Raw genomic sequence first — 102,622 nt, forward strand, 5'->3', positions numbered from 1 at the left:
CACCTTATTGGGCCTGATGTCCGGGGCTACGGTCTACCTTGCCGATGGAATATTCGTAGGCCATGGAGTCGGCAGTGATGCCCTTGCTGCGGTCAACATTGCTTCGCCGCTTTTTCTTATTTCTACCGGATTGGCGTTAATGTTCGGCAGTGGTGTTTCGATAGTCGTAGCCATTCATTTGTCACGCGGCAACTATAAGGCAGCCAATATCAATGTAACACAGGCCATAGCCATTTCCATCATGTTAATGCTGCTTGTTTCCGTCCTTGTTATTCTTTTTCCTGGTACAATCGCTTCCTGGTTCGGCAGTTCGCAAAAGCTGATGCCCACTGTGGTTGAGTATTTAGTTTATGTAACTCCCTCCTTTTTAGGAAGTATGATACTCGTGGTGGGAATGTTCATCATACGACTTGACGGCTCACCTAATTTTGCAATGGCATCAAACATCATTGCATCTATTCTTAATATTATTCTCATCTACATTTTTGTTTTTCCGTTGAACATGGGGCTTAAGGGAGCTGCCATAGCAACCTCGATCGCACAGTGGTTAGGTGCAGTTATGGTCATAATCTACATGATATGGTTTTCTAAGACACTGCATCTATATAAACTGAAATTTTCAAAAAAAGCATATCGACTTACAATCAGAAATACGGGCTATGTTGTAAAGCTGGGCGGGTCTGCCTTTATTGGTGAAACAGCAATGGCGTGTACGATGATTATAGGGAATACTTTATTTATGAAGCATCTGCAGGAAGATGGCGTTGCGGCGTTCAGTGTGGCATGCTATATAATGCCTGTTGTTTTTATGTTTGGCAATGCTGTCGCCCAGTCTGCATTGCCCATAATCAGTTACAACTATGGACTTGGAAATGAGTCCAGGATCAGGTACACGTTTCACATATCGTTAAAAATTGCCGTGATATTCGGTCTTGTTGTTACTTTGGCAGGCATCTTCGCTAAACACCAGGTTGTAGCTATTTTTATCAAAAATGGTGAAAATGCCCATAATTTAGCTGCAAATGGATTTATATATTATTCGCTTGGTTTCATTTTTCTTTTGGTGAATTTGGTGCTCATTGGATATTTTCAGAGTCTGGAACGCTTCAAGCCTGCAACGGTATTTATGTTTTTGCGAAGCTATATTTTTGTAATACCCTCTTTCCTGGTTCTACCAATATTTTTTGGTACTGACGGTCTGTGGCTTGCAGTTCCAGCCTCGGAGTTTCTGACATTCACCATAATCATGTTTTGTATGTCAGTTCAGAAAAAAGAGAAAGCTGTCTCATTTAGTAAGTAGTTTATCATTTTGAAAAGCGGAATTTTTGCTGGTAGTAGAAAATATAGCTATGTGACAAAAGTCACTTTGTTGATGGAATGAAAGTGTTTGCTTTGTGAGATTAAAATTCTAAAATGGAAATTCTAGCTTACACGGCGTCAGTTTTTATTGGTATTTCACTTGGTTTGATCGGAGGGGGAGGCTCTATTTTAACAGTCCCCGTTCTTGTGTATATGTTTGGGGTCTCACCACTTTTGTCGACCTCTTATTCCTTGTTTATTGTCGGTTCGACAAGCCTGATAGGCGCGTTTAACAGTTATAAAAAAGGTACAGTCAGTGTACATACAGCACTTCTGTTTGGAGCTTCTTCCATAATGACCGTGTTTGTGACAAGGAAATTTCTGATCCCGCTGATTCCGAAGCAGCTTTTTAAAATAGGGGATTTCCAGGTGACCGAATCGATCCTGACAATGATCTTGTTTGCAATATTGATGATAGCAGCTTCTTTTGGGATGATGATCGATGATACTCAGAAACCACAGGAGGTTGGGAGCGGGAATAATTATGTCAAACTTTTTGTCTTTGGTATCGGTATCGGCCTGACTACGGGCCTGTTGGGAGCTGGGGGTGGTTTTTTATTGATCCCTACGCTTGTTTTACTTTTGAGAATGCCCATGAAAAAGGCTGTCGGTACCTCACTTCTCATCATCGCATTAAACTCTTTGATTGGCTTTGCGGGGGATATCGGGCATTTTGAAATTGACTGGAGGTTCCTTCTGAAAATCACAGGTATTGCCATCGCCGGCGTCGTATTTGGCGGGATGATCGGTAGACATGTTAACTCAGATCAGCTTAAAAAGGGATTTGGCTGGTTCATCCTTGTGATGGGCATTTACATCATTATCCATGAATTCTTAACGCAATAATCCGCAATTGAATGAGAAAAATAAAGGATATCATTTTTGTCAGCGTTCAGATCGGTTTATCGGGCCTATATGCTTTTGTACCGAATTTAATAAGCTTTTCGGCGCACAGGATAATCGAAGTTGCAGGAGCAATACTGGCGTTGGCAGGGCTGCTGGTGATATTGGCAGCGGTGTATCAGCTCAGAAGGAGCCTAACCCCTTTTCCATCACCTGTAAAAAACGGAGAACTTATTACATCTGGACTGTACAGATACATACGTCACCCGATTTATTCAGGTATCATTTTGGCTGCGGTAGGGTATGGTTTGCACGCAGGAGATGCATTTAAGCTCATGATCAGCCTTGCACTTTGGATACTCTTTTATTTCAAATCCAGATACGAAGAGGAAATGCTGTTGGCTTTTTATGACCACTATAAACAATACAGGAGCCGTACTTACCGGTTTTTCCCATTTCTATAAAAATTAATGATAATATGTTAGAATTCATAAGACAACCCTGGCCGTGGTACATCTCGGGCTTTGCCATCAGTCTGATCATGGTCATGCTTTTATATTTTGGAAAATCGTTTGGATTTTCTTCTAATCTCAGAACCATCTGTTCAATTTCGGGGGCGGGTAGCAGAGTTAAATTTTTTGATTTTGACTGGCATAAAGAGATTTGGAACCTGTTGTTTTTAGTCGGATCAATCATCGGTGGATACATTGTTTCACAGTGGCTAAGCAGTCCAGATCCAATTCAATTGTCGGCTTCGACAATAAACGATTTGAAAGGCTTGGGTATTCATTTTGATGGAGGCCTTAATCCGTCCCAACTTTTTGGCAAAGATTTCGCCACATCACCAAAGGGGTTTTTAGTGCTTTTGACCGGAGGAGCACTCGTAGGCTTTGGCTCACGGTATGCGGGTGGCTGCACGTCCGGACATGCCATCAGCGGGCTTTCCAATTTACAGATACCTTCCTTCATTGCGGTGACAGGCTTTTTCATAGGAGGTCTTGCGATGACCTATCTTTTCTTTCCATTAATTTTCTAAGACAATGAAAGGTTTAAAATTTATTTTGACTGGTATTCTTTTCGGTGTGGTCATGGCCAAATCAGAGGCTGTTTCCTGGTATCGGATCCAGGAAATGTTCAGGTTCCAGTCCTTTCAAATGTATGGGATCATTGGAACAGCTGTCGTACTGGGAACCATTTTTGTATTTCTGATCAAAAAATTCAAAATCAACGATTTCAGCGGAGAACCGATTGAATTTAAGGATAAGGATAAAAACTGGCCACGTTACCTGCTTGACGGGTCAATATTCGGTTTGGGCTGGGCCCTGACAGGCGCATGTCCGGGTCCTATGTTTGTCAATTTGGGCTACGGCTATTGGCCGATGCTTATCGTTATTTTAGGAGCTCTTGGCGGAACTTACTTATACGGGATTGTCAGGACATGGCTTCCGCATTAATGTGCAATTAAGCCTTGTAGAGATTAGATGTCACATCAGTCGGATAAAGTCAGTCACTAAATGATATCGCTGACTGGATTTTCCCAGTGCTGATTGAGGTCTCCTATTTCACCCAATTAATTTCTATTGGGAACAACAGTTGTGTTCCAAGGCTGTATCGTAATAAAATTTTAAAGCAATAGTTTAATTTAAGAAAGGGAGTTTATGAAGATCCAACAGTTTGAAGATAAATTTCTGGCGCATTACAGTTATGCCATTCTGAGTGAGTGTGAATCAAAAGTGGTATTGATAGATCCGGCGCGTAATCCGGAGCCGTATTACAGTTTCGCAAAAGAGCATCATGCTGAGATTATAGCCGTAATAGAAACCCATTCACATGCCGATTTTGTCAGCAGCCATCTGGAAATTGCCAAATCGACGGGTGCTGCCATTTATGCCAGCAAAAAAACAGAGGCTACATATAAACTTACATCCTTTGATGATGGAGATGTATTAACCTTTGGTAAGATCATTTTAAAGGCCATCAATACACCCGGCCATTCGGATGATAGCATATCGGTTCTTTTAGAACATAACGGTGCGTCAAAATATTTGTTTAGTGGTGATACCCTTTTCATTGGGGATTGTGGTCGTCCGGATTTGAGGGAGGCTGATGGAAACATTGAAGTGCAGAGAGAAAAGCTGGCAGCCAAAATGTACCATTCACTACGGGATAAATTAATGCAATTACCTGATGAAGTGGTACTGTATCCGGCCCATGGTGCAGGCACTTTGTGCGGAAAGGCGCTGAGCGACGCGGCAAGCAGTACCATGGGGGAACAGAAGGCAGAAAACTGGTCACTCCAGCCTATGAGCGAAGAGGTGTTTGTAAAAGAACTGACATCTGATCAACCCTTTATCCCGGCCTATTTCCCCTACGATGTTGAACTAAACAAAAAAGGAGCATCGGCATTTGGAGAAAGTACAGACAAGGTGAAAATATCTGTATCGCCTGAACAAAGTAAAACCAGTCCATTGGATCCCGATATATGGATTGTTGACAGCCGTAGTCAGGAGGATTTTAAAAAGGGTCATCTTGCCAATTCCATCAATATAATGGATGGAACCAAGTTTGAGACCTGGCTGGGAAGCATGATAGATCCGTCAAAAGAGTTTTATCTTGCAGCTCACGACACTGAAACCCTGAAAAGACTAATAGGACGGGCTGCCTCCATAGGATACGAAACCAGGATCCGAGAGGCTTTTTTGTTAAGAGACGGTCAGCAGATTATGCAACCATTAGATCTTGAAGACTTTGAAGCGCATCGGGATCAATACACAATCGTTGATGTACGGAACGTGTCGGAAGTATCGGCGAATAAAATTTTCCATACGAGTATTGCAATCCCGTTGGCAGAGTTGAAAAGCAGAATCGGGGAAATTCCTCTTGACAAGCCAATTGCTGTACACTGTGCGGGAGGCTACCGAAGCGCCATTGGTAGTTCGCTACTTGCCGTGCTTGTGGTAGGGAGCACACCAGTTTTTGATATCGGCGATCATATCAAAAAATTTGATCAACATCAGGCAGTCCATTAAGACATTTATGAATCAGGAATCAAAACCAAATCATAGACAAAATGCCGGAGATCATCTGGCTAATGAAAGGACATTTCTTGCATGGATCCGTACAAGCATCGGTATTATGGGCTTTGGATTTGTTGTCGTGAAGTTTTCACTTTTCACCAGAGAGATTTCCGCCGTTCTGGCAAAAAGGCCCCAGATTGAGCCTACAAGCTATTCGCCAGTCATTGGCGTTTTGCTCGTTGCTGTGGGAGCTTTGGTAACTTTGTTTTCCTATGTCAGATATTCGAATACAAAAAAGCAGTTGGAGGGGGAGCATTATTACCATTCATCTATTTTAATTCAAACGGTCACATGCGTCATTTTTATAGCCAGTATACTTTTAATTGTTTACCTGGTGAAAACGACGTGACAGGTCTGAGAAAACAAAAGGGGACGTAAGGAGGAGCGGAGTGGTAAAATTAAAATCAGAAATGAGATGAATATTGTGAAGAAGAAATGGTTTTCAATATCAAATATAACTACGGGGGTGATGGTGGTGTTTTTAGCTGCTATGATTTTAAACCCTGAGGTGAAGGCGTGGACCATCCAGACGCTGATGAAAGTGGGACTGTTCCAGCCCAAAATAGGCAAACAGCCCGATGACGTCTCAACAGACCCATTGCCAAATGCTTTATTCCGTGATGGTGACGGTAAAACGATTGACCTGGCATCACTGAAAGGAAAAGTTATATTTATCAATTTTTGGGCAACCTGGTGCCCACCATGTATAGCAGAAATGCCCTCGATTGATGCGTTGTATCGTAAGTTCAAGGATAACGATAATGTCGTTTTTTTAATGGTTGATGTCGACGACAATTACGAGAAGTCGGCCAGCTTTATGAAAAAGCACCATTACGCTTTGGAAGTGATGAGCCCCGCCAATGAAATACCAACCGTTTTTATGCAGGGGGCTATCCCTACCACAGTGATCCTCAGTAAGGAAGGCAAGATGGTTTACCGGCAGGAAGGAGCAGCAGATTATAATAGTCCGGAGCTGGTGGATATGATCAGTAAACTTAGCCGTTGAGACGAGGTTTGTGACTGGCAGAAATATGTTACTGTAAGATTTCTCTCAAATTGCATTCTCTTTGACAGTCCGTAAGAATATTATAATGCAGGTCATCCATAATTTTGCTCAATTTGTAGTTCTGATCTTTTTAAATCCAAAATCTCGAAATTGCCTTCGACCAATGGATAGTGAAGAGGCCCGTGCCCCGAGACTAATTTAAATGTAAAATGGATCCACTTGAGCTCTATTCAATAAAAGATATTTTAAAAAAGACGAACGGGAGTACTTGGGAGAAATCTCCACTCGTACTTGATGTGGTAACCGGCTCTGATAATCTGTTGAGTAATGCTTTCAGAATAAATTTCTCCGGTATAAGTATCGTATTGTCTGGTTCAGTGACATTTTCAGTCAACTTAAAAACATACTCAGCCACAACAGGGTACGTATTGTCTTGTACGAAAGGGAATATATACAGTTTCAAAGACACGAGTCCTGACCTTAGAGTGAAAATTATTCTTTTCGACGAATCATTTGTTAGTGAGATAAACGAATATTCCAGGTCTGTTATCAAGGTCCCGTTTCTACACATCAGCTATTATCCGATTGTGAAGCTGGCTACCAGAGAGCTTGATCGGATATTGACGATAATAGACTTAATAGAAAATAGTTTTTTGAATGATCAGAGAAAAAACTGGCCTGCGATTAAAAATCTTCTCCTGGCCGTACTTTACGATATCAGTGAAATTTACAAAGATGAAAAACATCAGTATTCTTTATACAAAGACAGTAAGTCGCTGGATTTAGTAAATAAGTATTTAGAACTTGTAAGTGAGCAATATCTGACTGAGAGAAATATATCGACCTACGCAGAAAGGCTTTCAATATCATCGAAGCATTTGAGTGAAACAGTTAAAAAAATTACCGGCAGGCCTGCCTATTCATGGATCGAACAGATGATTCTGCAAGAGGCGCAGGTACTCTTAAAACAATCATCCCTCACAGTATCAGAGATAGGACACCGGCTTGATTTTTTCGATCGATCCGCATTTGGGAAATTTTTTCGCAAGAAAATGGGTGTTACACCTGCTCAATATCGTGATAATCCGTAAATAATACCGCACTTACGTATTTATGCTCTTTTTTATAGAGTCGCCTGGCGATTCTTTTGTTGTGAAAATATTTTCAGAAATTCCTCACAACCAAAAAGATGGCAATTTTAAAACCCAAAAAACATGGTGTTCACATCGATATGACTGCCATGTCGGATGTCAACCTGCTTATCCTGACATTTTTTATAATGACGGCAACCTTTAAAACGGTTGATCCAGGAAAAGTGCAAACTCCAACATCGATTTCTGAGACGAAAGTACCTGAAGAAGATTTAATGGTTATAAGTCTCAATAAGGATGGTCATGTATTCTTCGGAATTGATGACAAAAGAAAACGAATCGCCTTACTAGATATCGTTACACAGGCCAAAGGGATTCATTTTACAGAAAAAGAGAAAATTGCATTTTCGCAGATGGAAAATTTTGGCATGCCGATCAGCCAGTTAAAGCCTTTTCTTGCGCTGAGTCAGGAGAGTCGTGCTTCTGTTAGCCAATCCGGGATTCCGTTAGATTCAACAGGCGCTGATCCAAAAAATGAACTGAAAGACTGGATTTATAATGCAAGAAAAGCCAACAACGGGCTAAGAATTTCAGTGAGAGGAGACAACGATGCGGATTTTCCAAGCTTTAAAAATGTTCTAGCAACCTTACAAGCGCAGAATATAAATAAGTTCAGCTTGATCACCGATCCTGAGAGTGCACCTGCTGGCTGGAAAGCCGATTAAACACTACTAATATGTCAGATAAAATTCGTTTTTGGATCATTGTGGGATTTACTTTAACCCGCAGCTTCCTGTTGATGTTTATGATCGCGCTTTCTACCAATGTTTTCGCGCCGGTTATGGCGTCGGCATTGCTTGGACTAAATACGGGCCTTAGAAAAGATGTTAAGGCTTGGGTGTTAGTCCTCATGCAGGCATGCATGATTGTAGTATTTTATTTTATTTTTTGGTTTCAGAATCCAAAGAATAGCCTCATTCAATTTACTGCAATAGCTAACTCTGCCCTAGCAACTATCATTGGAGGACTATGTCCGTTGTTTTTCAATTGGTTAAAATCAAAATACTTTTCACGCAACGTATCATCCTAATTGATATAGAAGGCCGCTTAATATTAAGTTGTGTATGGAAGAATAACCAAAGAGTAAATTTTTCTAAAAACCGTCAAACCAAATTTTCCAGTCCGAATTGAGCGAGCTGATCTACAATCGGCAAAGTCTTCAAACCTAATTCTGTAAGTCGGTATTCCACTTTGGGTGGTATTTCGTGATAGGCTTTTTTACTCACCAATTTATTCTCAACAAGCATGTTTAACTCTTGAATGAGCATTTTTTCACTAATTCCCGTTACTGCTCTTTTCAGTTCTCCATATCGGACAGTATTTTCATTGATTTGAAAAAGTATCATCAACGTCCATTTACCACTTAACAGAGACAATGAGGCTCTTACAGGGCACCTTTCATCGCAGGCTGGATTTATTTTTAAGTTTTTCTCCATTGATATTCAATAATTATAACCTTTTGGTAAGTACTATACTAATAGGTAAGTACTTGTGCAAAGGTAAGTGATGCTATACTTTTGCACAAGTAATTACTTAAAATAGATATCATGACACAAGCACAAACTAACAAGCAAATAGCCATCACAGCCTATCAAAGAATTTTTGGTGATTTAGATGTAACTGGTGTAGATGAACTGATGAGTAAGGATTTTATACAACACAATCCAACTCTTCCTGATGGTCCTGATGGAGTAAAAGCGGTTGTCCAAATGCTTGCCTCACAAGGTGTGCCGAAACAAAAAGTAGTATTTAAACACGTTGTTGCAGAAGATGATATAGTTTTTCTTCATTCTCGTACCGAAATGGCTGGAAAGGAATGGAGGTTTATTGATATTTATCGAATAGAGAATGGAAAATTAGCCGAACACTGGGATGCTATGATGGAGATGCCTGATGCTCCTGCAAATCACAACCCAATGTTCTAAATACAATCGTATCCGCAAAGTAACTTTTTAACTACAAAACGGAAATGAAAATTCGTCAGATACGAAACGCCACAATTATAGTAGAATTTGCTGGAAAGAAAATTCTGGTTGACCCGATGCTTTCCGGTAGAGGCGTGCTACCGGCATTTATTCCATCAAAAACGTGGAGTTTTAAACGAAATCCTCTGCACGATTTACCCATCTCAAAAGCTGAGATTATCAAAGATGTTGACTTTGTTTTTTTGAGTCACCTGCATCCTGATCATTGGGATAAAGAAGCTGCAAACACCTTGCCCAAGGGAATTAAAATCTTCGTTCAGGATTATCCAGATCAGTTAAAAATTGAAGAAATGGGTTTTACCAATGTAGAAATTCTTACTGAAAACTCCGTTTTTGGCGAAATAAAACTCACCAGAACCAAGGCGCAGCATGGCAGGGGTTATATGCTGCGGTTGGCAGGTTTGGTCTGTGGATTGGTATTGAAACATTCGACAGAAAAAACCTTGTATATAGCTGCCGATACGGTTTGGTTCGAAGGGGTAAGGGAAGCCCTTAACCAGCATAAACCAGAAGTGGTGGTTCTCAATGGTGGAGATAATCAATTTGTATTTGGCGGTCAGGTAGTTATGAACAAAAAGGATATTTACGAGGTCCATAAAGCAACTCCTTCGGCAACAATCATAGTAAGCCACATGGAAGGCGTAAATCACAATACGCTTACCAGAAAAGATTTGAAAGAATTTCTCAGTGAAAAAGGATTAACAGACAAGGTGAATGTTCCTGAGGATGGGCAATCATACATTTTTTAAAATTAGGTCTATAAAAATCAAATAAATGAAAATTTTAGTATTCGGAGCCACAGGCTCTCAACAGTTTAATGTAATAGGTGAAGCTAAGAGAAAAGGTGCAGAAGTAATTGCTGCTACCAGCTCTGAAAAGAGTTTTGAAAGATTAGCGCAGGCAGGAGCAACCCCGGTATTGGCAAATTTGAATGACAAAGATAAAATGCTGGAAATCACCGAAGGCATTGATGCAATTGCTTTTATGATTCCGGTATCCTTACCCAATCCTTTTGACGGATTTGAATTTTCGAAAAATGTCATTGATGCTGCCAAAGCAAATGGAGTAAAAAAGATTGTGTGGAATACAAGCGGCTGGATTGAGTCACAAAAAATTGGTTCTCCTGTGGATGACGTAAGATTAGACGTTCAGGATTATTTGAAAAATAGCGGATTGGATTATGTAATCATCGAGCCAACCATCTACATGGAAAATATGATGGGAGCATTTTGTGCACCTTTCATTAAGAATGACAGAAAATTGGCTTATCCTACACCAGAGGCAATGCCAATCGGATGGATTGCTTCCAGAGATGTTAGTGCCTTTGTTGTAGAAGCTATTTACAACGCGGAACTAAAAGCAAATTCTTTCAAAATCAGTGGTTTGGATAATTTGAAAGGTAGTGATTTAGCATCAGAGTTTTCCAAAGGTATAGGAGAGGAAATTGTCTATTATCCGCAGAAGCCGAAGGAATTTGGTGATATATTAAAGCCATTTGTGGGAGAGGCAGGAGCGTCAAGCGTTGCGGCCTACTATGAAAGTCTTCAGAACGCAACTGAATATCCTTCAAAATACAACCCGGATATGAATGAAATCTTGGAAAAACTTCCTGTAAAAATGACTTCGCTAGCGGAATGGGCAAAAGACAACAAAGGTTATTTTATTAAATAATTAACTTCACTAGATATGGAAGCGAAAGAAATTGTAGCATCATACTTTGACGCCTTGGCTAAGGGTGAATTAGAAAAAGCACTTTCATCATTTACGCCGGAAACAAAATGGTGCCAACCGGGAGACAATAAGTTTGCCGGATTGAAGAACAATCTCAATGAAATTATCCAGATGTTTCAAGGTATAATGACCCATACATCCGGAAATATGCAGGTAAGACCTAACGGGACAATGTTGGAGAGTGGGAATCTGGTAGCCGTTCCGGTTTGGTTTACCGCAACAACGGGAACTAAAAGTATGGATCTTGGGGGGCTGGACCTGTTTGAAGTAAAAGCGGGAAAGATTATTCAGGTTTGGACATTTTCCGATGACCAGTCGGTGGATGATGAATTTTTTGGAAAGTAATATCCCAAAATATTTAACGAGGACGGTTGGCGTTTAAGCTACACCGTCCTCGTTTCTTTTTGTAAGACCAATACGTGGAACCACTTTAATCTCATTAATTTCAGCAGACTTTCGCTGTGGATGAGATCAGGGAATAACAATCTCTAACTTTTGATGCAGTTTTTACCATTCTTATTTACGCAAAAGAATAATGAATACCTCTGCTTTGGATCTGGGGGGAATACTATTATAACATTCCTCCATGGTTTTAATGTTAAAATATGGCTCAAAAATTGGCTTGTATATGTCTGGTGAACCACCAAATGGTGGCAAAGGCTGGTTGAATTGTTTGTTAAATAATACACCAATTATTTTACCGTCTGGATTGAGTATAGAAGCCATTTTTTTCGTGTATTCATTTCGTCTGCTTGGCGGAATGGCGCAAAAAAATGTTTGTTCGATGATCAAATCATAATTTCCTTCATGATCAAAAAAGTCTTCACATAAAATTTTTACCTGAGGCTTGTCGGAAAACTTTTCTCTCAATGTTTCAACGGCTTTTGGTGCAATATCTATTAATGTGATATTGGTAAAACCGGTTGCGACTAAAAATTCGGCTTCATGAGCATTTCCACAACCTGGAATAAGAATGGCCTTACTTTTATCCGCGTACTGGGTCATGTATTGGGTAATGGCAGGTGAAGCCTGCCCGATGTCCCAACCCGTTTCGTTTTTTTGCCACAGTTCGTTCCAAAAGTTCTTTCCAATAGAATCTCCAGAACCATAATCGCTATTATTATTCATTTAGCAAATTTTTTGATAGTCATCAATTTCGTCATTGGGTTTGAGAAATACCGCCATTCACCGGTTCATGCCATATCCCTTGTGCTTGGCAAATGCAAATATCTTTTCTGCTACCCAAAAAAAGCTAGTCGTTACTACTTTGATGTTTAAAATATATATATCGGAGAAGTTGACCACCTGATTATCTGGTGGCCGAAAGCAGAAAATTTTGGATAGTCATTTGCATACCGTCAATATGAGACACAAAATTACAACCAAAGTTCCCAGATGAAAACTTTGGTTGCAAGCCAATCAACATACCTGAATCATTATCTGCTTTTGATATCGCGTGTTAATCAAATTAACCCCAAAATGCATCTTCAGCAGCTTGGTCTTCTGAAAATAGCCAGACCTGAACAATTTTTTCATCCACAACTTCAAACAGATCTACACCATTCATATCCACAGTTTTTTCTCCAATTTTACCGCTAAAATGTACCGGAAAGGAAACGAGATTGCCATTAGACATCAAAGCACCTGTCGGAATTATAACCAGTGAACCTTGTGTTACGCCCATCATATCGCCAAGCATTTTGCCAATGGCATCAAGGCCTGATTTTGTTCCTGCAAATTGATGGCTTCCTGGTTGATGCCATTTTGCATCAGGGCTGAAATGTGAAAATGCCGTAGGAATATCTCCTTGTGAAAGGGCTAATGAATAAGCCTCTACTACTTCAATTGCTGTCATTTTGATTGCTTTTAAATTGGTTGTATTTTCTTGAATTTCAAATCGATTCGTTTTTAGTTCAGGATAATTGCTTTGCCTGCTATCGCCGTGATAGATTTTACTTCCTGTTGATTTTCAATTAATTACTTCTTTAAAAATAACAGTAAACTTGTCTTTGTACAAGTACCTTCGTGGTGGTAAGGTACTTACCTGATGGTTAGAATAACTGACTATCAATGTTTAATTTTTTAAATCTTTTGCAGTCAAACAAAAACTGGCTTGTTAGGAAGTTGCTACTATTAGGGTTTAGGAAAGACCGTTATCAGTTGTATTTCAAATTAAAAGGACAGGTTTGATTGAACTTCCATTTTCACAGTCCTTGATCGCCTTGTTAATATCCGCAAGATTATATTTGGTGATAAGTTTGTCGAATGGGAACTCACCATGGAGATACATATTGACTAATTGTGGTAAGAACTCTGAGGGAATGCTGTCTCCTCCCACAATTTCTTTAAGTATCAAGCCCCTTGACACAAATGAATTCATATCTATTTCAAGAGGTTCTGTTGATACACCGAGTAAACCCATTTCAGCCAACGGTTTCAGTGAAGACAATAAGCTGTTAATGATATCACTTCTTCCAGTAATGTCCAGACCGAAGTCAAATCCTTGCGGTTGTATGTTTTTTAGTTCTTCCGAAACATTTTGCTCCCAACTATCAATTGTATGAGTGGCTCCGAGTTCCATTGCAAAGTTCAGCCTTTCTGAATCTGCATCAACGACAGCGATCGTGCCTGCCGAGCATGCCACTGCTGCCAACACTGCCGATAGTCCTGTAACGTCTGCTCCCGAGATGACTATGGATTTTCCCCGACTAACCTTCAGAGAATTGATGACAGCCCCTGCACCATTCTGAACCTCGAAGCCCAACGGTCCCAAAATTTCCAGAGGTGCATCGTTTGGGACCTTGATCGTATTGTTTTGATGCGCTATCACATGGGTAGCTAATAAAGATGGAGAATAACCGTCCTGATGGAATTTCTTACCAGTTGTAAGATCAGCATGATTGTGTGTACCATGATGACGACTGTCTGAGAAGTTCAACTGTTCACGAACCTTGCAATAGGCAGGATGCCCTTGTGTACACCTTTCGCATTTACCACAGGATCCGAATGTGAGTACAACGTGGTCTCCTTGTTGCAGGTGCTTTACATTGTTGCCTACCTTTTCCACGATACCTCCTCCCTCGTGTGTCCATAAAATAGAGAAATCCGGATTGTGTATCTGCTGATCCACCATAGCCATTTCTTTGCTACAGATGCCTGCCGCAACTATTTTGATCAATACCTCGTCGGCGAGCAGATCACTCATTTTGGTCTTCTCAAACTCAAATTTTTCTCCCTTAATCTTTATAACGCCTGCTATGGTTTCCATCTTATTTGCTTTAAGATCAATGTTGTACATTCTGAATTCTCTTTCCGATATACTTTCCCCTTTTGTCACACCCTGGTGTGATTGGGATAATATTAATTAGGCTGTTTATTGAATTGGTAGGACTACTCGCATGGTGGGACGGTACCCGACAACACGATTGATTGCGGCAGTCTCAAAAAAAGTTTTAATCTCAAAAAAAGTCCCGCCTTTGGTGAAATAGGTCAACCCCACACCGTATCCGACAACACGTTCCCTGGTGTTTGCAATACCCATCTGGTTTTGGTAATAGCGGCTGTCGCCATCGAAGCTGTCCTGGTTTAGTTGGTTTAAAAGGTAGCCTGCCGCCAAAACTCTGAGATTTGGTTTGACAGCCAAATCAATAGTGTAGTTTCCATTGTAATACGCCCCCGCCTTCTGTTTTTGTCCCTGTATACGTGTATTATAATTGAATTGGTTTCTTGCACTGACACTCACTTTTTTGCTCAACATTAATGTAAAAGCATGATAGGCCCCAATCCCGTAGGCATGGGCCGACGGATTTATGTTGTAACGCATATCGTATGATCCTAGAGGGAGATTAAAACTCAATTCAGCCCGATGCGAGAATGGTCTGTTAAATAATTTCCTATCAGACCATTGAATTGCAGTCCCTTGAACGATGTCTCCTAAAACTCCGGGATTCACCGACGGAGCCGGTCCGGATTCGTTGGCGGCTGTAATCTGCACGATCGGAATTAAAACAGTAAATGCTAAATTCCCGCCTAAAAACTTCGCAGGCGTCAGATATATAAACTGGTTCATCTGCAACAGCGAATTAATTTTCAAACCTGTTGAAACGGACTGCCCTTTATCTCCAACAACTTTTCGGGTTTGAAAAACCTGGGCATATCCCTGATAGACGAATCCCGGCTTTCCGACCATGCCATCAAAGCTGTTGACTAATCCCAGATTTGTGGCAGGTAATACTGGATCCTGGGCTACCGATCCGGCGCATGACACAAGCACGAATATTATTGAAAGGCAAAATTGTCTTTTACAGCTATTAGTAGCTGGCGACGAAAAGGATTTACGCCGGCATTTGCGATATCGTAAGAAGAATTGGGAATAAAAACTTACGTATAAATTTTGAGGAATGAGTGTCATAATGGTTGCACCATAATTTGAGTATGTTAATAATTTTGTTGCCCACTTATAAATTTTGCCTTTTAGCAAAGTGTATCAAGTGTGGCTTTCTGCTGTCACAACGTCAAGATCTGAGTGATCTTTCGGTTTTGATGATGGGATGATCATCTTATTGTTGCTGTAACTTCTTAATCCTGGATTCAACTTTACTTACAGTTTTTGGATACCACTTGCCCTCTCTTGGAGTTGGTATTTCTAAGTCGGTTAACCGATCGGCAATTGCTTGTAATGTTGTATTCCCTTCGCGTCTGATTCTCTTTATTACAGGGGCTAGTTCAAGGGCAAACTTGTCGGCGGCAATAGTAGCCGTTGGCAATTTTGTACGGACAGATACTTTAAGATATTCCTGATATCTGGCACCGGGACTATAAGACGACATTAAAGATTCAGCCGTGCGTCGACCCTCTGTATACATCTCGGACAAGGCATTAAACAATACTCCATGACCACATTGGTCTGGATGAAATTTTTGATTGATGTCAATTTTAGATATGGTGTTCAATTCATTGACTACCATTTGCCGGCAATCGCCAGACGCTAATTTTCTTAATACGTTTTCAAACAGATTCCTTAGTTTTTTATTCATCTTTAAATAAATTATGTACCTGGACAGCCACAAGGCCATATTTCAAATTATCCTCTGAGTTAACAGAATCGATAGTAACCTTTAACCTCATGGGCTCAATGACTACTATCGAAATCTGCGATCCATGGCAAAAATCTATGATCTCTTATTTGCCAGTGAGTTGATCCAGGCAGCAATTTTTAATGCATCTTTTTCCGGTACGTTTTTCATAGGAAACATAGGCGGATATCCTGGCCAGTTAGATGGCTTGGGCTTGTAGATCAGCTCGACAATTTGAGCGTTTGTATATTTCTTTTTTGCTACATCTACATAAGCTGGCCCAACAACTCTGGCATCAGCCTTATGACACGCCAGGCAAGCATATTGCTGAAGGAGCTTGGATATATCTTCGGGGATTTTGATCTGTTTTTGTTGGGCTAAGACCTGCTCTGCCGTAAATGAAAGAAAGATCACGATTAAATTGACTATTATTTTCGTTCTCATAATATTGTAGGATTAAGATTGTTTTGTTCACAGATGCGGTTTGCTACTCGTCTAAGAGTACCTCCATATCCTTTATCAGCTTGGCAGTGCTCTCCTTTGACGTGCCGTCGTAAATACCCCGTACGTATTTGTTTTTATCAACCAATACGAAGGATCCACTGTGTATTAATCCACCGGGTTCGTTTGGTGCCTCCATAGCACTAACGAAGTAATGCTTTTGGCAGATTTCGTAGATATCCTCGCGCTTACCAGTTACAAATTGCCACATATCTCCTGTTAGCTCCATATCACTGGCATACTTACTGAGTACCGCTGGCGTGTCATGATCAGGGTCTATAGTATGGGAGAGGATACCAACAGCGTCATTGTCTTTGAAGCGTTCAAAAACAGTCAACATATTCGACTTCATAATCGGGCAAATTGTCGGACATGTAGTAAAAAAGAAGTCTGCAACATAGATTTTTCCTTCCATTTCTGCTTCTGTAAATTTTTTGCCTAAGTGGTTTACAAAAGAGTATTGAGGAATTTTGGGATACTTTAGTACTTCGGTTTCAATACCTTCTACCATCTCTAAAACAGCATCGGGTTCACCCAGGAACGGCAATTTTTCTCGTTTGCATCCAAGAGCTGCAATGACCAGAACACACAAGATTATTGATCTCATTTGTTTACGTTTTTAAGAGTTTCTTTTGATGATGAAATTGCATTCAATGTCTGATCTTTTACATTTTCCATCCTGGACCTTTGGTCAGCTATGTATGCATCCTGCTGACCTGCATCAAGGCTTTTAAGGGTGTCTGATTTATATTGATGCATCCAGTCCATCATAGATTTATCTGCCACCTTCAACTGATCGATCACATCCAACACATTTTGTTTTTGCATTTTTAGATCTGCTGTGGGATTTACCTTGTACAGACTGTCCAGGTCGTTGACAAGATTTTCAAGGAGCTTCCTGGATGTCATAATTTCTCCCATTTTTGGCATGATGGCGTCATGAAGATCCATGAGCTCTTTGGTTTTTGGGTTTTCAGACTTTGAATGTTTGTCTGAATCATGGCCCTCACTGGAGGTTTGTTTATCGTTATTGCACGCTGTGACAGCAAGTGCTGCAAAAATTAGGATTGCTAGTTTTTTCATGAAAATTGATTTTAAATAATTTTGAGTAGCATTAGTACAATTGAGGCAATAACCAGGCAATGAATGCCGGTCAATGCCATAATAAATAAAGATTTACCCGCGCTACTAACTGGGATAGTGACACCAGTACCGCTTAGGAGGCTTTCGATTTCATCCTGACGCAATAATCTGTTCATTGTTCAAAATTTGGTGGTAAAAAGTGCTTTTGATCTGATATAAAAGTGTGATCGGTCAGCGTATGCAGGAATGCAATAATTTGTTTTTGTTCCTGAGCTGACAGCTTAAAACCATTTCGCGGTAGCAGGGGATCAAGAGTAACAGAACCTTTTATTCCCGACGAATAATGTTCGACCACTTCCTCCAGTGTAGAGAAGCGGGCATTGTGCATATATGGTGAAGTCAGTGCCACATTTCTCAGAGACGGTGTTTTGAACTTTCCCAGATCATTTATGTCATAAGTGATTCTGAACCGTCCCATGTAAATACCTTCATGACCGGCGTCTGAAAAATCTGTATCAAGACCATTGTTATGGAAGTCGAAGTCGGTAAACAGTTCACCTACATGACATCCCTGACATTTTTGCTTCACAAGTACCTGGCCCTTGATCTCTTCCATTGTTAATGAGGCCCCTTTCGTTTTCAATCGATAACGATCATATTTTGAATTTGCTGAAACCAAAGACCGTTGGAATTGCGCTAATGCCTTGGCTACATTTTGGATGTTTACAGGCTGATTAAAAGCTTCCTGAAAACCAGAAACATACCTTGCAACCGAATTGAGTTCAATGATGAGCTGATCTAAGTCTTGTGCCATTTCATCATGCGCAGTTAACGGCGCAAACACCTGAGACTCCAGGTTGGTAGCACCTCCGTCCCAAAAAAGGCCTTTGTTTGCCCATGCCAGATTGAACAGAGCAGGTGAATGCCGAAGTAATGGAGTCGCTGAAACGCCTGCGCTACCAAATTGAAGGCCATCACTAAAAGCAAGTTTGGGATCGTGGCAACTAGCGCATGATATTTTGTTATTGGCCGAGAGTTTGTTATCATAAAACAGCATCCTTCCCAATTCAATACCTTCCCGGCTTGACGGATTACCGGTATCGAAAATAGGCTGTGGGAAGTGTTCGGGAATCAAAAATCCATAGGATTTGGGATTAATTCCGTTTTTGTCACAAGCAGTGATAGTCACTGCTATCACAAAGCTTACTGATCCTATGATATGCATTTACTACTTAGTTTCAGATCCAAATACGATTGCTTTTGTCGCCTGGTTATTTGCTACGGATGTCATTAAAGGAGCCGTCATGGCATTTATCAATGGGGTCTTGATCAAGTCGATACCATCAAACACTTTGGCAACATCTACATTTAAGACAATACCTTTGGAAGCAGTTGAATTGATTGGAGCTGGAAAGTCAACAGTCCTGGTCTGGTAGTTGGCATTCAATCCTGTTTCAACCTTGAAGTCTTTCGTTTCTGCGCCTTGCTTTACAGAACCGGCAATCGAGCTGAAGATGTAGCTGGAGTGCCACATCCAAACAATACTGCTCATGCCATTGGCGATTGTAAGCTCACCTGCCCGAAGACTCAAATTGTCGTTGAACTTCGAGTCTACTCCAATTGAAAATTTAACTGACTTGTACTTGCCGGCTGGAACATTTTTTAAAGTTATTGTTTCGCGTTTGTTGGCCGGGTAAGTCATCTTATCTTTAATAGTGCCTGAAAGATTCAGGTCATCTACCTCCTCCATTAGAAAATAGGAATCGGGAACAATATATTCCGTACCCTGCACAGTGATCAGAACCAGGTTGCTGACCCAATATCGTAACTTATTAAAATTCAGCGTCTGACTTCCTATGTTGAAGTCTTGGTTCAAAGCGAAATCCTTATTTCCAATCCTTGCATCAAAAGTGATGACCAGCTCGCCGGACGTGGTCGGCATTACACCGGGTGGATTTTTCGCCTCCGAGTAGGAAGGACAAAGTGCTGAGATTAACGCGAGAATGAATATGCGTATCATATTTATGAGTTTATCTTGATATTTATAAAGAGAATTAAACAGGGTTGCATAGAACACTGACAGCCTCAATATGCCCATTTAGTCTTATGACCGTTTTAAATTAAATACCGGAAATTTCAACTACTCAAATCATCAGTGGGAAGTGACCTGGTATCAATCATTGCAAAAAGGATACAGCAGGATTACCTCCCGCCGTTTCAGATAGTGGCTCTGATAATCACTTGCGAACTGTGAAAGATTGGTGAGTTGTAAATCGACTGAATATTTTGTGAGCCCCAAAACATTTAAGATGGTTTGGGATTTCTGGCTACTGGGTTATCAGTATACGAAGGTGCTGCTACTGCGGCGGGCGCAGGATCCCAGTGGCTGGTGTAGAGTAGTCGGAAATGCGGAAAAAGAAGCGCAGAGATTTTAAATCAGGAATTGGTTTTTCGTCAAAAATAAAAGCGGATACAGTTTCAAAGAATAGTTGTAAAAACGGCATATTTTCGACGCGCTCCGTTGTTTCATTATCTTTTTTATACTGCTGTTCTTTGAGCTTTTTTGGAATGTAGCACTTTCCATAGCACATAGCTATGGGCTTTTGGCGGTTCTCACAAAGTTCTCTGGCAATGTAGCTTTTGTTTATATGGTAATAGGCGACCGTTCCCCACGGACTTAGCGTGGGTAGCATTACAGCTAAAAGCAATATGTATGCTATAACAGACCTCATTTACAGATGTAACAAACTATTTAAAATTAAAAACATGGATGCGTGATTACTCCTTCAAAGCAATCAAATAGGGTAGTTATCTAAAGGGAATTGCCGATCCCGGGATCGGATAGTTTTGTATCTTTAATAAACTGATCATCGGAAAGCGTTTTCAGGAATGCAATAAGATCCGCTTTGTCGGATTGGCTCAAAGCAATCCCTGTATTCCCGTTGGCTTGTATTAACACAGGATCCAGCGTTTTAAGTTTTTGAACGCTTTCTGTGTAATGGTCCAGGACCTCCTCCAAGGAATGATACCTGCCGTCGTGCATGTAGGGTGCAGTAAGCCCCACATTGCGAAGGCTTGGCACCTTGAATTTATGCTCGTCGGCGGGGTTTGCCGTAATTCCTGCACGTCCCCGATCGTTATTTCTCATGGGCAAAAGACCATTGTTACGGAAACTGTTGTCGGTGAATAGAACCCCCTGGTGACATGAGCTGCAGTTTTTTTCAAATAACAGCAGGCCTTTTTTCTCCTGAGTACTGAGCGCATTTGTTTCACCAGAATGATAGAGGTCGTATTTGGAATTAGCAGACACCATAGTCATCATGAACTGCGACAATGCCTTCATCATCCTTTCTGAATTAATCTCATCAGTTCCGAATGCGTCTTTAAACATTTTAGGATAATCCACCGGAATCTTTGAATTTGGATTCGGAGTTTTTCTCAACTTAGCAAGCACGTTAAAAGCTTTTTCATCCATTTCGACCGGGTTTTCAATGGGATTGAAAGGCACCAGATCCAGGTCATGTACACCTCCGTCCCAAAAGAAAGAATTACTCCATGCTATGTTCTGAATAGCGGGGGAGTTACGGACTCCCAAACGATCGTCTACACCGTGGCTCAACTCATGACCGTGGTGGGTAAAAGCGGCCGCCTGTTGATGACATGTACCGCAACCAACCAGATTGGTCCTCGAAAGTATCCCGTCATAAAAAAGAAATCTGCCAAGTAGCACACCTTCCTGAGTCAGGGGATTTCTGGACAGATCGTAAACAGGCTCAGGGAAACCTTTTGGTTTAGTCCATTCCAGAAGTTTTGGCCCTTTCTTGTTTGGAATAGGCTCGTTCTTATCCCCGGCACTACAACAAAATAGCGAAAGCACTAGTAAAAAAATAGCTCTGTACATGTTCTTAAGCTTTTAGTGAATATGACCTAATGTGAACATATTGACATAATTATCTGCGACTTGCTGTGATTTGGCAGGTTGTCCAGCCATAATGCTATTATAGTCCGCTATGCTAACATTTGTCCCAGGGCCGTCAAAAACTTTCAGAACATCGACTAATAAGTGAACCTCGGGACCACTGGTGGTTGTCACACTTGCTTTCACGGAGCCAAAAGCTACTTTTACCACCCTGGTGTTGTTGACTGTCCTCTGGTTATATCCTCCAAAGAGACCAATGTGATAATAAAATTTACCATTGACAGGGTTACCCTTGGAAGAACTACCTTCCAGTTTGGTAAAAATATAGCCCGAATTCCAAGCCCAGTACATTCCGTCATCCATCATTGATCCTGACGGGTCAAGCACGCCGAATCGTTTTTCGATAGGGGCGGTATTACGGGCACTGTCAACACCAACCATAAATTCAGCTGCAACATAATCTCCAAGCGGAACATTATTAAGTGTTATGTGCTGCGAGGCTTTGGTATCTTCTTTGATTAAAAAATAACTTGAATCTTGCGGTACGATGTATACACTACCATCTGCTTTCTTGAATTTTACGTTAGAAATGAAGTAGTTGAATTTAGTTATTACAAAATCTTCATTCGATGCATTTTTATAAGTGACACTGTTTAGAACAAGGTTTCTGTTACCTACAACATTGTCGAATTCGATCCGGATCTTTCCACCGGTCGCAACGAAGGTTTCCGCACTTGAACTGGCGGCACCGGAGGAGTACGAGAATAGGGTAACAGCGCAGACAGTAAATGCCAGCACCAAGTATTGATGGATACTTTTCATGCAGAAAATTATGTCTCGGCAAGTTGCTGCCGAGAAACTGAATAGTTTAGTAAGCTTTTAAGAAAAAAGGGATTTTGGGAAAAAGCTATGCGAGGGGCGGGCGGAAAATACTTCCGATTAACAGGCGACTTTTGAATAAAGATTGATAGCAATAATTGACCGTATTAACGGAAGGAAACGGAGTAAGCAGATTAGAGTCGAACAAATAACTGTTACTGGAACTCATCACCTGGTAAATCAGACTAGCTATATAATCATGCTCAGCCTGACGTTCTTGTTGTTCACTGGCTTCGGCAAGTTTTTTAGCCAGGTAACATTTTCCATTGCATTTCAACTTTGGTTTGTCCCGGTTAACACAAAGTGATTTGGCTATATATTCCTTTCTAACTTCATAGTCCAGGCATACAAGAGGGATCACCCATGCTTTTACAAGCATCAGTATTAACAGGCCATAGCCGATCCATTGTTTTTTTGAACTTATCAATTTGAAGCAGTCTGAATAGAATATTGAAAATTTCAGAAGTATCAGGCAAAGATAGGTACTGACCTTTGAAAGTAAATGTCCAGTAGAAAATTTAGATAAACTAAAATTTCGAATGTAAGATCTTTGAGAGGACATTTCATAAAGTTAGAAACTAAGTGCTGTACCCAGGCGTTGTTGGTACCGAAGTGATGATGAAATACACGCCAGGATTGAACATGTGTAAACATTAGTAAGTATGGAGCCGGTCTCTTTGCTCATTGATAATATTCCAAGATTTACAACTCACAACTTTACCTTTAAATAACTTCAAAGTATTTATGAAAATTCTTGCACGACCTGTCTCTGTTGGCTTAGCCTATGTCGCATTTCTCTTTCTTGGTCTTCTCCCAGGAGTCTCAAAGGCGCAAAAGCAGCTGAGCATTGATGAATTTGAGAGCAAGCTGTCTGAGTATCCCAACGCCCAATTGCTTGATGTACGCACTGCCGCGGAATATCAGGACGGTCACCTTAAAAATTCAAAAAACATGGATGTAAAATCAGCTGGTTTCAAGGAAAGCATAGATGACTTAGATAAAAGTAAGCCGGTTTTTGTCTATTGTTTGTCAGGAGGTCGTAGCTCATCTGCTGCGAAGCAACTGTCAGAAAATGGTTTTAGTCAGGTTTATGATTTGAAGGGTGGTTATTTGAAGTGGTCTACGTCCGGAAAAACGGTGGATGGTGTTCAACATACAGCTGCGAAAGGGATGTCAAAGGCGGACTTTACTAAATTAACGTCATCTTCACGGATTGTTCTTATAGATTTTTATGCAAAATGGTGTGGGCCTTGTATTAAAATGCTACCTACGGTAAGTAAATTGAAATCTGAATATCGGGGGCGTGCTACTATTGAAACCGTCAACTATGATCCAAATAAAACGCTAGCCAAGGAATTGGGAATCGATGAGATACCTGCGTTTCTTCTATACAAAGATGCTAAGCTTGTTACCCGCAAGAATGGGATGATGGAAGAAGCAGATTTTCGTCAGCTAATAGAGAGCGTGTTCTAGAAACTAACATAAAACGCTTTGCATTTTCCCTTAGTTAAGTGAACGATATATACAGTCGCAATCACTCCTGGACAGCAGATAGTTTTAAGCTATGCTGATGATGACTGAGAAATTCTGAAATGGTTTCATTTGTTAGCGTCTTGAAAAAACGCATAAGATGATTTGGCTCGGAAAAGCCAAATTCGTATGCAATTTCGCTTGTTGTTTGGTTCGAATAAATCAGCTGAGTTTGGATTTCAGAAATAAGACGGCGTTTGATTAACTCTGTGGCAGTAACATTAAATTGCGATTTTACAGCCTTATTGAGAGTGATTCTGCTTATACCCAGAAGCTCGGTGTAGTCATTGATTCGTTGTTTTGTTCGAATATTGGTTTCCAGTAATCTTTTGAACTGGTAAGCGTAGTTATTGCCAACATTGTCCAGCGACAAGTTATTCTGACTGGAATACTGCCGATTAAGAGTTTGTAGCAGGTAATACAGCTGAGAACGAATGATATGGGCACTATCAGGTCTGACAGTGAGCAGCTCCGATTTTATTTCAGTGAGTATGCTACATGATTTTGACATCTCCATACTCGTAACATCCATCCGCAATGGATGCTGCAATTCATAAAAGTACAGCAGACGATATGTAAAAAGTTTGTCTGCAAAAAACTCGTTGAGAAAGTCCTCTTGAAAAATCAACGACGTGAAATCCAGCAGATCCTTATTCATTTTCCACTGTCTGTTCTGGAATGCGGAAATGAAAATAATTGCATTGTCACCCACATTAATTTCGTGGTGATTTAGTATCAGTGTACCTTCTGCCTTTTTAAAGAAAAGGATTTCAAAATAGTCTGTGTTGTAGACATCCGTATTGAGGTAAGAATCACTGACCTGATCTCCTGATAAGACATTCAATAGAAAATCAACCCCACATTCAGTTTTGTTAAATTGAATCGTCTTCATAAATGCAGTTTACTGATTACGGTCAAATTTATGACAATATATTAAGACATAAAGCCCCACTTCTGAAAGAAAAGGATTTCTGGCTGCGCCATTTGAGTGGTGGGGAATTTAGGTTGGGCTTATCAAAATGGTAGTAACAACATAGGTATTGATAGCTATCAGTTATCCCGCCACTACGACCTTTGCATTCAGATAACCACTCCAGCATTATTAGGGGAAATGGTATGATAACATGTAAAAACAAATAAAACAATATGAAAAAAGTACTTTTAGCAATCGCTTTGCTTGTATCATCAGGCTCACTATTTGCCCAGACCAAAAGCGCTTCTGAGCCTAATATTCAGCTGATTAGAAACGCAACGTTAGTGATTGAGTATGCTGGTAAGAAAATTCTGATTGATCCAATGTTATCTGCCAAAGGTGCATTCCAATCTTTCGCCGGAATACAGAAAAATCCGACAGTCGATTTGAAAATGCCAGTAAGTGAAGTCATTGGTGGAGTTGATCTGGTAATGGTGACACACTCTCATGTTGATCATTTTGATTCTACTGCTAGTAATGCGCTCGATAAATCTGTGCACCTTATTAATCAGCCTTCTGATAAGGATTTTTTCAATAAGGAAGGTTTTACAAAAGCCGCTGTTTTAGACAAAGAGATGGTATGGAATGGTATAAGCATTCATAGAGTTGATGGGGAGCACGGTAGTGGTAAAGTACTTGAGATGATGGGCAAAACCTCCGGATTTGTATTAATGGCTAAAAACCAGCCAACAATTTACATCGTTGGCGATGCCATCTGGACAGAAAATATCAACAAGAATATCAAGAGATTTAAGCCTGATTACATTGTTGTAAATTCTGGTGGAGCGTTTATTCCAGGTTTTGAAAGCACCCCAATACTTATGGATGATGAAGCCACAATGCAATTGGTAGGTCAAAGTGGCAAGGCCAAAGTAATTGCTGTACATATGAATGCTTTGGACCACTGCCGCACTACAAGGGCTAAGTTGAGTCAAAAAGCAGCAGAACTAAATATCGGGAAGGAAAAACTCCTTATTCCACAGGACGGAGATGTAATAAAGCTTTCCATTTGATTGCTAGGCAAATTCAATCGAATCCAACACAAATTCAGGAAGTGAAGAATAGCGTTCCCGTCTGTATTTTCAGGCGGGAATTTTTTGACTGTTCCTTACTTTTGTTTAATAAAAATTGTTCTCAATCACAGATGTATAGCTATCGGAAAAAGGACTTTGGTGTGACTCCATCCATATTGCGAGAATACATTTGTCACTGTCATTTAAATCCTATTCCGCAAGAACGTACTTAAAGTTGTTCAACATTCGTTTTAAAACCACTCTTAGAGTATATTTGCTTTTTCTAAAATTTAATTGCTTTGCTTCTTAACTTCGACATCACACGTCTGACAAAACAGCAAATCCTAATGGCTCGCAAATGGGCGCTTGTGGCTATTGTTGCGATTGTGTGTGTGCAAAGTTTTTTGGGGTACATCGTTTACTATTCTCTGGATGCTCCGTCCAACTTCCAAAAGGAGTACACACAAACTGGCGAAAAGCTGGAAACGATTCATAATAAAACCAAAGAGGGCCTTCTTTCTTTGCTCGACTACGGACAAAAACCCACTCAGAAAAAACAAACAGCACCTACTCAACTGGCTGTGAGTTTCAACCTTTTTATCCACAACGGGCAGGTCAGCCTGCCTGTCAGCACTGTAACGGAATTAAGAACCAATAATTCCTATCATTACACTGCCAACTACGCGCAAGCGCACTTTGAGATAATTCCGCATCCCCCGCAGTTTAGTTAATCTTTGATCATTTTACCGGATTTCAAAAATCTGGATTGTATTACTACGTCCTGTCACATTCAGATTTGATTGTGGAGGGTTTGGTATATCATTGATTTTCATTGTATTAATCAAATTACTCAAAAATGGATTTTCCCATATTTCACCTGGATTTTATGGGCGACAGGCTGCTTATTGCCATCATCGCCGTAATCCACGTCATGATAAACCATGGGCTCGCAGTAGGATTTATTCCGCTGGTAACCTGGCTCGAATACAAAGGATTTAAAAAAGCGGAAGACGCACAGATCACAGGACCTGATTGGGACAAATTAGCTTACCGCTTAATGACGGTAGCCTTCATTATCACCACCACGGTTGGTGCGATGACGGGCGTGGGTATCTGGCTGGCCGCTTCGCTTGTCAACCCGGCCTCAATCGGTTCACTCATACGGGTTTTTTACGGCGCATGGTTCACAGAATGGATTGTCTTTGTTACAGAAGTCATCCTTATCCTGATCTATTATCTTTCCTGGAAAAAGTCGCTGAAAAGTGTTGAGGCGAAATCCAGGCACATCATGTTTGGTACCTTTTTGAGCATTGCTTCCTGGATTACCATGAGCATTATTGTCTCCATCCTCGGGTTTATGATGGATACAGGCAGCTGGGTTGAAAACAAAACTTTTATTTCGGGCTTTTCGAATCCGATCTATTTGCCCCAGCTTGCTTTCCGTACACCAATGGCTGCGCTGATGGCCGGAACAATTGCACTTTTTCTGACGGTGCTTTTTACAAAAAGGGATACATCCATCCGTATTCTTGCCACACAGGCGATTGGTAAATGGATCATTGTCGCTTCTATATTCTCGGCGCTTGGTGCTTACTGGTACTATAGCCGGATTCCGCACCTGATGATCGGAAACATACAGATCGCTGTGGGGACCATGGATTTTCAAAGCTGGTATAACTTACTGGTCTGGTTTATTTTTGGAGCAATATCTGTTTCTATGCTCATAGCGCTGGTTACGATACTGAAACCGAAGCTAAAAATTCCAAAGCTCGTCTACATCATTCCGGTCATTGCTGTACTTGGTTTTGCAGGTATCTTCGAAAGAATCAGAGAATTCATTCGTAAGCCTTATGTGATCGGAAATTATATGTATTCCAATACGCTCAGGGTAGAGGATTACCCTCTTTTTAAACGTGACGGATTGTTGACATATGCGACTTACTCTCCTGTTAAAGAAGTTACAGAAGATAACAAGTTGATTGCCGGAGAACAGATTTTTCTGATAGCTTGTAGCCGTTGTCATACTACCAATGGCATCAACTCGCTGATTGACAAGTTTGAGCAGATGTACAGTTTTAAAAATCACGAACCGCTCAATGGCGCTTCGATGAAAGCCTATATTTCCAACATCCAGAATGCGCGTTATTTTATGCCGCCTTTTCCGGGTAACGATAAGGAATTAGACGCACTTGTGGCTTACATCCAGGAAATTCAAAAGACACAGACACCAGAGGCTAACCTTATTCCGGAAACTGAGATGAGCCACGATTCAATCGCAAAATAAACTTTAACGGATTTTCACAAATGACTTTATACAATATTCTGCTTGCGGCTCAGGTACCTGTTCCGCGCGATTTGCCGTTGCCACTTCCGTTACCACATGGCGTTCTTGTTGTCCTGCTGGTCTTGTCTTTTCTTGCGCACATCCTTTTTATTAATCTGATGGTCGGAGGGAGTATTCTCACGCTTTGGAGTGAGATAAAAGGACTGAAAGATAAAGATTACGATGTTTTCTCTCAGGAATTGGCCAGTACCATCACTGTCAATAAAAGTATGGCCGTTGTGCTTGGTGTTGCTCCGTTATTGTCTATCAACACGCTTTACACCGTTTATTTTTATTCGGCCAATGCGCTGACAGGGCTTTTCTGGATTGCCATTATTCCGCTGACAACGATCGCTTTTCTCCTTACCTATGCGCATAAGTACTCCTGGAATATTCTTTCCAGTAATAAAGCGCTACATATTTCGATGATGGCGATTTCGGTGGCGATATTTCTTTTTATTCCTTTCATTTTTCTGACCAACATCAATTTAATGTTGTTCCCTGAAAAATGGAATACGATAGAAGGTTTTCTGGATGCATTGCTTTTGCCGAACGTATTTCCAAGGTATCTGCATTTTATTTTTGCATCGCTGGCCATTACCGGGCTGTTTGTCTTCTGGTATTTTGGAAGAAAGAAGTATGAGTTCGAGCAGCACTTTACTACCCTTACTCGCTATGAGATCAGAAAAAAAGCATATTCTCTGACACTTATGGCGTCTGTCGTCCAGTTTCTGATCGGGCCTGTGGTACTGCTAACGCTACCCACCAAAGGAATGAGCTGGCAAATGGTGCTTACAATTTTGATCGGAGCTGCGTTTTCAATTCCTGCGTTGTACTGGATATGGAAAGGGGTGACAGGTCCTGCCGAAAATATTGCGACAAACTTCAAAAAGGTTGCTTCTGTGCTGACAATCACTGTGATATGTATGGGTTCAGGCCGGCATCTATACCGTGCGACAGCCCTGGCTCCCCATCAGAAACTGGTTGCCGAGGCTACGAAAGTTTATCAGGCAGAAGTGAAAAAGGCAACCGCCGAAGCCAATTTACCCGGTAATAAAAAGGCCGTTTCTGACGATGCCGGTCAAACTATTTTTGAAACAAAATGCTCAGCATGCCATGCAATGGATATGAAAGTTGTTGGCCCGCCGGTGACAGAAATGGTCGAAATTTATAAAGGGAATCAGGTGGCCTTGCAGGATTGGATTCGGGCACCGGGAAAAAAGCGGGCTGACGCGCCTCAAATGCCCGCGCTGGGCTTGTCTGAACAGGAGCTCAAAGAGGTTTCCGAGTACATTCTAAAACAAGGCAAATGATGTTAAACTATGCCGGGCAGTTTCTGTCCGGCTTTTACAGGTACATAACTATGTTCGTATTAATAATTTCCGTCGCTTGCGTTGCGATCTTCTTGTTGATTATCGCAACAACAGTTCGCATAAGTCTTGAACTTGTTAAAATTCGTAGAAAGGGTTTGTCGCTGGGACGATATTTGAAACCTGAAGGATCAATAGAGCAAGGTAATCAGGTCAGTTATGAAAAATAGTCAGATTGTCAAAAAGAATAAGACTGACAGGAACAGTAGAAATAAAGTTGTCCGCGCAGTCGCAGTGATTATTTTATTGCTGTTACTCTTTGTTTCGATGCTGCTGGGGCTGCTTTGAGTTTAAGAAAAGTTTTGGATTTATAACAAAATGAATTTTAGCAATATGGAAATAATTAAACAGCCATGGCTGCACAAGATGCAGCGAAAATGGGGCTTGGAAACAACCCGGGAGGTTCTTTTAACCCTTGCCGTTTTTACACTCTCAGGCTCTACGGTCGTCTGGCTTAGGAAGGGATTGTTTAAACTTTTAGAATACGACGTAACAACACCATTTTGGCTGAAAGCGGTAGTCTATATACTGTTTATCTTCCCGACCTATCATACTTTGCTGCTTTGCTACGGTTTTCTTTTGGGGCAATTCTCATTCTTTTGGCAAAAGGAGAAAAAAATGATTCGCTGGTTGGTTCTGAAAATTTATTCTGAAAAGTGACTTTATTCTTTCGGCTTTGGGTGAAATGAAATTGCCCAAAGCTTTTTGGTTACTTCACTAATCGCGAAGCGACCTCATAGTATTATGATTTTGATTAAAAATGGTAAAGTGTTTTAAGGAGTCATGTCTTACTTTTGCACGATAAATAAAATCGCACATCTGTTGAGAAATACAAAAAGGTGGATATCACTTGGCTTGCTAAGCCTCATGCTCATTAAAGTGTGTGTGATACCTCTTTTGTATCTGGACTTCGAGATCCGCCGGGATTATATCATTGCCAATCTTTGCGAAAACCGAAACAAACCTCAGCTAAAATGTAACGGAAAATGTTACCTGGCCAAAAGGCTGGCTGAGGTAGAAAAGCAGCAACAAAAGCAAGCAGAACAAGATTACGTTTCAAAGCTGTTGTTCCAACCTATGGATTTGAAAACGTTTGAGATCGAATTTCAAATGCTCCGTTTTCTTAAAGCTAATCTGATCACTTATCAGTATTCACCGGACTTACACCCATCATCTCTGCCATCCGGTGTTTTTCATCCTCCGTCACTGATCTGATTTCAGGTTGGGGGGCTTTCATCATGTTTTTTACACTAAAATTTTAAATTGGTAGCACATTAGCAAATGTGCCAGACTGATTGTTGTGATTAATCTATTGGAAATTCCCGGACGGATTTTTGAATGCATGAAGGTGGACAATCGCGTCATCTTCGTGATTATTCTAATAGTATAATCATTTCAAGTCTGGTGCAGATTCTTTTTCCTTTTTAGATTGTTTTAGATCTCTTGCGAATCAGTGAGAGGTGCTTCCCGTTTTTGCTTTCTTTTCATTTTACGATGGGCAAATCGTTTGTACGGACGGCTGTTCCTATGCTTTCAGTTGTAATTTACCATGCCAGATACCTGTGGTTCGGAAATGCAGCACCAAACCTTTCTGTCCGGCTTGAATGCTAACGTCGGTATAGTCGGAAGTGCAATTATTTGTGGTAGATTTTCAAACGCATTTTGTGGCTATCACAGCGCAGGGGATGATAACCTGTAAAGGTCTTATTGTAGCCCTAAGTAATATCCAAGCTCGTTTTTGACAGACCCATAACCGGAATGTCGCCGATAAACCAGAGCACTATCTGCTCTTCGGGGTGGTAAGTAATAACCATCCTAATTCAAAAAAACTCTAAATTTATTTAACGTGAATTTGACCAGACAATTCAATTTTATCAGCACTTATGTCTTTGGGATACTGATGATGATTGCGGCAATAGGCTGCGCATCCCAAGGTAAAAAGTCTGCAACTACCGGCATTACTACGACCAGTATAGTTCCCAAGAGAATAGAGGTTCTTTTTTTAGGTGACAATGGGCATCATCAGCCTTCCAGGCGAGTGTCGCAAATTATGGCTGTGTTAGGAGAAAAGGGAATTAATTTTACCTACACAGATGACTTACTGGATCTGAATAAGGCTAATTTGTCAAAGTATGATGCGCTCATGCTATACGCAAATTGGGATACGATCTCTCCTGGCCAATCTAAGGCACTTTTGGACTTTGTTGCTTCCGGGAAAGGTTTTTTACCCATTCATTGTGCAAGCTACTGCTTTCGGAATAATCCTGAGATTGTCAAACTTATTGGTGGTCAGTTTTGGCGTCACACTTTTGACACTATTCAGCCGGTATGGACCAAGCCAGATCATCCAGCGATTGCGGGTGTGGAGCCATTTAAGACAATGGATGAAACATATCTTCATGAAAAACTCCAACCCGACAATGTTATTCTGACTCAGCGGCTGATCCAGCAAGATCAGGCAAAGGATCGTCCCGGCCAGACCAAGGAGCCTTACACTTGGATAAGAAATCACGGCCGGGGGAGGGTTTTTTACACAGCGTATGGTCACGATGAGAGAACTTGGGCAAATCCGGGTTTCCAAAAAATGCTGGAGAAAGCCATTATTTGGTCTGTAAGCGATAACGCAAGATCGGCGCACACAGCATTAGACGCTAAAAAGTTTGAGTATCGTGAAGCGCAATTACCAAATTATGAACAACGTCCAGGTCCGCAGCTACAGCAAATGCCTGTGTCTGTGGAAGAATCTGTCAAGCACATTCAGGTGCCGGCAGGTTTTGATTTTTCAGTTTTTGCCCACGAACCTGATGTTATGCATCCAATTGATATGGCTTGGGATGAGAAGGGCAGGATGTATGTAATGATCACCAAGGATTATCCCAACGAGAGGAAGCAAGAGGGTGGCTCGGACTATATACTGGTTTGTGAGGATACCAACGGTGATGGTAAGGCCGACAAGTTTAGTCGGTTTGCCGAGGGATTAAGTATTCCCACGGGTATGGCATTTGCCAACGGTGGTCTGATTGTCGCGCAGGCGCCTCATATGTTGTTTTTAAAGGATACAGACGGAGATGGTAAATGTGATGAGAAGAAAATTCTTTTTACAGGTTTTGGCACTTTCGATACGCATGCCGGACCTTCTAGTCTACACTATGGTTTTGACAACTGGATTTATGGTTCTGTAGGTTATTCCGGATTCACAGGGCTAGTGGGAAAAGATTCATTGAATTTTGCCCAGGCTTTCTTTCGTTTCAAATCAGACGGTTCTGAGATGGAAATGCTCACTAAAACTTCAAATAATACCTGGGGTTTAGGTTTCAACGAGGCAGGAGATTTATTCGGCTCCACGGCCAACAACGCGCATGGGTGGTACATGGCCATACCTGCTCGTTACTATGGCGAAAAAGCCACTGATAATGGAAGCCGTAGTACAGACACCCACAAGGATTTTCAGCCCATAACCACAAAGGTTCGCCAGGTTGATGCATTTGGTGGATTCACATCGGCGGCGGGATTTGAGTTCTACACGGCCAAAGCGTACCCTAAAAATTACTGGAACCGTATTGCTTTTGTAAGTGAGCCAACCGGGCACTTGGTTCATCAGAACATAATGGAAAAGAGTGGGTCAGATTTTGAAGATAAACTCGGGTTTAATCTTTTAGCTGGCGCTGACGAGTGGGTTGCTCCTGTTGCAAATCACGTCGGACCTGACGGAGCTGTCTGGATTGCGGATTGGTATAGCTACATCATCCAGCATAATCCAACTCCTAAGGGTTTTAAAAATGGCAGCGGAAATGCTTATGAATCTGATCTTCGTGATTTTACGCATGGACGTATTTACCGGGTAGGCTGGAAGAACGCTCCTGCCTACAAACCGATTTCACTTGATAAGAACAAGCCGAATGAACTGATAAAGACCCTGAAGAATACAAATATGCTTTGGAGACAACACGCCCAGCGAATTTTGGTTGAACGAGGCAATTTAGATGTTGTGCCCGAGCTGTATGCTTTATTAAAAGATCAGTCCGTTGACGAAGTTGGATTGAATGTGGGGGCTATTCATGCTTTATGGACACTGCAGGGGCTTGGTGCAATAAAGGACAATAATGCTGAATTACTTCTGGCTTTAAAACATCCAAGCGGGGCAGTTCGTAAGAATGCGATTCAGGTTCTACCGAAAACGCCGACTACATTCAGTGCCATATTGGATGCGCATCTTTTATATGACAAAGACAAGCTCGTTGTACTTCATGCTCTTCTTGCACTCAGTGAAACGCCACTCTCACCCACTATGGAAACTGCGTTTTTTAAATTACTGGATGAGTCTAAGGATGCTGATGATCGTTGGTTACCAGATGCGTTTGCCATTGTGCTGAACGCCAACGAAGGGGAATTGCGAAAAAAATATCTGACCAGACGAATTTCCCCGGCTTCAAATAGAAAAAAGAACACTGTCGATAACATCCAGAACTTGGACCAGCCAACCACAGGTAATGCATCCATCACTGCTCAGGGGAAAATAGATCTGGCCATTACCGGGATAACGGTTGAGCCTGCAACCCCCTCAGTTCGGGAATACGCTCGTCTGGTAATCGAGGTCACAAACAAAGGTAGTGTGGCGTTAGAAAAAGAGATAATCCCACAACTGAAAGTTTCTATCACAGGTGTAGGATTGGAACTGAATTACCATAGTCTCCAGTTGAACAACGGTATCGCTCCGGCGCAGACTGTGAAGGTTACCTCCGGGAATAATGGTCCCTGGAGCAGCCCACTTGGTTTTGTAGCCGAGCGAGCCGGGAAGGTTACTATTTCCGCAGTAATTGATCCGGATAACGAGATACCTGAGCAGGATGAATTACAAAATAACCGAAGCTCAAAAACAATAGAAGTCATACGTCCCCAAAATATGGGTGACTTTGCAATCGAGCGTTCCATGCAAAGTCTTGCTGGTTATGCCTCTGCTAATGATCTGGTCGATCTGCTTAGACTTACCCAAGAACTGGAAGATCAGGCCGGAAACGCTATCGTTAAAGGTGTGCTAAATGGCTGGAATACGCGCAGAAAAGATGTTCTCTCGGAGGGAAATAAGCAATTTCTCGTTGAAATGAGAAAGCGCATACCTGGAAATATGACACAAAAAATGGACGGCTTTGTCAGATCTGTTGGAATAAAGTAATGTTTGTCAGCATTTTCAGAATAGCCTCAACAGGTTAAATGTCGAAAATCTTTTTTCAGTAATATAAAGAAGTAGTCGAACCTGTTTGTTTTTTGAAAGCATTGGACGAGCCACCTTCTACATTTAAATCCAAAGGTGCAGGCTCACACTTTCTGAACCTGTGTTGTTCAGTGCTTTCATATCAATTTCATTTTTTACAATTTTTCTATTTTCCTAAAACAATGAAGTCTATCATTTTATTGGTCGTTGCTGCTTCTACCGGATTGGCAGCGTTGCAGTCTGGAGACAATGATGAATTAGCCAAAAGTATCAGCCGGGGGAGAGCTCTTTACCAAACGAATTGTATAAGCTGCCATATGCCCGAAGGCGAAGGCATGGAGGCGGTTTACCCACCTTTGGCAGGCTCGGATTTCGTGCAGGAGGATAGCACCGACAAGGTTATCAGAGTGGTAAAGTTTGGTGTGCAGGGTGAAATAGTGGTTAACGGACAAGTTTATAACGGCATGATGCCTGAGCTTGGCTTAGATAGTGTTCAAGTTGCGGATGTGATCAATTTCATAAAGAACTCTTGGGGAAATGAATCCGAAATCAAGTACACTACACCAGCTATGGTAGTCAAAGTAACCAAATAGACATTGATCAGATTATGAGTGTAGAACGGTTAAAGCACATAATCTAAGTACGTCACAGAAGTTGCTGACTGAGTGGAGGAGATTAACAAGCCATCTCGATACAAAACTGATAGCTATCGGGACGGCTAGTTAAATTATTTTTTTGAATTGATTATGAAGTTGGAGACGTCCCTGATTGGCATTACGGCAGGTGAAAAAACTAGCATGAGGAAGTACTTCATGTTTCATTAAAAAATTGATTAGACAACAAATAGAATGAGAAAATATATCATGGCAAGTGCATTATCACTTTTAAGTTTTTGGGTTTGTGCACAAGATTTTAAATTTGACAATGTTCGGTATCAGACAATCTCTTGGACGGATTTCTTTAAGAGGCTTGAAAGTAATCCAAAACTTGTCTACTATGACATTAGGAGTCAGGGGGAAAGAAGTGATTCTTCGCGATCTCTGTCATTTAATCAGGGCAAAATAAAGGGGGCAATGGAGACTGATTTTTCTGATTTTAAAAAGTTTTATCCTGAATATCTAAAACATAAAAATGACACTATTTACCTTTATTGTAGTCACAGCAGAAGGTCCAGATTGCTCGCCAAACAACTTGCCGACAGTTCTTTTGCCAACGTGGTTAACATCAACGGTGGCTTATCCTATTTTAATACACTTTCAAAAAATAGGATGCCTTATAAGAATAAATATTACACCAGTAGATTAAAGTACAAGTTAGTTGCACCACCGGAATTTATAGAAGCATTCAATAGCAAAACATATCAAATAGTTGATGTCAGACCAGATAGTTTGTATTTCGGAACATCGGGTGATGAATGGCAAAACTCATTTGGAAGTATTGAGAATGTCCTGCACCTACCATATGACAAAATAAAAGGTAATTTAAAATTACTGGACAAAAGAAAACCCATTTTACTATTCGACAACGAAGGCAAAACAAGTCCTATCGCTGCAAACTATTTAGCTGAAGCCGGATATGAAACAAACGTACTGCTTTTCGGGCTTAGCAATTTGGTGGCCAGTACTACAAGCGAGGAAAGGAAATTTTTGGAAACAAAATATCCAATGATTTTGCCTGACGAACTACTGGATCTTTCAGAACAGAATAATATCGTTATCATAGATAGTAGGACCGAGTCAGAGTATACTGGCACGGACAAAACTGGTTGGAAAAATATTGGAAGCATAAAGAACGCGGTCAATATTCCGTTGGCTGCTGTGAGTGAGCAAGAAATGACCAAGTATTCCGGTAAAACCATTGTTATCTATGATATGGCAATGCAGGAAGGGCTATTTAAGTTTGCCCAACGCTTGAAGGGATATGGTATAAATAATTTTTACTTACTTACAGGCGGTGTAAGTCAACTGAGATCGGAATTTTACAATATGCATAAGACGGAATTCAAGAGATTGCTTGTCGAATGACTGACAGCATAACGTGTGCTTTTCTGGTTGGGCAGTTGAATTTGGGGGGTGAAATTGTTAAAAAGCGTGGGAGTATATTATTCCCACGCTTTAAGTATTACCCCAAGTTTACTTATAATCAGGATCTTTATCCTGAAATCTTCGATAGTCGTTGCGGCTTTGCCGAAATGACATAATTTATTTTTTTGCTGACAATGAATTGATCCATTTTGCAATTTTCAGCGCATCATCTTTTGGCACATGTTTCATGGGTGCCATAGGAGGGTAGCCGGGCCAGTTGGCAGGCTTGGGCTCATAAATGAGCTCAACAATCTTTTCATTACTGTATTTTCTTTTTGCTACCTCTGTATATGCCGGGCCAATTATCTTGGCATCGGCCTTATGGCACGCTAAACATGCATATTTGGTAAGCATTTTTTCGACATCCTCGGGGATTTTCGCCGCCGTTTTGGTTTGGGCGTTGGCTGATAGCGAAAGCAACAGCATGCCTGCAAATGTGATTAGGAAACTTTTCACTGAAAATAAGTTATAGTTCAATTGTTATAAAATGTCACCTGATAAGTAATTTATTTCCCTGGCGACAATCGGGATTGCTTTGTTTTAGAGCTGAGACTGCACAGATTATTCTATTCCTCTAAAAGGGTTTGAATGTCCTTGATGAGCTCCTTGGTGCTGGCCTGGGAGGTCCCGTCATACATGCCTCTGACGTGTTTATCTTTATCGACAAGTACAAATGAGCCACTGTGAATATACCCCCCCGGTTCATCGGGATCTGTTGACGCACTGACCATATAATGTTTTTGTCCGATGTCAAAGATTTTTTCGCGATCGCCGGTAACAAACGTCCACATGTTGCCACTTAACCCCAAATCATCGGAATACTGCTTTAACACTTGTGGCGTATCATGTTCCGGATCAATGGTATGAGAGAGGATCCCCACGCGCTGATCATCCTTGAACTGCTCATAGACCAGCAACATATTCTTTTTCATTACCGGGCAAATCGTTGGACATGTGGTAAAAAAGAAATCTGCGATATAGATTTTGTCTTTATAATCAGATTGAGTGACAACCTTGCCATTTTGGTTCAGAAAAGAAAAATCAGGGATAACAGGGTAGATGATCTGCTCTACAGTTTTTCCATCCACGAGCTTGTTAATTGTCTCTGATTCTCCCAGGATAGGCAGCTTTTTATTTTGGCATCCGAAAGCCAGAATAAGGAAAAGGCTAGCGATGGATATATGGGAGTGTTTCATATTTTTTTTGAAGGCGTTGAGGATGACTGATACTCATCTAATAGTTTTTCGATGTCCTTTATCAGTTCCTTGGTACTTAAAACGGAGGTAGCATCATACATCCCACGGATGTGTTTCTCTTTATCAATGAGTAGAAAAGAGCATATATGCACTGGCTCACTAGCGTCATTGCCCATGTCGTCATGACCAACCACGTAATATTTTTTGCCGATTTCTCTAATCTTCTGACTTTCTCCGGTTACAAAATACCAGAAGTTACCAGTTACACCCAGGCTTTTAGCATGCCTTTTTAAAACGATAGGTGTATCGTTTTCAGGATCCACGCTGTGAGAGATAATCCGGATGTTTTGATGACTTTTGAAGCGGTCATAAACCTTCAGCATATTTTTGTGGATCTGATTACCAATAGCCGGCCCGTTTGCCAAAAAGAAATTGGCAACATAGATTTTTCCATCAAAATGGCGTTGTGTAATCAGCTCATTATCCTGGCTTTTGAAGGTAAAATCTGGAATCACGGGATAAATCAACTGTTTTACTTGTTTGCCCTTGACAGCCATAGTTACCAATGAAGGCTCGCCCAGGATCGGAAGCTTCTTGTGATCGCATCCAGCAAGCAGCCAAGTAATCAGCAGGCAGTAACATGCGTGTTTAGCCAAGTTTTTCATGGATTTACAAATTGCCTGGCTTCGGAAATACTTTCACTCATTAGCTTTCCAACCTTTTCGATTTGTTGTCTTTGGTCCCGGATGTAGGCAGTTTTGCTTTCATCATCCAATTTTCCAAGTGTATCGGCTTTATAATGGTGCATCCAGTCCATCATCGCTTTGTCAGCTTTATCCAGTTTAGACAACAGGGAGTCTGCCTGAATTTTCTTGGGCTTTATCCCGTTATCCGATGTTTTGGCAAGAAGGCTGTCTAACGTTTTGACATGGCTCCTGATTTTACTTTTTAGCGACATTGCGACGTCCATTTGCAGCATGATACTGTCGTGGATGGACATAAGCTCTCTTGCTGCCGGATCGATGGCGCTCATGTGAGCATGTTCCGATGCGGCATGATCCATGCTATCTTCTTGATGCTTCGCCGAATCCTGTTTGCTGCTACATGCGTTGAGCACGCCAATCATAAATAGTATTAAAATATTCTTCTTCATCGTAAAAAATTTAATGTGTTTTAATAAAAAGATCGCAAACAATAATGATCAACACCAAGTGCATTACCAACAGGGACTTTCCGTTAAGGACATAGTTTGTCGGTAATGGTAAACTGACCCCTGTCTGGTCGAGCAAACAAAGCAGTTCAGGTTTTGTCAAAATCCTCTTCTTGTCTTGATTGGCTTTGTTCATGGTTTTTGATGATTGACATTATTTATAAAGTCGATGTCAGTGAGGGTATGCAGAAAAGCGCTGATCTGTTTTTTTTGCTGATCTGTCAGTTTCAATCCTCCCGGTGGTAAATGTGGATCAAGTGTGGCGGATTCTTTAACGCCTTCACTGTAATGTGTTAAGACATCTTCAATACTATTGAACCTGCCATCATGCATGTAAGGAGCTGTTAAAGCTACATTCCTTAATGATGGCGTCTTAAACTTTCCTACATCGGCCAAATCATAACTAATCCGGTACCTGCCCATGTAAAGCCCCTCATGCTCCGCATTTGAAAAGTCTGAATCGATACCGTTGTTATGGTAACCCTGATCAGTGAAAAGCTCACCTGCGTGGCAACTCTGGCATTTTTGCCTAACAAGGGCCATGCCTGCCAATTCATCTGTGGTGAGCGAACCACCGGGGCTATTCAAACGATAGCGATCATATTTAGAGCTGGCCGACACCAATGAGCGCTGAAATTGGGCAAGTGCTTTTGCTACATTCTGTGAGCTTACAGGCTCAGAAAAAGTGTTTTGAAAGCGCAAAACATAATCAGCTTCGGCATTGAGCTCATCGATGAGTTCATACAAGTTTTGCGCCATTTCATCATGCGCAGTCAGAGGGCCGAATACCTGGGATTCCAGATTGGTTGACCCGCCATCCCAAAACAAACCGTTGTTTGCCCAAGCCAGGTTAAAGAGTGCAGGCGAGTGGCGGTGCAAGGCAGTGCCGGAAACACCTGCTTCGCTGAACTGCACACCATCGGTAAAAGCCAGTTTCGGATCGTGGCAGCTTGCGCAAGAAACTTTATTATTGGCTGAAAGTCTCATATCGTAAAATAGCTTCCTGCCCAATTCGATACCCTGCCAACTCATAGCATTGTGGGTATCGAATACGGGTTGCGGAAAGTGCTTGGGAACCTGGAACGTGTAAGTTTCAGGTTCCGGCTCTATTTCATTCTTGCTACATGAGGTAAGCCACAACGCAGCTGCCAGAAATGCTATTTGTTTCATGGATGTCATCCGTTACTTCGCCTCAGATCCAAAGATTATCGCTTTCGTTGCATAATTGGTGGAAACGGTTGACATCAATGGAGCTGTCATGGCGTTAATGGCAGGGTTTGTCATTACATCGATACCGTCAAAAATCTTGGTAACATCCAGGTTTAAGACCACACCTTTAGATGTTGAAGAATTAATCGGCGCTGGCAGGTCTATGCTTACTGTTTTGTAATTGGTGTTCAAGCCGGTTTCGGTAGTGAAGGCTTTGGATGTTGAGCCATTCTTAACGGTTCCGCCCACAGAAGTGAACAGATAGCTTGAGTGCCACATCCAAGATAAGTTGCTCATTCCGTTTGCAATCGTGAGCTCACCAGCTTTAAGGCTCAGGTTGTCATTGTATTTGGAGTCCACACCGATTGAGAACTTGATGGTTTTGTACTCTCCGGCCGGGACATTTTTCAAGGAGATTGTTTCCCGCTTGTTGGCCGGATAAGTCAACTTGCTGCTGATTGTGTTCGAAAGATCCAGATCGCCCACCTCTTCCATCAGATAATAGGAATCGGGTACCTTATATTCTGTCCCTTTTGTGTCAACAAGGATCATGTTACTCACCCAGTAACGAAGTTTCTTAAAATTCAGCGTCTGGGTTCCCATAACGAAGTCCTTGTCAAGCGCAAAATCCTCACTTCCAACCCGAGCGTCAAGAGTAATAGCCATATCGCCAGAGGTTGCCGGTGTTACGATTTGCGTGTCGTCATCATTTGAGCATGATGAAAAAAGGGCTGCTGCTAGTGCGAAAATGAAAATACGGTTCATAATTTTTTTAATTATTGTGTTAACTAGATTATTTAATTTTTGAATTACAGTATTTAAGGCTGCTCTAAATAGAGCAAAGCTTTAAGATTAATTTACTGTGGTACCACAAAGTGCTTATGGGATCTGTATATCGAGACCTCATTGCAACTGTTTTAGGCAAAGTCAATATTGTACCCATAAGTCCACACGTATGTAAGTCACGTCGTAATGGATGACTGGATTTATCAGGAATAAAATTGGAAAGTTAGCTAGCTTGTTTACGTACCATTTTGATATGCAATGGCTTAAGCTACTGGAAAGATCAGACTAATTGAGGCGGTCGAAGAATCCCGTTGCAGGGAGAATTATAAACAGAAAGAAGGAAAAAAAAGGATAACGGTTCAGCAATAACAGGTTGCTCGTTATCAAAGACAAATGCAATTGTAGATAGGTAAAACAGTTGAGCTACCGGCATGTTTTCTACACGCTGGGTAGTCTCCTTGTCCTTTTTGGCCTCCTGCTTTTTCAGTATTTTTGCTAAGTAACACTTTCCGTTACATTTTAACTCAGGGCGGCTTCTGTTTTCGCAAAGTGTCTTTGCTATATATGCTCTGTTAACATTAAAATAAGCAATTGTTCCCCACGGACTGAGCGTGGGTAGCATCACGGCGAAAAGCAGCAAGTATGCTATAAAAGAACGCATTGATTATTTAATGATTAAGTTTTTGGTTAAAACAAAAAGCCAAGTTGAACAAGCACTCTTTCTTTGGTTACTACGTGTCCGGATGAGCTTTTTTGAGCAATCGGCTTCTGGGCATTTACACCCAGTGTCCATCGGTTTGAGAAAAAGGTAAGACCGGCAGCACCGTTCAGGAGTTTGCCACCTGTTTCTTCCAGGAGCTTACCATCTTTTCTACCGTGCTCCGCATTTTCGGCATATAAGCCAAGGCTTGGCGTAATTGAAACTTTGCCCACTGTGAATGAGCGGTAAAGGTCAACGGTTCCATATAGCTGGTTGCCAAACTTATAATCCTGAGAATTGGTGGTGTTGAACTTGCGTGAAACATTGGTTGCCAGTCCCCATTGATTAAGGTTCAGCGTATAAAATGCATTTACGATAAAATCTGTGCTTCCTGTACCCAATTGAAAATTTGCATTAGCCACTTCCAGTGTATTGTTTTCATCAAATTTGAATTTGCCAGTTGGTGCCTTGATCCCGCCCCCGATCATCAGTGTATGTGTGAGGGTTTGCGAATTATCTTTATCCATCAGCGTATTGAACAGATTGTAGTTGGCAAGGATTGTAACATCACCCAAACCATTTTGCTTTTTGGTGTCGGCAGACGTGACTTGCTGATCAATTCTGTAGGGCACAAAGGCCATAACCTGAACTCTTTTGATCGGAAAGAATCGGGCGTAAACTTCGCCGACATTAAAATGCTCCTCTGTACGTAGAACTTTGCTGTCCGGATGTGTGACAAAGTGAAGACGCTGGTAGCGGACACCGATCAAGGATTTATTGGATTGTGGCAGCAGACCGAAATATGCCCCGCTATTGGCGCAGCCACAGATATCACAGGCCATGGTGATGTTTGCTGTAAGCAACAAAGACGCTAAAAATTTGTACTTGAGATTCATAGACATATTGATTTAAAATGCATTCCCTATCCCCGGGTCTGAGAGTTTAGCATCACGTATAAATTGGTCATCTGATAGTGTCCGTAGAAAGGCTATCAAAGCTTGCTTGTCTCTTGATGAAAGAGGAATACCTGTTTTCCCATTTGGTTGAATCAGAAGTGGGTCTAGCGTAGGCATTTTTTGCACACTGTCGGTGTAGTGGTCAAGCACTTCTTCCAGACTATGGTACCTACCATCATGCATGTAGGGTGCCGTTAGGCCTACGTTGCGAAGACTTGGCACTTTGAATTTGTGCTCATCAGAAGCATTACCAGTTATTGCCCCGCGCCCAAGATCGTTATTGCGCATGGGCATCAGCCCATTATTACGAAAACTATAATCTGTAAAAAGCACGCCTTCATGACAAGAGCTGCAATTTTTCTGAAACAAAACCAGGCCATCTTTTTCTTGGGTAGTGAATGCATTAGCATCGCCGGAACGGTAGTAGTCATATTTGGAAGTAGCAGAGACCATCGTCATCATAAACTGTGACAATGCCTTCATCATCCGTTCTGAATTGATCTCCTCAGTTCCGAAGGCTTCTTTAAACATTTTAGGATAATCCACCGGAATCTTCGAGGCTGCATTGGGGGTTTTACGAAGTTTTTCGATCACTGAAGTTACTTTTTCATCCATTTCGACCGGATTTTCAATTGGATTGAAAGGCACTAAATCCATATCGTGTACACCTCCATCCCAAAAAAATGATTTGTTCCATGCCATGTTCTGGATTGCTGGTGAGTTACGCACGCCCAGACGGTCTTCCACACCATGGCTTAGCTCGTGACCATGATGCGTAAAGGCTGCTGCTTGCTGATGGCAAGTGCCACACCCGATCAAATTCGTACGGGATAGTATGCCGTCATAAAACAAGAATTTTCCTAGTTGCACACCTTCTTCTGTCAGCGGATTACGTGACAAGTCATAGATTGGCTCTGGAAATCCAGCTGGTTTTACCCAGGCAAGCGGCGTGGGGCCGGTTTTGACCGGCTCGAGCTCTTCTTTGACGGGCTCTTTACACCCCCAAAACGAGAGGAGTATAAAGATAATTGATGGTATTTTTTTCACTTATATTATACGATCAAGATCAATGGATGTGGTCCAGGGTGAACATGTTGAGATAGTTATTGGCTATTTGCTGTGACTTTTCTGGCTGGCCGCCCATGATGCTGTTGTATTCAGCAATCTTAATATTGGTAGCGGCCCCGTCGAAAACTTTTAAGACGTCCACAAGAAAATGTACCTCAGGAGTTTGGCTCAATGTAACCGGCGCTTTTAGAGTTCCAAAGTTGACTTTTATTATTCTGGTGTTGTTAACGGTTCTCTCGTTGTAGCCTCCAAAAAGACCGATGTGATAATAGAACTTGCCATTTACCGGATTCCCTTTGGAAGAACTTCCTTCTAGTTTGACGAAAATGTATCCTGAATTCCAGGCCCAGTACATACCATCCTCCATCATCGATCCCGATGGGTCAAGAACTCCCTGCCGTTTTTCAATCGGGGACGTGTTTCGCAGGCTATCAACGCCGACCATAAATTCAACTGCAGTGTAATCGCCCACAGGGACATTATTCAATGTCACAAACTGTGAAGCCTTGGTGTCCTCCTTAATCAGGAAGTAGCTTGAATCCTGCGGTACTGTGAAAATGCTACCGTCAGCCTTGGTCAATTTGATGTTGGATATAAAGTAATTGAACTTGGTAACGATGAAATCTTCACCTGACGCATTTTTGTATGTTACTCCGTTTAAAACCAGGTTTTTATCTCCGACAACATTATCAAATTCGAGGCGAAGTTTTCCGCCGTCTGATGCAACAGGTTCAGGAGTAGGAGAAGTACTGGGAGATTCAGAGCACGAGCTCGCTGAAAACAAAATGGTTGCTGCAAAAAGCGCAGCAAAGCATTTATGAAAAATATTTTTCATATTAATATAAATAGCGGAATGCTCTGTGCGAGTTGATGCACAGAAAGACCTGAAAAAAGAGAAAATAGTTAAAAGCTGCCTGTAAGGCAGTCGTAAAATACCTATCGGGTACTAGACCAGCGGGGGATGGAAAATACTGTCAGGCACAAGGCGGCCTAAAAATGCGGATTTGAAAGAAAAGGTAGGAGTAGTATAGTCCTCAATTGTTGGTGAAGGCGAAATGAAACTGTACTGAGGGCCATTGTCCATAACTTGATAAATCAGACTGGCCATATATTCATGTTCTGCCTGGCGCTCTTGTTGTCTTTGGGCATTGGCTAGCTTCTTGGCCAGGTAACATTTACCGTTACATTTGAGCTCGGGCCTGTTTCTGTTGACACAAAGTGCCTTCGCAATATAGTCCTTCCGTATTTCATAGTCCAGACACACCAATGGTATTACCCATGCTTTTACAAGCATCAGCGTCAGCAGGGTCAGGCCAATCCATTGTTTGTTAGAACTTTTCAAAACGATACTCTACTACTAAACTTCAAATGTTGCTACCATTATCTTGCAAAGGTAGTTAAGGAATAATTAAAAAGCGTAAAATCTTGGAGGATATCAAGTTTTGAATGTTTTGTTTTCGATTAAAATTTATTGTTAGCGCCAATTATTGTGATAGTATTTTGCCTGTAAAATGAAAATTAAAAGGATGGTATGTGGTGTGAAGTAAATCTTTTCACATCTCAAAGCCTTAAGAAATGGTAATCTATATGTACATTAAACATGTTGGTAGGGCGGCCAGACTTCAAGCATTTAAATATCAATTGAGAGGATTCAGCAGTGTGCGATTCTTGACTTTTTGTTCAAATAGGTGGCTAAGTGTATACTTTTAATTTTTTTAGTAAAGGTTTGAATCATTGGAAATTACGTGAACAGATACGTTAAACTGAATAATGCAAAAAATAAAAAAGTCCGATTTGTTAAAATGAGATGCGCTTTTGTATAATTGCGATAGTTTATTAAACTATACTTTTGTTGCTCGTTCTCTTAGATGGAACGGGCAACTTTTTTTAATAAATGATACATCGATAATCCTATGCAAAGACGAACCGCATTGAAAAATTTGTCAGGCCTTTTACCAGCTCTGGCTCTATCATCTTCGCTTAAAGCAGAATTTTTATCAGGCGCATATACAGGGGAAAGCATTGCAAAAGGCCCCTTCGCTCCAACCTGGGAATCTTTGCAGCAGTTTAAAACTCCTGACTGGTTCCGCAACGCAAAATTTGGAATGTGGGCACATTGGGGGCCGCAATGCCAGGCGGAAGCCGGAGACTGGTATGCACGAGGAATGTATCAGGAAGGAAGCGGCCAGTATAAGTATCATCTGCAAAAATATGGGCACCCGTCCAAATTTGGCTTTAAGGATGTGATCAACGATTGGAAAGGCGAAAACTGGAATCCGGAAGAACTCGTAACGCTTTATAAGCAAACAGGTGCCAAATATTTTATGGCCATGGCCAACCATCATGACAATTTTGATCTCTACGACAGTAAATACCATACCTGGAATTCATTAAAAATTGGTCCTAAAAAAGATATTATCGGCGGCTGGGCAAAAGCAGCTAAAAATGCGGGACTGCCTTTTGGTGTAAGTGTACATGCAGCACACACATGGAGTTGGTGGGAAACCGCCCAACGTTCCGACAAAGAGGGACAATTCAAAGGGATTCCTTATGATGGGAAAATAACCAAGGCCGATGGAAAAGGGAAATGGTGGCAGGGGCTGGATCCGCAGGAGTTGTATGCTCAGAACCATCCGCTGAGCGAAAACAGCCTTGACGATAACATGATCCATAAACAATGGAACTGGGGTAACGGTGTGGTAAAACCAAGCAAAGCCTACATTGAAAGCTTTTTTAACCGGACTGTTGACTTGATCAACAAGTACAACCCTGACATGATTTACTTTGATGACACTGCCTTTCCTTTATGGCCTGTCAGTGACGCCGGATTACGTATTGCTGCACATTTATATAACAAGAGTGTTAAGAAACACGGCTCACAGCAGAGCGTAATAACCGGTAAAATACTGGACGAAATGCAACGCAAATGTATGGTCTGGGATATTGAAAAGGGGCAAAGCAATAAAATAGAGCCTTTGCCCTGGCAGACCGATACCTGCATTGGAGAGTGGCATTACAACCGTTCTGTTTATGATCAGCATCGATATAAATCGGGCAAGGCGGTAATTCAGGCGCTTGTAGATGTAGTCAGTAAAAATGGGAATTTGATGTTGAACATCCCTGTAAGAGGTGATGGCAGTATCGATTCCGATGAGCGCAAGATTGTGGAAGAGATTGGTCGCTGGATGAAAGTGAACAGTGAGGCGATTTATGACACCCGTTATTGGAAAGTTTTCGGAGAAGGACCGGCACAGGAAAATGCAGCTCCGCTGAGTGCTCAGGGTTTTAACGAGGGTAAAGGAAAACCGTTTACAGGAGAAGATGTACGTTTCACCGAGAAAGGCGAGACACTGTATGCTACGGTAATGGGCTGGCCTGAGTCGGGTAAAGTCAAAATAAAATCTCTTGCAGAAAATACACCTTACAGAAGCCAGAAGATTAGCCGGATCTCATTGCTGGGTGGAAACGATAATCTGGAATTTGAACGTACCCGGGAAGGTCTCATTGTTAAATTACCGGAAAACCGTCCAACAGAATTCTACGCAAATGTTTTGAAAATTGTCTAGGTTAAAATATCTAAGTTTTTATTCTATATTACTTTTTTTTGATGCCTGTATTTCGTGCGCATTACAAAGAAAGGCAAAATGAGGCTCAATCAGAAGGTGGAGGAGATTACACTGCAACCAGATAAAATAAGGGTCGTAATTGGATAGAACTTCTTTATTTTATTGTTATTTTTACCTTTCCTCGAATCGTTAAGCAGGTATGCAACCAAATGTGAACATAACAGACTATGAACTTAAAACCATGCTGATGCATGGGTCTGAGGTTGCATTTGACGAAATATATCAACGGTATTGGAAGAAATTATTCAATGAAGCACATAAAAGACTCAATGATCTTGGATTAAGCGAAGAGGTTGTTCATGACGTCTTTATTGATCTCTGGAGTAAAAGAGAAACAAAGGAAATTGGTAACCTTGATGCATACCTGATAACGGCAGTTCGTTATCAGGTATTTGCAATTTATAACAAAAGGAAAACCCTTCCATTTTTTGAAGAACCGCTTGATCACATGGCGTTTTCTACCGATGAAGCAGATTCTGAGTGCTTTCAGAAAGAACTCATTGAAGGTATCAAGTTTTGGCTGGAAACACAGCCAGAAAAAAGACGGGAGATTTTCCGTCTAAGGTACCTGGAAGATATGTCCACTAAGGAAATTGCTGAAACTTTGTCGATTTCGCAGAAAACGGTCCAAAACCAACTTAACCTTTCGCAGGAAAGCCTTCGTGACAGCGTTTCAAAATTCATGCTGTTGATCTTCATGCTTTCAAATCAATAGCGATCATTTTGGGATGCAGGCTTTCTTAAACAAGGAGAGAGCACCCTCTCTTAAAAGTTCTCGGGCACAGGGGCTGCGGGAATTTCCATCTTTATTTACTTGGTTTCTCTCATCGATCATGTTTGTGATTGACTTTTTCTTATGTTTCTGATTTTCAGTCTAGTACATAATTTTCTTGTTTTTTGTTAAAAATAAAATGAAATAATTATAAAAAATGCTGGACCGGCGTGGGAGTTTTTTTTTGTTTTCTACACTGTATTAAAAAGAGCGATATAAAGATGTCAAGTGTAAATAAGAATAAATTCAGAAAGCTGGTTGCCAAGTATCTCAATAATGATGCGAGCGAACAGGAAGTGGATATAGTCGAAAAGTATTATCGCCTTTTTGACGAAGAGCCGGATAAGACCAGCCAAATACCCGCTGAGCAGGTAAATGCTTTGCAGAACAGATTAAAAGCAAAAATTTCAGAAAACATTATTAAAGAGGAGAGAGCCACGGTGCCTCTTTTTAGAAGCATGTATTTTAGAGCAGCTGCTGTTTTGTTATTGGTGAGTACGTTTGCCATTTTTCTTTATTTGTCAAAAAGCAAACCAGAACTCTCTTCTCCGTTAGCCAACGCTACTGGTCACGCTAAAAGCTCAGATGATAATCAAAATCGATTTGTAACCCTGCCAGACGGAACCAAGGTTGTGCTTCATGGGCAGAGCAAGATCTCTTATGATAATGATTTTAATAAAACAGTAAGAGAAGTTACACTCACAGGAGAAGCTTATTTTGATGTGGTGCATCTTCCGACAGCAGGTGAAAGTGGTAAACCAGTGCCATTTATTATCAAGACCGGAAAGGTGCGTACAACTGTTCTAGGTACAGCTTTCAATATCAAGGCATGGCCAGATCAGAAAGAAGTTGTGGTGACTGTTACCCGTGGAAAGGTTAAGGTACAGGACAGCAATAAAACTGTTACCGTACTTACAGCCAACAAACAGGTAACCCTGAATACCAATTCGGAAGTATTGGCGGAGGTAAAAACCGTTAAATCCGAGATGCTGACAAGCTGGACACATAAGGATATGATTTTTGACGCCATGCCTTTCGGTGAACTCGCTGCAAATCTTGAAAAACGCTATGACGTAAAGATCCACTTCAAAAATCCTGCAATCAAAAATTGCGCGATCACGGGCCGGTTTTCGGGTACGGAAACCCTGGATGAAGTATTCCAGATTCTCTCACTTACAAGCAATACGAAGTATTTTCTGACAGACCAGGAACTGGTGGTAGATGGAGAAAAATGTTATTAGAAACTTTAAATAAAATCTGCATGATTAGACACCAGAGATAATCGTAGTATATGCCCGTGGGTTCGCCCACAAAAGAAAAAGCTCCCCGGCCTTGGACAGCAATGAGGAGCCTGATTAAAAAATCACTAAACAACTTTTTAAACATTACAAAGGATGCAAAAAATTATAGCTTTTGCAAGCCCGGAGACGTGCGCTCTCCGGTGGAACTGGATATGTATTAATTCCCGTAAATTAATGAAAATCAGTTTTTATGGCTTTACGATCCTTCTCATAACAGCACAGCTGTTGATGGCTGACATCAGTGGAGCACAGGATATAAGGAAGGCTAATGTGACAATTGAACTTAACAATAGTTCTCTGAAAAAAGCATTGCAGGTACTTGAAAAAGAATCGGGTTTTAATATTTTCTACCTTTCTTCAAAGGTGGCTCCACACAACGGTATCAACCTAAGAAAAGAATCGCGGAGCGTCCAGAAAACGCTGGAACTCATTTTGCAGAACACACAGCTGGTTTTCAGGCAGGAAGACAAAAACATCATCCTTACGGAATCGCAGAAAGCAGTGAATCAGGAGGATAAAAAACCTCCGTTATCAGGGAAAGTAACTGATAAAGAAGGGCAGGGACTTCCCGGTGTAAGTGTTATTCTGAAGGGCACTACACAGGGAACTATAACGGACGAAAACGGAGCCTACCAACTGGTGCTTCCTGAAGACAATGCTACATTGATATTCAGTTTTGTAGGTTATGTAACTCAGGAGGTTAATACCAGTGGAAGGACATCGCTGGATATCATTTTGAAAGTGGATGAGAAGTCTCTGGAAGAGATAGTAGTGGTAGGTTACGGTGCTCAGAAGAAGGTGAATCTGACAGGAGCGGTATCAAGTGTATCTGCTTCAGAAATTGAAAACAGACCCATTACGCAATCATCTCAGGCACTTGCAGGTTTGGTGAGCGGCGTTACTGTTTCTCAGAATTCAGGAAGACCGGGTAATGACCAGTCTTCTATTACGATTCGTGGTATGGGGACTTTTTCTGGTGCAGGTAATAGCCCGTTAATTCTGGTTGACGGGCTTGCGTCTTCAATGAACGATGTGGATCCAAACAACATCAAAAGTATTTCAGTGCTTAAAGATGCTGCTTCTGCCTCTATTTACGGAACACGTGCTGCAAACGGGGTTATTTTGATTGAAACCAAACGCGGTTCGCAGGGTAAATTGCAGGTTGGATACAATAGTTACATAGGCTGGCAAAGCGTTACACAACTTCCTCAGTTTCTGGAGTCGGCGGATTATGCAATCATGAGAAACGAGGCGAATGCAAATATGGGGCAGGGGAGAGCCTACACCGATGAAGAAATTGAGAAGTTTCGCAATGGAAGTGATCCTGACAAATATCCGAATGTTCCCCATCTCAAAAATCTTGTCAATTCCGGTTCAGGTTTTCAAACCAACCACAACCTGAACTTTACAGGAGGCGATTCCAAAAATAGCTTTTTGTTTTCTCTGGGCTATTTGAAACAAGATGGTATTGTTGCCAAAAACCACTACGACAAATACAATTTTCTGTTGAATTTTGATAGCAAAATAAAAAACAATCTGACTCTGAAAGTCAACCTGGCCGGGAATGCAGCCAACACCGATGAACCTCGCCAGTATGATGGAGAGATGATGAACATGATTGGTTTTGCGGTTCGTCAGGGGCCTGTTTTTGCAGGTAAAAAATCGGATGGAACCTATGGCTATCAGGATAATTACAGTCCTGAGGCGTGGTTGGCGAGCGAGTCTTTTGTTAACAGAAAAAATAAGTACTTTCTGGGGGGAGCCGAGCTTGCCTGGGAGATCGTAGAAGGATTGACCCTAAGCGGAAAAGCAGGTTACAATTACGGAAACTACACCAATACGAGTTATGCATCAAATTTTACATTTGATCAGTTCAAAACCGTTGGACCCAATAACCTCAGTGTACAGTCCGGAGATAACGGTTTGCTGACATTACAGTCTTTGTTGAGATACGAAAAACAGATTGGGAAGCATACTATTTCGGCGTTGGGAGGTTTTTCTCAGGAATCATTTCGGGAGGATTGGAGCAGAGGCTATCGTCAGAATTTCCCAAATAATTCCTTGTATGAGCTTAATGCAGGATCGGCAACGGGCATGACCGCAACAGGTTCTGGTTCGGAATGGGCACTTCGCTCTTACTTTGGCCGGGTGAACTACGCTTTTAATGAGAAATATCTTTTTGAAGCCAATGCAAGATACGATGGTACTTCACGCTTTCCGGAAAAAGGAAGATGGGGATTATTTCCGTCGTTTTCGGCAGGTTGGCGTGTATCCGAAGAGGCATTTATTAAAGATAACCTGAGCTGGATTGATAACCTGAAATTGCGGGCATCGTGGGGTAAACTAGGGAATCAGAATGTTGGAAATTATCCATATCAAAACCTGTTAAGCCTTGGCAGAAACTATACTTTTGGTGGTACACTTTCTTCGGGAGCGGCAGTTACTACACTAGCCAATGCCAATATTTCATGGGAGAAAACACAGATTACAGATATAGGTCTTGATTTGAATATTTTCAGAGGCAAACTGGGATTGGTTGTGGATTATTTCTCAAAAACGACTTCGGATATTCTCTATAATATTTCGGTTTCTCAGGTACTTGGTCTCAACACCTCGGAGGTAAATGCCGGCGCTGTAAAGAATACGGGAATGGAGATTTTATTAAACTACAATACCCGAATCGGTAATGTGAATGTGGGTATTGTACCGAATTTCTCTTACGTTAAAAACAGAGTTACCAAGCTGGCTAACGGCATACAGCAGGATATCGGGAACAGACGGTTTGTTGGGCAGCCTTTGAATGCGATTTATGGGTACGTTGCAGACGGACTGTTTACCAGTGCCGACGATATTGCCAACTATCCGACCCAGCCGTATAGTGCTCAGCCTGGTTTTGTTCGCTATCAGGATATCAGCGGTCCAAACGGCGTGCCTGATGGTAAAGTTGATGCTACCTACGACCAAAAAGTAATCGGTTCGACTTTCCCAAAATACTCCTTCGGTGCTACTTTAAATGCCGACTACAAAGGATTTGATTTTTCGGTGTTGTTTCAGGGACTTGCCGGATTTAAAAAGCAAATGGGATCTTATCAGGCATTTGCTTTCTACAACGGAGGCCAGATACAGCAATGGCAGGCCGATGGCCGGTGGACAGAACAAAACCCGGACAGAGATGCTGAATACCCCAAACTTACAAGTTTGAATATGGGTAGCGGAACGCTGATGACATCCACCTTCTGGAACAGAAGTGCTGATTTTGTTCGGGTTAAGAATATTCAGGTGGGCTATTCACTTCCAACCGGCGTGACCGAAAAACTGAAAATTAGCAGATTAAGGGTTTTCTTCAGTGGACAAAATCTGTTCTCGTTCAATCACTTCTATAAGGGCTGGGATCCTGAAATGAATCAGAATACGGGTGATAGCAGTCCTTTTTACCCAATTACAGGAGTTTACACTTTTGGGGTTAATGTCAAATTCTGATCACCTGTTAACTGAGTATGAACTATGAAAATCATTAAAATGAAAAATACATATACTAAGCTTATCCGACCAAGGTTCCTGACCTCGATTTTGCTGATAGGGTTGCTGAGCACAACAAGTTGCAATGACGACTTTTTTGATAAGCAGCCGTTGGATTCCATTTCAGATGGGACTTTCTGGAAAACAGAAACTGACGCCCAGCTAGCTCTCATTGGATGTTACAACACGGGTGCAGGTTGGAGTGGTGAGGATTTCTGGACATCCAGATCTTTATTCTATCTTGATCTGATGGCGGGAAATGGGTCAGAAAAGGAACTGATCCCTGATCACATGACTGATGGCACACTTACATCTTCCTACTGGGTGCCTGGCTCGTACTGGAAAAATGCTTATACAAAAATTACCACCTGCAATAACTTCCTTGATCATATTGCCGCCATTCAGATGGATGAGTCAAAAAAGGCAGTAATGACCGCGGAAGTACGTACAATTCGTGCGTACCAATATTTTAATCTGGCTCTTTATTTCGGCGGTGTACCGTTGGTGGAAAGGGTGTTGACGGTAGAGGAGGCAAACAGTGTAGTTCGAACTGCCAAGGCTGATGTTTGGGCATTCGTAGAAAAAGAGTTAAAGGAAAGCTATGTTTTGTTGCCAAAGACAAGACCTGATGCTGAGAATGGTCGTATTACTGCTGGTGCATCCCTGGCCATTTTGGGACGCCTTCAGATGGCTCAAAAAAAGTGGAGTGATGCAGCCGCAACTTACAAAACAATTATTGATAATAACACGTATGTGATTGACCCCAAGTATCGTGAGCTTTTCTGGGAAACCAGTGAGTTGAGCAAAGAAATTGTACTTAGTTCACAGTACTTACCAGATACCTATTCACATGTATTTCTGCAATATCTGTACCCCGAAGCGTTCGGAGGCTGGCACCAGTTTTCGGCATACAATGAGCTGGTGAAGGAGTTTGAATGTGTGGATGGAAAAACGATCGACAAATCTCCTTTGTATGATAAGAACAAGCCGTATGACAACCGCGACCCTCGTCTGGATTATACGATCATGATATCAGATCGGACAAAGTTTAAAGGACAAACTTATATTTCCCGGCCTAATACAACCTCGCCAGACAGATTTAACCGCTACAATTGGAGTGGTTACAGTATCAATAAATTTATGGATGAGAGTTTTTCAGGAAACCTGATGAATTATGGTGGGAACTTCTCAATCATTCGGTATGCTGAAGTACTGCTGAGTTATCTGGAAGCGCAATTGGAAGCCGGTGGTGCAGTAAACCAAGCATTGCTGGATGCAACAATAAACAAGGTCAGAGGAAGGGAGGCTGTGAAAATGCCGGCGGTAACAACCACGGATCCTGTTGAATTGAGAAAAATAATCAGAAGGGAACGCCGTGTAGAGTTCGCCTTCGAAGGACTTCGTTATTACGATGTGCTGCGGTGGGATATTGCCTCGGAAGAGCTGAACCGCCAGTTTACAGGAATGAAACTAACCGATACACCGGCTACCTACAAAGATTATGCGGTCGACAGTGAAGGTTATTATATTTATCAGAAACGTAACTTCATAAAGGGAACCAATGAGCTTTGGCCAGTGCCTTTATCTGAAATACAGATCAACAACAAGTTGACGCAAAATACTGGATATTGATTGATGTTAGCTATATAAATCTTTACCATCCCCAATTTATTACTGACTAAAAATGTATTAAAATATGTTGAAGAGTGCTAATTCCAAAAAGCTCGCATAAACCCATGAGGTATTAGTTTCCACCTTGCCAGTTTACAGCAATATATCTGGAATGGTAGTCATTCAACTGATAGATCCTAAATCGCCGCAAACAGAGGCAAGCAGAATTGCGTTACTGAGAACAAACCTGAATACTTCGTTTTCAGGTTTGTTGCATTATAAATATTTTCAATGAAAGGAAAATTTACAAGGCTGCATGATAAAAATTGAGTAAACTAAGTTGTGAACCACTGGGAAGAGCTGAAACCAGGGCTGAAAATGCGGGACTTTACTATATTCAATACACCTGATAAACTCAAGTACGAAGGTGATCTTTTTAAGCCGGTGCTGGGAGAAGGAATCGATTTAAGGAAAATCGTTGGAGCTGATTAGTCCCATGCCAGGGAGTGGCATAAGTTTTTGAGGCATTTTATAAACAGTCAAAACGATTCATCAGATGAAAGATTCACCTAGATCCCTAAGAATTCCTTTTGAACATACAAGTATGATTGTTACCAGGTTAAGTCTCCAAGGAACGGTTAGTTTTACTGTGAAGTTCGAAGACGGGCGCACACCGATAAGTATTATAAGAAAGAAGGATTTTGCCGGCTACTACTGGGTATCTGATTTGCATAGTAGCACTAAACTGGTAGATAAGGTTGGGCGTAGGATTATGGAATACACTAAACTGCTATACAGATAGAATCATAATTTACAAGTCATGCTATTAAAAGATGCCAGGCTTTGGCAGACCCGTCTGAAAATTTATGTGTGCAACTACCAGTGATGACTATGCTGTGGCATGAAATTATTAATTCACGAATAAAATTTTAAACATCGACATGGCAACAACAGAAAAATACACCGAATTTAATTCAGGAGCTTATTGAAATCAATAAGGATTGGGTAGCTGGTTTCGAAAAATTAATTGCTGACATCAGTGATGAAAATGCTGATTTGAAAACGGTTTTCGAGCAGTACGCCCAGCAAAGTCGTCTTAATGTTCAGGCGTTATCGGCTCTGGCAAATTCAGCAACAGCTACGTATGTGGAAGCTGATAAAAGCGTTACCGGCACATTGCACCGTGCGTGGATCGATATAAAGTCTTTGTTTGGTGGCAGCGACAGGGCCAGCATTTTATCTGAAGCGGAACCCGGCGAAGACGCAATCAAAAAAGCATATAATGATGCGCTGAACGGAAATGAATTGGCCTATGATGCGCAACAAATAATTCACAGCCAGGCACAGGATATAAATGCGGCGCATGACAAGATAAAAGCCTTGCGCGACGCTGCTCAAAAATTATAATTTCTTTTTTTAATAAATCTTAGTTAGTTGTGAAATTTTGCATTGCCCTTGTTGGATAAGATAGTTCTGGGGCAATGCATTTTTAATTTTACGGCCAACTGTTTGGTTAAATCTTACATATTTTTGCCTTCCGATCAACTCCTGGAGAGCTAAGTAATTTGATCCACGATCTTTGCAACTAATTCTAGAAAATCTTGCCAAGACGCAGGCTTGATAAAATACGCCTTCGCGCCAAGCTGCTTGGCCTTAGTTATGTTGTTAGTATTTTTAGATGTTGATAGAAAGAATATTGGAAGTTGCTTGATGCAGCCTGTCGATTTGATGGCTGCAATAGTTTCAAAACCATTCATAAGTGGCATATTAATGTCCAGTACTATTATAGAACGTTTATATGAATGGCGGTTTTCCAATAGCTCTAACAGCTTTATCCCATTTTCTGCCTCGATGACTTCCACGTTATGCGCGACGATCTGTAATGCTTCTTTAAAAAGCATACGATCCTCGTCGTCATCATCGGCCAGAAATATCTTTCTTGTTGCATTAGGCATATAGGAAGATAGTCAATCTGCTAGCTGGAACAAGTTCTGCATGGTTAAAATGAGACTTTTTCCCATTTACCGCCTGCATACATTATTCAAGTACCGATATATTTAGCTGGGCGCCTTTGACGCATCGGAACGTTTTGTATGTATTCAATTATGGGTTAGGTAAGCGTATGCCAACAAACATACTAAAGGTCGTATGTTTGTGAAAAACACAACGAATGCAACACTCTCTACTGCAACAAGGGTTTGTGAAATTGCTCCAAGCATGATACCGCTTCTTGATTCGCCTCAATTGAGATTAGACAACCTGTTTCGTCCCATCACAGGGTATTGATTAGTAATTAAATTACCGTCAAGTGCCTGTTACTACCGAGCAAAACTTGTGGATCAGCGTTGATGTTTCTTCAAAATAGGTAAGCAATACCATATGCCCGCAGTCAAGAGTATGTAGATTGAAATTGGGCAGGTCCGATTTATAGCAATTTGCTTCTTCCAGACAATAAAACATTTCTAATTTCCCCAGATAATAAGACGCATCGGTTTTCTTTTTCATAGTAGTTCTGTTATAAAATGAAAGGGAAAAATAAGGTCTTAACCGGTGCTTAAAGTACCACCGGTTCATTTGGCGAAGTTCTGTCTGCGAGATGTGGAGACTCTGTTGGATCTCAAATTGACTGGATAACTCTGCACGGTAAATTTCCACAACTTTTTTCTTGAAAAGTACAGATGTTCTACTTTTTTTATTTCTTTGTAAGTCATTAACATTCATAATGTTACAAGTTAAGTGTACACTTAAAATAGTAGCATATGATTTGTTATATAACTAGCGATATGTTAAGCCAAGAGATTTGTCCGCATAAGAACGGTCGTATTTATGTGAACGCTTCTCTATTGAGCCTTAGATAAATCTCAGCTCCCTTCTTTACAAGAAGAAGGCTGAGATTTATCTAAGGGCATTCTCTTATCTGTCACAAATTGAGCTTGATGCCCCCATTTATAACAAAACCGTCCAGCGGAGCATAAATATCTTTGAAAACCGGATTGGTTACAGTTCCGTTGTAGATTGAACCGAAGCGCGTTTGGCGGGTATCGGTGAAGTTTTCGAAATTAATGAACAGTGAAAACTTCTCCCAGATACGTTCGGCCATAAAACCGGTGATCCAGTAGGATTTGCCGACCGTACCGTCGCTGAGCGTCTGCTTGCTGTAATAGTAGGCCTCCAGTCCGATTTTCCATTTATCTTCCACTTCATACATTAGCACATTATTGAGCCTGTGTTTGGCAGTCAAAGGGTTTACGCGTCTGCCGCCGTTTTCATTGAGCTGTGCGTCTGTGAGCGTGTAGCCTACGAAGAGTTTAAAATCGCCGTAACCTAGTTTCAAGTTCGTCTCTGTGCCTTTCGTATCAACAAAACCATTAGCGTTGAGCAGTCTGCTCACCCCCGGCTCCCTGCTGGCTTCGAGCAGCAGCGGATTATTGATGCGCGTGTAGAAGAACATGTGGTTCAAGCTGAAACTAAGATCGCCAAAATGGGTGGCATAGTTGATGTCGAAGTTGACACCATAAGACTTTTCGAGCTTGTTGTCATCCGGGCCAATCGGCAGCACCTGGCGGAATTGTCTGCGCTCGGTTTCTTCGGTGAAAATGGTGGGCGTCTTATAGCCCAAGCCACCACCAAGCCGCGAGCTTAATTCCGATGTGATTTTAAAGAGTCCGGAAATGCGGGGCAGCAATACGAATCCATAATCTAAAACATAATCTCCGCGCAATCCAGTCTCTATTTTCAACCATGGCGCGGTCTGCCAGGTATTTTGTACAAATGCCCCCAACGTATTCTGGGTGTAATCCCTTTTGACAAAATTGTCGGTAGGCGACTCACGGAACTGATCTGAGTAAAGGTTAACGCCTGCTACCCAGTCGGACTTTTCGTGGTTGCTGTTGAATGCGACTTCCGAATAAGTCGAGAGCTGCTTCCCATCGAAGATATAGCCGGGAATGCTGATTTTACGATCGAAACTATTGACCGAGTTCTTGATCGTCAACCGGTTCTGCTCACTGAAATCGTGCTCGAAGCTGAGCTGGGTAGAGAAGCGGCTGCTTTTGTTCTTTTCAAAATAGCTGTGCACCGCGTCACCTTCATCTTTAATGTACTTGATATCGCCACCGACACGATCTTCAAAAACCGTGTTCAGGCCCACGTTCAGGCGCGTCCGGTCGCTGAAATACAAAAACAACTTGGGGTTGAACACATAGCGCTCGGTTTTGGGAATGGCCGTAAAGCCCTCGTCTGATGGATCGTATGGGCGGCTGCTATTACGGGACGCAAAAATGGTAAGCCCGACTTTTTCAAACTTCTGACTGTAAAACCCATTCAAATCAAGACCACCCGCAGAGGTGCCGTTAATCAGAAAGCGTAGCTCCCGCTCTTCTGCCGGAGCTTTGGAAACCAGGTTTACGAGGCCCGCGATCGCGCCACCTCCATACAGGGTGGAAGATGCGCCTTTGATCACTTCCACTTGCTTAAGATCCAGCGGTGGTGTTTGCAATAATCCTAATCCACCCGAAAAACCGGCGTAAAGCGGAAATCCATCTTTCAATATCTGCGTGTATCGCCCATCGAGCCCCTGGATGCGGATGCTGGAATTGGCCGAAGTAGCTGAAACCTGTTGCGTCTGGATCCCGGTGCTTTCATTGAGCATCATCCGGATGTCGCCCGGTTTCATATTGCCCTTTTCTTCCAGCTCTTCGCCCCCGATGAACTCGACGCGCGTAGGAATGCTCTGGATCGTGCGTGAGCTTCTGGTAGAAGAGATAATTACTTCTTCCAGCTCTTCGTCGCCGGCTTCCAGGTTCACGATCAGTGTGTCGCCGGCAGTCGGAAAGGTGATGTTTTGCTGGTGGTCTTCATAGCCAACAAAACTAAAAACGACCTGCTGGCTACCAGCCGGGATGCCGGTCAATGTGACCGTCCCTTTTTCGTCAGCTGTCGCGCCGATCGCTGTTTTGGAAATTTTGGCTGTTGCGCCAGGTAGTGGTTGATTTGAGTCTGCGTCGCGGATAATAGCGGTTAATGTATGCTGCGCCATCGCTACACTGCCGACCAGCAGCAATAGCACAAGGCCAAATGCTTTTTTCATTTGAAATCTAAAATAATGGAAATAATAACCTGACCGTGAACGGTTTCACGATAAATAAAGGGGAGATTTCAGGCTATTCGCGGCGGTTGCCAGATCGAACCAGGGGAATTAGTACAGCTTTGCTCTAAATAGAAAAAAGGCGTCCCAGGTATTACGAAAGAAGTTGAAGGCAATTCAACCGACATATGCATAGGTAGAATGCTGTTGCAGGCGCCACATGCCAGAAACGGTACGCAAGCGCTATGAGTTTGATGGTCATCATCATGATGTCCGGAAGTGGTTTGCTGCGCCATCTCGTCCTTACAGCAATCACTGTCGGCTTTGCAGGTAAACCCTGAAAGTGTCAGCAGATAGATCGAGAACAGGTAGACAAACCATTTCATATTGCAAATGTATAGCTGATTCAGTAATCGACAAAATCTACAGATGGACATTATACACTTAGATTAGTAGCATATGATTTGTTATACAAATTTAATTATGTTAATGCGTTCCTGATCCTAGAAATACGACCTTGGTCACGGCCGTTTTCATCTAATGAGCTAGATAGTTTTCAGGTAAACCAAGCTACCGGTATAAGGATTGTAAGAGGGTTTATAGTCAATGTACCCGTATAAAACCAGCTCTTTAATGCATTTATGATAAGTCACAATATTACCGATCCTTGAAAGCTCTAGAACTTTCTTTCGTGTAATTGGCACAGGATTCTGACAACCGCTGCTATGCCAGAGCTGTATAAAAGCTGAGTACATTCCGATATGCCAGACTGTGATCCGGTTGTCTTTTGACAGCGTAGCGAGTGCGAGAATAACCGATACTTTCATAGCTTTCTTCTTTTAGAGGTACCGCTGCCAGCAAGCAGATCCATAATTTCGCCTCTGTTGTAATAATATGTACCGCCGATTTTATTAGGTTTTAACTGGCCACTTATTCTCAGATTCTGGAGCGTGCCCGCTGATACTTTCAGAATCTGACGGGCTTCTGCGCTGCGGAGCCAGGCGCTCTCGTTATTGGTCTTTGGCGCTGCTATAATTTCTTTAATATCTGAGAGCAGCTGCTGACGAAACTGCTGCAGATCCTCTTTTGTAATCATCTCCACTACCATACCCACGTGTTTTTAAATTTTGAACTTAGAAGTAAACCTTACTGCCTCTGCGGTTAAAAAACGGCTCATATTTGAGGTAGCCATATTCATCAAGCTCCTTGATGGTTTTGCAAAAAGTGACCCTGCTGGCGATTTTGGCCAGCGGCATGACCTGATAGCTTGTGATCAGGATGGCCTTGGGAAAACCGTCCCTGATCCATCTGTTATAAAGCACAGTGAACAGCGCGATATGGATAGGCCCTATTCTGGGATCACGGGTTACTGCGCTTAAAAAATCTGTTAATGTTTTTGTCTTTTCCATGTTTTAAAGGTTAACTGACCGAAATACCGTTTTTCTTTGCCAGACGGATTACCTGTGTCTGTGTGTTGCGAATACCTGGTTGTCTTTCCAGGGCCTGATTGACTGAGATTTTCTGATTTTGCTGATCGTAAATGTTGATCGTTTTAAACTGCGGATTGGCTTCTATGGAAAGATACCGGTCTTTTCCATTGATCCTGATGGTCACGTTTTGCTTCTCGCCGCTCTGCAAACCTTCGAGAAGCTGCTGTTTTTGCTGCTGATTTTTCAGCTCCTTTATTGGCAGTTGGCTCACTGCTTTTAGAAGGTCATACCCGTAGCCCTGATGAAATTCTTTCACGCGGTGTTTGCCCTGCGCATTCACATCGTTTAAATCCAGCTGGATCCATTTGTCCTGGGTCTTCACAGCCCTTCCAGCCAGAAGGTTAGATGCCTGAGCGGCGGTTAATCCGTCCTTGTGATCACCAGTGAAACTATGCTGACGCTGCTGGCCGGCCTTTTGATCGTCAAGCGAGACTTTCAGGTCTGCTATCCTGTAGGTGCCGTCCGCACTGCGGCTGAATGAAAGCTCAAAATCCACTCTTTCGTTCTCATTTTTATAGTAAGAGACAGGCAGGCCAAACTGCTGTTTACCTTCTGCGATCTGCTCTGCAAGTTTAGATGACATCCCTGTAAAACCCATCGCAGTGATCCGGCTTTCAAGCTGCCGTTGGTTGGCAGTTTGTCTTCTGTTTGCTGCGAAGTTTTTAACCACACGCTGCGAGGCGCGGAAAGCTCTTCTGGCTAACCTAACAATCAGATTAGGATAAAGCTGTCTTTCCATCTGCCGGGTCTGCTGCCGTAGCACCCTTATCGATATACGCTCGTCCTGACTCAAATCGCCTCTGTACTTGTGACTGAGGTTTTTGAAATGATCCAGCTTCTCTTTTTGAAAGTCACGGCTTTTGATCACTGCAGCGGAAAACAGTTTGGTAAAGCGCTGCTCTTTGGCCAGCCACGACTCCACATCATTTTCTATTCTGTTCAATGGCTGTTTCATAGCTGATTTAATTTAAAATTATTGAGAAGCAGCGTGCGTGATATGTTACGTAACCGAGCGCCTGTTTTTTCTGGCCCGGGCAGGTTTTCTGGTAGTATCACTCTCTTTGGACTGTTTTTCGCTTTTTTTGCTGGTGGGTGCACTAATTTTCTCAGTAGCTGTCTGCTGTTCTGCATGCTTTTGGCTTTTGGGCTGGCTACTGCTGAAGCCGGTCCGCTTCATGGCCGAATCATACTGGTTGATGGCTTTGAACTGGGGCGAAGCTTCGATAAAACGCTTTTCTTCTTTACCGTCAATCACAAAGGTGACAGCCTGGCGGTTTCCCTTTTGCAGCGATTCAATCAGCCTGGTTTTATCTTCGGCATTGCCGAGCTCTTTGATCGGGTATTTATCAAGAGTCGCCTTCAGATCAAAGCCGTAATTCTGATGATACTGCCTGATTTTAAAATTGTCGTTTTGATCTTTATCTGTCAAATCCATTTTCAGCCATGCTGTGTACTTTTCACCTTTCGGCTCCAGGCGTTTGCTTCCGGCATCAGAGGTTTCGACCAGCTTGGACATTTCCTTTTGCACCGAGCGTCCCGACAGAAGATTATAGCCTTCTTTCAAGGTGATATTGTTGTCAAATCCGATATGAAAGGTCTGCTTTAAAGCGTCTTTTTCTCCTTCGGGTTTGACGGCCAGATCGTACTTATTGAAAAAATATTTGTCTGTTTCACTGGATTTTCTGAAATGAAGCGTAGCTTCCGCCTGATCGTTTCCGAATTTGGTCTGATGCTGCAACTCGAATGCAGTTTTTCCGCTTTGCATATTTTCCCTTAATGCGTTTTCAAGCCCGTCACCAAAGCCGGTGTATTTGACCTGATCTTTTAGATAATTCAGATTTTTCTCTTGCATGATTTTCTGTGTTTCAGTAAGTTGAAATATTATATGCTTATCGGCCTTTCAATTGGACGAAGGAGTGAAGGGAAGCGCTTTGACGATAGTGTTATTAGAGACTTTTAGCTTCAGATGCCTTCCGCCGTTTTTCTCCATCAGCTGCAGCAGCAGGTATTTCTTATCAGGGATCGTGTGTTTAGGCAAAGCGAAAACAAGTACGCTTTCTGAGTCTGCACCAACTCTGTCTGTATTACCATGCACGTACTGCGGGATTATCTCCAGCTGCTGGTTGGCGGTGCGTTTGCTTGTTTTTTTATCCTGGATAAAAAACCTAAGCTGGCTGACATCATAGCCCATATGGGTTTTGTTCTTGATCCTGATCTGGTAGTAAAGAAGGTCCTGATGGATAAAAAGACCATCCAGTCCAAGCGTTATACCAAATTTGGCATCCTGTTTCTTTTTAATTGTTTTGCCCTCAGTGGCAATCTCAGCTGCTGTAGCTTCTACCAGCGCCTCGTTCTGGTTTGCAGCGCTTATCACAGCACCATAAGTCTGTGCACTGTCAAAGACAAAGTTCAGATCCCTTGGATCAGCACTGTAGCTTAGCAGGTAGGAGTGGAGCCTGCCGTCGCTTGTGATAACAGTAAGATTTGTATTTTCAAAGCCTTGTGCAGCGGCTTTCAGATGAAGGATGTTATCAGCACCCTTTGCCTTCTGCACCAAAATATCACGGCTTCCCTTATCGACACTGACTACCCTGTTTGGAAAAACAAGATTGGTGGTCTTCTGGTGGGTTATCTGGATTGCGTAAGGCTCGATGACCGATGGGTTCTGTGCAAAAAGTAAGCTCGCTGTCAGAACAGTGAAAAGAACAGACAGGGACATAGTGATCAGATTTTTCATAGTAGTTTTAGTTAAAGTGGATATACTTATTGAAGCTGCGTCTGATTTTGGTCTTTGAGAAGCACCTGATAGCCCGCTTTGACTGTCACGCGGATCAGTCTGACTTTTTTGCTAAGCAGGTTTCTTGTCAGTTCAATACCTGCATTGGCCGCCTGAGCACCAAGGCTCTGATTGAAGCTACCAATGCCCAGTCCCTGGATGGCCTGCTCTGAGGACTGTTTGGCTGCGTCCCTGGAGATTGCCCCGGGAATGTGTATCCCCTCCAGTCCATCCATATCCACCACAGAAAGGGCCACGGGAAAAAGTGCATTCTGGTAGCGGAAGCTGGTGATCTGCACTTTGAGCCTTTCTGAGTCCAAAGAAGCTATACCGTATAAGAAGGTACCTTCCGGTATCAGTACACCGTTCACATACACATCACTGACAAGTCTTAATTTCACTGTTGAGCCGCTGACAAGCTCCTGGGTCTGGTGAACTACCGCCTGCACGGTGCTTGCCTCGTCGGGTGCACTAGTTGCTTCATCCAGGGAGTAAAAGCCAGTCTGGCCAGGTATGGCAGCAGCGCTGCCTTCATCAAGTGTGGTAACCGGCATTTGATCTGTTGGTGCTGCCAGGGCAAATACCTGTCCCTTGTTTTCGCTGGAAGTTTGCCGGAGTCTGTTTTGAACCCTCTGAGGATGCTGGATATCAAGGATCTTTTCAAGCATCCCGTTAAGCTCGTCAAGCTCGGGGTCTTTGTCCACGCCCGCATCGCCAATACTTTCCATAAGCTTTTCGATCTTTTGAATCTGTGGGTCCTCAGCCAATATTTCAGTTCCTAAGGCTCTGAGTTCATTTTTTTCAGAAGGCCCTTTTGCAGGCATGTCTGTCGAAGCATTCAAAGCGGCTGTGAGCTGGTCAAGTTTTTTGTAAACCTGCTGCTCCTGAGCGCTCCGGGATTCTGAGTAGGGCGAGCTGTTCAGCCCGGTTTGTAGGGCCGTTTTTCTGTTAGGCAGCCCCAGCAGTTTACTGCTGTCTGCACCTGGTTTTGTTTGAGCCACATCGCCTTGATAGTAAGGATCGTTTCTTAAAAGCTCCTGATAAAGCAAGGAGTCTTTTTCTGCCTGCTCGTAAAAGCCAAGCTTATCAAGTGGGGCCTGATCGCCCAGATAAGCGTCGGGAAGATTAAAGTTAAAGCCCGTTGGCCCTGTAGGCCCGTCTGTCGGTGCTGGCTGCCCGCCGCCAAGTATCCAGAAAAGAAATGTGAGAAACGGCAGTACCAGAAGCGGTAAAACGGTATAGAGCCTTCGCTTGCGGATAAAGCTGATGGATTGATTATTTTCCATGATCTGATTTGTTATGAATTTGACTATTGATTTCCCTGCGGCTGAAGAAGATACATTCGGTGCGTGAGCATCAGACTGTCCAAAAGACCCGGATTAGCTTTGACGATGCTGTCATAGCTAGGCTTTGTATGCTCAGAGCCTTTTAAACTGTCAAGAAAATCCAGGTAGCTGACTAATCTTGTGTATTCCTGCTCTGAGATCTGGGGCCTGACCGGCACAACCGCGCGACCGATGCTGGCAGGTAATCTGATCTGAGTGAGCGTGTAGGACTTCACATTATCTGGGCATGCACCTTTGAAAATCAGCTGCAGACAGTAGCCGGAAGCTGCAAGCAAGATAGGTAGTAGTAGGGCCAGGCCACGTTTTGAGATTTTGTTTTTCATGGCTTTTACCTGTTTTGAATTTTGATATCCTTGTTATCTGTCGTAAGCCACTTTTCGATCAGAAATCCGTGAGGATTGTTATCTGAGCGGGGCACATTGCGCAGGTATCCTTCCGTGACAAGGCTTCTTGAGACGATACTTGTCGCTCTGGTGATAAACTGCGTGGCATGACAGCGGAAGAAGTAAGGGTAGACTGCCGTATCGACGTGGATGCTATCAATGCTGATCTCCTGGTTGATGTTACCTGAAATAATGCCGGTATAAAACCCTTTTTCAGTCAGATTATCATACTCTTTCTTCGCTGTCGCATCAGCCAGATAAAGCGCCTTGCCTACATACTCACGGATAGACTTCTCATCAGGTGAGAGTGTGAAAAACAGACGGTGAAATGTCTTTACATGATCCCTTGCTTCTACGGGTACGTTATCCTTTCGCTCTTCGGCATAGGCCTCCAGCGCCTTTCCGTTGGCTAGAATGTAGATTTTACCCTGGATGGAAGTGACCATCTGATGGCTTTTGTAGACCGTAAAGCAGCACAGGACGATACATCCGATGATCACGATTAAGGTGAATAATCTGATATGACGGAAAGCAGTATCTATATTTTTGGTTTTGGTAAACATTTCTGGCTAGTTTTATCAGTGAGAAGAATCGTTTTTGCTGCCCCCGGAGATTTTATCTGCCATGTAAGCGCCCGAGTATCCCGCAGAGCGTCCGAAGGCCCCGCTAACACCATGGCCGGTGTGACTGCCCGAGTAGCCTTCCATAAAATTCGACGGGGCGTTTTTAACAGATTTGGCAGTCTGATAGGAGCTCGAGCCAAATGATCCGAGCGTGCTCATGGTGATGCTTGTGATCTTTTGTCCCAATGCGCCGGAACCGCCAACATTGACAATGAAGTTGGCAATAGATGGAACTGTGAAATAGCCTACTATGCCAATAATCAGAAACACAAGGTACGCGGTATCTTTCGAGGAGAAGAAGGTATCGCCCGTAGACTGGATCTGGCTCAGATCAATTTTGATCATCTGCTCCTGTACCTTTCCGATGATAGCGCCGAAGATATTGGCGACCGGTAGCCACAGAAACACATTGATGTAGCGCGCCAGCCAGGCGTTAAGCGAATGGTGAAACCCGTCGAAGACAGAAATGCCTAAAACCAGAGGGCCCAGGATAGCCAGTACAATCAGCTGAAAGGTTCGCAGTGTATTGATGCACAGTGCAGCCGCCTGAAAAAGGATCTGAAGGATCTCGCTCATCCATTCTTTGACAGCGTTCTGAAAGTTGTACATCGCTTTTGACATCGCGAATTTCACATCATTTCCAATCGAGGACAGTGAGCCTTCCTCAGAGGGGTCCTCACCGTGCGTGTAGCGGTACCACCTGTCGCGGTCCCCCTGACCGGTCTCACCGACAAACATCTGCCAGAAATCAGTCCTTTTTAAAGCATCCTGTTTCTGCTTCAGTAGCAGGGCGACCGCTTTGTCTGAGCCCTGCACCATCGCGGCCGTACCTGTGACAGTAGGGGAGAGAATGCCGTTAATGATCGCCAGAAAAGAAGGAAAGAGCATAATCGCCATTCCCAGCGCGAAGGGCCTGAGAAGCGAATAAAAGTCAATGGCTTCTGCGTTGGCCAGATGCCGCCACACACGGTAGGCTATATACCACAGCGCCGCAAAGCCTGCAATTCCGCGGCCGACCGAGATCAGACGGCTGCTCAGACCAATCATCTCATTGTAAAGCTGGTCCAGCACGCCCTGCAGCCCTCTTATTTCTGTGGCAAGCCCCTGCGCTGTGCAGTCGGTAGACAATAGCAGTCCTGTTATCACCAGAGCGGTGATTGCTGTCCTGTTTTTCATTTGATTGTTTTTTTCTTTTGGTTTATAGGTCTATACCCTGGATCTGCTGCATGACAGAAGCATCATTTTTTTCTTTCGCCCGCTGAGTGGCCAGCACAGAGTTATTGCCGTTGAAATGTCTTAGGAATACCAGGTGCTCATCCATCTGTCCGAAGATGTGATCAATTGCTTTTAGCCTTTCATCGTCTGACATTCTTAGTTTGTCTTGCGTGATCACATTGGAAAGCTCGTCCAGGTTTCGGATGCTCACACTGATCAGATTACTATATACCCTTTCGATGTGCGCGATCTCGGAGGCCGTAAACTGCCCCTGGGCCCTGAAGTTTGAAAGCGCGCTTTTTGACTCTGATACCAGCGCGATCTCTTTTTGGATGATCCCTGCCACCTTATGATAATTTCTGACTTGCGGGCTAACTTTTAAAAGTGCGTCCAGAAACCCTTTGTGCAGCTTGAAATTACCCTCGCTGATGTTTTTGATGGTGTTATAGCCTTTGTAAAGAATATCATATCCTTTTTTCAGGTCTTCTAAAATCTGTTTGAACTGTGAAAGCTTTTCAATATTCAGTACCAACTGCGCGATTTCCTGCGCCTGCGCATTAGCCTTTGGCGGTCTGCAGATACTGCCAAAAAGCAGTAGCAAAAGAAGAAGAATGTGTTTCATATCTGTTAAGTGTTATCTGATGTTTTGCAGTTGCTGAATTGCAGCAGCGCTCTTCATATCCTTTTTTCGGGACAACCCCATCATCATAGCCGAGCGCGAAAACCCCTTACTGAAAGTGTAATTATCCTGCATGCCGATGAAAATCGACTGAATTCTTTTGATCCGCTCATCATCTTTCATTTCAAGCTTGCCGTCGGTGGTTACCGCGGTGAGCTCGCTGAGCTTGTTTGAGCAGTCATCAAGCAGCCTTCGGTAAACCCTTTGCATGTAATCCATCTCAGCCGGGCTGAAAAGCCCGTCGGCTTTTGCCTTGCTCATAGCTTGGTTTGCTTCGTGCAGTGTCATCAACTGTAGATCAATGATGCCTTTGACCCTGGCGTGGTTTATGATAGCGGGCTTGATCTTTCTAAGTGAGGCGAAATAATCTTTGTGCATTTTAAAATCGCCATCTTTGATATTGCCGATCAGCGTCAAACCCTGATCCGCGATTTTGTATCCCTTCTGAAGCACCTGGATATACACCTTCAACGCCGCAATCTGATTGGCCAGATACTCGATCTGGGTTTGTTTTTGCTGGAAAAGCTCCTTGACAATCTGGGCTTTTGTCTCTGTTTTCAGGAACGCAAGCAGCATTAGTATCAGGGGTATTTTTTTCATATATCTCGTTTTAAGGTATACCGTAAAGCAGTCTGATCGTTTCAACGTCCTGCTGTGATCTTGATCTTTGGATGCTGAGCAGCATGTTCTGGTTCGTAAAGCGCATCAGATCATCGTAGTTTTTCTCGGTTCTTTCCGCCGCATCATTAATCAGCTCAATGCGTTTTGCATCTGTCATACTGGTCTGTAAAGCTTTGATGACCGCAGCGATCTGGTCAATGTTTTTAATGCTTTCACTCAGGATCCCTGTGTAGACCTTTCCCATATAGGCCACCTCGCCTGGCGTGAAATGCTTGTCTGTCTGCACCAGGTTCCACGCCCTTCTGTACTGAAGCACCAGCCGGTACTGCTTATCGCTGATCGCGCGGATCCTTTTGTAGTAGGTGATCAAAGACTTGACCTTCTGCAGCTCGTCGAAATACTCCTTGTATAAATCCCGCTGCTTCTGGGTCCACTCTGTGATCTGGTCCAACTGCAATTTGGCCATCGTGTTCTCCAGCGCTTTCTGAGCGTTCTGAAGCCAGACAATTTTGTTCTGCTGACGCTGGATCCCCAGATCGATCGCCTTGATCACCCGGATGATCACCTGCCGGACTACTTCCCACCATGCTGCTTCCGCGCGCTGCATGGGCGCTGATGCTGCCACTATAAATATTGAGAGCAGAAAAATCCTGATGTGCTTTCTCATAGATGATAACGGGTTTATTGTTTTTGATCAGATAGCAGTGCAGCGATCCCTTTCTGGATGCTGCCATGCCGGGCGGCGTACTGCTCGACAAGTACTTTTTCCTTTTGCTCGGTTGTATAAGCATAGTATTCTTCTGGTGAGGGCTCATAGCGGTAGACTTTCATCACCGAATTGCCCAGCTCGATGTAAAGCTCCCGGTAACGGCGCTTGGGATCATTGGCTTTATTGACTGAGAGCACCTGTGCCCTTCCTTTATCATTCATGCCCAGCACGGCTTGTATATCCTCAAACTTGTTCTGGAATTTTTTCAGGTCCAAAAGGATCTTACAGTCCGAGTTATTGATAATCGCATCTTTGATAATAGGGGAGGAAATGATGTCATCGACCTCCTGGGTTACCGTAATCGCTTCCCCGTAATATTTGCGGACTGTTTTATACAAATACTTCATAAACTGGGCCATTCCGGCCTTCGCAATCGCCTGCCACGCTTCCTCAATGCAGATCACCTTCCTTATTTTATTAAGCTTCCGCATCTTGGAGATAAAAAGCTCCATGATAATCAGTGTGATCACAGGAAAAAGGATAGGGTGGTCCTTCACTTTATCGAGCTCGAAGACAATGAAGGGCTGGGTGAGCACATCCAGGTTTTCCTTCGCGTTCAGAAGGTAGGCAAACTCACCATCGTCATAATACGGGCGGAGCACAAACAGGAAATTGTCCATATCAAAATCCTTTTCTTTGACCCTGTCCTCTGCAAGCGTCTGGGTGAACTCTACATACAGGAACTCATAGAAGGAATCAAAGCAGGGGAAAATCTCAGGGTTTGCTGCTAAATACTCGTAATAGTCTGTGAGCGCATTGGAGATCGCTACATACTCGCTTCTTTTAAACTCCTCGTTATCGCGTTTCCAAAGCGCGAGCAGCATCGTTTTAATACTTTCCTTTTTTTCTGTGTCCAGCTCATCTCCCTCACCAATAAAAAACGGGTTGAAACGGATCGGTGTTTTCTCTGAGTAGGTGAAATAATAACCTCCCAGCATATCACAAAGGCCTTTGTAGCTGTGACCAACATCGACGATCAGAACATGCGAGCCCTGCTGCACATAGCTATGAAGCATATGGTTCATAAACATACTTTTACCTGAACCACTTCCACCGATCACGATTTTGTTGCGGTTGGTGATCACACCCCTTGACATCGGCTCATCAGAGATATCCACGTGCACCGGTATTCCCGTATGGCGGTCGCCCAGACGGATGCCAAACGGGCTTTTCGAGCTTCGGTATGCAGTCTCCAGGTTCAGAAAACAGCACGCCTGTTCTGCGAACGTATCAAAGGTATCGTTCATCGGAAAATCAGCCGCATTGCCAGGGATACCTGCCCAATAGATCTGCGGTGCTCCGGCCGTTTCCTGTTTCGCTGAAGCGTCCATCTGCGCAAGCGCTGCCGAGACCAGGTTTTTGATCTCCTTGAGTTTTTGCTTCTCGTCAGTCCAGACCAGAATGTTAAAGTGCGCTTTCACCGGCATACGGTGCTCAGAGACCGCTTCATTCAAAAAATCATTTGCCGCATCACGGGCAATACTGTTCTCACGCGAGTAGGCAGAAAGCGACTGTAGTCTGAGCCTTTTGGTCTCCAGTCTCTGGATGGCTTTGTGGCCATCTTCCAGAAAAATGTACTGGCTGTATAAATGGTTGCAGCCAAGCAGCTGACCGAGCGGTGATGCGAACCCGATACTGAATTTGGTTTTGTCTGTGCTGTATTTATCGTAGTTCACCCGCGGCCCGCATAGTGAGGGCAGGTCCTTTGCGTCTGAGAGCGTATAAAGCTGACAGGTCTGGGCTCCGATCTGAATTCCGCCGGTAAACTCCATATCCGAAATAAGCCGGCCGGGATCAGAGAGGTTACAGTATTTTTCAATGACACCTGCCCTGGCACTTGTGCTCAGAAGGCTATCCTGTGATAGTCTTTCCAGCTGAACCACGCCGCTGCTTTCAACGATGCTTTTAAACTGGCCGCAGGCGTCTAAAAAATCATCAAACATGCTCTCGCTTAACCCTTGCTGCGGCACAATACTGGGTCTTGTCAGATTCGAGAACAGAGAAGAAGAAAGTTTTCTGCCATCGGGCTTTTTAGTCAGAAAAACATAGCAGCTGTGGTCCAGAAACGGCCGCTCAAAAAAGAACCTTTCGCTTCCCATCGAAATAAAGCTTTTATCGTCCCTGTTGAAATCAGGCTGGTATTTGCTGTCTAAAAACCAGTCTTGCTTGCAGAATACGGTGTTATCCGGCAGCACCTTCAACGCCCTGATCCAGGTGCTGTGCAAGGCCTCGTACTCCTGGTTAGAGAGCGAGAACAACTCTGGCAGCTCCACTTTATAGCCAATGGTGATATCTGCATTCTTTGAAAGGATCGCGCCCTTCTCTACGCCCATAATCGGTAATATATCTTCCAGCCTCTTTTCCATCTCCTCTTTCATTTACCAATGTCTGTACTCTTATACTCTTTTACTTGCAATCTGCAATTGTTAGTTTTTTGTATCTGATTTAGTCCTTGTCATAAACACATGCTTCGAGTAGTTTTTGACCACACCAGGGATGCTTCTTTGGGCCAGCTTTTTGCTCAGTCCATGCTCACCGTATCGCCCGCTCATCGCGTATAGTTGGACTGTCATCGCCGCGCCGAGCCCGAGCACTGTCGCAAGGCATATATAGGAGTTGATCCCTGCGATGTAAAGAATAGCGAACAGGATCAGAAGGCTTAGAATGCCGATCACAAAGTAGAGTATGTACTGGGCTTTCAGGCCGTGAAATTCGATCGGGCGGTTGATACCTTTATTGATTTGAAATACTGTGCTGTTCATGATTGTCGCGTCGTTTTTATAGCTTGAACTGTCTTTTTTTACCGGTCTGCTCTTCTGAGGGGCGTTGGTTAAGGGGTATTATTTTCGCGTTTGTCGGGCTCGGTTTATCTGTTTTGTTTTCCGTTTTCTGCGTATTGCTGCCTTCTTTTTCTGCGAGCAGACGCGCCTGTATTTTAGTGCCAATCTGATGCTGAAGACCTGCCAGCTCCTGTTTTTTCTCTTGCAGCAGCGCTTGTTGCCCGAATGGTTTGGCTGCAATTTCCGTAAGCAGTTTCTGCTCGTTTTCACCGGCGTTTATTCTTTTTTCATACTGCTCTTTAAGACTGCTCACCCTGTCGATTGCATTCAGAAAGTGTCTGGATGTAAACTGCGCATTCTCAAAGTTGGGCAGCCCGCTGTTGTAGCTGTATTTAATGCCGGTCTGTGGGCTGACCGCGAAAAGCAGGTTTTCAAAAGCTGGCATTTTTTTCTGATCGTTGATCTCTGTTTTTACTGCCGGATGATGCTGTATAAAAAGCTGAAACCCGTATAGCTCCCCGATCTGTTTTTCTGCCGGCTCACTGGGCTGCGGCTGCCAGTTTTGCGTAAGCTCAATGATCTTCTGCCCGATCCCCGCCGGGTCAGCGCCGGTATATCCATCAATTCTGACAGGATTAGACTTGGCCCCGTCCTTATCTGTAGTCAGCTGAGATTTATAAAAGGTCTCATCTGTTTTTAGTTTCTGCAGAACGCCCCGGTCAGACTCAATTTCTGCTGCCATCCTTTCCAGCTTTGATCTGGTTCTGGTCTGCTCGCGCTGATGCGCCACTTTCAGCCCTTCGAGTGCCATAACTTGCTTTTCTACTTTGGCTTTTTCAAGAAGGCTCGTATCGCCGGACAAAACTGCGATGTACTCAGAGAAATTCATTCCGTTTTGCTCATCGATCGCCCCCTCGTCAATACTCCTGATGTTGACCGTATTGTTTTTCATCTGGGAGATGAAGGTCTGCTTGTTTTTGAGCAGATTGAATTTATAATTGTCAAGGCTCTGCTCTACGGCGTAGATGTAGTTTCTGACCTTGTTACCGTAGTACAACCTGGCTATTTCATTGCCCTGTCTGGCCCCGCGTCCGTTACGCTGCTCGAGCTCCGAAGGCTTCCAGGGGATGTCAATGTGGTGCATCGCAATCATCCGCTGCTGGACGTTAAGCCCGGTGCCCGCCTTTTCAGTGCTGCCGATCAGGATCCTTATTTCACCCCGGTTCATTTTATTGAAAAGCGTCGGTTTGGTTTTATCTGACCAGTCATGGATGAAGGTGATCTGGTTGGCCGGAATGTTGTGCCGCGCGGTCAGCTCGTCTTTAAGGGCCTTGTATATATTGAACTCATTGGGCTTGGGCGTTCCGATATCGCTGAATATGATCTGGGTACCCTTGTGTACCTTGCTCTCATGATAAAGTGCTGCCACCGTCCTTGCGCAGGTATTGACTTTACTGTCCGGGTGATAGGGTGATCTGGGGTTGATCAGCCGCATATCAGCCGCCATTTTTTTAGCATAGTTGGTAGCCAGCAGCATTTTCGCCTTGTCTTCCGCATCCGTGAGCTTGCCCCGGCCCAGAAGTCTTCCGTCGCCGGTTTTGGCAAACTGCATGAGCTTCTGGATGAAAACCTGCTGCTGGGGTGTTGGTTTGATGTTGATCAGTCGTTCGTCCAAAGCAGGTTTTTGCAGCTGGATATGTGCCGAGGTTTTGTAATCGGTGATCTCGTTATAAAACATGGCCAGTTCGGGTACTTTAATAAAGTTTCGGAAACGTTCTTTGGCGATGATCTCATTGGTGACACTAAACTCAAAGTCAGTGGTCTTTTTGGCAAATACAGAGGCCCATCCGTCAAAGTTTTCAATCGATTGCCGTTTCATCTCCTTTGGTCTGAGGTACTTGAAAATCAGGTACAGCTCAGTCAGACTGTTTGATATCGGTGTGCCGCTCAGAAATGTTACACATAAATCCGCATTGTATTTCTCCTGCAGGGTCCGCACAGCAAACAGCATGTTCAGCGCCCTTTGACTTCCGTTTGTGTTTCCCAGCCCTGCCACCCTGGTATGCCGGGTCGTGTAAAGCAGGTTTTTAAATTTATGGCTTTCATCGACAAACAGATGGTCAATGCCCATAGAAACAAAATCAATATCATTGTCTTTTCGGCTGGCGATTTTCAGCTCTACTTCACTGAGCTTGGCCTGCAGGTTCCGAAGCCTGATCTGCAGTCCCTTCAGGATCTGCTTTGACGAATCGCCGCCCTGCGCTTTCATCGAGTCCAGATCAAGTCTTGTGTTTTCAAGCTCCTGGCTGAAAATCTCTTTTTGGACTGCGGTCGACTGAGGGATTTTTCCGAACTGGTCATGGGTCAGAATCACGCAGTCCCAGTTGTTGTTTTTAATCTCCTGAAAAATCCTTTGTCTTTCCTTGGGCGTAAAGTCTTCCTTGCCAGGTGAGAGTACCTTTGCGTAAGGGTAGGCCTTTCGGTAGGTCTCGGCAATCTGGTCTACATTCGCCTTTAAGGCCAGTATCATTGGTTTTCGGATTGTGCCCAGTCTTTTCATCTCCTGTGCGGCTGCGATCATTGTCAGCGTTTTGCCCAGGCCCACCTCATGATCAATCAGTCCGCCCCTGTTTTGAACAATCCTCCAGGCGGCATCTTTCTGCGAGGAGTAAAGATCTTTAATACCCAGCGCTTTTCTGTCCAGACCCGGAAATGTCAGGTGAGCGCCGCTGTACTCTCTTAGCCGGTAGCAGTTGAAAGTATCATTGTAAAGTTTTTCCAGCGTATGCTGCTCGTGCTGCGGAAGCTCTTTAAGCCAGGTGTTAAACCCCGATCTGATGCTTTCGATTTTTGCATGCGCAAGCTGGGTGGCCTCGTTATCGGGCACTCTGATGCTGCGCCCGCCCGCATAGACCTGCTGCGTGATAAAAGGAGAGGTGTTTTCCAGCGCATTCTCAAACAACGTATTGCCGTATATATTCTTACCGCTTTTGGGTTTGATCGCGTACTCCTCGGTGACCTTGGCATTCTTTGATGCTACTGATACTTTGAAGCCGTCCATTGAGCGCACGTAGCTCACATCGGTTTTAGTCTCAAACAAAGAGCTTGCATATCTTTGATAATAGGAGACAGGGATCCATCTTTCGCCCAGGTTAAAATCAAGCAGCTCGAAGGGTATTTTCTCGGGCTGTACTTTCTCTAGCGCCGCTACACTTCTTTGAAGCTGCTTGTGGCCGGGATCCTCCTTTAAAAGCCTTGTTGAAAGCTCCAGTTTTTCGTTCACATTCCCGCTCAAAAACCTGTCAGATGATTCCCACTCAAATGCCAGCGGGTTAAAGTAGATATGATCGCCCAGCTTTGCTATTGTTCCGGCCTTATCAAGGCTCAGCACCTTGCCAAGTAGCGCCAGGTCTACTTTGCCTTGTGTATTCAATGAGTGAGCCAGGGCATCTTCCGGATCTTGCGAGCGGTACTCTTTGTTTTTTTCATGGATGTTGACATGAAAGATATCTGATTTAACGAGCTCTCCGTTCTCTTTTCGCTCCAATGCGGAAGGCAGACTACTGCCGAATGCCTTGTCTTCTGAAATGGGCGCCCGGTTGCGCGTCTCGCTGAGTTTTCCAAACCTGGCTGTCCAGTTATCATAGAGTCTGTTCAGCATCGCTCTTAGTACTGGCTCGCTTTGCCCGGAACTGCTTTCAGCCTGGAAGAGCTTGTGGTAGGTGTCTCTCAGGCTGATATAGCCTTTGTAGAAGTCTTTCTTTTCTTGTGATCTCATAGGAGTAAAGAGCCCCTGGCCGTTATGGATGGTGGTTATTGTGCCGATTTGGTCATTGTGCACAGCCAGCGTGCCTTCTTTGTAGAAGCCCGGTAGCTGCTGCATGCTGATCAGGTTCTTATCTGTAAGCTCAAACAGTGGAGCGAGCGTGCTGTCACCCGAAAGCTCGTAGCTGTGCCGGAAACCTTTCAGTAAAGCTGAAATCTGTTTCGCCTCCGAAGCAAGCTGCTCTGAGTTCAGCCAGCTCAGTGAGCTTCGCACGTTTTCTGCATTGACAATAATCTTGTAGTAAAGCCTTCGGCTGCTCCGGTGACGGGCGCTGAGCAGCACTGCCAGCTCGTGGGCCGGGTTATCCTTCGTTCTGACAACCGAGAGAATCCTTGCGCTCGCTTTGTCAACGGTACTGTGATCCGAGGCTTTCAGATACGCCAGTGCCCTGTGGTTGGTCTGGGCAATGACCGTGTCAAAAAGGCCCAGCTGCTCTGAAGCCCTGCTGGCAATACTTTTGGGCACCTGACTGTACTGAAGGCTTGGCAGCGTGTCTTTTTCTATGTGCTGCGCGTCCAGCGCCCGAGTGCTACTGAGACTGTTCTCAAATTTATCCTTGTTAAAACGGGCCTGAAATCCACTGCGGATCAGTGAGCCGAGCGCGTCTTTGATCTGTGAGACATCCCCGCTTTGAAGCACAGTGGTGCTTGCTTTGCCATACTGGCTCGTGCCCTCATAGATCTGATCACCCAGGGTGAGTGCGTGTTTATTTCTTAAAATATACTCGTTTACCGAGTACTGTCCGAAGCTGTTTCGGGCTTCTACGGTGTTCACCAGCCATTTGTCCAGCCGACTGAGCTCCTGTTTCTGATCATTTTTTTGAACAATCAGAAGGTGGCTCGGCGCTGTGGTGCCACCGGTCTCACTCATCAGATTATCCGGCATCACTGCCAGCGATATAAGATCAGCTCTTTGAAAAAGAAACTCCCTTGCTTTTTTGTTTGACGGGCTGTTTAAAAAGGCGTCTGTCGTGATGTAGGCCATCACACCTCCGTCTGCCAGTTTCTGAAGGCCTTTGGCAAAAAAGTAGTTGTGTATTCTTTCTTTCAGTACTGGCTCATTATGCCCGAGATCAGGGTCAAATACCCTGAAATTACCAAACGGGATGTTGCTGACAACAAAATCGAATTTGCCGTTCTCCGAGCGGCCCGTGTTCTCAAAGCCCGTAATGTGCGTGGTAGTCGCAAAAGGCATCCTGGAATTGATCGCGGCAAGCACTTTGCCTGTCAGATAATCCTTTTCAACCGCGGTGACCGACTCTATAGAATCCAGCTGATGCGCTTGTGATATAAATACACCGGCCCCGGCAGACGGCTCATAAAGGTGTCTGGGTTTGATGCCAAGCCCCCTCATTGTCTGATAAAGTGTGCTTGCCACGAAATCAGGCGTGTAAAACGAGGTCAGCACGCTTTCTTTCAGACTCTCTACCGCCAGATCATAACTGCTCTGAGCGGCCGGTAATGTTGGATCTTTCGGGTCAAGAAACCGGTGAAGCAGACTGAACAACATCTGTACTGGCTGGTAAAGTCTTTCATCAGCGTTGGTAGAACCAAGCCCGCGCCAGTCCTTGGCAGAGCCCTCTCCGTAAAGTACAGCTTTGATCCCGCCAAATCCGCTGTACTTTTTCAGGGTTTCAAGCTGCTGATCTGTCAGTACCTGACCATCCTGGTAGCTGAGCGCGACCGAGAGTGCCGCTGTATTATCTTCCAGTTTTTTTAATGCGTTGTAAGCCATACTCCACCTTTTCTTGCCTTCTGTCCAACTAAGTAATTTCCTTGCTGCTTACTGATGCTCAAAGTACTCTGAGATCATCCCCGTAATTGCCAGATAAATCTGTTTGTCATCTTCTCTTTCAGCACTGAAGCCCAGTGCTCTGAATGTAGGTTTGCAGTAGCTGACCAGGTTGACCGCTTCAATCAGCAGAAGTCCTGAGTCTTTAAGGCCGGCGTAAACGCTTTCAAACTCCTGGCTAAGTACACTGACAATGTACCAGTAGCGCGAAGGGCCTAAATCCAGGGCAAGCTGCTTGCCACATATGTCCAGCACTACGCTTTGCGAATATCCGCTCTCAGTCAGACTTTTTGCAGTAGATAATGCGCTGCTCACCTTTTGATCCAGGTAGATATCTACCCGCCGCTTCTGCTGCAGAGCAAACATCAGATCAGGATGATTTCGGCAGATGCCCGCCCAGAGTTTTTCTTTTAATTGCTTTCTCATATGTTTTCACTTATAGTCTGCCCTGGATTCGGGGGCCTGCCAGTCTGGTTCCCTGACCCAGGGAACTGACATTTTTGTTTTCGAACGGTAAGTGTTATACGGACCTGTCAGACGTTGAAGAATGACTTGATTACCGTTGCTACTACCACAAGAAAAATACATGAGCCAAACCAGCTGGCTGCGACTTTGGAGGTGTCATTGTCCCCCTGGTTCCATTTGGTAAATACCTTGATCGCTCCGACTAGCCCGAGTACAGAACCGCACGCATACATCAAATTCGTTCCTGCTACAAAGTAGCTTCGCACCTTTAAATTCGCTTCGTTCAGCCCGGCCACACCATCCTGAGCGGATGCGTAAAAGCTGATCAGCACCAGCCCTGCCAAGAGTCCCCACCCGCAGAGCACCTGCCGGCTTACATTCTTTGTAAATCGTCCATACACACGTTTCATACCCACTTGATTATAGTTAAAGAATTATTCAGAAATTACCCTTTTTAGCCTGGATGGTTGTTTTCATCGGATTTACCTGTGGTTTGACAGTTGTTTTGAAAAAAAGCGGGGCGGCATTCCAGACACGGAACCAACTACACCACCCATAACCACATCACAAGATCTGGCCGCCCCGCAATGTCTTATTTATTGTTGTTACCTTTGGAGTACCTGCTGCCAGGCTTCATTGAGCTCATCTTCATGAAAACTGATCTGGCAAGTCTCTGCTGCCTGCCTTATAATATAATGATTGATAGCTACCCGGAAGGCAGGCTTCCGTAAACCGGAGTAGTGTTCAAGCCGCCGCTTCAAAAACTGCAGTAAATCATGCTTGCTCGTTTGTTTGCCTGCCTTTTCCAAAATAGCCCTTCTCAGGTCTTCTACAACCTCCTCCAGCTCATCAAATGTCCCTTCCATCACCTGGCTGTAGTCCCCTGAAAAATCTTTATTGTTATTTGTGTGTCTCTGAATTTTCTTTTGGAATAATTTCCCTGAGAATAGATCCGATAGCTCTTTTCGGTAATACTTCAATCCGATAAAAAGGTAGTAGCCCACTGCTACGATGCTTACGCCTATTACATAATTGCTCCATGATATTGCTGCTTGCATAATCGTATCTTGTTTTGGTGAATGCTGTAGTTTTCTATCCTGGATTTGCATGCATCAGATAAGTGTTAATTCTTACCTGCCAGAACCTTTTGTCTTAAAGGATGCTACAAAGTAAATCCGCAGACAGGGTGACAGAAAAGGACAACTTTTTCTTGTGCCCTTTTGGTACCCTTTGTTTGTAGAGGAGTTTTGGCCGTCACCTTCGGCCGGGCTATTCGCTGCAATATCCCTATGGGATGATTTCCACTGCTATCCCTGACGGTTCTACAGTTGAAAAAATTTAGAAGCTGCCCGCGGAATAAGTTTGTATTATAAAATAAAATTAGAATGCATGGTTCTTACTTTAAATACCAACGTCAGGTTCATAATTATTGACAGGGTAGGCGATTTCAATACCAGACGCAGCATCACCCATCTAACTGAATTAATTCTTTTTTCGGAGCATGTATATTTTGCGATAAGATATTATGCCGATGCTGTTTACCAACCGAAAGGATTTTCCAAGTACTGACGGAATACCTTAATCTAATCATTCTGCTTGGGTTTTTTTGACTTAGAAACTGCTTGACTTAATGTTATTTTTCTTTACTTATTGATTGTTAGTGTTTTATCAATTTTCATCAAAGATTAAGAAATCATTTAATCTTCAGAGAGGAAGGTTTTGATGCATTTAGAGGTGTAGTAGCAAGTAATTGTAGATTTTATGAAAGTCGAAGATGTGCCATTTTGCTAATTTAGGATGTAACTATCTGGTTTTTAGAGTTTAATTCAAGTAAAATATACATCATATATAATATATTAACCATGTGAATTAATATATTAACTATTGTGTAAAAATAAATTTACATATGTATTTGTATTTGTAGAAATACTTTTCATTCTTTGGGTGCTGAGAAAAAATTAGTGGCCGCTAGTCTTTCGCCTGGAGTCAAACGTTTTGTTCACTTCTGATAGTTTTTTTGAATTTACGCTCATCTAATCTAAATTTTCCTCATGTATTTTTCATTCAGGAAAGTTAATTGTGATATGTTTTGAAAAAAAAGGTGAGATAATATCAATTCAGGACCGGTTTGAAATCCAGGCAAGCACCGTTATGGAAATTTTTTGATAATTAAACCATCTTAAAAGAATGAAAAACACATGTACCAAAATGCTCGCGTTAGCATTTTTTTGCGGCTTGTTTCAAAGCTGTTCCAAGGATGAGCAGATAGTAGACAAATTGGACACAATAGAAGTAAAGTCGGGGCGTTTAAGCTTTGAGAATCAAGCGCATTTTGACTTGGTATTTGATGAATTGATGAAAAATCAGGAAAGCGATTATTTAAATTCTTGGGAGAGTCAGCATAAGGGATTCACTTCGATGAAATCCGCATACGACAACCTGACAGACGTCGACTTTGAAAAAATCGCGCAGCAAAATTCCTTAAAGGGGTATGAGAACGTACTTCAGATAAGGGTGGAAAACGGTGAAAAAGAAGCAGCAGCAGTTACCGATCACCCTATTATGGCGAGGATTTTCAATCATGAGGGATTGTTGCTAATAGGCAAGGACGCGTTTAAACTGCAAAAGGATAGGTTGATAAAAATCGACTCGTATAACGAAGAGAAGATTCAAAAGGCGCTAAATTCACCAGACGAGAATAGCAATTATTTAAAAATCGAGAGTAAAAGAATTACCGAAGAATCGAAGGATTTGTCAGCAAGCCGGGTTTTGGATTTAGAAAGGTCATGTACCACTACATACGATACTAGATACAGATTCAAGGGTATTTTTGCTTTAATTGGCACAGTATCAGTAAACCCTTCTGGTGACTGGACAGCAGATTTTAGCGGTAGGTTCAGTTCCATAATTTGGATTGCCCAGCATAGGAAAAGGACAGCCTTCATATGGCATAATGATAAAACCACTGAGCTAAGGTTAAATGGAACTGTGGCATACTTGGATGACAATGGAGGTTTTTTCCCTGGCACCTTGACTGAAATTGTTGGTTATAATATCAATGAGATTGCATCAGCACATGGCTGGGGGGGAAATTACCGCGCAACTGCTTCGGTAACATCAAGTGGTATTGGAACTGACGGATCATTTCATGGCTGTACAGAGACGCGTTAGTGTTAAAAGTTTTATTAGTACGTGTCCGGTGAGACTGATCGCCGGACACGAATATGTTCGCGGGTTATGCTCGCTTATTTTGTTTCTTATCTCGCCACTTGCTTTTTCCCAGAATGTTATCTTAAATGGTCATGTCAACGATGGACAGACTGGGGAAGCTATTATAGGGGCGAGTGTGCGCAACGTGGGAAAATCATTAGGGACGGTTTCTAACACATACGGCTATTTTATTCTGAAATCACCTTCGGGCATTTCCCAGCTGAACATCTCATGCGTTGGCTACGAATCTCTGATTCTGGATTTGAATGCGGCTTCGGACACCACGCTCAACATCCGTTTGTCTCCCGCCAGTCACCAACTAGAAGAAATTTTGGTCAAAGCGAAGAGCAACATTGCTCAATCCAGTGCCGGGTATATGAATATTCCTGTAAACAGGCTAAAGGCCATTCCGATATTGTTTGGAGAAGCAGATATTGTAAAAGCCCTGGCACTCACTCCAGGTGTAACCACCGGGAACGAGGGAACAACAGGTTTGCTGGTACGAGGCGGTACGCCGGACCAGAACCTGATATTGCTCGATGACGCGCCCGTCTACAACACCGCCCACCTGTTTGGACTTGTATCGATATTTAATACCGATGCCGTCAAAAATGTAGAAATGTACAAAGGAGGCTTTCCCGCTCGATATGGCGGCAGACTTTCGTCGATATTCGATATTTCCATGAAGGAGGGAAACAAGGTGACCAGAAAGACGGAACGGACGATTGGCCTGGTCAGCTCGAGGATGCTTTGGGAAGGCCCGCTATCGATGAAGGACAAACACTACGGCAAATCCAGTTATCTGATCGCGGCGAGGACATCGTATCTTACTTTGTTTCTGCTACCCAAATACCTGCTATACCAAGCCGGCAAATCCTCCAACTATTTCAACTATTGGCTGTACGATCTTAATGCAAAAATCAACTATCAGCTAAATCCTAAAACTCAGGTTTTTCTAAGCCTTTACCATGGTAATGACTTCTATTCCGCCGGGGAAAGATCAGAAGATAATAGGGGTAGGATGGGTCTGTCATGGGGAAACACGACAGTGACAACAAGGTACAATTATGTTGTCCGGCCCAAACTCTTCCTGAAAAGCATACTATCTTTTTCAAGGTATCACTATGGAATTTCGACCAAAAGCGCTGAAAAGGATGGGCGCAAGTGGGAAGAAACTAGCTTCATTAAATCATCTTCGATTGTCAATGACCTGACAAATAAGACTTCTATCGAATGGTTTCCCGGATCTGGCCATACACTCAGGGCGGGGTTGCAGGCATCCTTATATCGTTACAGACCAATGTCGGTGAAGACCAGTATTGCACTGCCACCTGATTCGCTGTCAAAAATGAACGCACCCGTTTCTACCAGTGAAGTTGCAGCTTTTGCCGAGTACGAACTTTCGGTGGGCAACTGGTTGAAGACAAATGTAGGAGGCAGGGCGGTGAGTATGCAGGTCAATTCAAAAAAATATCAAAACCTGGAACCCAGGGCTGCGGTCAATTTTATTTTCCCCGGCGATTTTGCATTGAAGGGAGCCTATTCTAAAATGAACCAATACATCCATTTGCTGACCAGCAACAGCGTTGGTCTACCCAATGATGTGTGGGTGCCTGCGACCGGGACTATAAAACCGTCTTCCTCTGTGCAGTATACCATTGGCGTTTCAAAGACTTTGGGAAAGCAGGTTGAAGTAAGTATTGATGCTTATGATAAATCTTTATCTAACCTCATAGATTATTCTGCCAACAGTAGTTTTTTGATGAGCTTCAACAAATCCTGGCAAAGCCTTATCGAACAAAATGGAATGGGGCGGATAAGAGGCATTGAAGTGTTCATCAATAAGACCAAAGGTGATTTTACGGGCTGGGCTGGCTATTCACTTTCCCGAAATGAGAGGCGCTTTGATAGGATAAACGAAGGGGAATGGTATCCATCTAATTTTGACCGCAGGCACGTCATTTCGCTTGTCGGAAGCTACACCGCTCCCACTACAAATACCACGTTTTCTGTATCCTGGGTCTATCAGTCAGGTGCGCCCGTGACGATGCCAATAGCGGTACACAAACAATTCGATGAGGGACAGGTTAATATAGGTTACCCGACGTTCATTTACGGGGCCCGGAACAGCGTGAGGTTACCTGCCTATCACAGACTCGATTTCAGTACCAGCTTTGATCTGAAGCGACGAGGCCGTATGACACTCGGGGTCTATAATCTTTACAATAGGCTAAATCCTTACTACTTGACAGTTGATCTGCAGCCTTCAAATAGACCCGCACCCTCTCAACCATTTACCGGCATGGTCGGATCCGTTAACAAGGTAGGAGTACTACCGTTCTTACCTTATTTTAGCCATACAGTTACATTCTGATGAAAAAGTTAATTATATTTTTATTGTCATTTTCTACTTTTTTGGGGTGTAAAGAAAAGGGGGTCAGCCTGAAGCTGCCTTACGAAGGTGATAGATTAGTACTGTTTGGTCAGGTAGACGCTGCTGATACTGTGCGGATAGAAGTTCAGAAGACGTATCCTCCGACCGGTGAATCGACGTACATTGACGGCATTGCAAACGCGACAGTCAGGTTGTTTGATGAAGCGGGCTTTTTGGAAACGCTCAAGTACCAACGCAAAGGCATTTATGTTTCCGGCTCCGGTCGGAAATGGCAGCCAGGGAGCAGATACAAAATTGAAGTTGAAGCGCCGGGATTTCCGCCGGCATCAACGGAGCTGGAAATGATGCCGACCGCCCCGGTTGTTACCAGTTATGAATTCGGCCGGTCAATCGATTCTAAGTTTAACCCAGGTACACCTTCCAAAGAACTAATTATCAGTATACGGGACAACCCAAATGAAGAGAACTACTACATGGTTATTGTTAGGAGAAGTATTGGTAAGGATACATTTGGAACCAATATATTCGACCTGGACAGGCCGATGGATGATTTCGAAGATCCGTGCCAATTTCGCTACCTGTCCAACATCGTATTACCCGATTTATGTGCTAAAAATGGAGAGATAATATTAAGAAAAGGGGTAGAAATCAATAATCAATTCGGAAAGGAGGTTGATTGGACTGCCCAGGATAAAGTCACAGTGTCTACCCGCCAGATCACTAAGAGCTATTACGAATTTTGTAAATCCTATTATACCGAAAGTGAATTAATTACGGCTTTCATGCCACCTTTCCCAAGGTATACTAACATTACAGGAGGTTACGGTATTTTTACCGGCTACAGCCAGACTACAAAGGAATTCATCATAAAGGAGTAACGGTATTTTAAAACCCTCGAGTATTTTAGGACTGATGTATGGCTTGTGCTTGATGAATTAGACTGAGTTTTTAGAAATTCTAAGAATGGGAAGGTTCGGTGTGCATTATAATCTTTTGGCGATTGTGAAAGCCTTAAATATTCATATGCCAATTTTTAATCGGATTACGTGATAATAAATTGTCTTACTGCTACAAAAAACTATTTTAGTATTCATCTATAAATTTGATCATCGAATGAAGTATTGCCGTAACCGCCTTGCGGTCATTCTCTTCGAATACATAAGATTTACTACGCATACTCTTCCATGAGAGGTCTTTTTTCTGCGGGGTCGAAAGAGAGGGGATTATATTTTCAAAAACAGCACTCATAGATTTTGCCTGTACAATTCTGAGGGCGTCCAATGAATGCAAGATCATTCCGATCTGGTCAGCCGACAAAAGGCACATGATTTTCGGGGTCGGTTGCTCGGGATTTTTTGAGATCGCCGGCACATTTGAGTCGAGCGGGGAGACATTTTCAGTACGGACTTTACTGATATAAGCAGTTTCCAGTTTAAACCAGTTACCAATGATTTTTCTAAGAGAAGGAAGCTGGGCATTTAAGGCCTGATCCGAGCTCAGATATGCCTGATAAAACCGTTTTCGCAGCAGAAGTAACCGCTGCATTTTTCCGTTCCCGGTTTGATTTACATGGCTTGCTGCATAATGGGTATAGTAGCCGATAAAACGCCTGTCATTGAAATTGAGTCCTACCAGAAGCTCAATCAATCTATCATGCAACGGCTGCTGTTCAACTTTTAATTCTATTCTTTCCAAATGGGATATCATGCCTTGAAAATAGAGAATCTGGCTGTAGCTAATACTGGAAGGGATTTGCTGAGTAAATTCTTGTATTACTGCCAGTATCAAAGTGGTCAATGATGCGCAATCTAACTCGGATTTGAATCGCTCTGCAAGCTCTCTGGATTTTTGCAAAAAATCTTTTTGTATTTGTGTACTTTGATTCCGGGCGACAGGCTGGTGACTGAGAAGGTGTCCACTAAATCGTATCGATACGAGTTCAACTAATTTCTCAAGGCAAAGTATGACTACTTCACAGCAGTTAGCCCTGTTTGTATCTTCTGTGCCGATCAATGATAGGTTGAGATAGGAGCTGTCCAGCAGAGAAACCAAACTACGGTGATACTGGTTGATGAATACTTTGATTTTTTTCTCACTAAATAGTTTCAATGTGCCCTCTTGCAGAAAACCCATCTGCCTATCAACTTCGCTGCGGGCTCTTTGGGTAATTAATTGTAAGTCTCTTTCTGACAAGCTGGTAAGGTCACCTTTGGGGTTTAATGAGAAACGAACTGTGGTGTCAAGCCATTGTAAAATGTACTCTTCGTCCTTTATCATACTAGACCGGTTTGTTGAGTAGATTACTAAATCTTCATTCCTGATCTTTAAGTAAGCCCGGTAGCGTATACAATGCGAATTTTAGGGGTGAAATGCCGTAGATGAGGTGTGAATACAAAGTAATTTTATTAGCCGGCAGGCTTAGACGTGTAAACAACAGGCAGCCAGCACCATGTGCTGACCACCTGTTGTTTAACTTTCGTTACCGACTGGATGGATATAAAACTGGAATTAGTGTGCACAGAGCACCACTTGTCGTGATATCCTTACCTTTTTTGTCAGTTTTGACGGATTCAAAGCTGGACTGAGAGACAATTTTTACGTACTGGCTACCTGTAGATTGTTTGATCGTTTTCATTTAGATACTGTTTTAGTGATTAAAATTTATCCGTTCAAATGAAACCGAATGCAGGCAGCTGTAGAAATTATTGGTGTGAAACAGCAGAATTCAGGTGCGAAATGTCCTTATCGGGCCGGTGCTATCCAGTGGAATAGACATATTTACGGCAAAGAGCTTTTCGTTTTCATTGATGTTGAAGGTAAAGTTACTGCCAAAATAGAGTTTTAACTGTGAGGTAATATTTTTGAGACCAATACCTGAATGCTCGTCGTCAGAAGTGACTTTGAAAGTATTTTTTGTATTCTCAATGAAAAAATTCAGCCGCCCACCTTCTACATCTATACGTACATCCAGGGTTGCCGGTGCACGGTCATTTCTTGCTCCGTGCTTGAAAGCATTTTCTGCCAAAGTTAAAAGCAGCATAGAGGGTATGCGGTCTGTAGGCTTTATCAGGCCTGTCTGCTCAATAGAAAGCCTCAACCTGCAATGTTGCCGGCCTGACTCCAGATCAAGAAATGTTTTAAAACAATGGATTTCCCTTTCAAGAGCGATCAAATCATGCTCTGTATCGTAAATCGAATACTGAATCAAGTCTGTTAGTCTGGCCAAATACTGGGCTGATTCTATGTTTACCGTTTTCAGATCGAAGTATAATGAGCTCAGTGAGCTGAGAATAAAGTGGGGGCCAAGTTGGTACTTCAGCCGTTGAAGCTCGTCCTTCACTTTTTCCATTTCTATATCCTGAAGCTCTTTTTGAAATTTCATTCCGAATTTGACCATCTTGATACCTACCGGAAGAATAAGCAGCTGGGTATCCTGAAGGCTGAATGTAACAATGCTCACCTTTGTAATCCAGTCTGCGTTCGCACCTGTCAAAAGGGTACGTCCCAACATTTCAAAATTTACAGTAGTGTTTTCAAGACCCATCAAAATGTCAGCAATGGCAAAAATTACCATATTAAAAAGGTAGGTGATCCCAATGCAAAGCAAAAACAATACAGGAATGACAATCAGAATATCGATATATCTCCTCATCAGCCGTAAAAGCAACAGACAGCTGTAGAAAATGAAGAGAAACTTGCCGTAATACAGAATATAGGCGTAGACCATGAAGTCAGTGAGGTTTCCACGGAGCGCATTAGGAAGAAAGAACAAAAGGTGCGAACTGATAAAGACGATCCAGAAAAGTATATGTACCGCAATTCGCCTGGAAGGTGTCTTGGGAAACAGAATATAATCGAAAAGCAGGTATACAATGATTCGTCGCATGATATCAGCTTTTTAAAATGATAGGAAGTATATAATCCTTCTCGTTCTTTGAGATCGGTGTCCTGTAACCCTTCTCCATAATTAATTCATTCCCATCTACGAATTGAACGTAGCCGACATTAATGATATAGGATTTTTGTATCCTCAGAAATTGATTTACAGGAAGATGATCTTCAAATTCACTTAATTGTCCACGTACAGTATAGATGTCCGTATCGGTATATACCGTCACATAATTGTTATTTGACTGAAAGAAAATAATGTCGTCATAACGGATCAGGGCCAGTTTTTTATCTATTCTCAGCGTTAAACGGCTTGTGCCAAACTGAGCCGTTTTGGAATCTGTCCATGTTGAGATGTCCAAGGTATTCTTGGGCACATCAGATAATTGCTCAGAAGGATCAAAATGATTTTTTGACCCCGTTCGCCTTAAATGAATATCCATCGCTTTGGTCATTGCCTGAAGGAATCTTTCCTGGTTGGTCGGCTTCCAAAGAAAGTCGGTAGCATTTAAGTCGAACGCATCGACGGCATAGCGGTGGTATGATGAATTAATGATTACCTGCAAGCCGGATTCAGGAAGCATTTTCAGCATCTGAAGACCCGTAATACTGTCCATCTCAACATCCAGAAATATCAGGTCGGGTTTTATGTTGGCAATCATCGCCAGTCCGTCTATTCCATTGTAGGCATTGCCGACCAGGACCAGCCAGGGGAATTTGGCAATCTTTTCTTCAAGATGCTTGTGCGCATGGGTCTCATCATCAATAATCAGGCAACGCAGGGTTGGCAGCGGGTGTATATTCATTCCTTTTTGGGCTTTGTGTCAGGTTCAAGAGCAACAAAAGGAGGAGGAGCACTAGCCCAATTTAGGAAAGTAGATTTAGTTTGACAATTAAAAATGCCGGTTTTTTAAAGAATTGTAACCGTTTTCAACTTAAAGTAAATTGAATCATAATACTTCTTTAAGTAGTGATAAACCAGGAACTCCAGTTTTCGGTGACTATCGGAAAATAGCCTGTTCAGAAACATATGCACCACACTTGAAATGTAAGTTTCTGCGCCGGGTGCGTCCTGAAGCCTGCTTGAAATATGCCGATAGTGATCTAATGAAGGCTGAAGACACTCGTCAATTTGATGTTTAAGTAAATTTTCCGGATTATTTGAAAGCGTAAACTGAACCTGGGAAATATGGCTCCTGTAGGATTTATCCATTTGGTAAATGAGCGGCTGCTGACTTTGGAATTCTACATAAAAGGACCCATGGACCGCTTGCACGAATGCTCTCTTTTGTTGCAGGTTGTAACCCAGGGAATTTAGTATGAAATCAATAGATCTGATTGCTATCTGCCATTTTGGAATGGCACCCTTATTTGACAGCGAGAGTAATTGGCAGACAGATAGACTGTCGTAGTAAAACAGCGTTTCTGTCAGATGATATTCAATCAGAGCGTATCTCTCGAGTTCTCTCTCATAGGTATCGATGACAAATTTTTCAATTTTTGAGGCTTTCAAAAGTACATGTAGCTGATCGCAGAATAGCCTTAATATTTCAAATACCCTGTTTTTATCGTCCCCTGCAAATATTCTGATGCGAAGATGGTAACCGGGATCGTTGTAGCGGACAAAAAACCACTTCTTTATAGCTGCCTGGCCTAGAAGATGGGTCAGAAATGGCAGAAAGTTTTCGGTCAATATTTGGTCTGCAAGAGAAGGGGCCATGTAAACCTTGACATAGATCCACTCGCTTCCTGTTGCATACTGCCTGGTACTGTTACTGACCTTTGGAGCTGTAACTTTTGGCCAGCTCAAACTGGTGTTGCCTTTAAAAGGGACAATTACCTCGTGTGAGTAGCTTTCTCCGCCCGCCACCATAAAGCTCTGCACGGCGGGTTCGATGAATTCTGTAAGCCGTAGTTTCCTGCGTCTTCTTAGCATTGATAAAAGCATATCCAGACTCACTGTACTGTCGCAGTCAACCAGCAGAAGCTGGTCGCCGTCAGCGATCTGAATCAGCCGGGGTATCCGCCTTTTTTTCAAAAGCTCTCTTAGCTGCTGAACGGAGGTGTTTTTTCTATGTGCTTCTGGCAGCATTTCCATAGAAACCCTCCACTGGGCAACAGAGACGATAATATGTTTGTACTCAATACGTGGAAGAAAATCTTTGCCTGAAAAGTGCCCCCAATGCCAGTTAAATACCGGGGCTGCATTCTGGCGAGCCAGATCGCAGAGCAGCCGGTACACCGGTAATCCATTTGCGAAATTATGAGCACTTGTCAAACGTGGTATTACCCTTTTATCGTGGCTCTTTGACCATAGTACAAGCTGCTTGCCATCTGGTGTATAAAGATAAAGGTCGTCAGGTGTCACCTGGTTTTCTTTGGCCGTCTTGCTAACCGACAAATAAGTGATCTCATATTTTCTTAAATGTGGCCGTGACAGGATGTTACCTTCTTTATCAGAAGGTATATGGTTAATTTCCGCATATATGACCTCTGCGTCAACGAGCTCCTCACAGGAAATAGCCTGAGATACAAGCCCTGTTAATTCATTGTCATCGCTACAGAACCGGGCCATCAGATTAAATGAAGACGCAGAACCCATCGCACTAAGGCTGAACTTGAATTTTCCATTATCAAGATTCTTTTGGGAGTCAGCGATGAATTTGCCCATTAGGTATGTTCCGTCGTTTGCCCTATGGGACTGTTTGCTTGCTTTTGGCAAATGCTTTTTTCTAATATGTACCTTTTGAGTCTGCTGCGAAATCGACTGCTCGTACAATGTCAGGCGCAGATCTTCAAGCTGACTGTTATTATAATAAAATTGGTCATTTGGGCCGGTGCTGGCGTCTGTCACATCTGTAACGCTCGAGTCACCGGAAAATGATCTGTTTCCATATCCTATTCCAGTGTCCGGATCCAGAGCTTCCAGCAGAAGCACGGGGCGGGTTTGATATCTGCGAAAAAGCTCTCCGGTGAAATTGTCAAGTTCATTATTGACCGTAGGGGAAGACAGCGGCACTAGTTCGTCAAGCTCATTTTGAATGATAGCTACCGGCTTCTGGTTGATCTTGCAGCTTTCTGCTTGTAGCGTTGAATTGACAAAGAGGATTTGGTCAGCCCTGATATCTGGACAATACTTCAAAATCACAGGGTGAAGCCGTTCGCAGATAACGTTTATACCTGTTCTTCGACTAATGATGTACTTTATTTTGTGCAGGTCTTTTATAATGGAAGCGGCTGAAGGTATTTTTTCCAGACTGCGGAGTAAGCGGTCCAGCCCGTTCTGTTGTATCGGTCCGGCGTCAATTTCACTGTAAAGAAGCTGCTGTTCGAAAAGTGTTGTGATAAGCTGCTGTGCATTGGAATGATCAAGCCCGGCATTTATCAAAGCGGCGGTAAGATCACCGAATGGCACAGGAGTTTTGCTTTGCGCGAGAACAAGATCCAGATAACTATTGCTTTCTACTTCCAGCTGGTTAAAGCGGTCGTTGTCCCGGCCACTTCTTCTGATGTATCTGTATATATTCTGAAAGCGGTACAGACTTGTATTACTACATAGCGTTAGATGAGGTAGAATATTCGGCATAGAAGCAATCGCCCTTGAGAGTCGGGCTAGTGCTGTGAAGGAAAGCTGGGTTTTTGTAACCATTTTTGCAGACTCGGGAAATGATATTTTTGTAGGTTCTGCAGATATTTCCCCTGTGCAGACCCCGGCCATGGTGCCGAACGGTGTGGGGCGGGAGCTCATTCTGACAAAGTACCGGTACAAGGCCCGGTAAATGGGTTTGGCGTCGCCTTGATAGTCTCCTTGCATTATTTTCTCAAAGGAATAGTAAAGATCTGCAGATGCTAAAAACAAGGCTTCTTGGAATTCACGGGTTAAAAAGCGGTCCATCATAATGTCTGTGTACTGTTCAGGATTAGCATCAATGCTTTTATTGAAGGCTAAAAGACTGCTCAGTGACAACGCCGGCCTGCGTAGAAGGAAAAATTCGTGAAATCTGCTGTTCATGGTTTCTGTATTAAGGTTAGCACTTTAGTACAGACATAAAAGTCACGGCTTCACAGGCCCTGTCATAGTTTTTGGTGTCAAATGCAGTTTTGTAAAGGCTTTTGGCTTATTCATGGCAACTACCTGAAATGTGTCCATTGAAAAGTGAATCTTAATCTTGGCAATGTGATGGAATTGGTGAAAAGTAATTGGCGTATATACGGAATCGTCATTTGACACCAGAATTTGGGCATTTCACACCTAAAATTTTGATGACATCAGTTCCGGTGAAAGTTTTCAGGCTGCTTGCTGGTATCAGACCAATGTCTCTTAGCGGCATTTTAATTTTCTCACCAACCTTCACAATTGCTATGCAAACACTTAGTCTGTTAGGCCATCTTGAAACTTTTTACCCGTTAACTGATCAGTTCAAGGACGCACTTCACTCGTCGATCACAAACCAGAAGCTGAAAAAGGGTCAGGTAATCTATCCCAATGCGGGCCTGCCCGCAGTCTGGTATCTGAAATCAGGCCTTGCCAAAGGTCACTACTATGATCTGGATGGAAAGGAACATATTACCCGTTTCTGGAAACAGGGCGAGACGATGCTGCTCGCAGAAATTACCCCGAATTCAGCCCTGGCGGCCAGCCAGATTACGCTGCTGGAAGATTCCACCGTAACAATTATCGGCGAAAAAAATGCTGTCTATCTCTACAACCGGTTTGCTGAAGCTTCTAAACTATTAATTAAGATTCTTCTTTCTGACCGCAATAAGGCTGAAATCAAAGCGCATTTACGGACGCTGCCCGCGGCTCAGGCCTATCAGGAGTTCAAAGATGTGTTTCCCGCAGAACGCATTATTTTAAAAGACATCTCGTGTTATCTGGAGATTTCGCAGACCTGGCTGAGTGATATCAGAAAAAATAGAGGGTAGATTCTACTTTCGGTAACAAAATATAATTAACTGTATTGCAACTAGTTGAAATGCTGTAAAAAAAGTTCAGCCTAGTTTTATCATGAAGTTACACGGCTGCTCATCTGTGATCAGCCCGGCAGGACAGATAAAATGACACTGACGTTATGAGAAAACAACAAATGCTGCTGAACATCATGATCACCTTGCTGATACTGCTTTTTACCTATACGGCGGTATCAAAGCTTGCAGATCTCTCAGAGTTTGAAAAACAGCTCCGCAATCAGGTAATTCCAAAGTGGTCTGTCGGGATTTTACTCTGGTTGCTTCCGCTGACCGAGCTGGTGATAGCCGCAATGTTGATGTCAGGCAAGTACAGGGTTTCTGGTCTGAGAGCCTCTGTAGTGCTGATGCTTGTCTTCAGTATTTATATGGGACTTGCCACATTTCATGTGTTTGACCGCAAGCCGTGCAGCTGTGGCGGGGTGCTCAGAAGTATGGGGTTCACCACTCATTTTATCTTCAATTTGACTTTTCTTTTTTTCTCGATTGCATCGCTCAGACTTCAAAAGTCCCTGGATGCTGTTTTCGAAAATCCAAAGATATAAAGACGTCTCCGGGCCCGGTCAGGAAAGTACTGCCCCGATTACGCCAGGGAATGGTTGCGCATGCCAAAATGCGCAGACTGCTGAAAACCTGAAAACAGAGTAGGCAACAATTAATCCTGTTACACTTAAAATTCAAAAATCATGAAAAAGTTAAGAATCGATTATCTGTTTGTTTGTGCTTTGGTATTGGGTGGGGGAGCAGCTGTTGCAACCAGTGGGCCGGATGTGGTAAAAAGTAATGTCGCAACTCAGATCTGGTACCGGACTGCGGCTAATGACACCGACAGTGGAACCTGGGTTCAGGGAACCAGTAGTGGCAGCTGTGAGGAATCAGAGCTGCTGTGCAGCGGTGTTTTTGAGGAAGGCTATCAACCCAACGAGCATGATGATAACATTAATAAGCAAAATAACCTGAGTACAACAGTAAACACAGGTTTTGTTCAGCAGTAAGCCGCTGTTTACTTAGTTACTGCTTGCCGGAGCCCCGGCAAGCAGTTTTTTTGTTTTATCTGGGGTTTTGTCCGATTCCGCTTATCAAGACCTCGTTGTCAGGGATTGGAAAAACATATCTGTTTGCATTAGGCAGAAGGGTATAATCTTGCTGTTTCAGCCCTCTTTTGATCGTCGTTGCAGTGGCAGGATCCTGGTTAAGCCTTTTCAGATCAGACCATCTCTGGCCGCGTGCGAACATTTCTTTTCTTCTTTCCAGCAGAACAAGTGAAAGAATTTCGCTGTCATCAGAAGTCAGTTCTTTAAATGTTCCACTTTTATATCTCTGTTTTAAAAGCGTATTCAGGTTTTGCAATGCAGGGGCGGTCTCTGACTGTCGTGCATGGCATTCTGCCAGTATCAGGTATAACTCAGAAGTACTCAGACCTCCGAAAAAGGTGGTGCTTCCCTGATAGCTACCCTTGTAGCCGTGATGCCCGTTTCTGAATGTGAAATAACATGTTTTTCTCAGATCGTTTTCGTGGTAGGATTCATATAGCACAGAGTCAACGCCTGTGCTCGTCGAATTCATCAGTGTATAAGCATTCAACCTAACAACAAATATTACTTCCGGGTTACTTTTGGTCAATGTGAGTGGCAATGGCCTTGTTGCCGAAGGGTTCAGCGTATTATAGTCAAGCAGTTTATCGTGTAGGGCAAGACTGGCAGACGCGGACTCCATCGCTTTCTGATAAGATTGCATCACAAGATATACTCTTGCCAAAAGCGCCAATGCAGCTACTTTGGAAGGCCTGTTTTCATAATCCATCACTGGTGAGAGCATCTTTTTGGCCTGGGTTAAATCAGAGAGCACCTGGTCATATGTCTGCTGGAGGCTACCGCGGCTGACAATTTCATTGATGTCCATCGTTTTTCTAACCGGAACCCCAGGAAGGTCTTTTGCTGTCTGGGCGTTGTATGCAGGTGCAAAGAGCTGTGCAAGGTTAAAAAGCGCATGGGCCCGAAAGAAATGTGCACTGCCATAAGCTTTTCGCCATGCTTCAGTTTCTTTCACCGTTTGGTCGAGTCTGTTAAGACCATCAATCGCGACATTGGTGTAGAAGATACAGCGGTAAGGGGTGTTCCAGTCATTGCTGGCCGCGCCTTCAAAAATATCCTGGTTCCATAAATAGGTATTGCGCTCGACGGCCGACAGGTTTGCAATGTTGCTTTCAAGATGGTAGAACTCATCGGCTGCCAGTACCTGCAGTCCGGGAGCGTCATTCATACCGTCGGCAAAAGCGTCAAGCAGGGCTTGGTAGTGAGCAAGTTCACTGGGCACGACCAGGGCCTGATTCGGTTTTTTGTCCAGAAAATCAGGTGCACAGCAAACCAGCAGTAGCGCCAGGCAAATAATGAAGATGTTACTAAGTTTCATTTCCAAGTGAGGTAAAAGTTAGAAATCGATTTTGATTCCGCCAGCGATGCTTCTTGGCGCTGGAGGCGCTGTGAGCGCATCAGGATCAAGGTGTCCGTCTGCTCTTTTCCAGATGATGCCCAAATTGTTGGCATACACATAAATCTGCGCCGAACGGAACGGCAGGGCTTTAATCTGGGATTTGTTGATCGAGTAGCTAATGTTGATATCCTGAAACCGGATATGGTCACCTCTTTTTACATGCAGTGAGGCGTAGCGGTAAAACTCATTTCTTTGCGACTGGTTTACCTGCGGCATAGAAGGCACCTGGGTGTGCAGCTCATCGCCAGGCTGCTGCCATCTTCGGCTGTAATCCGCATGGCCGCCAGCCCCACTTAATATTGTATCATAGCTCAATGATGGTGTGCGGAAATAATATTTCAGACGGTAGCTGATATTGGCAGACAGACTGATACCTCTCCACGAAAAGGTGTTTCGCAGCGCACCGAAGAAAAGCGGGCGCAGTGTGCCGTGATAGACCAGATCATCAAAAGTGGTCGAGGATCTTATGGCTGCGTAATTGCTGCTCGGCTCTGATTGCAGATAACCTTGCGGATTGCCGTTCGTTGGATCAAGACCTGCCCACTGAAAGCTGTATACACTGTACAGGGGCTTGCCTTCGGCCGGTACAACCGTGCCACCGCTCAAGTAAGAGCCGACGACATTGGTGGGCTTGACCAGGTACCTGGTGACTTTGTCTGCTGCATAGCTGATAAAAAAGTCCGTGTTCCAATGTAGGCTACCTCTCAGGTTTCGTGAGGAAAGGTTCAGGTCCAGTCCCTGGCCGCTGGTATGGGCAGTGTTACCTCTGAAGACACTCATACCGGTCTGCGGCGCCAGAGGCGACTGCCCGATCAGATCAATTCCTTTTTTAAGGTAATACTCAATACTACCGCTCAGAACACTTCCCCTGGTTTTGAAATCTATGGCAAAATTGATCATCCTGATCCGTTCCCACCTTAGCTCAGGGTTAGGGGGATTGACAATACTGGCATAAGGCAATCCGGCCGCCGAAAAGTGGGCGGGGCTATAGGCTGCGGTAGTAAATGCCGACAAGGACTTGTCTATATTCCCATTGTATCCGTAGGTGGTTCTAAGTGTAAGGGAGGGAAGCCAGGAAAGACTATAAAACTGTTCCCGGTTTATTTTCCAGCTACCACCGACCGAGTAAAGAGGAACACCCTTCTGATTGGTATTTACCCCAAACAGGTTTGATTGATCATACCTTGCACTTGCAGACAGTATATAGCGGCCCAGGTGGCTGTAAGCAACATTACCATAATAGGAAATATACCGGTCTGTCAGATCGCTAATGTTATTAATGGGAGTAATTCTGTTAGTCTTAGACGCCGGATTGACATAGGAAGTAAAGTTGGAAAGGTGATCCACCACCACGCTTGTCGCCAGCTCGGGATCGTATCCGTATAACCGGTTTGAAAAGCCTTTGGTGGCAAGCTCACGTACTTCTGCTCCTGCAAGCGCAGTTAAATTGCTTTGATTTGAGAAATCCTTGTTGATGTTTAGCTGCGCCCTTGCATTGTGGGTTATAGCCTGCAGATCGCTGATATTGAGAATGTCGCCATAAGGCACGGGCCTTGTCAGTGATCCTGTCTGATCAACGACGGTAAATCTGTTGACCATATCACGCACAAACCAGCTGTTTTTATCCTGACGCCTGCGCGACTGGCTTGTATTGTTAACATATTGATAAAGAATATGGGCAGACAGCCAGGAGTTGATCTTATAGCCTGCGTTCAGATTGACACGGTAGTCTGTCAGACGCTCGTTATTATCCATAAGTTTCTGGTCAGTGATCGGATTATAACTCCAGTCCAGAAGTCCCTGTGCGCTGGCCTGATCAAGAAAACTTTTCCTGTAGGAGTGGACTAAAGCGGCAGGGTTGCCATTCTGGTCAGTAAAGCTGGCGTACGGGTAAAGAGGCCTTCCACCTGAAGTGTTCAAATCGCTTGCTCCCACTGTGTTCGACAGGCTTTTCGAAGATGTGTAATAGATGCCAGTAGTCAACTCGAGCCTATCCCTAAGCAGCATATAGGTATTTGTTGCATTCAGGGTGGCCCTGGAGAAATCACTGCCGACAGATGCGGCCCTGTTTTTGTCAAAACCTGCTGAAACCACATACCTTTGATTTTTTGCGCCCCCGCGAATATTGACGGCATACTGCTGGTTCACACTGTTTCTGTACAGGTGCCTTCCAATATCTTCCCTGACATCCTTGCCGCGAAAGGCATTGATTTGGGCATCAGCGTCAGACGGGCTGATACTGCCGTTTCTTTTTGCGATCAATAAGTCCACTACGGGCGTTAGCGCAGTTTTCGCATCATCATTTTCAATACTGTTGTAATAGCCCCTGTCAAACAGCGTCTTTTCAATGTCGATATACTCAGAGGTTGAGATCTGCGGAAGATAATACAGGTCAGGCCGCTGCTGCAAAGTCACATTGCTATTGACTGAAACCTGCGCGGGCTGATTGAAATTTCCTGTTTTGGTGGTGATCACAATGACCCCGTTACCGGACTGGGCGCCCCATATAGACGCTGCCGCCGCATCTTTCAGGATAGTGACACTTTCGATGTCGTTGGGGTTAATCGATGCCAGATCGCCCGTGTAGGGAAAATTGTCCAGAATGATCAAAGGGTCTTGTCTGGCAAATAGCGTGCTCTGGCCCCTGATGCTGATCGGGCTTTGCGCGTCACGGGGAGTAATACCATTTCGGTTGAAGACAAGGCCGGGAACTACATCCGAAAGCCGGCTGATAATATCAGGGCTTACACTTCTGTTCAGGAGTTCATTATTGACTTGTACAAAAGATCCGGTAGCCCGTTCTCTGGCGATTTGTTGGTAACCACTCGAAACAGTGACTTCGCCGAGCTGGTTTGCATCTGTCTGTAGCTGGATTACCAATTGGTTCTGGCTGGCCGCTGAGACTTCCTTTTTGATATAGCCGATAAAGGAGACGACTAACACAGGGTTTTCCCCGCTCACAGAAATGGTAAACCGCCCCGAGGAATCAGCGGACACTCCCTGAAACGTGCCCTTCTGGATTACAGATGCCCCTGCAAGCGGAGTCTGATCGTCGGCAGAAACAATCCTGCCGCTGACTTTGGTAAGCTGCGCCAGGGTGATAACCGGCAGAATGATAATAAGTAATAGGGTGAAAAGTGTTTTCATAGATGCTGTTTTAAGGAGGGGTTAGCGGACCGATGCAGAAAGATTATCCCGGATAACGAGTACATCCTGCTCCAGCTCGGTTTCTGTCATTTTCAGCCCGTAACGCGCCAGTTCAACATTGAGCGCTTTGAGGTCAGAAAGCCCTGATTCGATCTGAAGGTTTACCCGCTCTTTAAGCCCGGTCTGGTCTACGACAGGTATTGGATGATTTTGTGATTTGTTAATCCTGTCCACAAGCATCGACAGCGTCGCATTGTTTAACTGCCAGCCGAAGCGGTCGACCTGGACATGAACGGGCCCTTTACTGCTTGATTCCAGCTTGCTTTTGTCCCCGGTCAATTGCAGCACAAGGCATTTTTTTCTTCGAAGCTCAACGCTCGCTGAAAATTCAGGGAACAGGTTCTCCAGGTCCTTGCGCATCAACTGGTTTGTTTTCTCAGACAAAGAGGCCGGTACGATCAACTCGTAGCAGAAGCCATGCCCGTTATCCAGCCAGTTTCGGTAGTCAGCACCATAAAGTTTTGAGGTGAGCGCCGACGCGCTGTCTGATTCAATGACTACGCTTCCCTGATCAAACCACTTTCCGGGCTGCGCGTAAGCAATCCGGTATAACCAGAGCCTGCTGCAATTGCGGACTGTGATTCTTTTACCTTCATTAGGCTGGTTATTCAAGGAAAATCCTCCGGGTATTCCGGGCGTGTAACTGGTCATCACAGAGTGGTAGAGCATCTTGCTGCCATCGCCCCCGTTGCCGTTGGCAAGCAGTGGGAGTTTTTCCGAGTAAGGTATCCGGACTGCATCTTTCTTTTCGCTGATAACCTGATTTGACTTTTGAAGAAGTGAGCTGATTGTTTCCGCGTTTACCTGCTTCATATCTGTAATCGCACGCACTACACCAGTCTGGTCAATCCAGACATAGTGTGGGAAAGTTGAATGGTAAAACATCCTGCTTAGAACCGTATCTGAAACGACTTCCGGGTGCGCTATACGTTTACCAAATCTTTTCTCGTGTTTAACCCGGAAGCCGGCCACTTTTGCTGTGGGCTCTGTTGTCACTGCCAAAAACTGGATCTTGCCTTCAAACTGTTTTTGAAGTGAATCCATTCTGGGGATCATATACACACAAGGACTGCACCAGTAAGCCCAGAAGTCCAGTATCAGTAGCTTACCCCGGAAATCCGAGACTTTGGCAGTGGGGGTTTTATAGTTTAAAACGTTTTGGATAATTACATCCGGGACTGTGTCACCAATAGACAGTGAACGGAATGGGGCTTTGACCTGCTGGGCTTTTGCAGGCCGCCAGCAGAGCATTAGTAAAAATGAAAGTAGAAGATACAACAGGTAAGGCAATAGCTTCCCTGGTGAGCAAAAACGTGAGTTCATTGCAAAAGAGATTGGAGTGAAAACAATAGGGGGCCTGCTCGTTTTCTAAGCGGGAAAACGACAATACCGTAACCGTCAATTGACGGTCAGATTATGTGTACGGGAATTGTGCTTAGTCCGGTGGACAGATTACAAGGGTAATAATGGCAATCATATGCGTTAATCAGTTTGTGCTTCCGTAGCTACGGCAGCGTTCGACAAAAATTAACTCTAAGCCAGTTCCCTGATGTGCGGTGGTAGGGGAGCCTATAAAAGGCGTGGAACTTGGCTTATTTCATTAGAGGTACTGGTATACCATGCAGCAACAAGCAAACCCACGCCTAGGTCGTGAGCTATTCTGCCTATTGTCTCGCTGCAAAAATTACCAGTTTTCTAATGTGAGACACTAAGCGAATGCTTCAAATTTCTTTGTGAAGTATCGCGTTTTTTGAGATTGACGCATCGAAATATTACTCGTTTGCGTGAAAATCAAAACAAATATAACATTAAATATTGAATTGGCGTATGATCATACGTCAAAAAGTTTTTTGAATAAGAAGACTTTCCGAAATGGAAAGTAAAGAGGAACGTCAGGAGAAATTTGCCAAGGCAGTTTTAACCGTCGCTGAAGAAAGAGGGTTGAGTTTGAGAAAGCTAGCTGCTGCGTCAGGGCTGGAATATTCTCAGGTACAGAGAATCTGTAAAGGAAAAGTGAATCCAGCATTGTCGACGATCATTTCGTTGGCAGAAGGCCTTGAAGTTTCACCTTCTGAATTGTTCGCATACTACAATAATCCGTCTTGATGGTTATTGAGAGGACATTGTAAAAGGCGGTTTGTGGCATTTATTATCAAGTTAATCCTTGACCTCTAACAAGCTTTATGTCAGGTTCGAATTTTCTTTTCCAACATTTCACTCGATAGCCTGCGTACATTGACTATTAGGAGAACCTCTAATAAGTATTAACATACAGTGGAACACAGAATTCAATTATCAAAAGGAGAACCTGCGAAAAAGTGGAAAATATGGTGAACAGGAATTCGTACTAAATCCTACTATCACCTTTACACCAGTGTAGAACGAAGAAAAACGGATACACATAATAGCCATAAAAAATACTTAAGTAGAAACTTTTAAAGGAGTTAACCCGTCAGGCACAGCAACCATCAGAGCAGCAATTGCTACAAACAGGGTCAAATATTTGACAGAATCTATTCCAGGTCTGGATTTATACGAACGGGAGAAGACGACACACGATTTGAAAAAACTGGACAGCGAACTGGCATCGTTTCTGGATATACAGGATAAGTCTCAAAATATTCTTTTACAAGTTGATGAAGTCAATGTCAAAATGTTGTCAGTTAAGAATGAGCCAATTAAACTATCCGGTTGCATCAATCATCTGAAGTTATGCACCGTTTAATCAAGATCGCCCCTTTTTTCTGCTTATCTTGTTCAAATCAAATCGGCCTTACCGTGAATTGTAATCACTGCGAATTGTAATCACTGCACTTAACGCCGATTATATCGCCATCCGGCTCTAAAATCCCAACAGTACAATAATTAGAGCAGTATGGGCTAAGTTTCAATGATACCAGCTCTTTGTAAATCTTTTTCAGGTAACAATGATTGATGCGGTAAACAGCTAAGAAACGTCTATATTTTTCAAATCGGCTATCTCGCAACGAAATCTGTTGGTTTTTTGGGCAGAACAAGTAGTCCAGTCGGCTAAGATTTATTCACTTAACGTTAGCTAAAAAAATAACGGCGAATAATTTGAAGTCCATTTTTTAAAAAGTACACAGAGCCCGAGAATAATATAGTACTGATGATTATGGTAATGATAAATTCTATCATAACCATAGGTTTCGTCAGGAATGCTAAGCCTAAACCTGTCAGTCCGAAAGGCAGTATATTAACAAATACAATAACGGAATAGAACTCGGCATTACCATTTTTAGAAAAACGACTACCTACTGCAAATGCAGTGAGGAAGATTACAAATGCAGCACTGACCCATAAAATTAGAATTTGGATTTCAGTTCTGAATTGGATTATTTTTTCGAAGTGGACAAGTCCGTCGGCTGATAACCTGATTGAGAGAAACCCAGGTAACTCTTTCAGGAAAAGTTGGAATTTCGAATCTAGCAATGCCACTATGATGGGGGTGCATTTCAATTCTACGCAGCTTGCTTTAGTATTTGATTTATGCAATCCCATCGCCCACTTTCTCTGAGAACT

General features: G+C 43.2%; 96 protein-coding genes and 1 pseudogene (1 of these 97 running past the window's edge). 41 read left to right on the forward strand and 56 right to left on the reverse strand.

The window, feature by feature from the left end; genetic code table 11:
- From DSL64_RS15590 to DSL64_RS15640, 11 genes are all read left to right on the forward strand, one after another.
- On the forward strand, positions 1-1,300 hold the 3' portion of the coding sequence (locus DSL64_RS15590; RefSeq protein WP_115831941.1) for an MATE family efflux transporter. 71 nt of this gene lie to the left of the window's left edge; 1,300 of the gene's 1,371 nt are visible here — the last part of the coding sequence; its start codon lies beyond the left edge, outside the window; it ends in the stop codon at positions 1,298-1,300.
- Positions 1,301-1,413: 113 nt separating this feature from the next.
- Positions 1,414-2,205, forward strand: a complete 792-nt coding sequence (locus DSL64_RS15595; RefSeq protein WP_115831844.1) for a sulfite exporter TauE/SafE family protein — start codon at positions 1,414-1,416, stop codon at positions 2,203-2,205.
- 11 nt (positions 2,206-2,216) lie between these two features.
- Positions 2,217-2,666, forward strand: coding sequence for a methyltransferase family protein (locus tag DSL64_RS15600; RefSeq protein WP_115831845.1), 450 nt, complete (start codon positions 2,217-2,219; stop codon positions 2,664-2,666).
- 14 nt (positions 2,667-2,680) lie between these two features.
- The gene (locus tag DSL64_RS15605; protein ID WP_115831846.1) at positions 2,681-3,238 is read left to right on the forward strand and encodes a YeeE/YedE family protein; all 558 of its coding nucleotides are present in this window, start codon (positions 2,681-2,683) and stop codon (positions 3,236-3,238) included.
- Positions 3,239-3,242: 4 nt separating this feature from the next.
- The gene (locus tag DSL64_RS15610; protein WP_115831847.1) at positions 3,243-3,656 is read left to right on the forward strand and encodes a DUF6691 family protein; all 414 of its coding nucleotides are present in this window, start codon (positions 3,243-3,245) and stop codon (positions 3,654-3,656) included.
- A gap of 204 nt (positions 3,657-3,860) precedes the next feature.
- Positions 3,861-5,231, forward strand: coding sequence for an MBL fold metallo-hydrolase (locus DSL64_RS15615; RefSeq protein WP_115831848.1), 1,371 nt, complete (start codon positions 3,861-3,863; stop codon positions 5,229-5,231).
- A 7-nt stretch (positions 5,232-5,238) separates the two neighbouring features.
- Positions 5,239-5,628: a YidH family protein gene (locus tag DSL64_RS15620; protein ID WP_115831849.1), complete on the forward strand. Its 390-nt coding sequence runs from the start codon at positions 5,239-5,241 to the stop codon at positions 5,626-5,628.
- A gap of 66 nt (positions 5,629-5,694) precedes the next feature.
- A complete protein-coding gene (locus tag DSL64_RS15625) occupies positions 5,695-6,285 on the forward strand; it encodes a TlpA family protein disulfide reductase (protein WP_115831850.1) in 591 nt (196 codons plus the stop codon).
- A 209-nt stretch (positions 6,286-6,494) separates the two neighbouring features.
- Positions 6,495-7,376, forward strand: a complete 882-nt coding sequence (locus DSL64_RS15630) for a helix-turn-helix domain-containing protein (protein ID WP_115831851.1) — start codon at positions 6,495-6,497, stop codon at positions 7,374-7,376.
- A 98-nt stretch (positions 7,377-7,474) separates the two neighbouring features.
- On the forward strand, positions 7,475-8,101 hold the full coding sequence (locus tag DSL64_RS15635; RefSeq protein WP_115831852.1) for an ExbD/TolR family protein: 627 nt from the start codon (positions 7,475-7,477) through the stop codon (positions 8,099-8,101).
- 11 nt (positions 8,102-8,112) lie between these two features.
- Positions 8,113-8,466 carry a hypothetical protein gene (locus tag DSL64_RS15640; RefSeq protein ID WP_115831853.1) on the forward strand — a complete coding sequence of 118 codons (354 nt, stop codon included), beginning with the start codon at positions 8,113-8,115 and terminating at the stop codon, positions 8,464-8,466.
- A 73-nt stretch (positions 8,467-8,539) separates the two neighbouring features.
- On the opposite strand, the gene DSL64_RS15645 is transcribed toward DSL64_RS15640, so the two are convergent.
- Positions 8,540-8,872 carry a winged helix-turn-helix transcriptional regulator gene (locus tag DSL64_RS15645; RefSeq protein ID WP_115831854.1) on the reverse strand — a complete coding sequence of 111 codons (333 nt, stop codon included), beginning with the start codon at positions 8,870-8,872 and terminating at the stop codon, positions 8,540-8,542.
- Between the two features lie 111 nt (positions 8,873-8,983).
- Between DSL64_RS15645 and DSL64_RS15650 the strand changes: the two genes are divergently transcribed.
- The 4 genes from DSL64_RS15650 to DSL64_RS15665 are packed head-to-tail and all read left to right on the forward strand — an operon-like array spanning position 8,984 to position 11,497.
- Positions 8,984-9,361: a nuclear transport factor 2 family protein gene (locus tag DSL64_RS15650; RefSeq protein ID WP_115831855.1), complete on the forward strand. Its 378-nt coding sequence runs from the start codon at positions 8,984-8,986 to the stop codon at positions 9,359-9,361.
- A gap of 44 nt (positions 9,362-9,405) precedes the next feature.
- Complete coding sequence (locus tag DSL64_RS15655) at positions 9,406-10,170, forward strand: MBL fold metallo-hydrolase (RefSeq protein ID WP_115831856.1); 765 nt, start codon at positions 9,406-9,408, stop codon at positions 10,168-10,170.
- A gap of 25 nt (positions 10,171-10,195) precedes the next feature.
- Positions 10,196-11,092 (forward strand): SDR family oxidoreductase, encoded by an 897-nt coding sequence (locus DSL64_RS15660; protein WP_115831857.1) that lies wholly within the window; start codon positions 10,196-10,198, stop codon positions 11,090-11,092.
- 15 nt (positions 11,093-11,107) lie between these two features.
- On the forward strand, positions 11,108-11,497 hold the full coding sequence (locus tag DSL64_RS15665; RefSeq protein ID WP_115831858.1) for a nuclear transport factor 2 family protein: 390 nt from the start codon (positions 11,108-11,110) through the stop codon (positions 11,495-11,497).
- A gap of 171 nt (positions 11,498-11,668) precedes the next feature.
- On the opposite strand, the gene DSL64_RS15670 is transcribed toward DSL64_RS15665, so the two are convergent.
- The 14 genes from DSL64_RS15670 to DSL64_RS15735 form a co-directional block, all read right to left on the reverse strand.
- Positions 11,669-12,280, reverse strand: coding sequence for a methyltransferase domain-containing protein (locus DSL64_RS15670; RefSeq protein ID WP_115831859.1), 612 nt, complete (start codon positions 12,278-12,280; stop codon positions 11,669-11,671).
- Positions 12,281-12,620: 340 nt separating this feature from the next.
- Positions 12,621-13,007, reverse strand: coding sequence for a nuclear transport factor 2 family protein (locus DSL64_RS15675; protein WP_199539407.1), 387 nt, complete (start codon positions 13,005-13,007; stop codon positions 12,621-12,623).
- A 312-nt stretch (positions 13,008-13,319) separates the two neighbouring features.
- On the reverse strand, positions 13,320-14,489 hold the full coding sequence (locus DSL64_RS15680) for an alcohol dehydrogenase catalytic domain-containing protein (RefSeq protein WP_115831861.1): 1,170 nt from the start codon (positions 14,487-14,489) through the stop codon (positions 13,320-13,322).
- A 36-nt stretch (positions 14,490-14,525) separates the two neighbouring features.
- Positions 14,526-15,425, reverse strand: a complete 900-nt coding sequence (locus DSL64_RS15685; protein ID WP_158547933.1) for a SphA family protein — start codon at positions 15,423-15,425, stop codon at positions 14,526-14,528.
- 286 nt (positions 15,426-15,711) lie between these two features.
- Positions 15,712-16,188, reverse strand: coding sequence for a recombinase family protein (locus tag DSL64_RS15690; protein WP_147300372.1), 477 nt, complete (start codon positions 16,186-16,188; stop codon positions 15,712-15,714).
- A 135-nt stretch (positions 16,189-16,323) separates the two neighbouring features.
- Positions 16,324-16,671: a c-type cytochrome gene (locus tag DSL64_RS15695; RefSeq protein ID WP_229217101.1), complete on the reverse strand. Its 348-nt coding sequence runs from the start codon at positions 16,669-16,671 to the stop codon at positions 16,324-16,326.
- Positions 16,672-16,714: 43 nt separating this feature from the next.
- A complete protein-coding gene (locus DSL64_RS15700; protein ID WP_115831864.1) occupies positions 16,715-17,335 on the reverse strand; it encodes an SCO family protein in 621 nt (206 codons plus the stop codon).
- Positions 17,332-17,811, reverse strand: coding sequence for a hypothetical protein (locus tag DSL64_RS15705; RefSeq protein WP_115831865.1), 480 nt, complete (start codon positions 17,809-17,811; stop codon positions 17,332-17,334). Before DSL64_RS15705 ends, DSL64_RS15700 begins: the two co-directional genes overlap by 4 nt.
- A gap of 172 nt (positions 17,812-17,983) precedes the next feature.
- Complete coding sequence (locus DSL64_RS15710; protein ID WP_115831866.1) at positions 17,984-19,036, reverse strand: cytochrome-c peroxidase; 1,053 nt, start codon at positions 19,034-19,036, stop codon at positions 17,984-17,986.
- Between the two features lie 3 nt (positions 19,037-19,039).
- A complete protein-coding gene (locus DSL64_RS15715; RefSeq protein WP_147300373.1) occupies positions 19,040-19,831 on the reverse strand; it encodes an MbnP family protein in 792 nt (263 codons plus the stop codon).
- 337 nt (positions 19,832-20,168) lie between these two features.
- On the reverse strand, positions 20,169-20,519 hold the full coding sequence (locus DSL64_RS15720) for a hypothetical protein (RefSeq protein WP_229217102.1): 351 nt from the start codon (positions 20,517-20,519) through the stop codon (positions 20,169-20,171).
- A gap of 104 nt (positions 20,520-20,623) precedes the next feature.
- On the reverse strand, positions 20,624-21,712 hold the full coding sequence (locus DSL64_RS15725) for a cytochrome-c peroxidase (RefSeq protein WP_115831869.1): 1,089 nt from the start codon (positions 21,710-21,712) through the stop codon (positions 20,624-20,626).
- 12 nt (positions 21,713-21,724) lie between these two features.
- On the reverse strand, positions 21,725-22,552 hold the full coding sequence (locus tag DSL64_RS15730; RefSeq protein ID WP_115831870.1) for an MbnP family protein: 828 nt from the start codon (positions 22,550-22,552) through the stop codon (positions 21,725-21,727).
- Between the two features lie 85 nt (positions 22,553-22,637).
- Positions 22,638-23,036: a hypothetical protein gene (locus DSL64_RS15735; protein ID WP_229217103.1), complete on the reverse strand. Its 399-nt coding sequence runs from the start codon at positions 23,034-23,036 to the stop codon at positions 22,638-22,640.
- Positions 23,037-23,353: 317 nt separating this feature from the next.
- Between DSL64_RS15735 and DSL64_RS15740 the strand changes: the two genes are divergently transcribed.
- Positions 23,354-24,082 (forward strand): thioredoxin domain-containing protein, encoded by a 729-nt coding sequence (locus DSL64_RS15740; protein WP_147300374.1) that lies wholly within the window; start codon positions 23,354-23,356, stop codon positions 24,080-24,082.
- Between the two features lie 61 nt (positions 24,083-24,143).
- Here the strand turns inward: DSL64_RS15740 and DSL64_RS15745 are convergent, their stop codons facing one another.
- Positions 24,144-25,031 (reverse strand): helix-turn-helix domain-containing protein, encoded by an 888-nt coding sequence (locus tag DSL64_RS15745; protein ID WP_115831872.1) that lies wholly within the window; start codon positions 25,029-25,031, stop codon positions 24,144-24,146.
- A gap of 254 nt (positions 25,032-25,285) precedes the next feature.
- Here DSL64_RS15745 and DSL64_RS15750 point away from each other — a divergent pair, with 254 nt between their 5' ends.
- From DSL64_RS15750 to DSL64_RS15795, 9 genes and pseudogenes are all read left to right on the forward strand, one after another.
- Positions 25,286-26,125, forward strand: a complete 840-nt coding sequence (locus DSL64_RS15750; RefSeq protein ID WP_115831873.1) for an MBL fold metallo-hydrolase — start codon at positions 25,286-25,288, stop codon at positions 26,123-26,125.
- Between the two features lie 347 nt (positions 26,126-26,472).
- Complete coding sequence (locus DSL64_RS15755; protein ID WP_115831874.1) at positions 26,473-26,856, forward strand: hypothetical protein; 384 nt, start codon at positions 26,473-26,475, stop codon at positions 26,854-26,856.
- Between the two features lie 125 nt (positions 26,857-26,981).
- Positions 26,982-28,409: a c-type cytochrome gene (locus DSL64_RS15760; protein WP_115831875.1), complete on the forward strand. Its 1,428-nt coding sequence runs from the start codon at positions 26,982-26,984 to the stop codon at positions 28,407-28,409.
- A 20-nt stretch (positions 28,410-28,429) separates the two neighbouring features.
- The gene (locus DSL64_RS15765; protein ID WP_115831876.1) at positions 28,430-29,761 is read left to right on the forward strand and encodes a c-type cytochrome; all 1,332 of its coding nucleotides are present in this window, start codon (positions 28,430-28,432) and stop codon (positions 29,759-29,761) included.
- Between the two features lie 390 nt (positions 29,762-30,151).
- Entirely contained in the window at positions 30,152-30,478 is a 327-nt protein-coding gene (locus DSL64_RS15775) for a DUF6787 family protein (protein ID WP_115831944.1), read from the forward strand.
- 162 nt (positions 30,479-30,640) lie between these two features.
- A complete protein-coding gene (locus DSL64_RS15780) occupies positions 30,641-31,033 on the forward strand; it encodes a hypothetical protein (protein ID WP_147300375.1) in 393 nt (130 codons plus the stop codon).
- Between the two features lie 685 nt (positions 31,034-31,718).
- Positions 31,719-34,232: pseudogene (locus tag DSL64_RS15785) on the forward strand (PVC-type heme-binding CxxCH protein); the annotation flags it as partial.
- Between the two features lie 851 nt (positions 34,233-35,083).
- Positions 35,084-35,623, forward strand: coding sequence for a c-type cytochrome (locus DSL64_RS15790; RefSeq protein ID WP_229217105.1), 540 nt, complete (start codon positions 35,084-35,086; stop codon positions 35,621-35,623).
- A gap of 255 nt (positions 35,624-35,878) precedes the next feature.
- Positions 35,879-37,054 carry a rhodanese-like domain-containing protein gene (locus tag DSL64_RS15795; RefSeq protein WP_115831880.1) on the forward strand — a complete coding sequence of 392 codons (1,176 nt, stop codon included), beginning with the start codon at positions 35,879-35,881 and terminating at the stop codon, positions 37,052-37,054.
- A gap of 177 nt (positions 37,055-37,231) precedes the next feature.
- Here the strand turns inward: DSL64_RS15795 and DSL64_RS15805 are convergent, their stop codons facing one another.
- The 10 genes from DSL64_RS15805 to DSL64_RS15860 all read right to left on the reverse strand — a co-directional run bounded on the left by DSL64_RS15805 (position 37,232) and on the right by DSL64_RS15860 (position 45,581).
- On the reverse strand, positions 37,232-37,570 hold the full coding sequence (locus tag DSL64_RS15805; RefSeq protein ID WP_310587848.1) for a c-type cytochrome: 339 nt from the start codon (positions 37,568-37,570) through the stop codon (positions 37,232-37,234).
- 110 nt (positions 37,571-37,680) lie between these two features.
- A complete protein-coding gene (locus tag DSL64_RS15810) occupies positions 37,681-38,310 on the reverse strand; it encodes an SCO family protein (RefSeq protein ID WP_115831883.1) in 630 nt (209 codons plus the stop codon).
- Positions 38,307-38,975, reverse strand: a complete 669-nt coding sequence (locus DSL64_RS15815) for an SCO family protein (RefSeq protein ID WP_115831884.1) — start codon at positions 38,973-38,975, stop codon at positions 38,307-38,309. Before DSL64_RS15815 ends, DSL64_RS15810 begins: the two co-directional genes overlap by 4 nt.
- Entirely contained in the window at positions 38,972-39,463 is a 492-nt protein-coding gene (locus DSL64_RS15820; protein WP_115831885.1) for a hypothetical protein, read from the reverse strand. The genes DSL64_RS15815 and DSL64_RS15820 overlap by 4 nt, the downstream gene beginning before the upstream one ends.
- Positions 39,464-39,652: 189 nt before the next feature.
- Positions 39,653-40,690, reverse strand: coding sequence for a cytochrome-c peroxidase (locus DSL64_RS15830; protein WP_115831887.1), 1,038 nt, complete (start codon positions 40,688-40,690; stop codon positions 39,653-39,655).
- 12 nt (positions 40,691-40,702) lie between these two features.
- The gene (locus DSL64_RS15835) at positions 40,703-41,494 is read right to left on the reverse strand and encodes an MbnP family protein (RefSeq protein ID WP_115831888.1); all 792 of its coding nucleotides are present in this window, start codon (positions 41,492-41,494) and stop codon (positions 40,703-40,705) included.
- A 708-nt stretch (positions 41,495-42,202) separates the two neighbouring features.
- A complete protein-coding gene (locus DSL64_RS15845; protein WP_115831890.1) occupies positions 42,203-43,111 on the reverse strand; it encodes a transporter family protein in 909 nt (302 codons plus the stop codon).
- A 12-nt stretch (positions 43,112-43,123) separates the two neighbouring features.
- The gene (locus tag DSL64_RS15850; protein ID WP_229217106.1) at positions 43,124-44,071 is read right to left on the reverse strand and encodes a cytochrome-c peroxidase; all 948 of its coding nucleotides are present in this window, start codon (positions 44,069-44,071) and stop codon (positions 43,124-43,126) included.
- 166 nt (positions 44,072-44,237) lie between these two features.
- Positions 44,238-45,074 carry an MbnP family protein gene (locus DSL64_RS15855; RefSeq protein WP_115831892.1) on the reverse strand — a complete coding sequence of 279 codons (837 nt, stop codon included), beginning with the start codon at positions 45,072-45,074 and terminating at the stop codon, positions 44,238-44,240.
- Positions 45,075-45,185: 111 nt separating this feature from the next.
- Positions 45,186-45,581 carry a hypothetical protein gene (locus tag DSL64_RS15860; protein WP_229217107.1) on the reverse strand — a complete coding sequence of 132 codons (396 nt, stop codon included), beginning with the start codon at positions 45,579-45,581 and terminating at the stop codon, positions 45,186-45,188.
- 571 nt (positions 45,582-46,152) lie between these two features.
- Between DSL64_RS15860 and DSL64_RS15865 the strand changes: the two genes are divergently transcribed.
- The 8 genes from DSL64_RS15865 to DSL64_RS15895 all read left to right on the forward strand — a co-directional run bounded on the left by DSL64_RS15865 (position 46,153) and on the right by DSL64_RS15895 (position 56,475).
- The gene (locus tag DSL64_RS15865; RefSeq protein WP_115831894.1) at positions 46,153-47,805 is read left to right on the forward strand and encodes an alpha-L-fucosidase; all 1,653 of its coding nucleotides are present in this window, start codon (positions 46,153-46,155) and stop codon (positions 47,803-47,805) included.
- Positions 47,806-48,004: 199 nt separating this feature from the next.
- Positions 48,005-48,580, forward strand: a complete 576-nt coding sequence (locus tag DSL64_RS15870) for an RNA polymerase sigma factor (RefSeq protein WP_115831895.1) — start codon at positions 48,005-48,007, stop codon at positions 48,578-48,580.
- Positions 48,581-48,858: 278 nt separating this feature from the next.
- Positions 48,859-49,878: a FecR family protein gene (locus DSL64_RS15875; protein WP_115831896.1), complete on the forward strand. Its 1,020-nt coding sequence runs from the start codon at positions 48,859-48,861 to the stop codon at positions 49,876-49,878.
- 234 nt (positions 49,879-50,112) lie between these two features.
- Entirely contained in the window at positions 50,113-53,418 is a 3,306-nt protein-coding gene (locus tag DSL64_RS15880; RefSeq protein ID WP_115831897.1) for a TonB-dependent receptor, read from the forward strand.
- Positions 53,419-53,457: 39 nt separating this feature from the next.
- Positions 53,458-55,089, forward strand: a complete 1,632-nt coding sequence (locus tag DSL64_RS15885) for a RagB/SusD family nutrient uptake outer membrane protein (protein WP_115831946.1) — start codon at positions 53,458-53,460, stop codon at positions 55,087-55,089.
- Between the two features lie 321 nt (positions 55,090-55,410).
- Positions 55,411-55,560: a hypothetical protein gene (locus DSL64_RS28975; protein ID WP_158547934.1), complete on the forward strand. Its 150-nt coding sequence runs from the start codon at positions 55,411-55,413 to the stop codon at positions 55,558-55,560.
- Between the two features lie 64 nt (positions 55,561-55,624).
- The gene (locus DSL64_RS15890) at positions 55,625-55,870 is read left to right on the forward strand and encodes a hypothetical protein (RefSeq protein WP_147300376.1); all 246 of its coding nucleotides are present in this window, start codon (positions 55,625-55,627) and stop codon (positions 55,868-55,870) included.
- A 170-nt stretch (positions 55,871-56,040) separates the two neighbouring features.
- Positions 56,041-56,475 carry a ferritin-like domain-containing protein gene (locus DSL64_RS15895; protein ID WP_115831899.1) on the forward strand — a complete coding sequence of 145 codons (435 nt, stop codon included), beginning with the start codon at positions 56,041-56,043 and terminating at the stop codon, positions 56,473-56,475.
- Positions 56,476-56,624: 149 nt separating this feature from the next.
- On the opposite strand, the gene DSL64_RS15900 is transcribed toward DSL64_RS15895, so the two are convergent.
- From DSL64_RS15900 to DSL64_RS16005, 22 genes are all read right to left on the reverse strand, one after another.
- Positions 56,625-57,023 (reverse strand): response regulator, encoded by a 399-nt coding sequence (locus DSL64_RS15900; RefSeq protein WP_115831900.1) that lies wholly within the window; start codon positions 57,021-57,023, stop codon positions 56,625-56,627.
- 349 nt (positions 57,024-57,372) lie between these two features.
- Positions 57,373-57,573 (reverse strand): hypothetical protein, encoded by a 201-nt coding sequence (locus DSL64_RS28830; protein WP_147300377.1) that lies wholly within the window; start codon positions 57,571-57,573, stop codon positions 57,373-57,375.
- A gap of 415 nt (positions 57,574-57,988) precedes the next feature.
- Complete coding sequence (locus tag DSL64_RS15910) at positions 57,989-60,157, reverse strand: TonB-dependent receptor (RefSeq protein ID WP_115831902.1); 2,169 nt, start codon at positions 60,155-60,157, stop codon at positions 57,989-57,991.
- 542 nt (positions 60,158-60,699) lie between these two features.
- The gene (locus tag DSL64_RS15915; RefSeq protein ID WP_115831903.1) at positions 60,700-60,981 is read right to left on the reverse strand and encodes a hypothetical protein; all 282 of its coding nucleotides are present in this window, start codon (positions 60,979-60,981) and stop codon (positions 60,700-60,702) included.
- Entirely contained in the window at positions 60,978-61,262 is a 285-nt protein-coding gene (locus DSL64_RS15920) for a helix-turn-helix domain-containing protein (protein ID WP_115831904.1), read from the reverse strand. Before DSL64_RS15920 ends, DSL64_RS15915 begins: the two co-directional genes overlap by 4 nt.
- Positions 61,263-61,287: 25 nt before the next feature.
- Positions 61,288-61,563 (reverse strand): hypothetical protein, encoded by a 276-nt coding sequence (locus DSL64_RS15925; RefSeq protein WP_115831905.1) that lies wholly within the window; start codon positions 61,561-61,563, stop codon positions 61,288-61,290.
- Positions 61,564-61,573: 10 nt separating this feature from the next.
- A complete protein-coding gene (locus DSL64_RS15930) occupies positions 61,574-62,599 on the reverse strand; it encodes a hypothetical protein (protein ID WP_115831906.1) in 1,026 nt (341 codons plus the stop codon).
- Between the two features lie 45 nt (positions 62,600-62,644).
- Positions 62,645-63,496, reverse strand: coding sequence for a hypothetical protein (locus DSL64_RS15935; protein ID WP_115831907.1), 852 nt, complete (start codon positions 63,494-63,496; stop codon positions 62,645-62,647).
- A gap of 48 nt (positions 63,497-63,544) precedes the next feature.
- The gene (gene traN, locus DSL64_RS15940) at positions 63,545-64,381 is read right to left on the reverse strand and encodes a conjugative transposon protein TraN (protein WP_115831908.1); all 837 of its coding nucleotides are present in this window, start codon (positions 64,379-64,381) and stop codon (positions 63,545-63,547) included.
- Between the two features lie 26 nt (positions 64,382-64,407).
- Entirely contained in the window at positions 64,408-65,706 is a 1,299-nt protein-coding gene (traM, locus tag DSL64_RS15945; protein ID WP_115831909.1) for a conjugative transposon protein TraM, read from the reverse strand.
- A gap of 23 nt (positions 65,707-65,729) precedes the next feature.
- A complete protein-coding gene (locus DSL64_RS15950; protein ID WP_115831910.1) occupies positions 65,730-66,089 on the reverse strand; it encodes a hypothetical protein in 360 nt (119 codons plus the stop codon).
- A gap of 5 nt (positions 66,090-66,094) precedes the next feature.
- Positions 66,095-66,712: a conjugative transposon protein TraK gene (traK, locus tag DSL64_RS15955; RefSeq protein ID WP_115831911.1), complete on the reverse strand. Its 618-nt coding sequence runs from the start codon at positions 66,710-66,712 to the stop codon at positions 66,095-66,097.
- A gap of 15 nt (positions 66,713-66,727) precedes the next feature.
- Positions 66,728-67,948, reverse strand: a complete 1,221-nt coding sequence (gene traJ / locus DSL64_RS15960) for a conjugative transposon protein TraJ (RefSeq protein ID WP_115831912.1) — start codon at positions 67,946-67,948, stop codon at positions 66,728-66,730.
- Positions 67,949-67,970: 22 nt separating this feature from the next.
- The gene (locus DSL64_RS15965) at positions 67,971-68,609 is read right to left on the reverse strand and encodes a TerB family tellurite resistance protein (protein ID WP_115831913.1); all 639 of its coding nucleotides are present in this window, start codon (positions 68,607-68,609) and stop codon (positions 67,971-67,973) included.
- A gap of 12 nt (positions 68,610-68,621) precedes the next feature.
- On the reverse strand, positions 68,622-69,266 hold the full coding sequence (locus DSL64_RS15970; protein WP_115831914.1) for a hypothetical protein: 645 nt from the start codon (positions 69,264-69,266) through the stop codon (positions 68,622-68,624).
- Between the two features lie 10 nt (positions 69,267-69,276).
- Entirely contained in the window at positions 69,277-69,954 is a 678-nt protein-coding gene (locus DSL64_RS15975; protein ID WP_115831915.1) for a conjugal transfer protein TraI, read from the reverse strand.
- Positions 69,955-69,968: 14 nt separating this feature from the next.
- Positions 69,969-72,434: a TraG family conjugative transposon ATPase gene (locus DSL64_RS15980; RefSeq protein WP_229217108.1), complete on the reverse strand. Its 2,466-nt coding sequence runs from the start codon at positions 72,432-72,434 to the stop codon at positions 69,969-69,971.
- A gap of 48 nt (positions 72,435-72,482) precedes the next feature.
- Positions 72,483-72,818, reverse strand: coding sequence for a DUF4133 domain-containing protein (locus DSL64_RS15985; protein ID WP_115831916.1), 336 nt, complete (start codon positions 72,816-72,818; stop codon positions 72,483-72,485).
- A gap of 16 nt (positions 72,819-72,834) precedes the next feature.
- Positions 72,835-78,396 carry a helicase-like domain-containing protein gene (locus DSL64_RS15990; RefSeq protein WP_115831917.1) on the reverse strand — a complete coding sequence of 1,854 codons (5,562 nt, stop codon included), beginning with the start codon at positions 78,394-78,396 and terminating at the stop codon, positions 72,835-72,837.
- A 48-nt stretch (positions 78,397-78,444) separates the two neighbouring features.
- Positions 78,445-78,879 carry a hypothetical protein gene (locus DSL64_RS15995; protein ID WP_115831918.1) on the reverse strand — a complete coding sequence of 145 codons (435 nt, stop codon included), beginning with the start codon at positions 78,877-78,879 and terminating at the stop codon, positions 78,445-78,447.
- Between the two features lie 107 nt (positions 78,880-78,986).
- Positions 78,987-79,328, reverse strand: coding sequence for a DUF4134 domain-containing protein (locus tag DSL64_RS16000; protein WP_115831919.1), 342 nt, complete (start codon positions 79,326-79,328; stop codon positions 78,987-78,989).
- 195 nt (positions 79,329-79,523) lie between these two features.
- A complete protein-coding gene (locus DSL64_RS16005; protein WP_147300378.1) occupies positions 79,524-79,976 on the reverse strand; it encodes a hypothetical protein in 453 nt (150 codons plus the stop codon).
- A gap of 1,129 nt (positions 79,977-81,105) precedes the next feature.
- On the opposite strand from DSL64_RS16005, the gene DSL64_RS16015 reads away from it, so the two are divergent.
- From DSL64_RS16015 to DSL64_RS16025, 3 genes are read left to right on the forward strand one after another with little or no spacing between them, the layout of a single operon-like run.
- Positions 81,106-82,089: a hypothetical protein gene (locus DSL64_RS16015; protein ID WP_115831922.1), complete on the forward strand. Its 984-nt coding sequence runs from the start codon at positions 81,106-81,108 to the stop codon at positions 82,087-82,089.
- Positions 82,067-84,502, forward strand: a complete 2,436-nt coding sequence (locus DSL64_RS16020; RefSeq protein ID WP_115831923.1) for a TonB-dependent receptor — start codon at positions 82,067-82,069, stop codon at positions 84,500-84,502. Before DSL64_RS16015 ends, DSL64_RS16020 begins: the two co-directional genes overlap by 23 nt.
- A complete protein-coding gene (locus DSL64_RS16025; RefSeq protein ID WP_115831924.1) occupies positions 84,502-85,401 on the forward strand; it encodes a DUF4249 domain-containing protein in 900 nt (299 codons plus the stop codon). Before DSL64_RS16020 ends, DSL64_RS16025 begins: the two co-directional genes overlap by 1 nt.
- 205 nt (positions 85,402-85,606) lie before the next feature.
- On the opposite strand, the gene DSL64_RS16030 is transcribed toward DSL64_RS16025, so the two are convergent.
- The 4 genes from DSL64_RS16030 to DSL64_RS16045 all read right to left on the reverse strand — a co-directional run bounded on the left by DSL64_RS16030 (position 85,607) and on the right by DSL64_RS16045 (position 92,423).
- The gene (locus tag DSL64_RS16030; RefSeq protein WP_115831925.1) at positions 85,607-86,800 is read right to left on the reverse strand and encodes a hypothetical protein; all 1,194 of its coding nucleotides are present in this window, start codon (positions 86,798-86,800) and stop codon (positions 85,607-85,609) included.
- 448 nt (positions 86,801-87,248) lie between these two features.
- Positions 87,249-88,409 carry a sensor histidine kinase gene (locus DSL64_RS16035; protein WP_115831926.1) on the reverse strand — a complete coding sequence of 387 codons (1,161 nt, stop codon included), beginning with the start codon at positions 88,407-88,409 and terminating at the stop codon, positions 87,249-87,251.
- 4 nt (positions 88,410-88,413) lie between these two features.
- A complete protein-coding gene (locus tag DSL64_RS16040; protein WP_115831927.1) occupies positions 88,414-89,217 on the reverse strand; it encodes a LytR/AlgR family response regulator transcription factor in 804 nt (267 codons plus the stop codon).
- 104 nt (positions 89,218-89,321) lie between these two features.
- Positions 89,322-92,423 (reverse strand): lantibiotic dehydratase, encoded by a 3,102-nt coding sequence (locus DSL64_RS16045; protein WP_115831928.1) that lies wholly within the window; start codon positions 92,421-92,423, stop codon positions 89,322-89,324.
- A gap of 251 nt (positions 92,424-92,674) precedes the next feature.
- Here DSL64_RS16045 and DSL64_RS16050 point away from each other — a divergent pair, with 251 nt between their 5' ends.
- From DSL64_RS16050 to DSL64_RS16060, 3 genes are all read left to right on the forward strand, one after another.
- Positions 92,675-93,337, forward strand: a complete 663-nt coding sequence (locus tag DSL64_RS16050) for a Crp/Fnr family transcriptional regulator (protein WP_115831929.1) — start codon at positions 92,675-92,677, stop codon at positions 93,335-93,337.
- A 146-nt stretch (positions 93,338-93,483) separates the two neighbouring features.
- Complete coding sequence (locus DSL64_RS16055) at positions 93,484-93,924, forward strand: MauE/DoxX family redox-associated membrane protein (RefSeq protein ID WP_115831930.1); 441 nt, start codon at positions 93,484-93,486, stop codon at positions 93,922-93,924.
- Between the two features lie 141 nt (positions 93,925-94,065).
- On the forward strand, positions 94,066-94,374 hold the full coding sequence (locus DSL64_RS16060; RefSeq protein WP_115831931.1) for a hypothetical protein: 309 nt from the start codon (positions 94,066-94,068) through the stop codon (positions 94,372-94,374).
- 55 nt (positions 94,375-94,429) lie between these two features.
- On the opposite strand, the gene DSL64_RS16065 is transcribed toward DSL64_RS16060, so the two are convergent.
- Genes DSL64_RS16065 through DSL64_RS16075 form a run of 3 tightly spaced genes read right to left on the reverse strand, consistent with a single transcriptional unit; the run spans position 94,430 to position 100,402 of the window.
- A complete protein-coding gene (locus DSL64_RS16065) occupies positions 94,430-95,791 on the reverse strand; it encodes a RagB/SusD family nutrient uptake outer membrane protein (RefSeq protein ID WP_115831932.1) in 1,362 nt (453 codons plus the stop codon).
- A gap of 18 nt (positions 95,792-95,809) precedes the next feature.
- Positions 95,810-99,019, reverse strand: a complete 3,210-nt coding sequence (locus DSL64_RS16070) for a SusC/RagA family TonB-linked outer membrane protein (RefSeq protein ID WP_115831933.1) — start codon at positions 99,017-99,019, stop codon at positions 95,810-95,812.
- A 21-nt stretch (positions 99,020-99,040) separates the two neighbouring features.
- Entirely contained in the window at positions 99,041-100,402 is a 1,362-nt protein-coding gene (locus tag DSL64_RS16075) for a TlpA family protein disulfide reductase (protein WP_115831934.1), read from the reverse strand.
- Between the two features lie 549 nt (positions 100,403-100,951).
- Between DSL64_RS16075 and DSL64_RS16080 the strand changes: the two genes are divergently transcribed.
- The gene (locus DSL64_RS16080; RefSeq protein WP_115831935.1) at positions 100,952-101,185 is read left to right on the forward strand and encodes a helix-turn-helix domain-containing protein; all 234 of its coding nucleotides are present in this window, start codon (positions 100,952-100,954) and stop codon (positions 101,183-101,185) included.
- A 397-nt stretch (positions 101,186-101,582) separates the two neighbouring features.
- A complete protein-coding gene (locus DSL64_RS16085) occupies positions 101,583-101,804 on the forward strand; it encodes a hypothetical protein (protein WP_115831936.1) in 222 nt (73 codons plus the stop codon).
- A gap of 326 nt (positions 101,805-102,130) precedes the next feature.
- Here the strand turns inward: DSL64_RS16085 and DSL64_RS29290 are convergent.
- On the reverse strand, positions 102,131-102,622 hold a 492-nt coding region (locus tag DSL64_RS29290), incomplete at its 5' end, for a hypothetical protein (RefSeq protein ID WP_229217109.1).

It is taken from the genome of Dyadobacter luteus (assembly GCF_003383615.1).
In the GTDB taxonomy this organism is placed as follows: Bacteria; Bacteroidota; Bacteroidia; order Cytophagales; family Spirosomataceae; genus Dyadobacter; species Dyadobacter luteus.

Bases quoted from the DNA above. Each gene is read 5' to 3' on its own strand.
- DSL64_RS15665 (WP_115831858.1), top strand. From the start codon at position 11,108: ATGGAAGCGAAAGAAATTGTAGCATCATACTTTGACGCCTTGGCTAAG.
- DSL64_RS15615 (WP_115831848.1), top strand. From the start codon at position 3,861: ATGAAGATCCAACAGTTTGAAGATAAATTTCTGGCGCATTACAGTTAT.
- DSL64_RS15705 (WP_115831865.1), bottom strand. From the start codon at position 17,811: ATGAAAAAACTAGCAATCCTAATTTTTGCAGCACTTGCTGTCACAGCG.
- DSL64_RS15835 (WP_115831888.1), bottom strand. From the start codon at position 41,494: ATGAACCGTATTTTCATTTTCGCACTAGCAGCAGCCCTTTTTTCATCA.
- DSL64_RS15880 (WP_115831897.1), top strand. From the start codon at position 50,113: ATGAAAATCAGTTTTTATGGCTTTACGATCCTTCTCATAACAGCACAG.
- DSL64_RS15970 (WP_115831914.1), bottom strand. From the start codon at position 69,266: ATGAAAAAAATACCCCTGATACTAATGCTGCTTGCGTTCCTGAAAACA.
- traJ (WP_115831912.1), bottom strand. From the start codon at position 67,948: ATGAAAAACAGGACAGCAATCACCGCTCTGGTGATAACAGGACTGCTA.
- DSL64_RS15875 (WP_115831896.1), top strand. From the start codon at position 48,859: ATGTCAAGTGTAAATAAGAATAAATTCAGAAAGCTGGTTGCCAAGTAT.
- DSL64_RS15670 (WP_115831859.1), bottom strand. From the start codon at position 12,280: ATGAATAATAATAGCGATTATGGTTCTGGAGATTCTATTGGAAAGAAC.
- DSL64_RS15775 (WP_115831944.1), top strand. From the start codon at position 30,152: ATGGAAATAATTAAACAGCCATGGCTGCACAAGATGCAGCGAAAATGG.
- DSL64_RS15625 (WP_115831850.1), top strand. From the start codon at position 5,695: ATGAATATTGTGAAGAAGAAATGGTTTTCAATATCAAATATAACTACG.
- DSL64_RS16025 (WP_115831924.1), top strand. From the start codon at position 84,502: ATGAAAAAGTTAATTATATTTTTATTGTCATTTTCTACTTTTTTGGGG.
- DSL64_RS15710 (WP_115831866.1), bottom strand. From the start codon at position 19,036: ATGCATATCATAGGATCAGTAAGCTTTGTGATAGCAGTGACTATCACT.
- DSL64_RS15610 (WP_115831847.1), top strand. From the start codon at position 3,243: ATGAAAGGTTTAAAATTTATTTTGACTGGTATTCTTTTCGGTGTGGTC.
- DSL64_RS15645 (WP_115831854.1), bottom strand. From the start codon at position 8,872: ATGGAGAAAAACTTAAAAATAAATCCAGCCTGCGATGAAAGGTGCCCT.
- DSL64_RS15765 (WP_115831876.1), top strand. From the start codon at position 28,430: ATGACTTTATACAATATTCTGCTTGCGGCTCAGGTACCTGTTCCGCGC.
- DSL64_RS15900 (WP_115831900.1), bottom strand. From the start codon at position 57,023: ATGCCTAATGCAACAAGAAAGATATTTCTGGCCGATGATGACGACGAG.
- DSL64_RS15755 (WP_115831874.1), top strand. From the start codon at position 26,473: ATGGCTCGCAAATGGGCGCTTGTGGCTATTGTTGCGATTGTGTGTGTG.
- DSL64_RS15910 (WP_115831902.1), bottom strand. From the start codon at position 60,157: ATGAAAAAAGCATTTGGCCTTGTGCTATTGCTGCTGGTCGGCAGTGTA.
- DSL64_RS16030 (WP_115831925.1), bottom strand. From the start codon at position 86,800: ATGATAAAGGACGAAGAGTACATTTTACAATGGCTTGACACCACAGTT.
- DSL64_RS15605 (WP_115831846.1), top strand. From the start codon at position 2,681: ATGTTAGAATTCATAAGACAACCCTGGCCGTGGTACATCTCGGGCTTT.
- DSL64_RS15635 (WP_115831852.1), top strand. From the start codon at position 7,475: ATGGCAATTTTAAAACCCAAAAAACATGGTGTTCACATCGATATGACT.
- DSL64_RS16065 (WP_115831932.1), bottom strand. From the start codon at position 95,791: ATGAAACTTAGTAACATCTTCATTATTTGCCTGGCGCTACTGCTGGTT.
- DSL64_RS16005 (WP_147300378.1), bottom strand. From the start codon at position 79,976: ATGCAAGCAGCAATATCATGGAGCAATTATGTAATAGGCGTAAGCATC.
- DSL64_RS15845 (WP_115831890.1), bottom strand. From the start codon at position 43,111: ATGAATCTCAAGTACAAATTTTTAGCGTCTTTGTTGCTTACAGCAAAC.
- DSL64_RS16020 (WP_115831923.1), top strand. From the start codon at position 82,067: ATGGCTGTACAGAGACGCGTTAGTGTTAAAAGTTTTATTAGTACGTGT.
- DSL64_RS15920 (WP_115831904.1), bottom strand. From the start codon at position 61,262: ATGGTAGTGGAGATGATTACAAAAGAGGATCTGCAGCAGTTTCGTCAG.
- DSL64_RS15660 (WP_115831857.1), top strand. From the start codon at position 10,196: ATGAAAATTTTAGTATTCGGAGCCACAGGCTCTCAACAGTTTAATGTA.
- DSL64_RS15795 (WP_115831880.1), top strand. From the start codon at position 35,879: ATGAGAAAATATATCATGGCAAGTGCATTATCACTTTTAAGTTTTTGG.
- DSL64_RS15750 (WP_115831873.1), top strand. From the start codon at position 25,286: ATGAAAAAAGTACTTTTAGCAATCGCTTTGCTTGTATCATCAGGCTCA.
- DSL64_RS16015 (WP_115831922.1), top strand. From the start codon at position 81,106: ATGAAAAACACATGTACCAAAATGCTCGCGTTAGCATTTTTTTGCGGC.
- DSL64_RS16075 (WP_115831934.1), bottom strand. From the start codon at position 100,402: ATGAACTCACGTTTTTGCTCACCAGGGAAGCTATTGCCTTACCTGTTG.
- DSL64_RS15760 (WP_115831875.1), top strand. From the start codon at position 26,982: ATGGATTTTCCCATATTTCACCTGGATTTTATGGGCGACAGGCTGCTT.
- DSL64_RS16060 (WP_115831931.1), top strand. From the start codon at position 94,066: ATGAAAAAGTTAAGAATCGATTATCTGTTTGTTTGTGCTTTGGTATTG.
- traN (WP_115831908.1), bottom strand. From the start codon at position 64,381: ATGAAAAATCTGATCACTATGTCCCTGTCTGTTCTTTTCACTGTTCTG.
- DSL64_RS15650 (WP_115831855.1), top strand. From the start codon at position 8,984: ATGACACAAGCACAAACTAACAAGCAAATAGCCATCACAGCCTATCAA.
- DSL64_RS15700 (WP_115831864.1), bottom strand. From the start codon at position 17,335: ATGAGATCAATAATCTTGTGTGTTCTGGTCATTGCAGCTCTTGGATGC.
- DSL64_RS15915 (WP_115831903.1), bottom strand. From the start codon at position 60,981: ATGAAAGTATCGGTTATTCTCGCACTCGCTACGCTGTCAAAAGACAAC.
- DSL64_RS15600 (WP_115831845.1), top strand. From the start codon at position 2,217: ATGAGAAAAATAAAGGATATCATTTTTGTCAGCGTTCAGATCGGTTTA.
- DSL64_RS15930 (WP_115831906.1), bottom strand. From the start codon at position 62,599: ATGAAACAGCCATTGAACAGAATAGAAAATGATGTGGAGTCGTGGCTG.
- DSL64_RS15935 (WP_115831907.1), bottom strand. From the start codon at position 63,496: ATGCAAGAGAAAAATCTGAATTATCTAAAAGATCAGGTCAAATACACC.
- DSL64_RS15985 (WP_115831916.1), bottom strand. From the start codon at position 72,818: ATGAACAGCACAGTATTTCAAATCAATAAAGGTATCAACCGCCCGATC.
- DSL64_RS15715 (WP_147300373.1), bottom strand. From the start codon at position 19,831: ATGATACGCATATTCATTCTCGCGTTAATCTCAGCACTTTGTCCTTCC.
- DSL64_RS16045 (WP_115831928.1), bottom strand. From the start codon at position 92,423: ATGAACAGCAGATTTCACGAATTTTTCCTTCTACGCAGGCCGGCGTTG.
- DSL64_RS16055 (WP_115831930.1), top strand. From the start codon at position 93,484: ATGAGAAAACAACAAATGCTGCTGAACATCATGATCACCTTGCTGATA.
- DSL64_RS15725 (WP_115831869.1), bottom strand. From the start codon at position 21,712: ATGTACAGAGCTATTTTTTTACTAGTGCTTTCGCTATTTTGTTGTAGT.
- DSL64_RS15885 (WP_115831946.1), top strand. From the start codon at position 53,458: ATGAAAAATACATATACTAAGCTTATCCGACCAAGGTTCCTGACCTCG.
- DSL64_RS15740 (WP_147300374.1), top strand. From the start codon at position 23,354: ATGAAAATTCTTGCACGACCTGTCTCTGTTGGCTTAGCCTATGTCGCA.
- DSL64_RS15810 (WP_115831883.1), bottom strand. From the start codon at position 38,310: ATGAAACACTCCCATATATCCATCGCTAGCCTTTTCCTTATTCTGGCT.
- DSL64_RS15630 (WP_115831851.1), top strand. From the start codon at position 6,495: ATGGATCCACTTGAGCTCTATTCAATAAAAGATATTTTAAAAAAGACG.
- DSL64_RS16000 (WP_115831919.1), bottom strand. From the start codon at position 79,328: ATGAAACGTGTGTATGGACGATTTACAAAGAATGTAAGCCGGCAGGTG.
- DSL64_RS15655 (WP_115831856.1), top strand. From the start codon at position 9,406: ATGAAAATTCGTCAGATACGAAACGCCACAATTATAGTAGAATTTGCT.
- DSL64_RS15975 (WP_115831915.1), bottom strand. From the start codon at position 69,954: ATGAGAAAGCACATCAGGATTTTTCTGCTCTCAATATTTATAGTGGCA.
- DSL64_RS15950 (WP_115831910.1), bottom strand. From the start codon at position 66,089: ATGAAAAACAAAATCTCAAAACGTGGCCTGGCCCTACTACTACCTATC.
- DSL64_RS16070 (WP_115831933.1), bottom strand. From the start codon at position 99,019: ATGAAAACACTTTTCACCCTATTACTTATTATCATTCTGCCGGTTATC.
- DSL64_RS15695 (WP_229217101.1), bottom strand. From the start codon at position 16,671: ATGAGAACGAAAATAATAGTCAATTTAATCGTGATCTTTCTTTCATTT.
- DSL64_RS15995 (WP_115831918.1), bottom strand. From the start codon at position 78,879: ATGAGAAAGCAATTAAAAGAAAAACTCTGGGCGGGCATCTGCCGAAAT.
- DSL64_RS15830 (WP_115831887.1), bottom strand. From the start codon at position 40,690: ATGAAACAAATAGCATTTCTGGCAGCTGCGTTGTGGCTTACCTCATGT.
- DSL64_RS15990 (WP_115831917.1), bottom strand. From the start codon at position 78,396: ATGGCTTACAACGCATTAAAAAAACTGGAAGATAATACAGCGGCACTC.
- DSL64_RS16080 (WP_115831935.1), top strand. From the start codon at position 100,952: ATGGAAAGTAAAGAGGAACGTCAGGAGAAATTTGCCAAGGCAGTTTTA.
- DSL64_RS15730 (WP_115831870.1), bottom strand. From the start codon at position 22,552: ATGAAAAGTATCCATCAATACTTGGTGCTGGCATTTACTGTCTGCGCT.
- DSL64_RS28830 (WP_147300377.1), bottom strand. From the start codon at position 57,573: ATGAAAAAGAAAACCGATGCGTCTTATTATCTGGGGAAATTAGAAATG.
- DSL64_RS15815 (WP_115831884.1), bottom strand. From the start codon at position 38,975: ATGAAAAACTTGGCTAAACACGCATGTTACTGCCTGCTGATTACTTGG.
- traK (WP_115831911.1), bottom strand. From the start codon at position 66,712: ATGTTTACCAAAACCAAAAATATAGATACTGCTTTCCGTCATATCAGA.
- traM (WP_115831909.1), bottom strand. From the start codon at position 65,706: ATGGAAAATAATCAATCCATCAGCTTTATCCGCAAGCGAAGGCTCTAT.
- DSL64_RS16050 (WP_115831929.1), top strand. From the start codon at position 92,675: ATGACATCAGTTCCGGTGAAAGTTTTCAGGCTGCTTGCTGGTATCAGA.
- DSL64_RS15640 (WP_115831853.1), top strand. From the start codon at position 8,113: ATGTCAGATAAAATTCGTTTTTGGATCATTGTGGGATTTACTTTAACC.
- DSL64_RS15980 (WP_229217108.1), bottom strand. From the start codon at position 72,434: ATGAAAGAGGAGATGGAAAAGAGGCTGGAAGATATATTACCGATTATG.
- DSL64_RS15925 (WP_115831905.1), bottom strand. From the start codon at position 61,563: ATGGAAAAGACAAAAACATTAACAGATTTTTTAAGCGCAGTAACCCGT.
- DSL64_RS15890 (WP_147300376.1), top strand. From the start codon at position 55,625: ATGAAAGATTCACCTAGATCCCTAAGAATTCCTTTTGAACATACAAGT.
- DSL64_RS15620 (WP_115831849.1), top strand. From the start codon at position 5,239: ATGAATCAGGAATCAAAACCAAATCATAGACAAAATGCCGGAGATCAT.
- DSL64_RS15820 (WP_115831885.1), bottom strand. From the start codon at position 39,463: ATGAAGAAGAATATTTTAATACTATTTATGATTGGCGTGCTCAACGCA.
- DSL64_RS16040 (WP_115831927.1), bottom strand. From the start codon at position 89,217: ATGAATATACACCCGCTGCCAACCCTGCGTTGCCTGATTATTGATGAT.
- DSL64_RS15745 (WP_115831872.1), bottom strand. From the start codon at position 25,031: ATGAAGACGATTCAATTTAACAAAACTGAATGTGGGGTTGATTTTCTA.
- DSL64_RS15690 (WP_147300372.1), bottom strand. From the start codon at position 16,188: ATGAATAAAAAACTAAGGAATCTGTTTGAAAACGTATTAAGAAAATTA.
- DSL64_RS15865 (WP_115831894.1), top strand. From the start codon at position 46,153: ATGCAAAGACGAACCGCATTGAAAAATTTGTCAGGCCTTTTACCAGCT.
- DSL64_RS15595 (WP_115831844.1), top strand. From the start codon at position 1,414: ATGGAAATTCTAGCTTACACGGCGTCAGTTTTTATTGGTATTTCACTT.
- DSL64_RS16035 (WP_115831926.1), bottom strand. From the start codon at position 88,409: ATGCGACGAATCATTGTATACCTGCTTTTCGATTATATTCTGTTTCCC.
- DSL64_RS15965 (WP_115831913.1), bottom strand. From the start codon at position 68,609: ATGAAACACATTCTTCTTCTTTTGCTACTGCTTTTTGGCAGTATCTGC.
- DSL64_RS15870 (WP_115831895.1), top strand. From the start codon at position 48,005: ATGCAACCAAATGTGAACATAACAGACTATGAACTTAAAACCATGCTG.
- DSL64_RS15855 (WP_115831892.1), bottom strand. From the start codon at position 45,074: ATGAAAAATATTTTTCATAAATGCTTTGCTGCGCTTTTTGCAGCAACC.
- DSL64_RS15675 (WP_199539407.1), bottom strand. From the start codon at position 13,007: ATGACAGCAATTGAAGTAGTAGAGGCTTATTCATTAGCCCTTTCACAA.